Source organism: Microbacterium sp. CH12i, from assembly GCF_000685355.1.
Lineage (GTDB): Bacteria > Actinomycetota > Actinomycetes > Actinomycetales > Microbacteriaceae > Microbacterium.
Genome location: NZ_JHET01000012.1, coordinates 1 through 98,366, shown reverse-complemented (window position 1 = coordinate 98,366; position 98,366 = coordinate 1). Strand labels below are relative to the sequence as shown.

At 63.7% G+C, this 98,366-nt stretch carries 88 protein-coding genes, 1 tRNA gene and 13 pseudogenes; 40 read left to right on the top strand and 62 right to left on the bottom strand.

Annotation, left to right across the window (positions count from 1 at the left end):
• The 4 genes and pseudogenes from DC31_RS15070 to DC31_RS18240 all read right to left on the bottom strand — a co-directional run.
• On the bottom strand, positions 1-1,392 hold a 1,392-nt coding region (locus DC31_RS15070), incomplete at its 3' end, for a proline--tRNA ligase (protein ID WP_036281550.1).
• 28 nt (positions 1,393-1,420) lie between these two features.
• Positions 1,421-2,190: pseudogene (locus DC31_RS15065) on the bottom strand (isocitrate lyase/PEP mutase family protein).
• 42 nt (positions 2,191-2,232) lie between these two features.
• Positions 2,233-4,878 carry a multicopper oxidase domain-containing protein gene (locus DC31_RS15060; RefSeq protein ID WP_051607078.1) on the bottom strand — a complete coding sequence of 882 codons (2,646 nt, stop codon included), beginning with the start codon at positions 4,876-4,878 and terminating at the stop codon, positions 2,233-2,235.
• Positions 4,879-4,880: 2 nt separating this feature from the next.
• The gene (locus DC31_RS18240) at positions 4,881-6,719 is read right to left on the bottom strand and encodes a helix-turn-helix transcriptional regulator (RefSeq protein ID WP_152545452.1); all 1,839 of its coding nucleotides are present in this window, start codon (positions 6,717-6,719) and stop codon (positions 4,881-4,883) included.
• A gap of 57 nt (positions 6,720-6,776) precedes the next feature.
• Between DC31_RS18240 and DC31_RS15050 the strand changes: the two genes are divergently transcribed.
• Positions 6,777-7,091, top strand: a complete 315-nt coding sequence (locus DC31_RS15050; protein ID WP_036281548.1) for a DUF2249 domain-containing protein — start codon at positions 6,777-6,779, stop codon at positions 7,089-7,091.
• An 11-nt stretch (positions 7,092-7,102) separates the two neighbouring features.
• Here the strand turns inward: DC31_RS15050 and DC31_RS15045 are convergent, their stop codons facing one another.
• The gene (locus DC31_RS15045; RefSeq protein ID WP_036281546.1) at positions 7,103-7,558 is read right to left on the bottom strand and encodes a cupredoxin domain-containing protein; all 456 of its coding nucleotides are present in this window, start codon (positions 7,556-7,558) and stop codon (positions 7,103-7,105) included.
• A gap of 97 nt (positions 7,559-7,655) precedes the next feature.
• Here DC31_RS15045 and DC31_RS15040 point away from each other — a divergent pair, with 97 nt between their 5' ends.
• Complete coding sequence (locus DC31_RS15040) at positions 7,656-9,077, top strand: RNB domain-containing ribonuclease (RefSeq protein ID WP_036281543.1); 1,422 nt, start codon at positions 7,656-7,658, stop codon at positions 9,075-9,077.
• 22 nt (positions 9,078-9,099) lie between these two features.
• On the opposite strand, the gene DC31_RS15035 is transcribed toward DC31_RS15040, so the two are convergent.
• Genes DC31_RS15035 through folE form a run of 4 tightly spaced genes read right to left on the bottom strand, consistent with a single transcriptional unit; the run spans position 9,100 to position 12,579 of the window.
• Positions 9,100-9,861 (bottom strand): pyrimidine reductase family protein, encoded by a 762-nt coding sequence (locus tag DC31_RS15035; RefSeq protein WP_036281542.1) that lies wholly within the window; start codon positions 9,859-9,861, stop codon positions 9,100-9,102.
• Positions 9,858-10,736 carry a dihydropteroate synthase gene (folP, locus tag DC31_RS15030; RefSeq protein WP_036281539.1) on the bottom strand — a complete coding sequence of 293 codons (879 nt, stop codon included), beginning with the start codon at positions 10,734-10,736 and terminating at the stop codon, positions 9,858-9,860. Before folP ends, DC31_RS15035 begins: the two co-directional genes overlap by 4 nt.
• A gap of 17 nt (positions 10,737-10,753) precedes the next feature.
• A complete protein-coding gene (locus tag DC31_RS15025) occupies positions 10,754-11,983 on the bottom strand; it encodes an NAD(P)/FAD-dependent oxidoreductase (protein ID WP_036281537.1) in 1,230 nt (409 codons plus the stop codon).
• Between the two features lie 32 nt (positions 11,984-12,015).
• Positions 12,016-12,579, bottom strand: a complete 564-nt coding sequence (folE, locus tag DC31_RS15020; protein WP_051607085.1) for a GTP cyclohydrolase I FolE — start codon at positions 12,577-12,579, stop codon at positions 12,016-12,018.
• A gap of 148 nt (positions 12,580-12,727) precedes the next feature.
• On the opposite strand from folE, the gene DC31_RS15015 reads away from it, so the two are divergent.
• On the top strand, positions 12,728-13,426 hold the full coding sequence (locus tag DC31_RS15015; protein ID WP_152545451.1) for a helix-turn-helix transcriptional regulator: 699 nt from the start codon (positions 12,728-12,730) through the stop codon (positions 13,424-13,426).
• Positions 13,423-13,881, top strand: a complete 459-nt coding sequence (locus DC31_RS15010) for an NUDIX hydrolase (RefSeq protein ID WP_036281531.1) — start codon at positions 13,423-13,425, stop codon at positions 13,879-13,881. Before DC31_RS15015 ends, DC31_RS15010 begins: the two co-directional genes overlap by 4 nt.
• On the opposite strand, the gene DC31_RS19735 is transcribed toward DC31_RS15010, so the two are convergent.
• Both DC31_RS19735 and ispG read right to left on the bottom strand, forming a co-directional pair.
• On the bottom strand, positions 13,852-14,292 hold the full coding sequence (locus DC31_RS19735) for a hypothetical protein (RefSeq protein WP_235201556.1): 441 nt from the start codon (positions 14,290-14,292) through the stop codon (positions 13,852-13,854). The genes DC31_RS15010 and DC31_RS19735 overlap by 30 nt on opposite strands.
• Positions 14,293-14,743: 451 nt before the next feature.
• A complete protein-coding gene (gene ispG, locus DC31_RS15000) occupies positions 14,744-15,895 on the bottom strand; it encodes a flavodoxin-dependent (E)-4-hydroxy-3-methylbut-2-enyl-diphosphate synthase (RefSeq protein WP_200872947.1) in 1,152 nt (383 codons plus the stop codon).
• Positions 15,896-16,084: 189 nt separating this feature from the next.
• Between ispG and DC31_RS14995 the strand changes: the two genes are divergently transcribed.
• Positions 16,085-18,010: an anthranilate synthase family protein gene (locus DC31_RS14995; RefSeq protein ID WP_036281527.1), complete on the top strand. Its 1,926-nt coding sequence runs from the start codon at positions 16,085-16,087 to the stop codon at positions 18,008-18,010.
• A 6-nt stretch (positions 18,011-18,016) separates the two neighbouring features.
• Here DC31_RS14995 and DC31_RS14990 read toward each other — a convergent pair whose 3' ends face one another.
• Complete coding sequence (locus DC31_RS14990) at positions 18,017-19,327, bottom strand: M50 family metallopeptidase (RefSeq protein ID WP_036281524.1); 1,311 nt, start codon at positions 19,325-19,327, stop codon at positions 18,017-18,019.
• Positions 19,328-19,378: 51 nt separating this feature from the next.
• Between DC31_RS14990 and DC31_RS14985 the strand changes: the two genes are divergently transcribed.
• The 3 genes from DC31_RS14985 to DC31_RS14975 all read left to right on the top strand — a co-directional run bounded on the left by DC31_RS14985 (position 19,379) and on the right by DC31_RS14975 (position 22,448).
• Positions 19,379-19,960: a hypothetical protein gene (locus DC31_RS14985; protein ID WP_051607076.1), complete on the top strand. Its 582-nt coding sequence runs from the start codon at positions 19,379-19,381 to the stop codon at positions 19,958-19,960.
• Between the two features lie 107 nt (positions 19,961-20,067).
• Positions 20,068-20,736 (top strand): YcnI family copper-binding membrane protein, encoded by a 669-nt coding sequence (locus DC31_RS14980; RefSeq protein ID WP_036281521.1) that lies wholly within the window; start codon positions 20,068-20,070, stop codon positions 20,734-20,736.
• Positions 20,737-20,831: 95 nt separating this feature from the next.
• The gene (locus DC31_RS14975; RefSeq protein WP_036281519.1) at positions 20,832-22,448 is read left to right on the top strand and encodes a Mur ligase family protein; all 1,617 of its coding nucleotides are present in this window, start codon (positions 20,832-20,834) and stop codon (positions 22,446-22,448) included.
• A 174-nt stretch (positions 22,449-22,622) separates the two neighbouring features.
• Here the strand turns inward: DC31_RS14975 and DC31_RS14970 are convergent.
• Together DC31_RS14970 and DC31_RS14965 are read right to left on the bottom strand one after the other, a co-directional pair.
• Positions 22,623-23,608: pseudogene (locus tag DC31_RS14970) on the bottom strand (1-deoxy-D-xylulose-5-phosphate reductoisomerase); the annotation flags it as partial.
• Positions 23,609-23,695: 87 nt separating this feature from the next.
• On the bottom strand, positions 23,696-24,652 hold the full coding sequence (locus DC31_RS14965) for an FKBP-type peptidyl-prolyl cis-trans isomerase (protein ID WP_036281516.1): 957 nt from the start codon (positions 24,650-24,652) through the stop codon (positions 23,696-23,698).
• A gap of 145 nt (positions 24,653-24,797) precedes the next feature.
• Between DC31_RS14965 and DC31_RS14960 the strand changes: the two are divergent.
• Positions 24,798-25,600: pseudogene (locus tag DC31_RS14960) on the top strand (lysophospholipid acyltransferase family protein).
• Positions 25,601-25,614: 14 nt separating this feature from the next.
• On the opposite strand, the gene DC31_RS14955 reads toward DC31_RS14960, so the two are convergent.
• On the bottom strand, positions 25,615-26,088 hold the full coding sequence (locus DC31_RS14955) for an OsmC family protein (RefSeq protein ID WP_036281514.1): 474 nt from the start codon (positions 26,086-26,088) through the stop codon (positions 25,615-25,617).
• A gap of 36 nt (positions 26,089-26,124) precedes the next feature.
• Between DC31_RS14955 and DC31_RS14950 the strand changes: the two are divergent.
• Positions 26,125-27,118: pseudogene (locus tag DC31_RS14950) on the top strand (asparaginase).
• Positions 27,119-27,175: 57 nt separating this feature from the next.
• On the top strand, positions 27,176-28,288 hold the full coding sequence (ald, locus tag DC31_RS14945; RefSeq protein ID WP_036281512.1) for an alanine dehydrogenase: 1,113 nt from the start codon (positions 27,176-27,178) through the stop codon (positions 28,286-28,288).
• A 49-nt stretch (positions 28,289-28,337) separates the two neighbouring features.
• On the opposite strand, the gene DC31_RS14940 is transcribed toward ald, so the two are convergent.
• The 17 genes and pseudogenes from DC31_RS14940 to prmC form a co-directional block, all read right to left on the bottom strand.
• A complete protein-coding gene (locus DC31_RS14940) occupies positions 28,338-31,154 on the bottom strand; it encodes an FtsK/SpoIIIE domain-containing protein (RefSeq protein WP_036281509.1) in 2,817 nt (938 codons plus the stop codon).
• A 56-nt stretch (positions 31,155-31,210) separates the two neighbouring features.
• Entirely contained in the window at positions 31,211-31,489 is a 279-nt protein-coding gene (locus DC31_RS20655; RefSeq protein ID WP_442921914.1) for a PP2C family protein-serine/threonine phosphatase, read from the bottom strand.
• A 188-nt stretch (positions 31,490-31,677) separates the two neighbouring features.
• Positions 31,678-31,911, bottom strand: a pseudogene (locus DC31_RS20650) (serine/threonine-protein phosphatase); the annotation flags it as partial.
• Positions 31,912-32,269: 358 nt separating this feature from the next.
• Positions 32,270-32,845, bottom strand: coding sequence for a hypothetical protein (locus DC31_RS18235; RefSeq protein ID WP_152545450.1), 576 nt, complete (start codon positions 32,843-32,845; stop codon positions 32,270-32,272).
• Between the two features lie 300 nt (positions 32,846-33,145).
• Entirely contained in the window at positions 33,146-33,889 is a 744-nt protein-coding gene (locus DC31_RS14925) for a YaaA family protein (protein WP_036281507.1), read from the bottom strand.
• A gap of 77 nt (positions 33,890-33,966) precedes the next feature.
• The gene (locus DC31_RS14920) at positions 33,967-34,227 is read right to left on the bottom strand and encodes a F0F1 ATP synthase subunit epsilon (RefSeq protein WP_036281504.1); all 261 of its coding nucleotides are present in this window, start codon (positions 34,225-34,227) and stop codon (positions 33,967-33,969) included.
• 2 nt (positions 34,228-34,229) lie between these two features.
• Positions 34,230-35,679: pseudogene (atpD, locus tag DC31_RS14915) on the bottom strand (F0F1 ATP synthase subunit beta).
• A 23-nt stretch (positions 35,680-35,702) separates the two neighbouring features.
• Positions 35,703-36,604, bottom strand: a pseudogene (locus tag DC31_RS14910) (F0F1 ATP synthase subunit gamma).
• A gap of 17 nt (positions 36,605-36,621) precedes the next feature.
• Positions 36,622-38,262: a F0F1 ATP synthase subunit alpha gene (atpA, locus tag DC31_RS14905; protein WP_036281502.1), complete on the bottom strand. Its 1,641-nt coding sequence runs from the start codon at positions 38,260-38,262 to the stop codon at positions 36,622-36,624.
• Positions 38,263-38,316: 54 nt separating this feature from the next.
• Positions 38,317-39,105, bottom strand: a complete 789-nt coding sequence (locus DC31_RS14900) for a F0F1 ATP synthase subunit delta (protein ID WP_036281500.1) — start codon at positions 39,103-39,105, stop codon at positions 38,317-38,319.
• The gene (locus tag DC31_RS14895; protein ID WP_036281498.1) at positions 39,105-39,656 is read right to left on the bottom strand and encodes a F0F1 ATP synthase subunit B; all 552 of its coding nucleotides are present in this window, start codon (positions 39,654-39,656) and stop codon (positions 39,105-39,107) included. The genes DC31_RS14900 and DC31_RS14895 overlap by 1 nt, the downstream gene beginning before the upstream one ends.
• Before the next feature lie 29 nt (positions 39,657-39,685).
• Positions 39,686-39,922, bottom strand: a complete 237-nt coding sequence (gene atpE / locus DC31_RS14890) for an ATP synthase F0 subunit C (protein ID WP_036281496.1) — start codon at positions 39,920-39,922, stop codon at positions 39,686-39,688.
• A gap of 39 nt (positions 39,923-39,961) precedes the next feature.
• Complete coding sequence (gene atpB / locus DC31_RS14885; protein WP_036281570.1) at positions 39,962-40,762, bottom strand: F0F1 ATP synthase subunit A; 801 nt, start codon at positions 40,760-40,762, stop codon at positions 39,962-39,964.
• A gap of 139 nt (positions 40,763-40,901) precedes the next feature.
• Entirely contained in the window at positions 40,902-41,399 is a 498-nt protein-coding gene (locus DC31_RS14880) for a hypothetical protein (protein WP_036281493.1), read from the bottom strand.
• Positions 41,396-42,562: an MraY family glycosyltransferase gene (locus tag DC31_RS14875; protein ID WP_036281491.1), complete on the bottom strand. Its 1,167-nt coding sequence runs from the start codon at positions 42,560-42,562 to the stop codon at positions 41,396-41,398. The genes DC31_RS14880 and DC31_RS14875 overlap by 4 nt, the downstream gene beginning before the upstream one ends.
• Entirely contained in the window at positions 42,559-43,281 is a 723-nt protein-coding gene (locus DC31_RS14870; RefSeq protein WP_036281489.1) for an L-threonylcarbamoyladenylate synthase, read from the bottom strand. Before DC31_RS14870 ends, DC31_RS14875 begins: the two co-directional genes overlap by 4 nt.
• Before the next feature lie 63 nt (positions 43,282-43,344).
• On the bottom strand, positions 43,345-44,205 hold the full coding sequence (gene prmC / locus DC31_RS14865; RefSeq protein WP_036281486.1) for a peptide chain release factor N(5)-glutamine methyltransferase: 861 nt from the start codon (positions 44,203-44,205) through the stop codon (positions 43,345-43,347).
• A 118-nt stretch (positions 44,206-44,323) separates the two neighbouring features.
• On the opposite strand from prmC, the gene cysK reads away from it, so the two are divergent.
• Together cysK and epsC are read left to right on the top strand one after the other, a co-directional pair.
• Positions 44,324-45,262, top strand: a complete 939-nt coding sequence (gene cysK, locus DC31_RS14860) for a cysteine synthase A (protein ID WP_036281484.1) — start codon at positions 44,324-44,326, stop codon at positions 45,260-45,262.
• A 7-nt stretch (positions 45,263-45,269) separates the two neighbouring features.
• Positions 45,270-45,839, top strand: coding sequence for a serine O-acetyltransferase EpsC (gene epsC, locus DC31_RS14855; RefSeq protein ID WP_036281481.1), 570 nt, complete (start codon positions 45,270-45,272; stop codon positions 45,837-45,839).
• Positions 45,840-45,894: 55 nt separating this feature from the next.
• On the opposite strand, the gene DC31_RS14850 is transcribed toward epsC, so the two are convergent.
• The 6 genes from DC31_RS14850 to lysA form a co-directional block, all read right to left on the bottom strand.
• Positions 45,895-46,296, bottom strand: coding sequence for a phage holin family protein (locus tag DC31_RS14850; protein WP_036281479.1), 402 nt, complete (start codon positions 46,294-46,296; stop codon positions 45,895-45,897).
• Between the two features lie 42 nt (positions 46,297-46,338).
• Positions 46,339-47,418, bottom strand: coding sequence for a peptide chain release factor 1 (gene prfA / locus DC31_RS14845; protein ID WP_036281478.1), 1,080 nt, complete (start codon positions 47,416-47,418; stop codon positions 46,339-46,341).
• A gap of 24 nt (positions 47,419-47,442) precedes the next feature.
• Positions 47,443-49,611 carry a transcription termination factor Rho gene (gene rho, locus DC31_RS14840; protein ID WP_036281475.1) on the bottom strand — a complete coding sequence of 723 codons (2,169 nt, stop codon included), beginning with the start codon at positions 49,609-49,611 and terminating at the stop codon, positions 47,443-47,445.
• A 167-nt stretch (positions 49,612-49,778) separates the two neighbouring features.
• Entirely contained in the window at positions 49,779-50,711 is a 933-nt protein-coding gene (gene thrB, locus DC31_RS14835) for a homoserine kinase (RefSeq protein ID WP_036281473.1), read from the bottom strand.
• Positions 50,711-52,060, bottom strand: a complete 1,350-nt coding sequence (locus DC31_RS14830; protein ID WP_036281471.1) for a homoserine dehydrogenase — start codon at positions 52,058-52,060, stop codon at positions 50,711-50,713. Before DC31_RS14830 ends, thrB begins: the two co-directional genes overlap by 1 nt.
• Positions 52,057-53,466 carry a diaminopimelate decarboxylase gene (gene lysA / locus DC31_RS14825; RefSeq protein WP_036281468.1) on the bottom strand — a complete coding sequence of 470 codons (1,410 nt, stop codon included), beginning with the start codon at positions 53,464-53,466 and terminating at the stop codon, positions 52,057-52,059. The genes DC31_RS14830 and lysA overlap by 4 nt, the downstream gene beginning before the upstream one ends.
• Before the next feature lie 78 nt (positions 53,467-53,544).
• Here lysA and DC31_RS14820 point away from each other — a divergent pair, with 78 nt between their 5' ends.
• Positions 53,545-54,654, top strand: a complete 1,110-nt coding sequence (locus tag DC31_RS14820; RefSeq protein ID WP_235201555.1) for a YihY/virulence factor BrkB family protein — start codon at positions 53,545-53,547, stop codon at positions 54,652-54,654.
• Here the strand turns inward: DC31_RS14820 and DC31_RS14815 are convergent.
• Together DC31_RS14815 and argS are read right to left on the bottom strand one after the other, a co-directional pair.
• Complete coding sequence (locus DC31_RS14815; RefSeq protein WP_160173255.1) at positions 54,651-55,424, bottom strand: LmeA family phospholipid-binding protein; 774 nt, start codon at positions 55,422-55,424, stop codon at positions 54,651-54,653. The two genes, DC31_RS14820 and DC31_RS14815, sit on opposite strands and share 4 nt — an antisense overlap.
• A gap of 17 nt (positions 55,425-55,441) precedes the next feature.
• Positions 55,442-57,106 (bottom strand): arginine--tRNA ligase, encoded by a 1,665-nt coding sequence (gene argS, locus DC31_RS14810; RefSeq protein ID WP_036281466.1) that lies wholly within the window; start codon positions 57,104-57,106, stop codon positions 55,442-55,444.
• A gap of 81 nt (positions 57,107-57,187) precedes the next feature.
• On the opposite strand from argS, the gene DC31_RS14805 reads away from it, so the two are divergent.
• Together DC31_RS14805 and DC31_RS14800 are read left to right on the top strand one after the other, a co-directional pair.
• Positions 57,188-57,988, top strand: coding sequence for an SGNH/GDSL hydrolase family protein (locus DC31_RS14805; RefSeq protein ID WP_081813894.1), 801 nt, complete (start codon positions 57,188-57,190; stop codon positions 57,986-57,988).
• A 16-nt stretch (positions 57,989-58,004) separates the two neighbouring features.
• Positions 58,005-58,077 (top strand) — tRNA-Arg (locus DC31_RS14800).
• Positions 58,078-58,138: 61 nt separating this feature from the next.
• Here the strand turns inward: DC31_RS14800 and DC31_RS14795 are convergent.
• Positions 58,139-58,630, bottom strand: a complete 492-nt coding sequence (locus tag DC31_RS14795; protein ID WP_036281563.1) for a MarR family winged helix-turn-helix transcriptional regulator — start codon at positions 58,628-58,630, stop codon at positions 58,139-58,141.
• 98 nt (positions 58,631-58,728) lie between these two features.
• On the opposite strand from DC31_RS14795, the gene DC31_RS14790 reads away from it, so the two are divergent.
• The 6 genes and pseudogenes from DC31_RS14790 (at position 58,729) to DC31_RS14765 (ending at position 64,336) form a co-directional block, all read left to right on the top strand.
• Positions 58,729-59,181 (top strand): MaoC family dehydratase, encoded by a 453-nt coding sequence (locus DC31_RS14790; protein WP_051607070.1) that lies wholly within the window; start codon positions 58,729-58,731, stop codon positions 59,179-59,181.
• A 40-nt stretch (positions 59,182-59,221) separates the two neighbouring features.
• Positions 59,222-60,229, top strand: coding sequence for an ABC transporter substrate-binding protein (locus tag DC31_RS14785; protein ID WP_036281464.1), 1,008 nt, complete (start codon positions 59,222-59,224; stop codon positions 60,227-60,229).
• A 78-nt stretch (positions 60,230-60,307) separates the two neighbouring features.
• Entirely contained in the window at positions 60,308-61,837 is a 1,530-nt protein-coding gene (gene menE / locus DC31_RS14780; protein WP_036281462.1) for an o-succinylbenzoate--CoA ligase, read from the top strand.
• A gap of 22 nt (positions 61,838-61,859) precedes the next feature.
• A complete protein-coding gene (locus DC31_RS14775; protein WP_036281460.1) occupies positions 61,860-62,711 on the top strand; it encodes an ABC transporter permease in 852 nt (283 codons plus the stop codon).
• Entirely contained in the window at positions 62,708-63,484 is a 777-nt protein-coding gene (locus tag DC31_RS14770; RefSeq protein ID WP_036281457.1) for an ABC transporter permease, read from the top strand. The genes DC31_RS14775 and DC31_RS14770 overlap by 4 nt, the downstream gene beginning before the upstream one ends.
• A pseudogene (locus DC31_RS14765) lies at positions 63,474-64,336 on the top strand (ABC transporter ATP-binding protein). Before DC31_RS14770 ends, DC31_RS14765 begins: the two are co-directional and overlap by 11 nt.
• Positions 64,337-64,400: 64 nt before the next feature.
• On the opposite strand, the gene DC31_RS14760 reads toward DC31_RS14765, so the two are convergent.
• Both DC31_RS14760 and DC31_RS14755 read right to left on the bottom strand, forming a co-directional pair.
• Positions 64,401-65,285 carry an amidohydrolase family protein gene (locus DC31_RS14760; protein ID WP_036281455.1) on the bottom strand — a complete coding sequence of 295 codons (885 nt, stop codon included), beginning with the start codon at positions 65,283-65,285 and terminating at the stop codon, positions 64,401-64,403.
• A gap of 9 nt (positions 65,286-65,294) precedes the next feature.
• Positions 65,295-66,221, bottom strand: a complete 927-nt coding sequence (locus DC31_RS14755; protein WP_036281453.1) for an SDR family NAD(P)-dependent oxidoreductase — start codon at positions 66,219-66,221, stop codon at positions 65,295-65,297.
• Between the two features lie 193 nt (positions 66,222-66,414).
• On the opposite strand from DC31_RS14755, the gene thrC reads away from it, so the two are divergent.
• Both thrC and DC31_RS14745 read left to right on the top strand, forming a co-directional pair.
• Positions 66,415-67,848, top strand: coding sequence for a threonine synthase (gene thrC / locus DC31_RS14750; protein WP_036281450.1), 1,434 nt, complete (start codon positions 66,415-66,417; stop codon positions 67,846-67,848).
• A complete protein-coding gene (locus DC31_RS14745; RefSeq protein WP_036281448.1) occupies positions 67,849-68,472 on the top strand; it encodes a GyrI-like domain-containing protein in 624 nt (207 codons plus the stop codon). It begins immediately after the preceding gene.
• Here the strand turns inward: DC31_RS14745 and DC31_RS14740 are convergent.
• The 5 genes and pseudogenes from DC31_RS14740 to DC31_RS14720 form a co-directional block, all read right to left on the bottom strand.
• Complete coding sequence (locus tag DC31_RS14740) at positions 68,465-68,857, bottom strand: DUF1304 domain-containing protein (RefSeq protein ID WP_036281445.1); 393 nt, start codon at positions 68,855-68,857, stop codon at positions 68,465-68,467. The genes DC31_RS14745 and DC31_RS14740 overlap by 8 nt on opposite strands.
• Positions 68,858-68,892: 35 nt before the next feature.
• Entirely contained in the window at positions 68,893-69,756 is an 864-nt protein-coding gene (locus DC31_RS14735; RefSeq protein WP_051607067.1) for an oxygenase MpaB family protein, read from the bottom strand.
• A 91-nt stretch (positions 69,757-69,847) separates the two neighbouring features.
• A pseudogene (locus tag DC31_RS14730) lies at positions 69,848-70,683 on the bottom strand (CPBP family intramembrane glutamic endopeptidase).
• Between the two features lie 41 nt (positions 70,684-70,724).
• Positions 70,725-71,450: a tRNA (guanosine(46)-N7)-methyltransferase TrmB gene (gene trmB / locus DC31_RS14725; protein WP_036281442.1), complete on the bottom strand. Its 726-nt coding sequence runs from the start codon at positions 71,448-71,450 to the stop codon at positions 70,725-70,727.
• Positions 71,451-71,480: 30 nt separating this feature from the next.
• On the bottom strand, positions 71,481-72,323 hold the full coding sequence (locus DC31_RS14720) for a DUF3097 domain-containing protein (protein ID WP_036281440.1): 843 nt from the start codon (positions 72,321-72,323) through the stop codon (positions 71,481-71,483).
• Between the two features lie 334 nt (positions 72,324-72,657).
• On the opposite strand from DC31_RS14720, the gene DC31_RS17220 reads away from it, so the two are divergent.
• The 5 genes from DC31_RS17220 (at position 72,658) to DC31_RS14700 (ending at position 76,620) form a co-directional block, all read left to right on the top strand.
• A complete protein-coding gene (locus DC31_RS17220; protein ID WP_160173254.1) occupies positions 72,658-73,683 on the top strand; it encodes a TPM domain-containing protein in 1,026 nt (341 codons plus the stop codon).
• Between the two features lie 71 nt (positions 73,684-73,754).
• Positions 73,755-74,486 (top strand): hypothetical protein, encoded by a 732-nt coding sequence (locus DC31_RS17215; RefSeq protein ID WP_051607063.1) that lies wholly within the window; start codon positions 73,755-73,757, stop codon positions 74,484-74,486.
• A gap of 64 nt (positions 74,487-74,550) precedes the next feature.
• Positions 74,551-75,291 carry a PspA/IM30 family protein gene (locus DC31_RS14710; RefSeq protein WP_036281438.1) on the top strand — a complete coding sequence of 247 codons (741 nt, stop codon included), beginning with the start codon at positions 74,551-74,553 and terminating at the stop codon, positions 75,289-75,291.
• Positions 75,292-75,406: 115 nt separating this feature from the next.
• Positions 75,407-76,150: an arginase family protein gene (locus DC31_RS14705; RefSeq protein ID WP_327036883.1), complete on the top strand. Its 744-nt coding sequence runs from the start codon at positions 75,407-75,409 to the stop codon at positions 76,148-76,150.
• Positions 76,147-76,620, top strand: coding sequence for a hypothetical protein (locus DC31_RS14700; protein ID WP_036281433.1), 474 nt, complete (start codon positions 76,147-76,149; stop codon positions 76,618-76,620). Before DC31_RS14705 ends, DC31_RS14700 begins: the two co-directional genes overlap by 4 nt.
• On the opposite strand, the gene DC31_RS14695 is transcribed toward DC31_RS14700, so the two are convergent.
• A complete protein-coding gene (locus DC31_RS14695) occupies positions 76,568-77,038 on the bottom strand; it encodes an SIP domain-containing protein (RefSeq protein ID WP_036281430.1) in 471 nt (156 codons plus the stop codon). The genes DC31_RS14700 and DC31_RS14695 overlap by 53 nt on opposite strands.
• A 65-nt stretch (positions 77,039-77,103) precedes the next feature.
• Positions 77,104-77,574, bottom strand: a complete 471-nt coding sequence (locus DC31_RS14690; RefSeq protein ID WP_036281427.1) for a carboxymuconolactone decarboxylase family protein — start codon at positions 77,572-77,574, stop codon at positions 77,104-77,106.
• 44 nt (positions 77,575-77,618) lie between these two features.
• Here DC31_RS14690 and DC31_RS14685 point away from each other — a divergent pair, with 44 nt between their 5' ends.
• Positions 77,619-78,734 carry an acyltransferase family protein gene (locus DC31_RS14685; protein ID WP_036281425.1) on the top strand — a complete coding sequence of 372 codons (1,116 nt, stop codon included), beginning with the start codon at positions 77,619-77,621 and terminating at the stop codon, positions 78,732-78,734.
• On the opposite strand, the gene DC31_RS14680 is transcribed toward DC31_RS14685, so the two are convergent.
• Positions 78,723-80,249, bottom strand: a complete 1,527-nt coding sequence (locus tag DC31_RS14680; protein ID WP_081813892.1) for a glycosyltransferase — start codon at positions 80,247-80,249, stop codon at positions 78,723-78,725. The two genes, DC31_RS14685 and DC31_RS14680, sit on opposite strands and share 12 nt — an antisense overlap.
• Positions 80,250-80,413: 164 nt before the next feature.
• On the opposite strand from DC31_RS14680, the gene DC31_RS14675 reads away from it, so the two are divergent.
• The 6 genes and pseudogenes from DC31_RS14675 to DC31_RS14650 all read left to right on the top strand — a co-directional run bounded on the left by DC31_RS14675 (position 80,414) and on the right by DC31_RS14650 (position 86,379).
• Positions 80,414-81,337 (top strand): alpha/beta fold hydrolase, encoded by a 924-nt coding sequence (locus DC31_RS14675; RefSeq protein ID WP_036281420.1) that lies wholly within the window; start codon positions 80,414-80,416, stop codon positions 81,335-81,337.
• 108 nt (positions 81,338-81,445) lie between these two features.
• The gene (locus DC31_RS14670) at positions 81,446-82,960 is read left to right on the top strand and encodes an ABC transporter substrate-binding protein (protein ID WP_036281418.1); all 1,515 of its coding nucleotides are present in this window, start codon (positions 81,446-81,448) and stop codon (positions 82,958-82,960) included.
• A 6-nt stretch (positions 82,961-82,966) separates the two neighbouring features.
• A complete protein-coding gene (locus DC31_RS14665) occupies positions 82,967-83,917 on the top strand; it encodes an ABC transporter permease (RefSeq protein ID WP_036281415.1) in 951 nt (316 codons plus the stop codon).
• The gene (locus DC31_RS14660; RefSeq protein ID WP_442921913.1) at positions 83,914-84,783 is read left to right on the top strand and encodes an ABC transporter permease; all 870 of its coding nucleotides are present in this window, start codon (positions 83,914-83,916) and stop codon (positions 84,781-84,783) included. Before DC31_RS14665 ends, DC31_RS14660 begins: the two co-directional genes overlap by 4 nt.
• Positions 84,780-85,571: an ABC transporter ATP-binding protein gene (locus DC31_RS14655; RefSeq protein WP_036281413.1), complete on the top strand. Its 792-nt coding sequence runs from the start codon at positions 84,780-84,782 to the stop codon at positions 85,569-85,571. Before DC31_RS14660 ends, DC31_RS14655 begins: the two co-directional genes overlap by 4 nt.
• A pseudogene (locus DC31_RS14650) lies at positions 85,568-86,379 on the top strand (ABC transporter ATP-binding protein). The gene DC31_RS14655 and the pseudogene DC31_RS14650 overlap by 4 nt, the downstream one beginning before the upstream one ends.
• On the opposite strand, the pseudogene DC31_RS14645 reads toward DC31_RS14650, so the two are convergent.
• The 3 genes and pseudogenes from DC31_RS14645 to DC31_RS14635 all read right to left on the bottom strand — a co-directional run bounded on the left by DC31_RS14645 (position 86,339) and on the right by DC31_RS14635 (position 88,477).
• Positions 86,339-86,949: pseudogene (locus tag DC31_RS14645) on the bottom strand (GNAT family N-acetyltransferase). The pseudogenes DC31_RS14650 and DC31_RS14645 overlap by 41 nt on opposite strands.
• 4 nt (positions 86,950-86,953) lie before the next feature.
• The gene (locus DC31_RS14640) at positions 86,954-87,685 is read right to left on the bottom strand and encodes a uracil-DNA glycosylase (RefSeq protein ID WP_036281410.1); all 732 of its coding nucleotides are present in this window, start codon (positions 87,683-87,685) and stop codon (positions 86,954-86,956) included.
• Between the two features lie 5 nt (positions 87,686-87,690).
• Positions 87,691-88,477 (bottom strand): annotated as a pseudogene (locus tag DC31_RS14635) (SDR family oxidoreductase).
• Between the two features lie 137 nt (positions 88,478-88,614).
• Between DC31_RS14635 and DC31_RS14630 the strand changes: the two are divergent.
• Positions 88,615-89,937, top strand: coding sequence for a bifunctional o-acetylhomoserine/o-acetylserine sulfhydrylase (locus tag DC31_RS14630; protein ID WP_036281408.1), 1,323 nt, complete (start codon positions 88,615-88,617; stop codon positions 89,935-89,937).
• Positions 89,938-90,190: 253 nt separating this feature from the next.
• Here DC31_RS14630 and DC31_RS18525 read toward each other — a convergent pair whose 3' ends face one another.
• Entirely contained in the window at positions 90,191-91,117 is a 927-nt protein-coding gene (locus DC31_RS18525; RefSeq protein WP_160173253.1) for an endonuclease domain-containing protein, read from the bottom strand.
• Positions 91,118-91,425: 308 nt separating this feature from the next.
• Here DC31_RS18525 and metX point away from each other — a divergent pair.
• Positions 91,426-92,633, top strand: a pseudogene (gene metX, locus DC31_RS14620) (homoserine O-acetyltransferase MetX).
• A 1-nt stretch (position 92,634) separates the two neighbouring features.
• Here the strand turns inward: metX and DC31_RS14615 are convergent.
• Genes DC31_RS14615 through DC31_RS14595 form a run of 7 tightly spaced genes read right to left on the bottom strand, consistent with a single transcriptional unit; the run spans position 92,635 to position 96,918 of the window.
• Positions 92,635-93,258: an NUDIX hydrolase gene (locus DC31_RS14615; protein ID WP_160173252.1), complete on the bottom strand. Its 624-nt coding sequence runs from the start codon at positions 93,256-93,258 to the stop codon at positions 92,635-92,637.
• A gap of 45 nt (positions 93,259-93,303) precedes the next feature.
• On the bottom strand, positions 93,304-94,248 hold the full coding sequence (locus DC31_RS14610) for an MFS transporter (protein ID WP_235201551.1): 945 nt from the start codon (positions 94,246-94,248) through the stop codon (positions 93,304-93,306).
• Positions 94,248-94,514: a hypothetical protein gene (locus tag DC31_RS19725; protein WP_235201550.1), complete on the bottom strand. Its 267-nt coding sequence runs from the start codon at positions 94,512-94,514 to the stop codon at positions 94,248-94,250. Before DC31_RS19725 ends, DC31_RS14610 begins: the two co-directional genes overlap by 1 nt.
• Before the next feature lie 9 nt (positions 94,515-94,523).
• Complete coding sequence (locus DC31_RS14605) at positions 94,524-94,841, bottom strand: thiamine-binding protein (RefSeq protein ID WP_036281404.1); 318 nt, start codon at positions 94,839-94,841, stop codon at positions 94,524-94,526.
• 15 nt (positions 94,842-94,856) lie between these two features.
• The gene (locus DC31_RS14600) at positions 94,857-95,684 is read right to left on the bottom strand and encodes a hypothetical protein (RefSeq protein ID WP_152545448.1); all 828 of its coding nucleotides are present in this window, start codon (positions 95,682-95,684) and stop codon (positions 94,857-94,859) included.
• A gap of 20 nt (positions 95,685-95,704) precedes the next feature.
• Positions 95,705-96,085 (bottom strand): hypothetical protein, encoded by a 381-nt coding sequence (locus tag DC31_RS17205; protein WP_051607057.1) that lies wholly within the window; start codon positions 96,083-96,085, stop codon positions 95,705-95,707.
• Positions 96,082-96,918 carry an ADP-dependent NAD(P)H-hydrate dehydratase gene (locus DC31_RS14595; protein WP_036281402.1) on the bottom strand — a complete coding sequence of 279 codons (837 nt, stop codon included), beginning with the start codon at positions 96,916-96,918 and terminating at the stop codon, positions 96,082-96,084. Before DC31_RS14595 ends, DC31_RS17205 begins: the two co-directional genes overlap by 4 nt.
• A 50-nt stretch (positions 96,919-96,968) precedes the next feature.
• On the opposite strand from DC31_RS14595, the gene DC31_RS14590 reads away from it, so the two are divergent.
• Both DC31_RS14590 and DC31_RS17830 read left to right on the top strand, forming a co-directional pair.
• Entirely contained in the window at positions 96,969-98,036 is a 1,068-nt protein-coding gene (locus DC31_RS14590) for an NADH:flavin oxidoreductase/NADH oxidase (protein ID WP_036281400.1), read from the top strand.
• 117 nt (positions 98,037-98,153) lie between these two features.
• The coding region (locus DC31_RS17830; protein WP_152545447.1) for a helix-turn-helix domain-containing protein at positions 98,154-98,366 on the top strand (213 nt) is incomplete at its 3' end.

Sequence of the window (98,366 nt, the reverse complement as noted above, 5' to 3'; positions counted from 1 at the left end):
GATGCCGTAGGAGCCCATCGTGACCGTGACGAGCTTTCCGTTCTCGTTGAGGACCTTGAGCCCTAGAGCTTCGGCGTATTTGCGGCCGAGCTGGAAGACGTGACCGATCTCCATGCCGCGAGCAAGCGACACCGGCCCTGATCCATCGGGTGCCGGGTCGCCATCACGCACGTTTGCGATCTCGATGATGCCATCGGCGGTGAAATCCCGACCCGCGACGACACTGTACGCATGCTTCTGGTCGACGTTCGCACCTGTGATCCACGACGTGCCTTCGGAGACACGAGGGTCGACGAGGTAACGGATGCCCGTGGCCGACTCTTCACCCAGCACAGCACCGGTGGTTGACCAGGGTCCGATATAGCCTTTGACGAGCAGCGGGTTGTTCTCGAAGTCGTCGTCGTTCGCGGTCGAGACCTCGGCGGGCGCGAAGGCGACTTCGGCACGCTTCTCGTCGACCTCGCGGTCACCGGGGATGCCGACGACAACGAGCTCGCGTGTGCCATCGAGGTGCGTGAGCGCCAGCACGACGTTCTTCAGAGTGTCGGCGGCGGTGTATTCGCCATCGAGCACGGCGTTGGAGTGCGCGACGAGCGTGTCGATCGTCGGTGTGTTCGGCGAGTCGAAGATCGTGGCCTCTGGGGCATCGCCGAACGGCACCGTGTCGGGCACAGCGGTCGTAAACGCTTCGACGTTTGCGGCGTAGCCGGAGTCGTTGCGAACGAAGGTGTCTTCACCGACGGGGGTCGGGTGAAGGAACTCTTCACTGCGCGATCCGCCCATCGCACCAGCATCCGCCTGCACGATGACGTACTCGAGGCCGAGGCGCTGGAAAATACGCTCGTAAGCATCGCGCTGCGCCATATACGACGCCTCAAGACCTTCGTCAGAGACGTCGAAGGAGTAGGCATCTTTCATCGTGAACTCGCGCCCGCGGAGCAGCCCGGCACGGGGCCGAGCCTCATCACGGTACTTGTCCTGGATCTGGTAGAGCGACAGCGGCAGATCTTTGTAGGACGAGTACAGGTCTTTGACGAGCAGCGTGAAGGCTTCTTCGTGAGTCGGGGCAAGCAGGTAGTCGCCGCCCTTGCGGTCTTGCAGGCGGAACAGCAGATCGCCGTATTCGTCCCAGCGGCCTGTCGCCTCATATGCCTCACGCGGCATCAGAGCCGGGAAGTGCACTTCTTGAGCACCCGCATTCGCCATTTCGTCGCGGATGACCGTCTCAATCTTCGCTTTCACACGAAGGCCGAGCGGCAACCAGGCGAAGATGCCGGAAGCCTGGCGTCGGATGTAGCCGGCGCGCAAAAGCAACTTGTGACTGGTGACCTCCGCCTCGGCGGGGTCTTCACGGAGCGTGCGGAGGAAGAATTTCGAGAGACGAGTGACCACGACTCAAGTCTAGTGACCCCCAGCGACCTCAGTTGAGGGCGCGTGTGCTCTCGGGGATCACGCCGTCTGCGTAGAGGCTGGCTGCGACGTCCTGCACGGCGGTGAGCCCAACGCGCTGGATCATGGGGCCGTACGAGATGCGGGCGACGCCGAGCGCCTCGTATTCAGCGGCAGAGAGCGCACCCGGCAGACCGATCACGCTGATCTTGCGCTCGCCGATTCCTTCGACGAGCTGGCGGGTGACATCGGCGTTCAGGATGCCGGGGATGAAGACGCTCGTAGCGCCTGCGTCCAAGAAAGCGCGTCCACGCTCGATGGCGTCGGCGATGCTCTCTTCGACCGGTCGACCGCCGGCGCGAACAAACGCGTCAGTGCGTGCGTTGAGCACGAACGGTACACCTTCGGCTTCACCGGCCTTGATGATCGCCTCGACGACGGCGACGGATTCGGCGAGGGGCTTCAGGCGGTCTTCGACGTTCGCGCCGACGATCCCTGCGGAGATGGCGAGGCGCGTGGTCTCCCCCGCATCGTCGTAACCGTCATCGAGGTCGGCGCTGACCGGAAGGTCGGTGGATGCCGCGATCCGCCCGATCATGTCGATCATGAGCGCACGCGGAATCTGCCCGTCCGGGTAGCCGAAGGCCGCGGCGATCGAATGTCCTGCGGTGGCGAGCGCCTTCGTCTCGGGGAGGTCGGCGACAGCTTCGCAGAAATCACATCCCAGACATTGACGACGCGGAGAATCTCCGGTGCGTCGTAGAGGGCGATAAGCGTCTGGGCTTTGTCTGCAGCAGTCATATCTCCACGCTAGCGTTCGAGTGGCCCCGGTGGGCCGTCTGGTCAATCTGTGACATCGAAGATGCCATGGGCTCCGCGCTCCGCATCGATCATGACGTGCGAGACGAAGGGATAGTGGCCGGCCTCAGGGAAGGCGAGCTCCACAAAACCGCCCTGTGCTGGCAACAGCGCCAAGGCTTGAGATCCGGTGTCCACGGCGTGGTCGATGAGGTAGCGCCCCTCTGACCACACCGTGTCGAACTGACCTCCGACGATGTGGAAGCTCGAGGCCCGGTTGGGTCCGGCATCCAGAACCCATACGCGCACGCGCTCGCCTGTCGTCGCCGGAAGCGGCATGTGATCGTACTGATTCGCATATCCGTTGAAGACAACAAGGTCTGGTTTCTCGGCTGCCAGCGCATCGACGTCGACCTCGCCGCCGTCGCCGCCGAGGTAGTACTCGTTCTGAATAAGTAGGTAGCTGCGCTCGACTGGCGCCAGATCGTCTGGCTCGATCACGACGGCTCCGAACATCCCGTTGGCGATGTGCGCGGTCATCGGCATGGTCGAGCAGTGATACATCCAGATGCCAGACCGGGTCGCAGTGAACGTGTAGGTGAGGCTCTCGCCGGGTGCAATCGTGCGCATCGGCTCATCGGGCGCGAGCGCACCCGCGTGGAAGTCGATCGAATGGCCCATCGTGCCGCTGTTGACGAGCGTTACCTCGAACGTGTCTCCGACCCTGCCGTGCAGGGTGGGACCTGGAGCTGTGCCGTTGTAGGTCCACAGGGTCTGCTCGATGCCAGGAGCGACCTCAGTGACAGTGTCTTCGACCGTGAGAGTGAGCCGATGCGTCGTGGGGCCATCGGCGGGCGGCAGCGGCGGAAGGGATGCGTCGTACGGGCGGAAACCGTCGCCCGGCATTGCGTCCATATCCATCGCGCCGGCGCCGCCGGTGTCGCTCATATCAGCGTGATCGTGGGCACCAGCATCCGCGCTTGTGGAATCGCTCGTGCCCACCGCGACGATCGTGAGTGTCATGCCCATTTGACGGTGCCCGATGATCGAGCACCATCCGTCGACATCCTCAGTGATGACACCGACATCGATGCGCTCCGAAGCGCCAGGCGCAAGGCGAGTACCCCCGATGCCGTTCTCGAAAACCAGATCGTGCACCTGCGCGTCATCGGTGTTGGTCAGCTCGACGACCAGTCGTGTACCCACCGGCACCTCGATGAGGTTCGGAGTGAAGCGCATATCTGCAGCGTGAACCTGCACGACCTGAACCGGAGCATCCGCATCGCCGGTCGCTTGAGCTCCCCAGCCGAGCGCGAGCGGATCAACGGCCGCGCACACCACGACCGTGAGCACAACGGCGAGCAATCCGGTAACGGCTTGTCCTGCCCTGCGGCCCGCGGGCTGATCTCCCTCAGGCACAATCGGACCTCGACGCGCCTCACCGAGAGTTTGATGCTCGGCTTTGGCTCGACGTTGTGCGCGCATTGCGAGAAACATGATCACGATGAACGACGCCATCGCCACGAGATATAGAACGGATGCTGCGACCCGCATCAGACTCGACACTGGCAGTGCACACACCACGAGTGCGGCGTTCGCGGTTGCGACCCGGAGTGCTCCGAGGCGGTCGAAGGCCGCAGTGCCCACTCGAACCGGCGTCGGACCGCCGCCGAGAACCACCGGGATCAGGTAGCTGAGCGCACCAGGGAGCACCTGAGCGGCAAACCCTGCCACGAGGAATGGCACTGTCTGTTCGACAAGCGGCGAAAGCGTCGCGATGCCGCCACCGTCGATGCTGGCAACGATCGTCCCCACGAGCAGAACGGCGACGCATCCTGCCCACCAGAGCAGCGCCATCCCCACCGACATCGCGGCAAATGTACGCGGAGGTGCTTGGCGCGCCGCCCGCCACAGCGAGACACCGATGAAGACCATTCCACTGAAGTATGCGGCGAGTCCGAGCGCGATCACCACAAGCACACTGAATGCAGCACCGGCGGCGGCGATGAGCACACCTCCTGCGAGTAGTGGGAGTGCTCGTGCGGCGCCGACCGCGGCGCCCTCATCTGCGCGTGTGCGCAGAATCGTCGGCCAGAGTGTGACGACGGTTCCTGCCACGACGATGCCGATCCAGCCGAGTACGTTCAGTAGCGCATGAGCGAGGACAAGATTCGGCGCATCACTTCCGCGTGCGAGCCATCCCCCCAGGCCCGCACCGAGTACAAGCATCGCGGCCGCCGCGATATAGAACCGGATAGTGCGCCCGAAGCGCCCCGGCATGCTCCGTTTTGCTCTGCGGTAGAGGCTCACGCCGTGCCAGGCAACGGCGATGATCAGTGACGTCGCACCGGCAAGGGAAAGCGGCCAGATCGCCAGTGGAACCCCAACAAAGACGAGGGTCGCTCCGACGTTGGACAGCAGCAGGCGCAGGTTCTGCGCTCGGCGATCGGCGATGGTCGCTGCACTGCGCAACAGCGCGAACGAGAAGTACTGACTCCACACCAGAATCGCGTGCGTGACGGCACCAAGCAGTAACAGGTGGATCATGAGCCAGTTCGGCACGGGAAGCGAGCGATGCACGAGAACCGCAATGACTGTGAGCAGCAACCAGAATGCCGTCGGCAGGTCGCGTGCCGCCCAGAATCCCCGGGCGGGAGCCTTCGTTGTATCGTTCTGCGGCGCTGTCGACATTCTCATCTCAGTTCAACTCTCGTCGCGATGCTACTTCTCGTCGGGATGCCCGCTTTCGTCGAAGTGCCATTCTTGGTCGAGTTGCTACGAATCGCACTGGCCAGCGCGGTCAGCACGAACAGCAAGAGTGCGAGCACACCGAGTGCACCGCCCAGCTGCCAGGCGAATGCGATGCCCAGCCCATCCCCCAGCCAGATGCGCACCACTAGCGCGATGTGCAGGAGCACCGCCGGCGCCCAGAACGCGGCGCGGTATGGCAGAGCAATACCGAGAACCGCGGGCAGAATCGTTGTCGCGTGCGCCATGATCATCGAGAACGTGTAGCCGAGGAAGACCGCATGAATGACCGCATCGTATTGTCGCTGTGCGTCGAGTTGCCCGAGCAGCAGCACCGCTCCGGCAAGCGCCAGCCACACATACCCCCCAAGGATGCACGCGGCCATGTATCGCGTCACACCGGTCGAATTGATCGTGCGTCTGGCAACGTCATGCATCACGAGCCATCCGGTGAGCGAGAGCAGTGCGGCCCCGAGCAACACTGCTCCAGCGTCCGGAAGCACGATGCCTACCGTGAGTGCCGCGGTAACCACCCAGCCGTGCACGAGCAGTCGGATGCCTGCCCGCGGCCCCATCGTGATGCGAGCGAGTTCCACGCGTTCAGCGGCGATGGTGAGCACCACGAACCCGATGATCCATGGGATCACCTGCGCCATATTGTCTTGCACGAACCAGAGCACGGTTCCGGCGAGCGCTAGCGCGGCACCGAGTACCTGTGTCAGCAGCGCAGCGTCATATTGGCGGCGCCAGAGCGGGATGTATACGAGGACGAACACGGCAGCTCCGGCGACAAGAATTGCTTTCGCGGCGATGAGAGGAACTGCGGGGACGACGAGCGCGATGCCGCCGAGACCGAGCAACGCGGGTGCGGCATACCCGTACCAGAGTCGGAGGGCGGTTGCTCTCTCCAACGAGATCACCGTGCCAACGAAGCCCATCGTCAACAGCATCCCGTGCACTTCGGGCAGTCGGGACCCGTCAATCGGTGCCGGCAACCCGATCAGCAGAAGTGCCGCATTTAAGCCGGCGAGGAGCGCCACACCCGCGGGCAGCATCCAGATGAGGCGCCAGGACGGTGCGCGCCGTGTGAAACCGGTTTCATGCCGAGGCACGCAGATGCAATAGGCACGTGCGTCGTCAGAGAACGGCGTCAGACTGCTTTCCAGATCAGCGCCATGGGCTCTGGCGATGCCCTCGACCATCCCCTCGTGCACTGCACACACGACGGTGGGGTTGTGCACAGCCGCGGAGAGCAGCGGACAGGTGTGAAGGCGCACGACTTCGCCATCACCTTCTGGAGCGAAGCCCTGTTCCCGCATAACCTCAACGACGAGTGCGCGGGCGTCAGCGTTCTGTGCGGTGGCGTTCTGGGCTGTTCCGCGCGCATCGGATGCCGGCCGATCGGCGATGAGCTGTTCGCCCCAGGAAATGCCTGCTCTGCGTGCCGGAGCGAACGGATCTGACGATGCCTGTTCCAGTGCAGATGCCAGCGTGGCGGCCAGTCCGGCGTAGGGGCTGAGCTGCTCGGGGGACACAGCACGCCAGCGCCATGCGGGCCGCCCGCGACCTGGTCCGTCTTCGCGTTCGCGCCGGATGTATCCGTCGGCGCGAAGCCGATCGAGGTGTCCGCGCACGGTGTTCTCGTGAAGACCGGTGGCGTCGACGAGTTCTGCCGTCGATGCTTCGGCGCGGCTCTCGAGCTCGCGGAGCAGTCGTTCGCGCGTTGACGAGTGTCGGCGTCCGGACGCCGTGCGACGAGGATCGCCCGTGCTGGTATTTTCCACGGGGTTAACTATAGTTAAATAGGCGGATCACCGCATGCACGTTTGACGGGAGCACACATGGGCCACATCGAGATTCAACGTTCACGCGACGAGGCCGTCGATCAGAACCCGACTGCGGGGTGCACATGTGGCGAGGCTGATGAAGAACTCCCCGAGCTCGATGTGCAGAGCATCCCGCATGCCGTCCGCCACGCCGCGATCTTCGGTGCGATCGAGTCGCTGCGTCCCGGCGCCGGCATGATCGTGTCCGCCACGCATGACCCCGTGCCGCTGCTCACGCAGTTGAGTGCTCGCCACGGCGATGCCTTCAACACGCGCTACCTGGATCGCGGTCCCGAGCGGTGGCGCATTCTGATCCGCAACGCTGGCTGAAAGCCAGTTGCTCAGTCGGACTTCGCTCCGGTCGCAACGACGGTGAGCGTCATGCCCATGGCGCGGTGGTTCGAGATCGAGCACCATCCGTCGATGTCGTCTGTGATGACGCCGACGTCGACTTTCTCTGAATCCCCTGGGGCGAGATGGCTACTGGCTTTGCTATTGGCGAGCTCGATGTCATGCATCTCTCGTTCATCGGTGTTAGTGAGCTCGATTAGCAGTCGGGTGCCGACCGGAACCTCGATGACATCCGGGGTGAAGCGCATGTTGGCGGCTTCGACCTGAACAACCTGAACCGGGGCGTCGGCATCGCCTGACGACGCTCCGGCGCACCCGGCAAGTGTCAGCATGATCATGAGAAGAGCTATGACGCCGAACGGCACCCAGCGGCCGCGATTCATCGGCTGGACAGCAGCGCCGAATCTCTTCGGGTCAGCGTTGCGCAGCAGCGCCAGAAAAGTCACCAGAGTCCCACTTTCTTTGGATACAGCTTCCACGTTATCCGCGATCCGTTCGGTGCGGATCGTGCCAGCGCGCGTACCCCGCGTTTAGGCTGAAAGCATGCCCCAGCGCCGATCGCATATTGCACCCTCCGCCGTCCAAAGTGAACTCGCCGCCGCTCTCGCGGAGTTGCGTGAGTCGGTGGACGCTCCGACGGAGTTCTCGCCGGAGGCACTAGCCGAGGCATCCACTGTCTCGCCATCGGCACCAGAACTCGACCTGCGCGACGTTCCTTTCGCGACCCTCGACCCGCTGGGCTCGAAGGATCTTGACCAAGCCTTCCACCTGGCTCGCGAGGGCTCTGGGTTCGTCGTGCGCTACGCAATCGCTGACGTGCCTTCGTTCGTCGAGCCGGGTGGAGCGGTGGATGCCGCGGCACGCGAACGCGGACAAACGCTGTATGCGGCGGATGGCCGAATTCCCCTGCATCCGCCCGTACTCAGCGAGGATCGTGCCTCGCTGCTGCCCGATGTCGACCGGCCCGCACTGGTGTGGACATTCGATCTCGCGGCAGACGGGACGGTATCGAAGTTCCGACTCGAGCGTGCACTGATCCGCTCACGGGCGCAACTTGACTATGTCACGACGCAGAAGGCGCTGGATCGTGGCGAGGATTCCCCCGCATCGCTGCTGCGAGAGATTGGTGAGCTTCGTATCGCACTGGAGCAGGCACGCGGAGGCGCCAGCCTGAATATGCCCGATGAAGAGGTCGTGCAGAACGACGACGGCACCTACGCGATCGAACGACGGCACGCTCTGCCGATCGAAGAGTGGAATGCCCAGCTCTCCCTCATGACGGGAATGGCCGCTGCCGACCTCATGGTCGGCGCGAAGGTCGGGGTTCTGCGCACGATGCCCGCACCAGACAAAAAGTCCTTCGACGCATTCCGTCGCCAGACCGAGGCCCTCGGCCGGCCGTGGACGACCGGTGAGTACGGCGAGTACCTGCGAACGCTGGACCGCAAGGACCCGCTGACCATTCCCGTGCTGGAAGCGGCGGCCATGCTGTTCCGCGGTGCCGGCTATGTGACGTTCGACGGCTCTGTTCCGGAGAACATCGAGCAGGCCGCGATCGCTGCGCCCTACGCGCACGCCACCGCTCCCCTGCGCCGCCTCGTCGACCGTTGGTCGCTCGCGATCTGCCTCGCCATCTCGCAGGGCGAAGAGCCACCAGCGTGGGCACGCGAATCGTTGGGCGAGTTGCCCGAGCTGATGCAGGCATCATCCCAGCGCGCATCGCGGCTCAACTCCGACACCGTCAACCGGGTTGAAGCGGCTCTTCTCACGCCGCTTGTCGGATCGAGGATCGACGCCACGGTGATAGAGCTGCGCGAAGGCGGCGAGCGCGCGACTGTGCAAGTCGCTGACCCTGCGGTCACGACATCCGCGCCTGTACCCGTCAGCACAAAGCCCGGCGAAACGGTGTCTCTAATGCTGGTGCGCGCAGACATCGCGAAGGGCGAGGTTGAGTTCTCGCTGTGAGCACGCGCAACCGAGGCGACCGCTAGCCGCCTGCCTGCTCTAAGCCAGCGCGCACATACCGCAGGAAAAGTTCTTCCTCAGCGTGGAGAACCGCCGCGAGGCGCATGTCGGTCGGCGCCGCATGTGCGGAGAGCGAGATTCGGCCGGCGTCCCCGGCATCCAAGGTCGAGGCGAGGGTGAGACAGAGCTCATCCACGGCGCCAGCGGCAATGAACGCTCCGAAGAGGCTCGGCCCTCCCTCAGAATGAACGTGCCGCAGCCCCCGCGCCACCAGGTCTTCGCGAAGTTTGAGTGGGTCAAGCGTGTCTGCTCCGGCGTCAACGACATCGGCGACCGGTCTCAGTGCGTCGCGCCGACTCTCCGGAGCCGTGCCCAGCGTGTAGACGATCGGCCTACTCGGTGCGTCGGTGAAAACTGCCGAGCTCGGGTCGAGGTCCAAAGTGCCCGAGACGAGTGCAAATGACGGATGCTCTGGTACTCCTCGCTCCATCCGCCAGCGCACAGCGTCATCTTGGAGCCGCATTGAACCGTATCCCTCGGCGCGCACGGTCCCCGCTCCGACGAGAATCACGTCTGCCTGTCGGCGCAAGAGCTCGAAGACCCTTCGGTCGGCGTCACCGCCGAGGCTGCCTGAGCGCCCGCTACGGGTTGCCGCGCCGTCGATACTCGAGACGAAGTTCATCCGCAGCCACGACGGGTCGGGAAACCGGTAGGTATCGAGGATGCTGTCGTCGTCGATATGGTCCGCAGGTCGCGGCCAGATGCGATTGATGTGCGCGTTCATACGTTCCGAGTCGGGTGCGTGTTGTGGTCGAGACGCGCAGGTTGCCGCATCCCGAGAATTGCTTCCACCATACGCACCGCGTCGACAGCGGCCTCGACATCGTGCATCCGGACGATCCGCGCACCGCGTTCGATGCACACGGCCATCGCCGCGATAGAGCCAGCAAGCCGGTGACCCTGTTCGCGATCAATCGACTCGCCGATGAAGTCCTTGTTCGACACCGCGGCAAGGATCGGCAGGCCGAGAACGCTGAGCTCATCGAGATGGCGGGTGAGCTCGAGGGAGTGCCGCGTGTTTTTGTCGAGGTCGTGCCCCGGGTCAATGATGATCCGACTGCGTGGTATCCCTGCGGCTTCCGCGCGTTCGACGCGCTCCTCCAGAAAGCTCCGTACGTCCTGAACGACATCAGCAAAGTACGCGGCCGGCTTCTCCACACGCGGCGGGCCGACACTGTGCGTGATCACCAGATGTGCATCGCTCCTCGAGATCACATCCGCCATGTCAGGGTCGCCCAGGCCACTCGTGTCGTTGATGACGGCGGCACCTGCCTTTATCGCTGCCTGGGCGACCAGCGCACGGTTCGTGTCGACGGATACGACTACGTCACTTGCCTGCGTGATGGCTTCGACGACAGGGACGATCCGATCGATCTCCTCTGCGACGGAGACGTGCGGCCCCTGTCCGAAGGGGACTCCGCCGATATCGACCCAGTCTGCGCCGCGCTCAGCCGCGGCGAGCGCCGCATCGACAGCTCGATCGAGAGCGAAGGTGGCGCCGCGATCGTAGAACGAGTCCGGTGTGCGATTAACGACGGCCATGACCGCGACTTGCCGGTCGAAGTCGAAGCGTCGTCGGCCGATTGTTCGTTCGTTCACAGGGTCTCTCCGTCAGCTCAGAGTTGTGCGTATGGGATTTCCGGGTCCATCAGCCGTTCCGGGTCGACCGACGCGTGCGACGCGATGAGTGGCTTGATCTGGTCGATGACATCCCACACGTTCACGTTCATCGCCGCCAGGATGCGGTTTTCAGCATCAAGCCAGAAGGCGACGAACTCTCGTTTCGCCAGGCTCCCCCGTATCACGACTCGATCATACGATCCCGGTGACGCATAGCCGATGTACTCGCAGCCGAGGTCGTACTGGTCGCTGTAGAAGTACGGCAGCTCGGTGTACTCAGTGTCATTGCCAAGGAGCGCGGAGACGGCAGCGGCCGGCTGATTCAATGCTGTGGCCCAGTGCTCGACGCGTACCCGCTGCCCGAGAATCGGATGCTGGTGATTCGCGATGTCGCCGACCGCGAAGACGTCTGGGTCGCTAGTGCGCAGCGCAGCATCGACGAGCACGCCGTTGTCGACAGCGATCCCGGCTGCCTTCGCAATCTCGACTTCAGGGCTCACCCCGATGCCGATCACGATCGCATCGGCGGGCACCCCTTCACCGTCCGCGAGGCGCACACCCGTAGCGCGACCGTGTTCAGTCGTGATCTCAGCGATCTGGACGTCGGTGCGGAGGTCCACACCGTTGGCCGTGTGCAAATCAGCGAAGACCTGCGCGATTTCATCACCCAGAACCCTGAGGAGAGGAAGCTTTCCGCCTTCGAGGATCGTCACCGTCGTATCGCTCGCGCGAGCGGCCGCGGCGACCTCTAGCCCGATCCATCCACCGCCGATGAGTACGAGCCTCTTTCCCTGCCCAAAGGTGGCACGGATCGCGTCGGACTCTTCGACGGTTCGCAGATAGTGGATGCCGTCGGCATCCGCACCGGGAAGTGGAAGGTGGCGGGCGATGGAACCGGTCGCGAGGACGAGCTTGTCGTATGGGAGTGTTGAGCCGTCGCCGAGTGTGACCGTATGCCCGGCGATATCGATCGCCGTCGCTGTCACGCCTTGACGGACCGTGATGTCGTGGTCTTGATACCAATCGGCAGAGTGCACGAGCGCATCATCGAACTCGGTGCGGCCGAATAGATAGTCCTTTGACAGTGAGGGACGTTCGTAAGGCAGATGGTTCTCTGCGGCGATCAACGTGACTGCACCTTCGTAGCCGTCTTGTCGCAAGGCTTCTGCTGTCTTCCCTGCGGCGAGGCCTCCCCCGATCACGATGACGTTCTGCACTGTGTTCATCAGCTCTTTCCAATCGTTCTTGTGTGCGGGGTCTATATGCGAGTGAGTTCTGCGAGTGCGAGGAACTCTTGTCGTGAACGTGGATCATCACGCAGGCGACCGAGAAGCGTCGAGGTCAACGTGCTCGATCCGGTCGCCTGAGCACCTCGCAGCGTCATGCACGAATGTTCCGCTGCAATAATCACGCCCACGCCCTCAGGATCGAGGTTGTCTTGCAGCCACTGCGCGACCTGCTTTGTCAGCCGCTCTTGGGTCTGGGGACGAGAAGCAAAGTGTTCCATGATGCGCGCCAGCTTCGACAGGCCGACGATTCGTTCGCCTGGGAGGTATCCGATGCTGGCTCGACCGCTGAACGGCAAGAGGTGGTGCTCGCAGATCGAACGGACGGGTATGTCACGCACGATGACCATCTCGTCGTACCCCTCCTCATTCGGAAAGGTGGTCAAGTCAAACTCTCGCGGAGTGAGTAGCTCAGCCCACGCGCGCGCCATCCGCTCGGGCGTCGCTCTGAGGTGCTCAGATTCGAGAGAGACCCCTAACGCCCGCAGAAAATCGCCTGCCGCTAACTCTGCTCGCGCCAGATCTGGTGCAGGCATTGCGCTCTTGACATGCACTGGCACAACTTCGGGCCAAAGAATCGACTCCGACATGTCTGCACCTTTCTAAACCGTAATGAACTTATTTTTAGAATGGCACCACGACGATGTTTCGTAAGGTAGCCTTGTTTTAGAAAGGGCGATGCGAATGGACACAACCAACCCTCACGGGAATCTGGGCGATCTCGCGCTGCTGTCGGACGACGTCCGCCGGCGTCTTTATGAGTTCATCGCGCGCCAGAGCAACAGTGTGACGCGGGAGGAAGTCTCGACCGCCATCGGCATCAGCCGCAGCCTTGCCGCCTATCATCTGGACCGGCTTGCCGATGCGGGGCTGTTGGAAGTCAGTTTTGCTCGGATGAACGGCAGGACGGGGCCGGGATCGGGACGCCCCTCGAAGCGTTACGCGCGCAGCCAGGACGAGCGCGCAGTGAGCTTCCCTCCCCGCAACTACAGCCTGCTGGCCAAGCTCCTCGCTACGGCGGCTGACGCGGCTCCATCTGGCGAGTTTCGCGTCGCTCTCGCCGAGGCCGCAGAGCACGAGGGGAACGAGCTGGCAGCGAACGCGGGAAACTTCCCTTCTGCGCTCGCCGCTGCGGGATTCGAGCCCGTCAGTACTGACGACGATGACATCATCCTGCAGAACTGTCCGTTTCACAGTGTGGCGCAAGAGCACACCGACCTTGCGTGCAACCTCAACCACGCGTTCGTTCGCGGAACGCTCGAAGGGTCCCATGCCGACCCTGATCGAGCAGAACTGTCGCCTGCAACCGGCCGATGCTGCGTGGTAATTCACCCCGCACAACCACCCGCGCACCCCGCACAACCACCCGCGAGCACAGCATGAGCAGACCCCGGTTCGCGTTGATCCCCGCGGCATACGTCTATCTCCGGCGCGGTGATGAGGTGCTGCTGCAGCTGCGACAGGGCACCGGATACCTCGACGGCACGTGGGCAGCCGGAGCAGCCGGGCACATCGAGTTCGTTGAGCACGCGACGATGGCCGCTATCCGTGAGGCCAGGGAAGAACTGGGCATCACACTCGAGGAGCACGACCTCACGCCGCTCAGCGTCATGCAGCGCACCGACGGCACTTCGACTGAGATCGAGCAGCGCGTCGACTGGTTCTTCGCCGCGTCCACGTGGGTCGGCGATCCTCGGATCATGGAGCCGAGCAAGTGCGCACGGATCGACTGGTTCTCACTCCAGGATCTTCCGGAGGCGATGCCTCCTCATGAGCGATTGATCCTCGAATCACTCGCCGATGGCTCGTTACCGGCGTTCACCAACTTCGGGTTCTGATCCGACGACCTGCGTCGTCATCACCAGCAACTGCGGATCGCTCAGATCGAGCGACACCCGAATGCTCGAGAACGCAGACAAAGCCTCGACGTGCGTCCCGCCGCAAAGAATCTCCACGTCGCCATCGGGAAGCTCACAGTGCCAAGAGCGCCGGTCAGTTATCGTCGGTCCCTCCACAGCGATCCAGCTGCGCGCACCACAGGCCACCCACACGGCAAGCTGCGTGTTGATGCGCTCTTCGCGCTCCGAGAGCGTCGCCGCGAACGTCTCGGTGTCAAAGCCCGCCTTGCGCAGACTTTTCCCGAGCCTGTAATCGTCGACGCTGCCATCTTCATGGATGCGACTGGACTGGTTCGCGCGACCCTCGAAATCCGGGCTGCCCAGTGCGTCGCACCCGGATCTTTCCGCCACAGATCAGCGACTGCGAGATCGAGCGCCAAAGATGCCAAATGACACGCAGTGTGCCCGCGGCTCAGACCACTGCGCCGTGAGGCATCGACGTCGAGAGTCACTGCGGCCCCTGGCACCAGCCAGTGCGGAGCATCTGCGACCGCAAGGCGATGCCCCACCAGCCACGTCCAGCCCTCCGCACCCCGCTTGACGGGGATGTCCGCACCCACAGCGAGCACACCGTCGTCACTCACCGCAGCCATCACCGCCTCGGCAACCGCTATGGACTCGTCGCCCGCACGCAGGGCCCCGGCATCCCCGGGCTGATCCGGCCAGGTGTGATCCACGGGATGAAACGGCGTCGCATCCACGACGATGACCGCGCCATCTTCACGAGATTCCGCGGACACAACTGTCCCCGCGCCACGCGTAGCACCGTGCGGAAAGGTAACGATCGTGGCGGGCATCAGACTTACGCGGTGATGACCTGGGCGGTGCCGAGGGGAGCGTCCGCACCCATCTCGGCGGCAATGCGGTTCGCCTCTTCGATCAGGGTCGCAACGATGTCGGCCTCAGGAACGGTCTTGATGACCTCGCCCTTGACGAAGATCTGTCCCTTACCGTTTCCGGAAGCCACGCCAAGATCAGCCTCGCGCGCCTCACCAGGGCCGTTTACAACGCAGCCCATGACTGCGACGCGCAGCGGCACGGTCATGTCTTTAAGACCCTCGGTCACGTTGTCAGCAAGCGTGTACACGTCTACCTGGGCGCGACCGCACGAAGGGCAGGAAACAATTTCGAGCTTGCGCTCGCGCAGGTTCAGCGACTGCAAAATCTGATGGCCGACCTTGACCTCTTCGGCGGGCGGCGCAGAGAGCGAGACGCGGATCGTGTCGCCGATGCCCTCCGAGAGCAGGATCCCGAATGCCGTCGCCGACTTGATCGTGCCCTGGAATGCGGGCCCGGCCTCGGTCACGCCGAGGTGCAGGGGCCAGTCGCCGCGCTCTGCGAGCTGACGGTAAGCCTTCACCATGACAATCGGGTCGTTGTGCTTGACCGAGATCTTGAAGTCGTGGAAGTCGTGTTCTTCAAACAGCGAAGCCTCCCACACGGCGCTCTCGACGAGCGCCTCTGCGGTGGCTTTGCCGTGCTTCTCGAGGATCCGCCTGTCGAGCGAACCGGCGTTAACGCCGATGCGCAGCGAGACACCGGCAGCCTTCGCTGCCTCGGCGATCTTGCCGACGTTGCCGTCGAACTCGCGGATGTTGCCCGGGTTCACGCGCACCGCACCACAGCCGGCGTCGATCGCCGTGTAGATGTAGCGCGGCTGGAAGTGGATGTCGGCAATCACCGGAATCTGGCTCTTCATCGCGATAATCTTCAGCGCATCGGCGTCATCCTGATGCGGCACCGCCACGCGCACGATCTCACAGCCGGAGGCGGTGAGCTCGGCGATCTGCTGAAGTGTGCCGTTGATGTCAGTCGTCTTCGTCGTCGTCATCGACTGGACGCTGACGGGAGCGTTTCCGCCGACCAACACTTTCCCGACCTTGATCTGTCGAGTCTTACGACGAGGGGCGAGGACTTCAGGGACCTTCGGCATCCCAAGATTCACGGCTGGCACATCTCCAGCCTACGCCGCCGTCACGCGGCGGGGCTGGATCCTCGCCGTGTGATAGTTTCAGGCCATGCTCGCGAACTTCACCTGGTGGCCCGCCTCTTAGGCGGTGTGTTCGCGTTCCCACGAATTCTGACCGCCTCCCGGGCGGTCTTTTTTTTTGAGCCGAGCCGGAGCCCTGCACAGGAGATCTCGATGACCGATACCGCAGCCCTGCTCGCCGAACTGGTGCACGACACCGATGCGTCCTTCGTGCTGATTGCGCGCGACGGCGCCGAGAGCGTCGAGCTTCTCACGGGAGACATTGAAGATGTCGAGCTGCTCGCCGACATTCCGCTGACCGTGAACGGGACTCCCCGCGAGGTGTTCGCGATGGTCCCGTACCGCCAGGTGCGTGAGCGGGGTTTCGAAGCGCAGGATGACGGTGCACCGCTGCGCTGCCTGCTCGTCGATCGCCATGAGTACCTGCCGCTCGAAGGCATGCTGAGTGCACTGCCGCAGGATGCCGTGCCGTTGAAAGACGCCGGCTTCGATATCAGCGATGAGGACTACGCAGAAGTAGTCACCCGCGTCATCGCCGACGAGATCGGCCGTGGCGAAGGCGCCAACTTCGTCATCCGTCGTGACTACACCGCCACTATCGACACCGGTTCCGCCGAGCACACGACAGCCGAGCGCACCGCTGCAGAGCGCACCACCGCACTCACTTGGTTCCGCGCGCTTCTCGAACACGAGCGCGGTGCCTATTGGACGTTCGCCGTCATCACGCCCGGACACATTGCCGTAGGTGCGAGCCCAGAGGCCCACGTGGTCGCCCGCGACGGCATCGTCACAATGAATCCGATCTCCGGCACGTTCCGCCATCCTGCAGGAGGAGCGACCAAAGAGACTCTGGTCGAGTTCCTCTCCTCCACCAAAGAGACTGAGGAGCTCTTCATGGTCGTCGATGAAGAACTCAAGATGATGAGCGCGGTCTGCTCGGATGGCGGTCGTATCACCGGGCCGCACCTCAAGCAGATGTCACGCCTCACACACACCGAGTACATGCTGCGTGGGCGCAGCCGGCTTGATCCGCGCGACATCCTCCGCGAGACGATGTTCGCCCCCACCGTCACCGGCTCTCCGATGCAGAACGCCTGTGCTGTCATCCGTCGCCATGAGGCGAAGCCCCGCGGCTACTACTCCGGTGTTGCGGCACTCTTCACCCCGAACGATCACGGTGGGCACGACGTCGACGCCCCTATCCTCATTCGCACCGTCTACCTCGAAAACGGGCAGCTGCGCGTCCCGGTCGGCGCGACGCTGGTGCGCCACTCCGACCCGTACGGAGAAGTCAGCGAAACCCACGGCAAGGCGGCTGGCGTTCTCGGTGCCATCGGCGCGATTGCTCGTGACGACGTCGCCACGACAAAGACCGATCCAGATGAGCCAGGAACAGAGACGTCACTCGCCGATGACGCGGAGGTCAGCGCGCTCCTCGCCTCGCGCAACTCGCGGCTCGCGGAATTCTGGCTGAACCCGCAGGAGGACGGCACGGCAGGTCCGTTCGCCGGCCGCAGCGCACTCGTCGTCGACGCCGAAGACCGCTTCACGACGATGCTCGCCCATCAGCTGCATCACCTCGGGCTGGACGCGAAGATCGTGCCGTGGAACGAAGTCACCGACGCGGACATCGATGCCACCGAGCTTCTCATCGCCGGCCCCGGCCCCGGCGATCCTCGCGACGCCGCGACGCCGCGAATTGCCCGCATGCGCGAGATCGTCGCCAGGCGACTCGCTGAGGGCGCACCGCTGCTCGCTGTATGCCTCAGTCACCAGATTCTGGCTGACCAGCTCGGCATCGAGCTCGCCCCTCTGTCCACGCCGCACCAGGGACTGCAGAAGGTCGTTCCTGTGTTCGGCGAGGATGCCTCGATCGGGTTCTACAACACGTTCACTGCCCGGGTATCCCCTGGCACCACCACAGTGGGCGCCGCCGAGGTCTCCGCAGACGTTGCGACAGGCGACGTCTACGCAATGCGCGGCAAGGGCTTCTCTAGCGTGCAGGGGCATCTCGAGTCGATCCTGTCCCGCGATGGCATCCGTACGTTGGAGCGCCTGATCCGCGACGCGGTCGCATAACACCACCTACTGGAACAGGTTCACCGGGTTCACGACGTCGGCGATCATCAGCAGCGCGCCCATTCCGATAAGCAGCACTGCGACGATCACGGTCAACGGCACGAGGCGGGTCGCGTCTACCGGAGCTGGCGGCGGGCGGCGGAACAGCTTCGCCCAGGCGCGCCGGATGCCGTCCCAGAGCGCCACGACGACGTGACCTCCGTCGAGCGGCAGCAGTGGGATCAGGTTGAACACGAACAGCGCGATATTCAATGAGCCCAGCAGGTTCAACAGCACGACGAATCGGTTCAGAATCGGTGCATCGGTGGCAGCCACCTCACCGGCGATGCGCCCCACCCCGACGACGCTGAGCGGACCGTTCGGGTCGCGCTCCGACCCGGTGAACAGCGACACTCCGACATCCCAGAGTCGCGCAGGGAGCGTCACGATCAGGCTCGCCACACGTCCGACGTTCTCGCCCGCCATCTCGGCGCCCGTGCCGATCGGCTGCGGGACGAAACCCATCTGGGCGCCCATCCCGACGTAACCGACCTCGGCGACGATCGGCTTGCCGTCGGCGTCGAGTTTGGGCTGACCAGAGGCGTCGGTGAGCGCCCGTTCGGCTGAAATCGGAGTAATCGTCAGGTCGGTGTTCTCACCCTTGCGTGAAACGACCATGTCAAGGGTGTTACCGGGCGCCGCCTGCACTATGGCGGTCGCCTCGGCGAACGTCGACACGGGCGTGCCGTCAATCGATACCAGCACGTCGCCAGGCAGAATGCCGGCCTCAGCCGCCGGAGATGCGGGATCATTCGGCGCACACTCGGTTTGTGATGTTCCGGCCGGAAGAACGCACTCGGTGACACTCGCGATGGTCGTCGTGCCCTGCTGAAGGCCGATCCCCGAGGCGAGCACGGTAAGGATAAGCACCGCGAGAATCAGATTCATCAGCGGACCGCCAAGCATCACGATGACGCGCTTGAACACCGGGAGCTTGTAGAACACGCGCTCCTCGGCACCGTCTGTGATCGTCTCATCGTTAGCGGAACGGGCATCCTGCACCAGCGTGCGGAAGATTCCTCGTGCGGGCTTTCCCTCGGATGCCGGATACATCCCAGACATCGAGATGAATCCGCCGAGCGGCAGAACCTTGAACCCGTACTCGGTCTCGCCGATCCGTTTCGACCACAGCCGGGGACCGAAGCCGATCATGTACTGCCCCACGCGCACGCCGAAGAGCTTCGCGGGGACGAGATGTCCGATCTCGTGCAGCCCGATCGAGAGGCCGAGGCCCACCAGCATGAACAGAATGCCGGCGATGTAAAGCAGGATTTCCACATGCCAACGGTACTGTGCGTCGACTAGGAATCCGCCGCATAGGCTGAGGGGGTGACTTCCCGACAGCTGCGACTCCTGCGTGGGGCCACCGCATCGTCGGTCGCGACGATCATCGCCGCCGTTTCACACACCATCGGCGGCGGGACTCCGCCCCACCCTCTGCTCGTCATCGCGCTCAGCGTGTTCCTTGCGCCCATCTCGACGCTGCTGGTCGGACGCACCCCAGGTCTTGCGAAGTTGAGCACGGCTGTACTGGTGTCGCAGGTTGTCTTCCATGTGCTGTTCGTTGCGCTCGGAGCGACCCTGACTCCCGGTGTCGCCGTCAGCGGTCACCAGCACGTCTTGACCCTGCCAACAGTGGCCGCAACGTTGCCTGCGGCTTCTGGTGATGCCGCCATGGCCGGCGCGCACTTCTTTGCCGGCATCCTCACCGTCGCCATGCTCTGGCGCGGCGAACAGCTGCTGCGCGCGATTGCACGCTGGGTGCGGGCCGTGTTGCGGGTGCGGATGCCGCAGCTACCCGCCGACTGGCCAATTCCGGCATCGCTCGGCGAAACCACGCACATCTTTGTCTCGACGATCCGCGTGGGCGACATTTCGCTGCGCGGGCCTCCCCTGCTCTCCCACGGCTGAACAGTCGTACGTGATCATCGCCGTTTCACGGCATCCCTCGCGGTTCAGCGCGCCATCGGCGTGCCCGCACGCAGAGTCGACTCTGCATCTGACCACAGGAGACACCCATGTCAAACTCTCGATTCCCCCGTCGCGGCGTCGCCGCCGCCGTTCTTGCCGCAGGTTTTGTTCTCGCAGCTCCGCTCGCTGCGAGCGCTCACGTCGGCGTCAGCCCCGATGCCATCGAGCCAGGAGGCTCGGCTGTACTGACCTTCTCGTTCTCGCACGGCTGCGAGGAGTCCCCCACGACGGCGCTGCGCATCACGATGCCTGACGGTCTGGCATCCGTCTCACCGACGGTCGACAGCCTCTGGGACATCGCCGTTGAGCGCGCCGACAACGGCCTCGTCTCTGCGGTCACTTACACCGCCACTTCCCCCATCCCTGGCGGTCTCCGCGGCGCGGCGAGCATGGCAGTGACGCTCGGTGAGGATGCGCCAGATGCCCTCGCTTTCCCCGTTGAGCAGCAGTGCGAGACCGGCATGAACGAGTGGGTCGAGATCGCTGAGGATGGCGCTGATCCGCACGATCTCGATTCACCCGCACCGGTCGTGACTGTGGCGGCCGCTGGCTCAGACACCGCGGATGCCGGACACGGCGAGCACTCCGACATGCCGCAAAGCACGCCAGCGGAGGAATCGGCGAGTCCAGTCGGAACGATCCTCGGCGGTGCAGGGCTGGTTGCGGGCCTCGCTGGTCTCGTCGTTGCGGTACTCGCATATCGGCGTTCGGCCTAGCCGCTCGCGAACCGGCGGATGAAGCCGGTCTGGGGCGCGCCCGACACATCTGCGAGCGCGTCCCAGACACCCGCTCATGAGATCATGGAAGGGCCATGTCGACCACACAGCCCAGCCTTCCTCCCGTGCTCCGTCCGGATGCTCCGCCACAGCGAGCCCTGACGGATCTTGCCGCCCGATTCGGCACCGCCACCCGCGGTGACACGGCCGGTGTCACTCTGACCGGTATCACCCTCGCCACCGCCGACCTCCGCGCCGGCGAGGCGTTCGTCGCCATTCAGGGCGTCAATCAGCACGGTGCGGTGTTCGCCGACACTGCCGCTGAGAAGGGGGCGGTCGCGGTTATCACCGACGAGGCCGGCGCCGACCTCGCCGGCAACACCGGGCTTCCGATCGTGATCGTCGATGACCCCCGCGGCATCCTGGGGTCACTGAGCGCCTGGGTCTACGGCACTGGCGCCGATGACGATCTGCCGCTGCTCTTCGCGACCACCGGCACGAACGGTAAGACGAGCGTCTCTCACCTGCTCGAAGGCATTCTCGATCAGATCGGTGTTGTGACCGGGCTGTCCTCGACGGCAGAGAGACACATCGCCGGAGACGTCATCGTCTCCCGGCTCACCACGCCCGAGGCCTCCGAGATGCATGCGCTTCTTGCGCTCATGCGCGAACGTAAGGTCGAAGCCGTCGCCGTCGAGGTCAGCGCCCAGGCACTGTCGCGCAAGCGCGTCGACGGCATCGTGTTCGATGTCGCAGGGTTCACGAACCTCTCCCACGATCATCTCGACGACTACGCCGACATGGACGAGTACTTCGCCGCGAAGCTGCCACTCTTCCGCCCTGACCGGGCGCGTCGTGCCGTGATCTGTCTGGACTCCGCCGCTGGCGTCGATGTCGTGGCCGCCTCCGAGATTCCGGTGGTCACCGTTGGCACCCCGGCGATCGCGGTAGACCCCGAAGCCGCAGCCAAGGCCGACTGGGTCGTCACGATTGATGATGAGCGCCAGCGCGGCACCCGCTTCACGCTGACGGGCCCCGAGGACAAGACGCTCACGACGGTTGTCCCCGTGATCGGCCCGCACATGGCAGCGAACGCCGCGCTCGCGCTCGTGATGCTGCTTGAAGGCGGCTACACCTGGGAGCGCATCGCTCTGGCGCTCGAGCGCGACGGCCAGATCAACGCCTACCTGCCGGGCCGCACCGAGCTCGTCTCCGGAGAGCAGGGGCCAGCGGTCTTCGTCGACTTCGGCCACTCCCCGGATGCATTCGAAAAGACCCTCGCAGCGATCCGCCGGGTTACACCTGGCCGCACCCTGATGCTCTTCGGCGCAGATGGCGACCGTGACGCGACGAAACGGCACGACATGGGTCGCACCGCGGTCGAGGGCAGCGACATCCTGGTCGTCACCGACCACCACCCGCGCTTCGAGGACCCAGCCTCGATCCGTGCGACCCTCATCGAGGGCGCGCGGCTCGTGCAGCCGGATGCCGAGATCCACGAGGTTTCCCCGCCGGAGGCAGCGATCATCGCCGCTGTCGGCCTCGTCGGAGAAGGCGACGCCATCCTCTGGGCGGGTCCAGGGCACCAGGATTATCGCGACATCCGCGGAGTGCGCACCCCGTACTCGGCGCGTGAGTTGGCACGTCGAGCGTTGCGCGATGCCGGATGGCCCGTTCCCGAGCCGCACTGGCCGGTTCCGTACCCGGACTGAGCCCGGTCGCCCGCCCGTTCGCTCCGTACAGCCCGCAGGGCCCTGGACCGCTCCCTGAGCCTGTCGAAGGGTCGGTGTCTTAGACCTTTGCGATGAACTGATTTGCCGTTGCGCGCGCCAGTTCTCTGCCTCGGCGAGCGTTTCGACCGTCAGCTGATCAGGGGGCTCATGAGCGTCGACGACGCGTGCGATCGTGTCGACGATGCCGAGGAATGGCAGACGTCCTTCGTGGAAGGCGTCAACCGCCTGCTCATTCGCGGCGTGAAGACGGCGGGGAACGTGCGGCCGGCCCGGCCGACTCTTTTCGCCAGCGCAACGGCGGGGAATGCCTCGTCATCGAGCGGCTCGAAGTCCCAGCTGCTCACCTTAGTCCAGTCCAACGGTCGGCCGACCCCGCCGATGCGGTGCGGCCAGTCCAGAGCCAGGGAGATCGGAAGACGCATGTCGGGCGGCGAGGCCTGGGCGATCGTCGAGCCGTCGATGAACTCCACCATCGAGTGCACAATCGACTGCGGATGAACGACCACCTGGATATCGTCGTACTCGACATCGAACAGGAGGTGCGCCTCGATCACCTCGAGCCCCTTATTCACCAGCGTCGCGGAGTTCGTCGTGACGACACGACCCATGTTCCAGGTCGGGTGCGCGAGCGCCTCTGCTGGCGTCACGGCATCCATCTGATCGCGTCTCCGACCACGGAATGGGCCACCGGATGCCGTCACCACAAGGCGCCGGATCTCATCGTGCGTCCCCGAGCGCAAGGCCTGCGCGAGCGCAGAGTGCTCAGAATCGACCGGCACGATTTGGCCCTCTGCGGCAGCCGCAGTGACCAACTCGCCACCGACGATCAGCGACTCCTTGTTGGCCAACGCCAGTGTGCGGCCAGCTTTCAGCGCCGCGAGCGTTGAGCCGAGACCGATCGAACCGGTGATCGCGTTGAGCACGACATCCGCCTCAACATCGCGAACCAGCTGCTCTGCCTGCTCAGCGCCCAGTGCAGTGTCGTCCACCTGGAACTGTTCTGCCTGCTGCCCGAGCAACTCTGAGTTGCTACCGGCAGCGAGACCGACGAGCTCGAACCGTCGCGGATTGGAGCGGATCACGTCCAACGCCTGAGTGCCGATGGAGCCAGTGGAGCCGAGAACGATGATGCGACGCATGATCTCAGCCTAAGCCTCGGCCGTATTTCTCGATCGCGTTTCTCGGCTGCTCTTCTCGACCACGGCACCGCTCGCGCGGCCGTTCGCTTACTGCGCGGCGGCCGCTGCGGGGTGCATTGTGGCGAGAATGTCGATCACGAACACCAGCGTCTGACCTGCGAGCTCGTGGTCGCTGGTACCTGTTTCACCGTAGGCGAGAGCCGGCGGGATGACGACGAGAACCTGCGAGCCGACCTTCTGACCTGCGAGCGCCTGAATGAAGCCCTCGACGTAAGTGTTTCCGTCGATCGAGATCGGTGCGCCGTTTTCCCATGATGAGTCAAATGTCTCACCGTCAGTCCAGTTCACGCCGTGGTACTGAAGGAGACTGGTATCACCGGCCTCAACAGGGATGCCATCGCCCTCCTTGAGTACGGAGATCTGGAGCTCAGTCGGCGCCGCGGTGTCGGGGATCTTGACGGTGGGTTTGCCGTCCTTGTCGAGCGTGACCGTCGGCATGCCTTCAACCGGCGCCTGCTCCTTGCCCCATGCCGCGGTGGGGACAACATCGAGCACGTCAAGAATGTAGAACTGTGCAGCAGCCTGGTCCGTGGTCGGGAAGACGATCGAAAGTCGAGAGCCGACCGTCGCGCAACCGATGAGCTGGCCAAGGGGCGCGTCTGCCGTCAGTGCGGCGGGGAGGAGCTCACCCTCTGTGTAGCCAGCGTCACCCAGACGCTCACCGGTATCGCCGTCAAAGGCGCTCAGGGCGTAGCTGACGTAGTCGCCGTCGGCGATCTTGTCGCCGTCTCCTTCGCTGACCACGCTGCGCTGAGCTTCGTCAACCTGCTGGCCGAGTTCGAAGCTCGCCGCAGATACGGTGCCGAACTCGCCGTCGACGGTGACATCTTTCGACGCAGCGCCGCTGTCGACAGCTGCCGAGCAGAGGTCTGTGCCTGCCTTGTCACCCGCATCGCTTTTTGTGCCGTCGATGCCTGAGCATCCGGCCAGCAGCAGGGTCGCAGCGGTAACGGTGGACAGAACGATGAGTGGGCGCTTGCGCAAAGTGAAACCTCAAAATCGTGGGGGGACGTCCTATCTTCTCGCATTCGCCTTTGCCCTCGCTGGGAGAGGCTCCCGTTGCGGACCTCGACCGGCCGGTGAGAGTTCTATGCCATGGAGAGCATGGATCGCGGAGTAGCCTGATCTGATGACCTCTGAGCAGTCCGACACTTCTGAGCCGGCCCCCGAAGAGGTCGTAGCGGAGGCTGCAGAGGACTCCGCTACTCCGCGTCACGCCGGCGCAACATATGCCATGGGACGTGCCGTGATAGGCATGCTGGCGCGCGTGATCTACCGCCCGCGGGTAGAGGGACGCGATCGTGTCCCTCTCGATGGGCCCGTGATCTTCGCGAGCAACCACCTGTCGTTCATCGACTCGATCGCGATTCCGGTCGCCGCGCCCCGCCCCGTCCAGTTCCTGGCGAAATCGACCTATTTCGAGGCACCGGATTCAAAGGCGCCGTTTCGCGGACGTTCTTCCAGTCGATCGGGGCAATCCCCGTGCGCCGAGGAGCAGGACAGGCAGCACTCGATGCCCTCGACCAGCAGCGCCAGCTACTCGACGACGGCCTCGCCGTTGCGCTCTACCCGGAAGGCACGCGCTCCACGGACGGACGCCTTTACAAGGGCCGCACCGGTGTCGCCTTCCTCGCCTTGCAGACCGGGGCGCCAGTGGTTCCGGTCGGGCTCATCGGCACCGATAAGGCCATGCCGAAGGGTGCCAAGCTCCCGTCCATGAAAGAGCGCATCACGGTACGGTTCGGCGATCCGATCGATTTGTCGGTGCACGGTCCGGCATCCAGCGGCAAAGCGCGTCGACTCGCGACTGATCAGATCATGGCGGCAATCCACTCGCTGTCGGAGCAAGAACTCGCTGGCGTGTACAACGAGCCTCCCGCGCAGGGTCCGATCGAGAAGATCAAGCAGGCATTGCCGCACGAGCGCCGCTGAGCAGACGAAGCTGCCTACGCCGCAGTGACAGTCGCCTGATGACGAACCGGGAAATTCATCGAGTTCGCGATAAAGCACATTTGGTGGGCGTCGTCGTGTGCGCGTTCTGCCGCCGCGATCATCGATGCGTCGGCGACGACCACCTCTGGGCGCAGCAGCACTTCGGTGAACGCGCCGCCGCTCTTGCCGTCCTCGGTCATGACGCCGGTCGCGGTGTCGCGATACGAGACGACCACGACGCCGGCAACCACGCAGGCGTGCAGGTATGACAGCAGGTGACATTCGGACAACGAGGCGATGAGCATGTCCTCTGGATTCCAGCGCTCCGGGTCGCCGCGGAACGGCTTGTCCGCGGATGCGAGCAGCGTCGGCTTTCCTTCGACCTCGATCGTGACGTCTCTGGAGTAATCGCGGTATCCGCTGGTACCGGAGCCGAGATTTCCTGTCCACGTTGTGGTCAATGCGTAGTGATGTTCTCCGAGCCTCATGCGGTCAGTCTGGCACGCAGAGTTTAGGGTGGAGGGGTGTTGGAGACTTTCACTGTTGCGGATGCCGTAGAACTCGCCGTCGTCGACCGAAGTGGGTTCGTCGAATCCCGCCATGCGGGCGCGGCGATCGTCCTGTCACCCGACGGTGAGGTCACCAGCGCCTGGGAAACCCGGACGCGCTGATCCTCCCCCGCTCCAGCTTGAAGCCGCTTCAGGCGGTGGCCTGCATTACAGCTGGCGCAGAACTTGCCGGCGAGCATCTCGCGCTCGCAACGGCCAGTCATGTCGGCACTAACCGTCACGCCGACGTCGTCCGCGAGGTTTTGACCGCAGGTGGGCTCACTGAAGATCAGCTCGCGTGCCCGGCCGCATGGCCGACTGACACCGCCACCCGTGATGAGCTGGTCCGCGAACACGGCGAGCCGGCACGCATCCGGATGAACTGCTCTGGAAAACATGCTGCGATGCTCCGCGCCTGCGTGGCGACCGGCTGGGCAACCGACGGATACCTCGATCCGTTGCATCCGCTGCAACTGCACATTCGCGAAGTGGTCGAGCGTCTTACGGGCGAGAAGATCGCGCACACGTCTATTGACGGATGCGGGGCGCCGGTGCACGCCATCACGTTGGCGGGTCTTGCCCGTGGCATCCACCGGATCGGCACGGCGTCCGAGCGGTCGCCGTTCGCCCTGCACCGCGTCGCTGGCACGCTGGTTCGTGCGGTCAAGGAGAACCCCTGGACCATCGAGGGACCGGGGCGACCCGACACGATCGCGATCGAGACTCTCGGCGTGTTCGCCAAGGGGGGCGCCGAAGGCATCATGGTCATGGTTGCGCCGAACGGCACCACAGTGGCGCTGAAGATGCTCGATGGCTCGGGACGTGCGGCGACAATCGTCGCCGCAACTCTCCTCGCCCGCGCGGTGCCCTCAACGAGGCTAACGTGGCAACGCTGGCCAGCAAACTTCCCCTCGCCGTACTCGGCGGAGGGAATGACGTCGGGATGATCCGTCCCGGCGCCGGCATCTGATGCCCTGACCCAGGGCTGAAACCCCCCTCAATGTCGAGGGGAAGGAGAGGAGCCACGATGAGGATCAGCGTCCCCACCGAGGTCAAAAACAACGAGTACCGTGTCGCGCTCACGCCCGCTGGCGTGCACGATCTGGTGAAGTCTGGGCACGAGGTCTTCGTGCAATCCGGGGCGGGTGTGGGCTCATCCATGCCCGATACCGAGTATGCGGAGGCAGGCGCCACGCTGCTGGATGACGCTGCTGAGGTGTGGGCGTGCGCAGAACTGCTGCTCAAGGTGAAGGAGCCGATCGCCAGTGAATATCGGTATTTTCGCGATGATCTGACGCTGTTCACCTATCTTCACCTCGCCGCCGATCGCCCGTTGACCGAACGGCTCCTCGCTGACGGCGTGACCGCCATCGCGTATGAGACTGTGCAGCTGGCTGGAGGCGGGCTCCCGCTCCTTGCTCCCATGAGCGAGGTCGCCGGGCGGCTGGCGCCTCTCGTCGGAGCGAACACACTGCTGCGCTCGAACGGCGGCCTCGGCCTGCTGATGTCAGGTGTACCCGGCACCCGGCCCGCTACCGTCACCGTCATCGGTGGAGGTGTCGCCGGCGCAAACGCCGCGGTGATCGCCAGCGGCATGGGCGCGGACGTCACCATCTTCGACACCAACATCCCCCGACTGCGGATGCTCGATGATCACTTCTCCGGGCGTGTGAAGACCGCGGCATCCAACCCGATGGATCTGCGGCGAGCGGTCACCGCCTCTGACCTGGTGATCGGCTCGGTGCTGATCCCCGGAGCGCGCGCACCGAAACTCGTCACCAACGACATGGTCGCTGAGATGCGCCCCGGCAGCGTCCTCGTCGACATCGCCGTCGACCAGGGCGGCTGCTTCGAAGACACTCATGCGACAACACATGATGATCCGACGTTCGCCGTGCACGACACGGTGTTCTACTGCGTCGCCAACATGCCCGGTGCGGTTCCGAATACCTCGACCTCCGCGCTCACCAACGCGACGCTCCCCTATGTGCGCCAGATCGCACGCCGCGGGTGGAAAGACGCGCTTCGCGCCGACACGGCGTTGGCCGCAGGCCTCAATATCGCGGGCGGTGCGGTGCTCAACGACGGCGTCGCTGTGGCTCACGGCATGGATGTTCGGCCACTCGAGTCAGTGCTGTGAGGCCGGTGTGAGAGACCGGTGTGTGAGACCGGTGCTCTGAATTCTCAAATCACCGGTTCGAAGGATCAAGTTCGGGAATGATTACGCGTCTGGGCTGGCGTCCGTCCTGGATGCTCCACGCACGCCCGACGTGAGGTTCGGCATACGGCGGCAGCGTCCGGCTGCCGGTGAAGGCACGCAACTCCGCCGCGCATTCCGCAAGGATCAGCATCTCTCCCTCGAGTCGGATCTGCTGCCACAGGCCCCAGTGACGCTGCCAGGTCTCTGGATCGCCGACCAGGATTGTCTGCCGTCCGCCGCCCAGCTCGGAAGGAGCATCTTGCGAGCGATCGGAGACCGGCTTCACCTCGCAGTTCGGATGCGCGGCGCGCAGCGCCTCAACAACCCGTCGGGCGCCCGGCGCGACCACGCCCACCACGCGAGCAGCCGCAGCCCAGCTCGTCGCGCGCGCACCCTCACCCCCGCTTGTTGCCCGCGCCGTTGGGATTCGGGCATCCTGCTCGCCACTCACGTCAGGTTCGGCCCAGACGATCTGCACCTCACGATTGTCCATTCTCGCGCGCCCGGCAGGCCGATCGCGGCGGTAGCCGTCGTTCTCACCGCCTGCTGCGAGATGTTCGAGTTTGGTGCCCATGCGCAACAGCATCCGAGTCGGCAGCGCCTCGATCACCCTCGAGATCTGACCCGAGACGCGGCTGGTCGTCACGACGATCGTGCACCCACGCACCGCTGCTGTGCGCACAAGCTTCTCAAACCGTTCGAGGAACACTTGGGCATGTTCGATGGGAAATGCGGCAGTGAGCTGATCGAGGTCATCACACAGTACGAGGTCAGGCGCAGGAAGATCTCCCTCAGAGAGATCAGCAACCGTGTCCCACGCTCGCTCCGGATCAGAATCGATGAATACCGCACGTTGGTTCTGCGCTGACAGAGCCCGCAGCACTGTCGTGCGTCCCGATCCGCTGCCTCCGATCACAACGATCCCCCGATCTACTCCTGGCCTCAGCAGCACGGGTATCTGACGCTGCTTCTCCGGTTCGTCTGCAAGGCCAAGGAGCAGCGACTCCCCCGCCGGGTGCGCGTGAGCGAGCGCCGCGAGCGCCAGACGTCGCGGCAGCGGAGGCAGCCATGGGCTGGTGGGTACCGGCGCATCGGAGAACCGCGCGCCGATGCTGCGCAGGTCCCCCGCACCGGTGAGCGCCACACGCACGGCGGCGGGGGATGAATCTTGTGGGCGGCGCACGAACGCCAAGCCGCGCGAGCCTGCGCCACCAGGCAACTCAGCCGCCTCATCTGAGCCGATCACGAGGCGACTGTCCGCTGCCTCGGTAACACGCAGGCTCACCCGCAGCGGACAGTTGGCTGCCAGTGCATCGCGGATGACTCCCGCCGCCCGCTGCGTGCCGAGGATGAGATGCATGCCGAGAGCCCTGCCTCGTGCCGCCACATCTGTGAAGACCGCTCCGAGGTCGGGGTGCTCTTGCAAAAGCGCGGCGAACTCGTCGACCACAATCACAAGTCGCGCCAGCTGTCCTTTACTCTCCGCGACGTTCCTTACTCCGAGCTCTTGGAGCACCGTCTCTCTGCGTCGAAGCTCGGCCGTCAAGCTCTGCACGCCGCGACGGGCGCCCTCGTCATCCAAGTCCGTAATCACGGCTGCGACGTGCGGCAGGGAACGCAGCGGGTCGAATGCGGTGCCGCCCTTGAAATCGGCTAAGACGAAGGTCACCTCTTCTGGACTGTGCGTCCGTGCCATCGAGGTCACCCAGGTCACCAGCAGCTCGCTTTTCCCCGAGCCAGTCATCCCCGTCACGATCGCATGCGGCCCGTCTTCCACGAGATCGAGTACCACCTCCGCGCTCTCTGTGCGGCCGATCGCGGCTCGGAGCCGGGCTGAGCCGCTGTCGTCGCCCTGCGTGAGTTCCTCGAGCGCGACGCTGTCTGGTAGTTGTGCCACCTCACCTTCACGTTCCATGCTGCCAGCGGCGATTGCCACGGCCTGCGGCCGCGACAGACACTCCACCACGATGTCCTCGACACCGGCCGTAGTACGCACGCTGGTGTGCCCTGGATCAGCGCAGTCGACCACGGTCGTCACGCCCTCCGGCACTTCGCCGCCCGGACCACAGACACGTACCTCGGCAGCCGCATCCGTGCAGTCGCCATCGGCCAGATTCACGGCGAGCCGCCACGCGCCGCGCCGCGGCCGACCTGCGTGCGGAAAGCTATCCAGACCCAACGGAGCGAGTCCGTCTCCTACCAGTGCAAGCTGCGCTGGTGCGTGACGCAGACACAGCTGCACGATGAGTGCCCTGGCTGCAGCTGCTGCCACGGGTGCGGGACCGCGCAGACAGACGCCGCGTCCCATCGGCACGACGATCGGAACGTCGTGGACATCGCTCGCTCGCTCACGAAACGCACGAGAGCGCTCGCTGTCATCACCCGTCACTCGCAGCACGCTGCGACGGGCACCCGATCCGATGACGATCGGCGTTGCCTCATCGAGAGCCTGCAGGTCGCGCAGCGGCGGATCCTGCACGCAGGCCGCAGCATCCGGATGGACGCGTCGCAGTTCGCGGCGCTCGCGTTGGTGACGGCGACGCAGGTCCTGCTCTGCTCGACGCCAACCTGCTGTCTCCTCCTCCGCCGCTACACGACGCTCGCGACGACGGGTGCGAAGACCATCAAGCAGCGAAGCCCCGATCATCAGCGGGCCGAGCGCGGCGAAACACAACGAGAAGATCGACCCCGTCACAAGCCACAGCACGACGCCTGCCGCGATGGGGACGACCGCCGCCAGCACCGGGACCGGTTGCCTTCGAGGTGCAGCCGGCGTTGCCGGCAGGGTGAGTGGCTCAAGATCCATGCCCCTATTGCACGCCGTCCACGACCCGCCAGGCCGTTATCCACAGCCAGAAGAGGCTATTCGGCGGTCTGCTCCACTGTGGAGGACGACTCATCGATGATCTGAATCTTCGATGTATCTGCATTGTCGATCGCGGAGTCGCCGCCGGTGCGCTCGACCTTCACAATGATCACGGTCACGTTGTCGCGACCGCCGTTCTCCAGCGCCGCAGCGAGCATGGCGTCGACCGCGATTGCGGGGTCAGCATGCTCACGCAAGAAATGCTGGATGCCGTAGTCGGTGAGTTCCTTGGTGAGGCCGTCCGAACACACCACGAATCGGTCGCCGTCAAGCACCTCGATCCCGAGATAGTCGGGCGCGGTGAGCTCGCTTGCTCCGACGGCGCGGGTGATGACGTTGCTGTACGGGTGGCCCTCGGCCTCTTCCGGGCTGAGTCGCCCGAGCTGATCAGCTCTTGAACGACGGAGTGATCGGTGGTCACCTGCACCAGTCGATCGTCACGCAGCAAGTAGACACGTGAGTCGCCAATGTTGAGCGAAATCCAGCGCGGGCCGTCCTCAGCGAGAGAGAACAGTACGCCCGTGAGTGTCGTACCAGTGCCTTCGTCCGTGGTGTCCGGATGCGCAGCAATATCCCCAACGACGTGCTCAAGCGCTTCCTCGATGGCACCCGTGGTGATGACGCCGGTACTGACAACCTCTTGCAGCCGTGCGATCGTGCTTTGGCTGGCAATCTCGCCACCCGCATGCCCCCCCATACCGTCAGCGACGACGAACAAGGGATACTCGGCCAGGAAAGCATCCTGGTTGTTATCGCGGCGAAGACCCGTGTCGGTGACTCCAGCCCAGGTCAGCACCACGTCGTCACCAGCGGCGACGGCAACGCGATGGGTCTGCGTGGTCGTCTCAGACAAATGGGGCCTCCGGGTTGAAAGCGGCGCTTCGGGCGGCCGCAAGATTCTCACACATCGTAGTAGAACTGCGTCATACCTGCGCACCGTGAGAATCGGATGCTTCGACTCGGCGCTGCAACATGACTATGTCAACGCTACCGGAATCCTGGCCATGAACGACAAAGGGCCCTCGATCGAAATCGAGGACCCTTCATTCAGTTCATCACGCAGGTGGCTGCGTCGGGTTGACCGGCGGTGCGGGCGGAGCCGGCGGCGCCGTCGGCGGCTGCGTCGGAGCGGCCGGCGGCGGCGTCACCGGAGCTGGCGGCGTAGCAGGAGCTGCCGGCGGCTGGTAGCCAGGTGCTGCCGGTGCAGCAGGCTGCTGGTAACCAGGAGCGCCAGTCTGCGGGTAGCCAGGTGCAGCAGGCTGCTGGTAGCCCTGCGGCGGTGCGTAACCCTGCGGTGCAGCGCCATAGCCGGGCGCAACTGCAGCCGAAGGCTGAGTAGGAACGCCATCCCACGTGGTGCGGTCAGCGAAGAAGGCATTGCCAGCCCACGGTGCGGGCGGGATCTGAGTGTTCCAACGCGACTTGTCGAAAGCGTTGATTCCGAGCCAGACGATCGACAAGAAGATGTAGAGGACGACCCATGCACCCTCCTTCTGGAGCTTCTGTCCAACGCGGTAGGCCGCGAGGATCATCAGCACGTAGGCTGCGAGTCCGATGAGTTGTCCGATGACCGGTACCCAGCTGAGCAGAACGGTCGCACCAAAGGCATACAGAATCAGCCAAGGGCTCATGTCGGGCCGAGCTTAAGGAAGGATCATGGTGTTGTAGACCGGGATCCAGGCCGCGCCATTTGCCCTGTACGCCAGCCTTTTCGAAGATCTTCATCAGGAACAGCGAAGACAAGACATATCCGATAACCGCGAAGATCAGGCCGAAGACGATGATGCCCGCGAACAGACCGGCAGTGGCGGTGTCGTAGTAGTAGTTGTCCATTGACCCCTCCATGGAGTAGGCGATACATTCCGCATCGCGTCAATCACACTAGCGTGATTGGGATATTCGCGCACGACTGAAAGTGTCGTGTCTGTTCATCACTTCACTAAGAGTTCAATGACCCGAGCATCGGTCGTGGAACGAAAAGTGAAATCGCGCGCCCGCGCCCACTCCTGCAAACCTGCAAGTGAACGCAGCCGCGGTCGATCCTTCGCCAGTGCCCGAACCAGCTCGCCCTTGGCCTTCTTATTGAAGTGGTTGAGCGCTTTTCCAGCATCCGTGACGACGCGCACGTATGCCGAAGACACGGATGCTGGCACAGGGCCCAGCGCAACATAGGCCTCGCTGCGCAGATCAAGAACGAATGGCGGCGACTCTTGCGCGATCGCTGCGGAACTCGCTTCTGCCCAGTGCCGGCGCAACGGCGCGATACCCGGCAGAGAGGTTCCGGCAGCGAGTCGATACGCGGGGATCGCGTCGAGCGCGGAGATCAGACCGAAGGGTGCGGAGTGAATCCAGACGTGGCTCCCCAGCCATCGTCTGGACGCAGAATCGAGGGTCGTCGCATCCAGAGCATCGAACAGCACTCCAGTGTAACGATCGACCGCTGGCATCGTCGGCGCTGAGCGCAGCACGCGATTGTCCTCAATGTCGGTGAGTTGCCGCTCGCTGAGTTTGAGCACCCGACGCGCCTCGACAGGGTCAGCCGCCAGGGCGACGAGCGCATCAACGATGCTCGCGCGCTGTGGCGTCAACGACGAAAAAGCGAGCTTCTCGAGCGACAGCGGCTTGCCAGAACCACCGGCACGCTTGGTCTCAGAAGGTGGAAGGAGAATCTTCATAGGCTCCACAAACGAGAACGCGCCCGCCCTCTGGTCACGATGGAAACAGAAGACGGACGCGTCCGCAATGAGTTAGTTCAGGCGATGAGCGCCGCGTTGCCGGCGACAATCGTCAGCTGGCTGCCCTCCATCGAGAGGAAGCCGTCCTGCGCGTTGGCGAGCACCTTGGTGCCATCGAGCTTGGTGATGCGCACCTGACCCTCAGCGAGGATCGCCAGGATCGGCTCATGGCCGGTCATGATGCCGATCTCGCCTTCGACGGTCTTCGCGACCACGAGGCTCGCTTCACCCGTCCATATCTCCGAGTCTGCGGAGACGAGGCTGACCTGCAATGCCATGACTAGCCGTTCTCCTTCTGGATCTGCGCCCACTTCTCTTCGACGTCGGAGAGACCGCCGACGTTGAAGAAGGCCTGCTCGGCCACGTGGTCGAACTCACCCTTGGCGATGGCGTCGAACGACTCGATGGTCTCCTTGAGCGGAACCGTCGAACCCTCAACACCGGTGAACTTCTTCGCCATGTAGGTGTTCTGCGAAAGGAACTGCTGGATGCGGCGTGCACGCGACACGACGATCTTGTCCTCTTCAGAGAGCTCGTCGACACCGAGGATCGCGATGATCTCCTGCAGTTCCTTGTTCTTCTGAAGGATCTGCTTGACCGTGGTGGCAACGCGGTAGTGGTCCTCGCCTAGGTAGCGGGGGTCCATGATGCGCGAGGTCGAGGTCAGCGGGTCAATCGCAGGGTACAGACCCTTTGAAGCGATTTCACGCGAAAGCTCGGTCGTCGCGTCAAGGTGCGCGAAGGTCGTTGCCGGAGCCGGGTCGGTGTAGTCATCGGCCGGAACGTAGATCGCCTGCAGCGAGGTGATCGAGTGACCACGGGTCGAGGTGATGCGCTCCTGAAGAACACCCATCTCGTCGGCGAGGTTCGGCTGGTAACCCACGGCGGAGGGCATGCGGCCTAGCAGCGTCGAGACCTCGGAACCGGCCTGCGTGAAGCGGAAGATGTTGTCGATGAAGAGCAACACGTCCTGCTTCTGCACGTCACGGAAGTACTCCGCCATCGTCAGAGCCGAGAGGGCGACGCGAAGACGCGTTCCCGGCGGCTCATCCATCTGCCCGAAGACAAGAGCGGTCTTGTCGAAGACGCCAGCCTCTTCCATCTCAGCGATCAGGTCGTTGCCCTCACGGGTACGCTCACCGACACCGGCGAACACCGACACACCACCGTGGTCCTGCGCAACACGCTGGATCATTTCCTGGATCAGGACGGTCTTGCCGACACCTGCACCACCGAAGAGACCAATCTTTCCACCCAGCACGTACGGGGTGAGAAGGTCGATCGACTTGATGCCGGTCTCGAACATCTGCGTCTTCGACTCGAGCTGGTCGAAGGGCGGTGCCTGGCGGTGAATCGGCCAGCGCTCCGTGATTTCGATCTTCTCGCCGGGCGCGGCGTGAGAACCTCGCCGATCACGTTGAAGACCTTGCCTTGGTGACGTCACCCACGGGAACCGAGATCGGCTCGCCGGTGTCGCGCACTTCCTGGCCACGAACGATGCCGTCAGTGGGCTTCAGCGCGATCGCGCGGATGAGGTCGTCGCCGAGGTGCTGTGCGACCTCGAGCGTGATCTCAGTTGATTCTCCGTCGAGCACGATCGTGGTCTTCAGGGCGTTGTAGATGTCAGGAATCGAGTCGTGCGGGAACTCGATGTCGACGACCGGGCCCGTGACGCGTGCGACGCGCCCGACGACCGCGGTCCCAGCCTCAGCTGTGGCGGTGGGGGTCATATCTTCGTCTCTTTCTTGATGGTCTATTTGCTCGAGGAGAGGGCGTCGGCACCGCCGACGATCTCGGCGATCTGCTGCGTGATCTCCGCCTGACGCGCGTTGTTGCGGAGGCGGGTGTAGTCGGTGATGAGCTTGTCAGCGTTGTCGCTGGCCGACTTCATCGCCTTCTGGGTCGCAGCCTGCTTAGCGGCGGACGACTGCAGCAGTGCGTTGAAGATCCGGCTCTGCAGGTACACCGGCAGGATCGCGTCGAGAACGGTCTCAGCATCCGGTTCGAACTCGTAGAGCGGGTATACCGCGCCAGCCGAGGTGGCCGACTCGCTGTGCTCTACGATTTCGAGCGGAAGCAGGCGAACTGTTTCCGGCGACTGCGTCATCATGCTCACGAAGCGGTTGTAGAGAGGTGGAGTTCGTCTACTCCCCCATCCGCGGCGTCACGGTTGAACGCTTCAAGCAGCGTCGCCGCAATCTCCTCGGCCGTCTTGAACTTCGGAGTGTCGGTGTCGCCCGTCCACTGCGCGGCCGCCTTGATGCCACGGAACTGGAAGTATCCGACGGCCTTGCGTCCGACCAGGTAGTAAACCGGCTCACTGCCCTGAGAGCGGATCAGCTCACCGACTTCCATCGCTTCGCGGAGGATCTGCGAGTTGAAGGCACCGGCAAGACCGCGATCCGATGAGAAGACCACGACGGCGGACCGTCGGATCGTCTCAGGCTCGCGAGTGAGCGGGTGGTCGACATTTGAGTAGGTCGCGACAGCAGAAACAGCCTGTGTCACAGCCCGCGCGAAGGGCGACGACGCGCGCACGCGCGCCATCGCCTTCTGAATGCGCGAAGCCGCGATGAGCTCCATCGCCTTCGTGATCTTCTTGGTCGTCTGAGCAGAAGAGATCTTCTGCTTGTAGACCCTGAGTTGTGCTCCCATGGTTCAATACCCGCGCGTTAAGCGCGACGACCCTTGACGATCTTCTCCTGGTTGACGTCGTCGACATCCGAGGCTGCGTGCTCCTCGTTGCCGAGGGCGCCGATGGACTGGCCCTTGCCACCCTGGAACTCAAGGATGAAGGCGTCAACCTGCTTGTTCAGCTCGGCAGCGGTGTCGTCGTCGAGGACGTTGGTCGAACGCAAGGTGTCGAGCACCTTGGTGTTGCGACGCAGGTGATCGAGCAGTTCACGCTCGAACCGGAGGACATCCGAGACCTCGATGGTGTCGAGCTTGCCGTTGGTACCGGCCCAGATCGAGACGACCTGATCCTCGACCGGGTACGGCGAGTACTGCGGCTGCTTGAGCAGTTCGGTCAGGCGTGCACCGCGGTCAAGCTGACGACGCGAAGCCGCGTCGAGGTCGCTCGCGAACATCGCGAAGGCCTCGAGCGAGCGGTACTGCGCCAGCTCGAGCTTCAGTGTTCCGGAGACCTTCTTGATGCTCTTGACCTGAGCGTCACCACCGACTCGCGAGACCGAGATACCCACGTCGACCGCAGGACGCTGGTTGGCGTTGAAGAGGTCGGACTGCAAGAAGATCTGGCCGTCGGTGATCGAGATCACGTTGGTCGGGATGTACGCCGAGACATCGTTCGCCTTGGTCTCGATGATGGGCAGACCCGTCATCGAACCCGCACCGAGCTCGTCGGACAGCTTCGCGCAACGCTCCAGCAGACGGGAGTGCAGGTAGAAGACGTCACCCGGGTATGCCTCACGTCCCGGCGGACGGCGCAGCAGAAGCGAAACAGCACGGTAGGCCTCAGCCTGCTTCGACAGGTCATCGAAGATGATGAGGACGTGTTTGCCGCTGTACATCCAGTGCTGCCCGATGGCAGAGCCGGTGTAGGGAGCGATGTACTTGAATCCAGCGGGGTCAGAGGCGGGAGCCGCGACGATTGTCGTGTACTCCATCGCGCCAGCATCTTCGAGCGCGCCCTTGACAGCCGCGATCGTCGAGCCCTTCTGGCCGATGGCGACGTAGATGCAGCGAACCTGCTTGTTGGTGTCGCCAGACGCCCAGTTATCCTTCTGGTTGATGATCGTGTCGATCGCGATGGCCGTCTTGCCGGTCTGGCGGTCACCGATGATCAGCTGACGCTGACCACGACCGACGGGGATCATGGCGTCGATCGCCTTGATGCCGGTCTGCATCGGCTCGTGCACGCTCTTGCGCTGCATGACGCCAGGCGCCTGCAGCTCGAGTGCACGACGGCCCTCGGATGCAATCTCACCGAGACCATCGATGGGGTTACCGAGCGGGTCAACCACGCGGCCGAGGTAACCGTCGCCGACGGCGACCGAGAGAACTTCGCCGGTGCGGCGAACTTCCTGGCCAGCCTGGATGCCGGAGAACTCGCCGAGCACGACGGTACCGATCTGGTGCTCGTCGAGGTTCAGTGCGAGGCCCTGCGTGCCGTTGGCGAACGTCAGGAGCTCGTTCGCCATGACGCCGGGCAGGCCCTCAATGTGGGCGATGCCGTCGCCTGCGTCGATGACGGTGCCAACTTCGGTCGCTGCGGCGCCGGTGGGCTCGTACGCAGCGGCGAAGTCCTTCAGCGCGTCACGGATGACGTCGGGGCTGATCGATAGTTCTGCCATTGTCTTCCCTTTGTATTGGAGGAGAATCTGCGCGGTTCCCCGCGCGAAGTCGTATTAGCCCGCGAGCTTCTGTCGAAGATCGGCGAGCCGCGCGGAGATGCTGCCGTCGATAACGTCGTCGGCGATCTGCACACGCAGTCCGCCCACAACAGTGGGGTCGATCACCTCATTGATGGAGATCTGGCCGTCGTAGCGCTGAGCCAACGCATCGCCGAGGCGGGTGCGCTGAGTTGCCGACAGCGGCGCCGCGGCGCGAACCGTGGCAACGATACGATCGCCCTGAGCCGAGACGATCTTCATCGCCCGGTTCAGCAGTTGACGAACGCGACGTCCCCGCGGCTGACGGACCAACGATGAGAGGATCAACGTCGTCGGTGCGCTCGCCTTGCCGTCCAGGAGCTTCTCTACGAGAGCGCCCTTCGCCGAGTCTTCGCCCAACCGTCCGCCGAGCGCGAGCTCGAGTTGCGGATTGGCTGCGATGACGCTCAGGAAGGAGAACAGCTCCCCCTCGATATCGACATTCGGAGCAGCGATAGCCGTAGCCCGGATCGCGAGCTCTTCGATGCCGGCGATGAGGCCGTCCTCGTCAGACCATCGCTGGCCAACAACCGACGAAAGCAGCTGCCGTGTCGTCTCCGACAGTCCGCCGAAGACCGACGCCACAACCTGCTCACGCAGGCCGGTGGGAGCGGCAGGGTCAGCGAGCGCGCCGCTCAGCTTTCCGGACTCGCCCACGAAACGTGCCGCGGTGAACAACTCACCGGCAGTGTCGAGGGTGACGTCCTTCGCTTGAGCGAGGGCCGCCGTCGAGGCCGCGAGTGCCTGAGTGGTCGCGCTACCCATTACCTGGCCGCCTTGTCTGCCGACTCGAGATCTGCGAGGAAGCGGTCAACAACTGCGGTGGCACGAGCGTCGTCCGAGAGCGTCTCGCCGACAACGCCGCCAGCAAGGTCGATCGCGAGCGTGCCTACCTCGGAGCGGAGCGCGACGAGCGTCGTCTGACGCTCGGCCTCGATCTGCGCCTGGGCTGTGGCAGTGACGCGGGCGGCCTCAACGGTCGCGGTCTCCTTGGCTTCGGCAACGATCTTCTTGCTGTCCTCACGGGCAGCCTCACGGATCTCACCGGCCTCGGTGCGAGCCTCAGCAAGCTGACGGGTGTACTCCTCGAGAGCCGCCTCCGCCTGCTTCTGTGCTTCGTCGGCCTTGGCGATGTTGCCCTCGATCGCGGCGGACCGCTCGTCGAGCATCTTCGCAATGTTCGGAAGTGCGACCTTCCAGGCCACGACCAGGATGATGACGAAGCAGACCGCGGACCAGACGATGTCGTACATCGCCGGGATGAGCGGGTTGTGCTCCGCCTCCTGGGCCGCGAGCGTGACAAGAGCGTTCAGCATCCTGTCTCCTTAAGTGTGGTGATAGCGGATCAGAAGCCGAAGAGGAACGCCGCGCCGATACCGACGAACGCAAGCGCCTCGGTGAAGGCGATACCGATCCACATGGTGCCCTGGAGCTTGCCGGACAGCTCAGGCTGACGGGCAATGCCTTCGATCGTCTTGCCGACGACGATACCCACGCCGATGGCCGGGCCAATAGCTGCGAGGCCGTAGCCGACGTTGGCGATGGAGCCGGTGACCTGGGCGAGAACAGAAACGGAATCCACGGATTCTTCCTTTCATTGAGGGGAGCCGAAGCGCCCCGATTAGTGTTCGTCCGCGACTGCGAGCTGAATGTAGACCGCGGTGAGGATAGTGAAGACGTACGCCTGGAGGAAGGCCACCAGGATTTCAAAGGCAGTGAAGGCGAAGCCGAAAGCGAGGGTGCCCGCACCCAGCACGGTCCAGAAGCCGCCCATCGAGAAGATGAAGAACTGGGTTGCTGCGAAGAACAGCACCAGCATGAGGTGACCGACCATCATGTTCATCAGCAGTCGCAGCGTGAGCGTGACCGGTCGCACGATAAAGGTCGAGATGAACTCGAGCGGCGCGACGAGGATGTAAAGGGCCGGCGGCACTCCGGGCGGGAACAGCGAGTTGCGGATGAAGTGCCACACGCCCTTGCGGACGCCCGCATAAATGAACGCTCCGTAAGCGATTACTGCGAGCAACAACGGCACCGCAATAATGCTCGTTCCGGCGATGTTCAGGAAGGGGATGACACCCGTCATGTTCATGAACAACACCATGAAGAAAATGGTGGTCAGCAGCGGCAGAAAGCGATCGCCGTCTTTCTTGCCCATCATGTCGTGAGCGATATTGACGCGGACGAGGTCGAAGCCCATCTCAACGATCGACTGGCCACGGCCAGGAACGAGCTTGAGCTTGCGCGTGCCGAGCCAGAAGATCAGGACCACGACGATAGTGGCGAGGAACTGCACCAGGTGGATGCGGTGCACCGAGAGCGGGCCAATACTGAAGAGAATCTCCGGGAAGAATTCAGTGATCGACGGTGGGTGAAACTCATCCGTTGCGATTCGGACGAGAAGGCTCGCGGCGTGAGTCAACGTTGCTCCAGCTTCGGGGACATCGATCAAGATCGACGCGACGATTTGGGTGGGGAGTTCAAGCTGAATCGGAGCATCTCGCACGACGCGAAAGCTCGTCCAGCGAACCCGGATTTAGACTATCAAGATTTTCCCAGGGTCACGAATCGTCACGCTCTTCAGGGTTGATCTGCGGCAGAGCAACATCCGAGGCGTAGGGCATTCGAATTTTGGTGAAGGCCACCGCGTCGATTGCGAGGCTCACTGCGATCCCCGCCACCAACGACAGGAAGGTGACGGTAGGCACCACCCAGGCTTGTTCGCGGAGGATCACCATGGCGACGAAGAACAGCACGAACTTCAGCAACCACCCACCCATCACAATGCCGAAGAACAGTGGCACGAACATCTCGGTGCCAAACCAGCGGTTGGCGATCAGCATGCTCAGCGGCGTGAGTGCCAGGAAAATCACGGCCAGGCCTACACCTACCAGGCCGCTCCACAGCCCGTTCGTGCCGGCGACAAGGAAGCCGATTCCGGCGCTGAGGACAACGAGTGCGACCGCTGCCAACGCGGTCCACGTGAGCGTCTTTCGGAGCATAGGTGTGCTCGTGGGTGTCTTGCGTGCGGGGGTCGCATGCTCGGGTGTGTCGCTCATCGGTTCTCCAGTGCGGGGGCAGATTCGGTGGGCGCGCTCGGAGCGCGGCGGGTGGGAAGCAGGGTGACGACGAGGCACGCGGCGATGCCGATCACGCCGAACGCGACACCCGGCAGGTATTGGCCCGGCCAGTCTTCGCGCGAGCCGACGTACATGAGCAATACTGCGAGCGAGATCACGGCCGTCCACGAGTAGAAGATCAGCACGGCGTCGCGGTCACGGTGCCCGAGGTCCAGCATCCGGTGGTGCAGGTGCTTGCGGTCGGGCGAGAACGGCGACTTACCTGCCCGCATGCGTCGGAACACGGCAAGTCCGAAATCGAGCAGCGGCAAGATCACGACGACGAGCGGCAGCAGGATCGGGATGAACGCGCCGAGCAGTTGGGAGCGGCCGAACTCTTCCGGGTTCATCGCGGTTGATGACATTTGACCGGTGAGCGCGATGGCAGACGTCGCCATCAGCAATCCCAGAACGAGCGCGCCGGAGTCCCCCATGAACAACTTGGCTGGACTCCAGTTCAACGGCAAGAATCCGATGCATGCACCGATCATGACAGCGGCGAGGAACGAGGCCAGGTTGAAGTAGCTGCTGGCGCCGGTGTCGCGGGTGAGGATGTACGAGTAAGCGAAGAACACGCCGTTAGCAATCAGACAGACACCAGCGACCAGACCGTCGAGCCCGTCAATGAAGTTGACGGCGTTCATGACGACCACGATCGCGAACATCGTCACGGCGATGCTCAACCAGCTGGAGAAGATGATCATGTCGCCCAGGGGCAGCGCGAGGATTTGGAGCCCTCCGCCGACGGTGATGATGCCGGCCGCGAGGAATTGGGCGCCGAGCTTGATCATCCAATCGAGGTCCCAGAGATCGTCGATCACGCCGATGACGGCGATGAGCAGCACCGCTGCGAGAATCGCCCACATCGTCTGCGGTGGCACCCACATGATGCTGAAGAACGGGTTCGCCGCGGAAACGGCGATCGCAGCGGCGATGCCGAAGACAATCGCAATGCCGCCGAGCCGTGGGGTCGGCGTCGTGTGCACGTCGCGTTCGCGGATGCCGGGATAGAGCTTGAATCGGAGGCTGAGCTGCCAGACCGCCCAGGTCATCACGAGCGTGACGGTTGCGGTGAGGATGATCGTAAAGAGGTACTGCTTCACGCGGAGCCGTCCGTTGCAGGGTCCACGAAGTCGGCTGGCGTTCTCTCCGGCTCAAGGAGATCACCGAGCACGCTTTCCAGCTGACGGCGGGTTACGGCGCCGTCACGCAGCAACCGGATGCGGGGTTCGCCAGCATCCGAGCCGCGACGAACGAAGGAGGTCGCGTCGATGATCGTGGACGCAATGCCCGTCTTGCTCATGCCGCCATCGAGGTACACGGAAACACTGTCGCCCAGCATCCGCTCGGCATCCTTGACAGATATAGCAGCATCCTTGCCGGTGAGGTTGGCGCTCGACACTGCCAGCGGACCTGTCTCTTCGAGAAGCTCCAGCGCCACGCGCTGGTTCGGCATGCGCACGGCAACAGTGCCAAGAGTGTCGCCGAGATCCCAGGAGAGCGAAGCCTGTGCTGGGAGCACGATGGTCAGTCCGCCCGGCCAGAACTCATCGACCAGACGCTGCACAGGATCCGGAATCTCTTCCACGAGTGCGGCCAGTGCGGATTGGCCCGCAACGAGGACGGGAGGCGGCTGATTGCGACCGCGGCCCTTAGCGTCCAGGAGTCGCTGCACCGCCGATGGGGTGAATGCATCAGCAGCCAGACCGTAAACGGTGTCGGTTGGCATGACGATGAGTCCGCCTCGGGCGATCGCCTGACGCGCATGGCGCATACCGGCGAGCAGCTGCGCCTCATCAGAGCAATCGAAGACTGAGGACATGGCCTTGACAGTCTACGTGTCCACCCTCATAGCCCACGACTCGCCTCTTCAACCGTATTTCTTTCAGGGACGCAGCGCCGTCGTCGATCGATCACGCTGGGTGAGGTCGCGATGCGTTGTTGGTGCCCGCCAACCGTCCTGGGAAAGCAGAGTGCGAATGGCTTCCCCCTGCAGCTCGCCGTGTTCGATGACGAGCAGACCGCCGGGGCGAAGCAACCGTAACGCCCTGCTGCTCAGCACGCGCACGATATCGAGGCCATCCGGCCCGCCGTAAAGCGCCATGTCCGGGTCGAAGAGTCGTACTTCCGGGTCCCTGGGGATGGCGTCATCCGGAACGTACGGCGGGTTCGAAATCACCACAGCCGCGGTGCCGTCTATCTCCTCAAGAGCGTCGGCCAGGTCTGCGTGCACCAGCGTGAGGTTCGCAGCGTCGACAGTGTTGCGCGCCGCCCAGGCGTAGGCGTCTGTCGAAAGTTCGACGGCGTAAATGCGCGAATGCGGTACCTCAGTGGCCATGGCCAGCGCGATCGCCCCGCTGCCCGTGCAGAGGTCAACACCGATCGGTTCGGGATCTGGATCATTCAACAGCGCGTCGATCGCGAACTGTGCGACCGTCTCGGTCTCAGGCCGCGGTACGAAGACACCAGGGCCAACGGCAAGCTCGAGGTGGCGGAACGGTGCGACACCGGTCAGATGCTGAAGGGGTTCGCGGGCCTCGCGCCGGGTGATGAGGGCGTCAAGTGCCGCAGCATCCTGCTCACCCATCGTGTCGCCGCGCACGATCGCCGCCTGCACCTCGCCACGGCGCGCACCCTGAACGTGTCCGGCGAGGAGTTCGGCGTCAACGAGCGGGTCTGGCACTCCGGCGGCGGCGAGACGCTCGGCGGCGGAGCGGACAACAGCTGCGAGGGTCAGTTCAGGCACTCCCCCAGCGTACGTCGTGGGCTCACACCACCCGCCCCATTCCCCGTCACAATGACCCGACAATGCATCGACTCGAATAGGCTTGCCGTTGCACCGTTCCGCGAACGAAAGGCCAACTATGTCTGGCATCCATTCCGACATCACCACCGCTTTCGGCAACACGCCGCTGGTTCGACTGAACCGCGTCACCGAAGGGGTCGGGGCCACCGTTCTGGCGAAGCTTGAGTACTACAACCCGGCGTCGAGCGTGAAAGACCGTATCGGCATCGCGATGGTAAATGCCGCTGAGGCATCCGGCGAGCTCAAGCCAGGCGGCACGATCGTTGAGTCCACCAGCGGCAACACGGGCATCGCACTCGCGATGGTGGGCGCTGCGCGCGGCTACAAGGTCATCCTGACCATGCCGGCGTCGATGTCGAAAGAGCGTCGCGTGCTGCTCAAGGCCTTCGGTGCAGAGATCGTCCTCACCGACCCGACCACCGGCATGAGCGGTGCGATCGAGGAGACGAAGAAGATCGTCGCCGCGACCCCCGGCGCCGTGTGGATCCGTCAGTTCGAGAACCCCGCCAACCCGCAGATTCACCGTGAGACCACCGCGCAGGAGATTCTGCGCGACACCGACGGCAACGTCGACATTCTTGTCGCGGGCATCGGCACCGGCGGCACTGTCACCGGCACCGGCCAGGCGCTGAAGGCCGCGAAGCCCGGCGTGCAGGTCATCGCCGTCGAGCCGAAGGACTCCCCCGTCCTCACCGAAGGCCACCCCGGGCCGCACAAGATTCAGGGAATCGGTCCGAACTTCGTCCCGGCCGTTCTCGACCGCGACGTGCTCGATGAGGTCATCGCCGTCGAGTTCGATGAGTCGCTACGCCTCGCCCGCGAACTCGCCGCCAAAGAGGGCCTGCTGGTGGGAATGTCGTCCGGCGCGGCGCTTTCGGCGGCGCTGCAGGTCGCTGCTCGTCCAGAGAACGCCGGAAAGACAATTGTTGTGATCATGCCGGACACCGGTGAGCGCTACATCTCCACCGCGCTGTTCGAGGACCTGCGCGAAGGCTGATCCGTACATGGGAATGATCGCGCAAATTCGCGAGGACATCGTCGCCGCGCGTCTTCGCGACCCCGCCGCACACAGCGGCCTCGAGGTCGCAGTGCTTTACCCCGGGTTGCACGCCGTCTGGGGGCACCGCGTCTGGCACGCCCTCTGGGTGCGTGACCTGCGCTTCCTGGCCCGCGCCGGATCGCAGATCACGCGCCTGTTGACCGGCATCGAGATTCACCCCGGTGCGACAATCGGGCGCCGCTTCTTCATCGATCACGGCATGGGCGTCGTGATCGGCGAGACCGCAGAGCTCGGCGACGACGTCATGCTTTATCACGGTGTCACCCTTGGTGGGCGTACGCGCGACTCCGGCAAACGGCATCCCACGCTGGGCGACGGCGTCGCGGTCGGCGCGGGTGCCAAGATCCTGGGTCCCGTGACTGTGGGTGCTGGATCCGTCATCGGTGCGAACGCGGTGGTAACCAAGGATGCCCCGGCAGACAGCATCCTCGTCGGTGTTCCCGCAAAGGCACGCACGCGAACAGGCAAGGAAGACGTTCGCGGCATCCTCACCGCGCCAGAGTATTCGATCTGACGTCGTATTCGATCTGACGTCGTATTCGATCTGACGTCGTATTCGATCTGAGCGCTCAAGCCTTCCGACGCTCTTTGACCTCACGCTTGAGGAAGATCATCGGGAGCAGAATCGTGCCGAGTGCCGTGACGATCCAGACGATCACCGCGCCGAGAATCCAGCCGGCCAGATCGGTGATGCGCAGGCCACCGATCGGGAGCAACACGACGACGATCAGCGCGACAAGCGTCGAGAAGATGCCAATGCCGCCCATCAGGACGGGCGCATAGCGATCTGCGAGCTTCGCTATCCACGGGCTGAGGATGCTCTGCAGAATCGCGAAGATCGCGATGCAGATCACGAATCCCCACCACTTGTCCCACTGGATCTGGAAGCCCTCGAGCACGAGATCGGCCACGATCAGCCCGATTGCCGCGGAGGCGAGGTACACGACGGTCCGAAACAGGAGGGTGATCACGCCCTGAGCATAGCGCGTGCGCTCCTCCGCGACAGGCGCGCCTCAGGAATCTGAGCCGACGGCGGCGAGGCGAGCCTCTTCGTCGGCGGAGATGCAGCTCTCGACAACGGGCTCGAGTGCGCCGTCCATCACCTGGTCGAGGTTGTACGCCTTGTACCCGGTGCGGTGATCGGCGATGCGATTCTCCGGGAAGTTGTAGGTGCGGATGCGCTCGGAGCGGTCCATGCCGCGAATCTGGGATTTGCGAGCGTCAGATGCGATGGCATCTCGCTCCTCCTGCTGCTTTGCGAGCAGGCGGGCACGCAGCACGCGCATTCCGGCCTCACGGTTCTGCAGCTGTGACTTCTCGTTCTGCATCGATACGACAATGCCGGTCGGCAGGTGCGTGATGCGTACGGCGGAGTCAGTGGTGTTCACCGACTGTCCGCCGGGGCCGGACGAGCGGAACACGTCGATCTTGAGGTCGTTCTGGCTGATCGCGACCTCTTCGGGCTCGTCAACCTCTGGAAACACCAGCACACCCGTGGTCGAGGTGTGGATACGCCCCTGCGACTCGGTCGCGGGCACGCGCTGCACGCGGTGCACGCCACCCTCGTACTTCAGGTGCGCCCAGACGCCCTGTGCAGGGTCGGTGGATGACCCCTTGATCGCGATCTGAACGTCCTTGTATCCGCCGAGGTCAGACTCGTTGCGCTCCAGGAGCTCGGTCTTCCAGCCTTTGGATGCCGCGTACTGGATGTACATGCGCAGCAGATCAGCGGCGAACAGCGCACTTTCCGCGCCACCCTCGCCACCCTTGATCTCAAGGATCACGTCACGAGCATCATCCGGGTCACGCGGAATGAGCAGCCGTCGCAGCTTCTCCTGCGCCTGGGCGAGCCCTTCCTCAAGTGCGGGGACTTCCTCGGCGAAGGCTTCGTCTTCTTTGGCGAACTCGCGCGCTGCCGCGAGGTCAGCGGTTGTCGCCACCCACGCATCGTGCGCGGAGACGATCCGATTGAGCTCGGCGTAGCGACGGTTGACGCGCTTGGCGCGCGCAGCATCGGCGTGCACCGCCGGGTCGGAGAGTTCCTCCTGCACCCGGCGATGCTCTTCGATGAGTGCCTGAACGGACTCGAACACGCCTATGCTCCGATCAATGCCAGATCAGCGGATGCTGTTCTCATGGCTGTGGCTGGAGCCACCAGCCACAGGTGCGGGCATCGACTTCTGCATCTGGACGAGGAACTCAACGTTCGAGTTCGTCTCCTTCAGCTTGCCGAGCACAACCTCGAGAGCCTGCTGCGTGTCAAGACCCGCAAGGGCGCGACGCAGCTTCCAGGTGATCTTCACTTCGTCCTGCGAGAGCAGCATCTCTTCGCGACGCGTGCTGGACGCGTTGACGTCCACGGCCGGGAAGATGCGCTTGTCGGCCAGCTGACGCGAAAGGCGCAGTTCGCTGTTGCCAGTGCCCTTGAACTCTTCGAAGATGACCTCGTCCATCCTGGAGCCGGTCTCGACGAGCGCGGTAGCGAGGATCGTGAGCGATCCGCCGTTCTCGATGTTGCGCGCGGCGCCGAAGAAGCGCTTCGGCGGGTACAGCGCCGATGCGTCGACGCCGCCACTGAGTACACGACCGGATGCCGGGGCCGCGATGTTGTACGCGCGACCGAGTCGGGTGATCGAGTCGAGCAGCACGACGACGTCGCGACCGAGCTCGACCAGACGCTTCGCACGCTCGATGGCGAGCTCTGCGACGGTGATGTGGTCTTCGGCGGGGCGGTCGAAGGTCGAGGCGATGACCTCACCCTTCACTGTGCGCTCCATGTCGGTGACTTCTTCGGGACGCTCATCAACGAGGACGACCATGAGGTGCACCTCAGGGTTGTTCTGCGCGATCGCGTTGGCGATCTGCTGCAGGACGATCGTCTTGCCGGCCTTGGGCGGTGCGACGATGAGTCCACGCTGGCCCTTGCCGATTGGGGCGACCAGGTCGATGATGCGCTGGGTCAGCTTCTCAGGTGCGGTCTCGAGGCGCAGACGCTCCTGCGGGTACAGCGGGGTGAGGTTACCGAACTCGACACGGTTCGCGGCATCGTCAACGGACAGGCCGTTGATCGAGTCGACCTTGACGAGTGCGTTGTACTTCTGGCGCCCCTGCTGCTCGCCCTCGCGCGGCTGCTTGATCGCGCCAACGATCGCATCGCCCTTGCGGAGGTTGTACTTCTTCACCTGGCCAAGCGAGACGTAGACGTCGCTCGTGCCCGCAAGGTAGCCGGTGGTGCGAACGAACGCGTAGTTGTCGAGGACATCGAGGATGCCCGCAATCGGGATGAGGACGTCGTCCTCGCCGATCTCGGTCTCGAATTCGTCGGTTGCCACGCCGGTGCGACGCTTGTTGCGCTGACGGCCACGGCCGTTGGCATTGTCGTCATCAGCCGGGCTGTTCTGCTGCTGCTGGGTGTCCTGGCCGCCGGTCTGGGTGCGTCCGCGGTTGCGGCTGCGGTTGCGGTTTCGGTTGCGGTTGGAGCCCTCGTCGCCGTCGTTGCTGTCTGAGCCACCGTTATCGGACTGTGTGTTGCCGTTGTTCGACTGCGTGTTGGCGCTATCGGAGTTCGCGTTGCCGTTGTCAGAGTTCGCGTTGCTGCTGTCGGACTGCGCGTTGCCATTGTCTGACTGTGCATTGCGGTTGTTCGACCGCGGGTTGCGATTGTTCGACCGCGCGTTGCCGTTCGACCCGGCGTTGTCGTTGGAATCGGACTTCGGGGCTTCGGCGGGCTGGTCGGTCTGAGCCGAGTCCGCAGGCTTGTCGTTCGACGTCGTGTCATCGGCTGCTGCAGAGTCGGCAGCGGGCGCAACCTTCTTCGCACGCCCGCGTCCGCGACCAGTGGTCTTAGGTGCAGATTCCCCGGCCGGAGCGGCATCGGCGGGTGCGTTATCGGAAGGTGCACTCTCGGAGGGTGCGCTCTCGGAAGGTGCGCTGGTTGCGGCCGAAGAGTCAGTGGACGCCGCTGCCGGAGCAACATCTGCATCTACCTTCTTCGCGCGGCTGCGGCGAGGTGCCTTCGCCTTCGGTGCGGCTTCTGGAGCCGGCGCGTCGGCGGATGCCGCGGCCGGTGCTGCGGACGCAGCCGGGGCGGCATCGGCTGCCGGAGCTGCCTGCGCTTCGCTGGCGGCCTGCTCTGCCTTTGCAGCGGCGGTTGCGGTGGTCGCACGGCGCGGAGCGCGCTTGCGCGGCGGCGCCTTTACCTCTGCTGCTGCGGCGGTGTTCGTCGGGGCGTCAGCGGATACTGTCGACGCCTGCTGGTCATTCTGGGTCTCGGAGAAATTCTCCACGAGTACTCCCTCATATGTCGTGGGAAATGAGCATGTCTCGCGCACAACGGGTGCTGCGCGCGATCGCACGGGCAAGCACTCGGTGCCCGCCAGCCAAAACCAAGATTGCGGTTCTGGGGGTTACGTGCGGATCTCGCAGATTTGCGATGGGGGCCAGATTCACGAAATTACGTGGAGCCCTCCGCTCGAGTCCTTACTGTACCACCACGCACGTCGACGGCGAGCATGAGGCCCTCCCACGGTGTGTGTGTCGTGGCAGCTGCGAGTTCCACAGCATCCAGACGAGTTCCCGGCCCGTCAGCGAGCACGAGAACGCTGGGGCCTGCTCCTGAGACGACCGCGGCGAAGCCGGCCTGGCGCAACGTCTGAACGAGCTTGTGTGTCTCAGGCATGGCCTCGGCCCGATAGTCCTGGTGCAGGCGATCGGCAGTCGCGTCGAGCAACAGTTCGGGGCTCTGAGTAAGAGCGGCGATAAGCAGCGCAGACCGGGAGACGTTGAAAATCGCATCCTCACGCGACACCTGCGGTGGCTGCAGCGAGCGCGCGAGCGTCGTTGACATCGTGCTCTCCGGTACGAGCACAAGGGGGGCGACGCCGCGGTGCACGAGAAGCTTTTTGTGCTGGGGTCCGCGCTCCCCCGTCCACGCGATCGTGAGGCCGCCGAAGAGCGCCGGCGCCACGTTGTCCGGGTGTCCTTCAAGTTCTGTCGCCAGTCGCAGCAAGTCGGTGTCGGTGAAGTCGACGTCGCCCTCGAGCAGCCCCTTGGCGGCGAGCACTCCCGCTGTCACGGCGGCTCCCGATGAACCCAGACCGCGGCCGTGAGGCACACCGTTGTTCGCGATGATCCGCAGGCCAGGCATCTGGCGACCGACGTCCTTGTAAACATGCTCGATCGAGCGGACAACGAGGTTCGACTCGTCACGTGGAATCTCGGCAGCACCAGATCCCGTGACCTCGATCTCGAGGCGGTCCTCTTCCAACGCGATAACGGTCAGCTCGTCGTAGACGCTGAGTGCGAGTCCGAGGGTGTCGAATCCCGGTCCGAGGTTGGCGCTGGTGGCCGGAACCCGAACAAGGACCGTGCGTTGATCCTCGGCCATCACTCGCCTTCCACACGCAGCACGGAGACCACACGGTCAACGACAGCGGAGGATGCGAGGCGCTCGACGGTATCGCTCAGCGCCTGCTCCGGCGCCCTGTGCGTTCCGATGATGAGGCGTGCGGTGGCGGATCCGTCGGTCTCTGAGCCCGCCGAAGGGCCTTCGACTGTCTGTACGACTGTGGCGACAGAGACGCCGCCGTCGCTGAGAATTCCCGCGATCGACGCGAGGACGCCTGGCTGGTCAGCGACCTCGAGCGTGACCTGGTAGCGCGTGATGACGTGCCCGATCGGCACCGTCGGGAGGTTTGCTCTGGTGGACTCCCCCACACCTACACCACCGGCGATGTGTCGACGTGCGGCAGAAACGACGTCGCCCAGTACCGCGGAAGCGGTCTGCACGCCACCGGCACCCGCGCCGTAGAACATCAGCGATCCGGCAGCTTCAGCCTCGACGAACACCGCGTTGTTCGCGCCGTGCACCGACGCGAGCGGATGCGTCCGCGCAACGAGCGCCGGGTACACCCGCACCGAGATCGACTCGGCGCCGTCAACGGTGAGGCGCTCACACACGGCAAGCAGCTTGATGACGAAGCCAGCGGCGCGGGCCTCGTCGATCATCGCCGGAGTGATCTGCGTGATGCCCTCACGGTAGACGGCGTCCAGCGGGACGGTGGTGTGGAAGGCGAGGGATGCGAGGATCGCCGCTTTCTGCGCGGCGTCATAGCCCTCGACATCGGCGGTCGGATCGGACTCTGCGTAGCCGAGCCGCTGCGCATCGGCGAGCACTTCGGCGAAGTCAGCGCCTTCGGTGTCCATCCGGTCAAGGATGTAGTTCGTGGTGCCGTTGACGATGCCCATGATTCGCACCACTCGGTCGCCGGCGAGGGAATCACGCAGCGGTCGGATGATCGGGATCGCACCCGCTGCGGCGGCCTCGTAGTACACCGAGGCGCCCACCTGGTCGGCGGCTTCGAAGAGCTCGGGACCGTGCGTGGCAAGCAGCGCCTTGTTTGCGGTGACGACGTCGGCGCCGGAATTCAATGCCAAAAGCAGTTGCTCACGGGCGGGCTCGATGCCGCCCATCAGCTCGATGACGATGTCACTGCCGACGATCAAGCTCTCAGCATCCGTGGTGAACAGTTCTGCAGGAAGCTCAACATCACGCTTTGCGTTGACGTCGCGTACCGCGATGCCAGCAAGTTCGAGAGACGCGCCCGCACGGTCGGCCAGCTCATCGCCGTGACGCAGCAGCAGATCAGCGACCTGCGACCCGACAGCTCCGGCGCCGAGCAGCGCCACACGCAGTCGGCGGTACTGAGTCGAGTTGCTCGCCTGGAGATCGGTCATTGTGCTCCTTCATTCGTGCTGATTCCGGCGTCACGCGCCAGCAGATCTTGGATATTCTCGCCGCGTACGATCACGCGCGAACGGCCTTCCGCGACCGCAATGATTGCGGGCCGTGGAACATGGTTGTAGTTGCTCGACAGCGAGGCACAATATGCGCCGGTGGCCGGGACCGCCAGGAGGTCACCCGGCGTGACATCCCCGGGCAGGTACTCGTGGTCGACCACGATGTCGCCAGACTCACAGTGCTTGCCGACGACACGCACCAATGCAGGGCGCCCTTCGCCTGCCCGCGAGGCAAGACGGGCAGAGTACTGCGCGCCGTAGAGCGCGGGACGAGCGTTATCGCTCATACCGCCATCGACACTCACATACAGACGGCTCGCCCCAGAGCCCAGGCGCACATCCTTGGTTGTGCCGACTTCATACAGGGTGACTCCTGCCGTGCCGACAATCGCACGGCCCGGTTCGAAGGCGAGCATCGGGATCGGGATGCCGCGCGCCGCGCAGCCCTCTGCCACTGCGGCGACGATTTCTTCAGCGAGCTGCTCGATGGGCGTCGGATCATCGACGCTCGTGTACGCGATGCCGAATCCGCCGCCGAGGTTCAACAGCGGAATATCGCCGCCAGCACGCAGCTTCTCGTGCAGCTCTAAGAGACGTGATGCGGACTCGCGGAACCCGGCAACGCCGAAGATCTGTGAGCCGATGTGGCAGTGCAGGCCGAGAAAATCCAGTCCTGGCAACTCGCGGATGCGGGCGACGGCGGTTTCCGCATCCGCGAAGGGCATTCCGAATTTCTGGTCTTCGTGGGCGGTCGCGAGGAAGTCGTGGGTTTCGGCGTGCACGCCACTGTTGACCCGAACGAGAACTCGCTGCATGCTTCTGGTGCGCGCGGTCACTGCGGCGATCCGCTCGATCTCGATGGCACTGTCGACGACAATCGTGCCTACCCCGACTTCGACGGCCCGCTCGATCTCGGAGACCGACTTGTTGTTGCCGTGGAAGCCGATACGGGCCGGATCAACGCCTGCGGCGAGCGCGACCTCGAGCTCTCCGCGCGTGCAGACGTCGACGTTCAGCCCCTCTTCGGTCACCCATCGGGCGATCGCTGTGGAGAGGAAGGCCTTGCCGGCGTAGTAGATCCGCGCAGTAGTGCCGTGTGCTTCTGCCGCAGAGGTGAACGAACGGTAGAAGGCACGCGCACGCGCACGCACCTCGTTCTCGTCGAGGACGAGGAGCGGAGTGCCATAGGTGCGGGCCAGCTCGGTCGTTGAGATGCCGCCGAGGAAGAGCGCCCCATCCGTGTCGCGCTTTGCGGATGCGGGCCAGACGCCTGATGCCAACGCGTTGGCATCTTTCGGCTCGACGAGCCATTCCGGGGCGAGCGAGTCTGCAGTGGGAAGCACAGATCACCAATCGTCGGGAGGGGATCCTCGGGGAAGACAACGCCGCGCGAGGTTGCCCCGATTCTATGGCACCGCGAAGTGCCACCCCACATCGGCAAGCCCCTCGCGGATGAAGATCTCGATTCATTACGGTTGAGGCATGGACAGCACGAATACGGCTCCTTCCGAGCGACGAAGAAGCCCGGTGGCATCGCGGGACTGATGGCGTCCGTGATCGCTTGGGCGTTACGACGGAAGATTGTGCGCGCCGCCCTGCTCTACTCCGAAAGACGCGGTCCGATGCTCGCCGACAGCATCACCTACCGGGCACTGTTCAGTGTGTTCGCGGGACTGTTGCTCGGCTTCTCGATCGCCTCGATCTGGCTCGCTGGGAACGACTCCGCGTGGGACGCGATTATCAAAGCGGTCAACTCGGCTGTTCCTGGTCTGCTCGGTCCCGACGGCGTCGTCAAGGACCCCTCGTCGATCGAGGCCCCGGCGGGGCTGTCTATCGCCGGAATCGTCTCGCTGGTCGCCCTGGTAGGCGCTGCTCTCGGCGCGATCGGTTCGTTGCGCACCGCGGTACGCACCATCGCCGGCGTCGTGCTCGACGACATGTTCTGGCTCTGGGTGATGCTGCGCAACCTGGCGCTCGCGGTCGGTATCGCAGTCTCTTTCATCGCCGCAGCCGCGGTGACCTTCCTCGCACGCATCGGAATCGGATTCATCACGGATCTGTTCGGTCTGCCGTCGGATTCCGTTGGCGCGGTATGGGGCATCCGGATCGCGTCGCTCCTGGTTGTGTTCGCGTTGAACACCGTGTTGATCTTCGGAATCTTCCGACTCCTCTCCGGACAGCGTGCCTCGGCGGGTGCGGTCTGGTCTGGCGCGTTGCTGGGTGGCGTGGGGCTGCTCGTGTTGCAGGAGCTCTCGAGCCTCTTCGTGGGTGGCGCGACATCGAATCCGCTCCTGGCGTCGTTCGCCTCGCTGCTGGCGCTTCTGATCTGGCTGAACCTCAGTACACAGGTCATCCTCGTCGCGTGCGCCTACATCATCACCGGTGCAGAAGAGGAACAAGACCGAGTACTGGCAACGCAGGGTGCGCGCTCGTTCGCCCAGCGCCGCGTGCAGCGCGCGCGGCAAGATGTGATGGTCGCGACGTCAGCGCTCCGCGCAGCCGAAAGAGCAGAAGCCGCTGAGCGCTCTTAGGGGCAGACTCCGTTGTCTTGCAGCGACTGGTCAGTAACGATCGCACCGTCGACGTCAATGTCAATGATGGCTGCGGATCCCTCGATCGACAGCCCGGTCATGGTGAGGCCTGCCGGTAGCTGATCGGCGATGCAGACCCGCTGCGGTTGGGTGAGCTGCGCCGCAGCGTCGCCGAAGCGATCCGCGATTTGGGCGGCGTTCAGTGTGAGCCCCGCCACCTGAAGTTCGATCGGGGTGAGTACGAGTTCTCCGGCATCCGCACTCGGTGTCACCGTTAGCGACACCGGAATCGGCAGAGCGAGAATGGCAAGACTGCCGGATGCCGTGACATCCGGCGCCGCGAAGGTGATCTCATCGATCGGCAAATCGGATGCCGCAACGAGTGCAGTGAACTGGTTCTGATCGATGCGCACAGTGCCCCGCGCATCCGTGAGGTCCCCACCCTGCAACGGCACCCCGAACGCTGTGACGTCGGCCGCGCCGGTAATGCCGCCGATGGTCACCGACTCAGTCGAAAGATGCAGTTCGTCAAGCTTTCCGCCGATCAGCTGGGGCAGCAGAATGCCGCTCGCTTCAACATCGAGCTGCTGATCTGCCGGAAGCTCCAGCTGCTCGACGACAATCCCGCGGACAATGCCAGGCAGGATGCTGCGTGCCAGGAACTCTGCCGCTACCGCGAGCGCAGCGATCACCACCACGACGATGAGCAGAACCCACGGCCAGCGCGCCCGCCGTGGCTTCTGCTGCGTCATCGCAGTGCGTTCGGTCACGACCGCGTTCTCGGTCATTACATGCGTTCCGGGGCAGAGACACCGAGCAGGTCGAGTCCGTTGCGCAGCACCTGGCCGGCAGCATCGTTGAGCCAGAGGCGCGTGCGGTGCACGGTTTCGATCGGGCCATCACTCAGCGGAATGACACGGCAACTGTCGTACCAGCGGTGATAGAGGCCAGCGAGCTCTTCCAGATAACGCGCGACGCGGTGCGGCTCGCGCACCTGGGCGGCGAACGCCACAATGCGCGGGAACTCCTGCAGAACTCCGAGCAGCGCAGACTCCGACTCGTGCGTGAGCGTCTCGGGAGCGAACTCAGAGCGGTCAACGCCGGAATCGGCGGCGTTGCGTCCGACATTGTGGGTTCGCGCATGGGCGTACTGCACGTAGAACACCGGATTGTCGTTCGTGCGCTTCTGGAGCAGTTCAGGGTCGAGGTCGAGCGGCGAGTCGGCAGGCGAACGCTCCAGCGCGTACCGGAGAGCGTCAGTGCCGATCCATTCGCGCAGATCGTCCATCTCGATGATGTTGCCTGCACGCTTCGAAAGACGCGCGCCGCGGACAGAAACGAGCTGTCCGATAAGCACTTGGATGTTCTTGTCCGGGTCCTCCCCGGCTGCTCCCGCGATCGCCTTCAGTCTGTGCACGTAGCCGTGGTGGTCGGCACCGAGCAGGTAGATCTTGTTTTCGAAGCCGCGATCACCCTTGTTCAGATAGTAGGCGGCGTCAGCGGCAAAGTAGGTGTACTCCCCATTGGAGCGGCGGATGACGCGGTCCTTATCATCGCCGAAATCGGTGGTGCGCACCCAGACTGCGCCATCCAGATCGAAGACATGACCCTGCTCACGCAGGCGATCGACCGCCTGGTCGGTGAGGCTTAAACCGGAAGTGTCCTTCGCGTGCAAGGTGCGCTCGGAAAACCAGACGTCGAACGGCACGTTGAACGCATCGAGTGAGTTCTTGATTTCAGCGAGCTGATATTCGTAGGCAAGGTCTTCAGCGACCTTCAGCTGCTCAGGATCAGGCAAGTCGAGCAGGTCGGTGCGAGCTTCGAGCACGCGCGCAGCGAGGGCCGCAATGTACGCCCCGGGATACCCGCCCTCTGGTGTCGGGTCGCCTTTCGCAGCCGCGACGACAGAACTCGCAAAGCGCTGCATCTGTGCACCGGCATCGTTGATGTAGTACTCACGAATGGCTTCAGCTCCACTCGCAATCAACAGCCGAACGATCGAGTCACCCAGAGCCGCCCAGCGAGTGTGACCGATATGCAGTGGTCCGGTCGGGTTCGCCGACACGAATTCGACGTTCACGCTGACACCCTGCTGCGAGTCGTTCGTGCCGTATGCGGCGCCGGCGTCAACGATCGTCTTGGCCAGGATTCCTGCGGCGGCGGCATCCAAACGGATGTTGATGAAGCCGGGTCCCGCGACCTCTGCGCTGGCGACACCGTCGACATCTGCCAGACCCTCAGCGATCCTCTGTGCCAGTTCGCGCGGGTTCGTGCCGAGCTGCTTCGTGAGGCGCATCGCGAGGTTCGATGCCCAATCGCCATGGTCACGGTTGCGCGGACGCTCCAGAACAATGTCAGAAATGTCAATGTTCAGCGTGTCATCGGGTCGCAGGGATGCCGCGATCGGCGTGACGACGGCGAGAATGGCTGCGGCGAGAGTATCGGGGTTCATATCCCGTCAAGTCTAAGGCGCGAGCCGCTCTGACCCGTGCGTCGAATAGGCGATGTGCAAACGATCGTTTACCCTCATGCCATGGCTCGGGGGACAACGAAGCGCGGTGTGCGCACAACCGCACTGTTCGTCGTGCTCGTGGTCGCCGTGTCTGCTGTCGTGCTGGGCGTCTGGCGTCCGTGGGTTCCGGCGGCCATGGATGCCCCGATCCTGGCCTCTGATGAGATCGTCACGGTGGCTCCGGCGCCGCTCGTGTTGCCCGAGCATCCTCGCGTACTCGTGTTCGGAGATTCGTGGACGTACGGTGCCGCGGCGAGCGAACCGACCCTCGGCTATGCCTACCTACTGGCTGATCTGCTGGACGGTGAGACGATCGTCGACGGCGTCCGTGGCAGCGGGTATCTGAAGCCTGGAATCGACGGGCCCGCGTTCGGAGAACGCATCGCCGCGTTGGATCCGACACTCGAGCCTGATCTCGTCATCATTCAGGGGTCAATCAATGATCGCGCTCAGGGCGCTGAGGGCTACCGCGAAGCCGTAACTGCCGCCTGGGCTGCATTGGCCGGGACTTACCCGGCAGCAAAAATAGTTGTGCTGGGTCCGGCACCTCACCAACTTCCGGTTGACCCTGGCACGGTGCGGATCGATCACGACCTCGCCGCGGTCGCCGGCGCCCGCGGCTGGTGGTACATCTCCCCCGTACAGGATGAGTGGATCACCGAGCAGAACTACCTTGGCGTGATCGACGTCGACCTAGGCAACAAGCATCCGTCGAACGAGGGGCACCGCTATCTGGCGGAGAAGGTGGCGGCCGCGCTGGCCGATATCGAGTCGGCGCCACTCACTCAGGCCGACGGTGCAGAGCCCGACCCCGAGCAATGATATTGTCGATCGGTACGCCTCCGTAGCTCAGTGGATAGAGCGCCGGTTTCCGGTACCGTAGGTCGCTGGTTCGATTCCAGTCGGGGGCACATCTGCGAAAGGCCGCCATTCTTGGCGGCCTTTCGCATTGCTCCGGGTAGCAGCGCCTCGTTATTCGTCGAGGGGAGCGCTTGCCAGCTTGCGCAATACCGTCGTCAAGACATCCATCTCATCGGGAGTGAGCGACGAGAACCACTCCGCGTCTGAATCGTTGATTACCTCGCGTGCGCGGCCGGCTAGGAGGCGTCCCTCTGCCGTCGCGACCACGACGTTGGCTCGACGATCGCGTGGATCAGGCTCACGGCTCACTAGAGCACGCTTCTCGAGCTGATCGACCAACGAGACAATCTGACTCGGATCTAGGCTGAGGAACTCCGCGAGCTCCCGCTGCGAAGGCCTGGCATCAGAGGCTGCGATCTCCAGCACCGAGTAGGCGCGCGTTCTCAGACCGAGCTCTTCGAGCACCTGATGGATTCGGCTGAGCGAAAGCGCGTTCGCCCGCGCCAGCAGGAAGGCGAGGTCAGCCCCGACCGGCGTCGTCCACAGGCGCTCAGAGCCAGCTGCCTGCGCGGTGGAAGAAGGCGTCGCCGTCGTATTCGTCATGCGCACGATCATACAAGGTTACGAGATCGTCTCAATAGTTGACACTTTCAATAATATGAGGTTCTATGACTTCTAGGAACCACAACCAAGGAGTGTCAATGACGACGAGGATCCCCTACGCCGAGCTGACCGACTACGTCGGGAAAGACTTGGGCTACACCGACTGGTTCGAGATCACGCAGGAACGTGTCAATCAGTTCGCAGACGCGGCAGACGATCATCAGTGGATCCACACTGATCCCGTGCGCGCCGCTGAGGGTCCGTTCGGAGCACCGATCGCTCATGGGTTTTTGACGCTCTCGCTGCTGATCCCGCTGCAGACGGCGCTGTTCGATATCGATGGCGTCAGCACCAAAGTCAACTACGGACTCGACAAGGTGCGCTTCGTCACCCCGGTCAAGGTTGGCTCGAAGATCCGACTGACCGCCACCATCGCCGAGCTCATTGAGGTTGCCGGCGGCGTGCAGGCAGTCATCGACATCACGATCGAGCTCGAGGGCGGCACCAAGCCCGCTCTCGTGGCACGGAGCTTGCAGCGCTTCTACGCATAGCCCGACGACATCATCATCCAGTTTCAAAGGAGTCACTGAAATGAAGAAGAACCTACGATTCACCGCGCTCGCGGCCGCAACCGCTGCAGCCGCGCTCATTCTGAGTGGATGCTCTGGCGGCAGCCTTGAAGGCGACGCCAAAACGACCGATGCGCCCGCATCGGGCGATCTGACGCACGTTATCGTCGGCGTTTTACCGATCGCTCCGGCCTCGGCGATGCAGCTCGGCATTGATGAAGGCATCTTCGAGAAGCACGGGCTCGACGTCGAGCTTCAGCTCGGCGACGGCGGCGCGGCATTGCTGCCCGCAGTCTCAAGCGGAACGATGCAATTTGCGGTCGGCAACCCTCTCTCGGTGTTGACAGCCGCCAGCCAGGGACTCGACATGCGAATCATCGCCGGCTACTCACGCAACTACGAGAACCCGAGCGATCCGGAGGACAAGGCACCCTCGGGAATCGTTGTCGCCGCTGACTCCGGCATCAAAACCTGGAAGGACCTGGAGGGAAAGACCGTTGCGATCAACGCTCTAAACACTCAGGGCGACCTCGGCACCAAGGCAATGGTCGAGGCAGATGGCGGTGACCCTTCAAAGGTCAACTTCATCGAGATCGCGTTCCCCGATCAGCTGGCGCAGCTCGAGCAGGGCAACATCGATGCATCCTGGACTCCTGAGCCGTTCCTCAGCAAGTCGCGTGCAACCGAAGGCGTCGAATTCCTCGGTGACCCGCTACGGGCGATCGATAATCTCTACACCATGGTGACGTTCACCTCAGGTGCGTACGCAGACGCGAACCCGGAAGTTGTCGACGCGTTCCGTGCGGCGCTCATTGAAACCGCTGATGCTGCGATGGCTGACAAATCCAAGTTCCGCGCCGCCGTCGTCGAACACACCGGTATGGATGCTGCTGTCGTCGACGGTATCAACCTCGAGTATATCTCGGGAAAGCTTGACCCGAAGGTCATTGAAGAGCTGAGCGCACTCGCACTGAAGTTCAAGTTCTTGCAGCAGGAGCCCGACCTTTCCAAGGTGCTCATGACCAAGTAACACCCGCTGTGGGGCCCCGCACACGCGGGGCCCCACAGCCTCATCCGCCTCACAGGTTTGGTTTCAGAGAGGAAACCCGTGCAAAACCAAGGAATCGGCAGCTGGATCGATCGGAAGAAAGCACGCTGCAGTGACGATGTCGCCATCATCTACCGCGACGAGCGCCTTCACTACGGCGAGCTGGCTGGACGCATCGCCCGGTTGGCGCACGCCCTGCGCGACCGAGGCCTGGAGGCAGGCGACCGCATCGCATACCTCGGAAACAATCACCCCTCGTTTATCGAGGCGTTATTTGCCGCGGCGACTCTTGGCGCGATCTTCGTACCATTGAACTCTCGACTGGCATCGCCAGAGATTGAGTTCGCACTCGAAGACTCCGGCGCGAAGATTCTCATCTTCCATCATGATTTTCTCGATCTCGCGCGCGCAAGCAGCTGGTCATCCCCCGCGCAGACTCGCATCGTCGTGCGCGGCGAAGAAGCGAACGGCGTCGAAGACTTCGACCGCATCATCGCCGAAGCGTCGACAGAGCCCATTGACGTGCCCGTCGAGGTCGACGATGCGGCCATCATTCTCTATACCTCGGGCACAACCGGTCACCCAAAGGGTGCGGTCATCAGCCACGGGAACATCATCTGGAACTCGTTCAACGTTCTCATCGACTATGGCGTCTCCCCCGGCGAGCGTGTTCTTCTGATCTCGCCGCTGTACCACGTCGCAGCATTGACCAACGGGGCTCTTGCCGTGCTGCTGCAGGGCGGCACCGTCGTTCTGCACGAGAAGTTCGACGCCGAGCAGGTGCTGAAAACAATCGAGTCCGAGCGCATCACAATGCTGTCGGGTGTACCCACGACCTACCAGATGATTCACGAACACCCGAATTGGGAGACGACTGACATCAGCTCGCTGCAGCGGCTGACCTGCGGGGGGTCCGCGGTACCCGAGCGGACGATGGAAGCGTACGGCGCACGAGGACTTGGATTCGCGGTCGGATACGGCATGACCGAGACTTCTCCGAGCGCGACAGCTCTGCCCGTCCACCGTACGAAGGAAAAAGTCGGCTCGTCCGGCATCCGGCTTTTCTTCACGGACGTCAAGATCGTGGATAAGCAAGGAAACGATGTCGCACCCGGAGTCGTCGGCGAAATCTTGGTCAAGGGCCCGAACGTCATCAAGGAGTACTGGCGCAGGCCCGACGCCACCCGCGACGCCTTCACGGACGGGTGGTTTCGTTCAGGCGACCTCGGCCACCTCGACGACGAGGGCTACATCTATATCTCTGACCGCCTCAAAGACATGATCATTTCGGGTGGGGAGAACATCTACTCGGCAGAGGTCGAGGCGATCATAATGGAGCTCACTGACATCGCCGCGGTCGCGCTCATCGGCGTTCCCGACCAGAAGTGGGGAGAAGTGCCGCACGCGTATGTGCAACTCAAACCCGACAGTGCGTTGACCACCGACGACATCGTCGCGCATGTCGCCACTCGACTCGCCCGCTACAAGATTCCGAAGCGCATCGTCTTCGTCGACGACTTTCCGCGCACCGCGAGCGGCAAGATTCGCAAGAACGAACTGCGCACCCGCGCTCTCGCACAATCAGACTGAACGATCGAAAGGAGGAAGCCCCATGTCCACTCCCGCAACTCACGTCGAGTCGCCGACGCAACTCGTCGCCGTCGTTCAGGCGCAGTCGCGCCGGCGCAAGGCTCGGCCGTACCGCGCACTGCTCGGTGTCGCCGGCATCGTGACACTGTTCGCAGTCTGGGAAATCGCAGCCCGTCTCGGCATTGTCGACCCGCGATTCCTGCCGCCGCCCACCGAGGTGCTGCCCACGCTGTTGACCATCCTGACCTTCGGAGACTTCTGGGCTGCCGTCGGCACCACGATGATCTCGTGGGGCTTAGGCCTGCTCATCGCCCTCGTCGCCGGCACCGCCCTTGGCATCATCGTCGGGCTCTCCCCATTCATGCGACGGGCCACTCACTCGACGACCGAGTTCCTGCGACCGATTCCCTCGGTTGCCCTGATCCCGCTCGCTGTTCTGTTGTTCGGCGCCAGAATCGAAGCCAGCCTGCTGCTCATCATCTACGCGGCGTTCTGGCAGATCTTCATTCAGGTCCTCTACGGGGTCGCCGATGTCGACCAGGTGGCAATGGCCACCGGCCGCAGCTACGGGTTCTCTACGTGGCAGCGGGTGCGCAGCATCGTGTTTCCGACAACGCTTCCGTACCTGATGACCGGCCTACGGCTCGCTGCGGCGGTGGCCCTCATCCTCGCGGTCACTGCACAATTGCTGATCGGTACCCCTGGTCTCGGCCTCGAGATCAGCAAAGCGCAGAGTGGCGGGCAGTACACCACCATGTACGCGCTCATCCTCGCGACGGGCTTGCTGGGCGTGCTCATTAATATGGGCGCCCGTGCGCTCGAGCGAAAGCTGCTGTCATGGCATGAATCGGTGCGAGGAGAGCTGCCCTCATGAAAAAATCCCTGATTGCTCTGGGGTTTACCCTCGGGTTACCCGTTCTGCTGATCGCACTCTGGTGGATCAGCACGAGCGTCTCACCGAACTTCTTCGTACCGACGCCGCCCGAACTCGTTGTGACCTTTATTGACACCTGGATCGGACCGCGCATCTGGCTCGATGTTCTTCCGAGCATCGGCCGCTTTCTCGCCGGTGTGACCATCGCGGTGGTGCTCGGGATACTGCTCGGTGTGCTGGTCGGCCTCAACCGCGGGTTGCGAGCATTCACCGAACCGGTATTCGAGTTCTTCCGTGCGTTGCCCCCGCCGATCCTCATCCCCGTGCTCATGCTGCTCTTCGGGCCCACTGACTGGATGAAGGTCTTCATCATCGCGCTGGCCGCTATCTGGCCAGTACTGCTGAACACGGTAGAGGGGGTGCGCGGAGCAGACTCCGTGCAGTCCGACACCAGCCGCTCGTACGGTATTTCCGGCTTCAACCGCGTCCGGTACCAGATTCTGCCGGCGGCATCGCCGCAGATTTTCGCCGGCATCCGGCAGAGCCTGCCTATCGGGTTGATGCTGATGATCATCTCCGAGATGTTTGCGTCCAGCTCAGGTCTCGGCTTCACCGTTATTCAATTCCAGCGCCGCTTTGCCATCCCAGAGATGTGGTCCGGCATCTTGGTACTGGGTCTGCTCGGCTACTTCGTGGCCGTGATCTTCCGAATCGTCGAGCGACGAGTGCTCCGCTGGTATCACCGACTGAAGGATCTTGAGAATGCAGCATGACACCGCAACCCCGCTGAATACCGTTTCCTACGGCCGTACTCTGAAGCCCGAAGACACCTTGCTCTCGGTTCGTGGGCTCAAGAAGGTTTACCACACCGATGGTGGCGACATAGAAGCCGTTCGGGACCTCACTTTCGACCTCGGAAAGAACGAACTGACCTGCCTGGTTGGCCCCTCTGGCTCAGGAAAGACCACCCTGCTGAAGTGCATTGCCGGGCTGCTCGAGCGACGAGCGGTCAGGTCATTCTCGACGGCAAAGAGGTCACCGCGCCGCCGAAGAAGATGGCCGTCGTGTTCCAGGAGTACGGGCGTTCACTGTTCCCTTGGCTTCGCGTTGCAGAGAACGTCGAACTGCCACTGAAGAACGCCGGAATGCCGAAGGCGGAGCGTCAGAAGCTCGTCGCTGAGGCGCTGGAGAACGTCGGGCTCTCACACGTGCCGAAGTCGTTCCCCTGGCAGCTGTCGGGTGGCATGCAGCAGCGCGTAGCGATCGCGCGAGCTATCGCTTACCAGCCCGAGGTGCTGCTCATGGACGAGCCGTTCGCCGCGGTTGATGCGCAGACTCGCGCAGACCTCGAAGACCTCGTCCGCAAGGTGCGAAAGACGCTCGGCATCTCGGTGCTCTTCGTCACGCACGACATCGACGAGTCTGTTTATCTCGCTGAGCGCGTGATCATGCTCTCCAGCTCGCCCACCGTGGTGCAGGAAGACCTGCTGGTTGATCTGCCGGATACGCGTGACCAGCTGGAGACACGCTCGCTGCCGCGCTTCACCCAGCTGCGACACCACGTCTACGAGCAGATTCAGCTCGCGAAGAAGGGCTTCCGGCCCGACGACGCCGCCGCCAAGTAGCGAGTACGACAAAGGGAGCGGGCCAGGCGATTTCTCGCCTGGCCCGCTCCCTTTGTAATCGCGACTATGCGAGCTTAAGCAGACGTACCGCGTTGTCTTTGAGGATTCCAGGAAGAGCCTCGGGCTTGAGCTCAGTCTGCTCGATGTCACGCAACCAGCGATCCGGGCTGATCATCGGGAAGTCGCTTCCGAAGAGCACACGATCCTTCAGCACCGTGCCCGCGTAACGCACGAGCTCGCTCGGGAAGTACTTCGGGCTCCAGCCCGAGAGGTCGATCCAGGTGTTGTGCTTGTGCGTTGCGACCGAGAGCGCCTCGTCCTGCCATGGCACCGATGGGTGCGCCATGATGATCTGCAGGTCCCCAAAATCAGCTGCCACACCATCGAGCAGCATGGGGTTGGAGAGCCCGAGGCGCATACCGCGGCCACCGGGCATGCCCGCTCCGATACCGGTCTGTCCGGTGTGGAACAGCGCGACCATCCCGGCTTCCTGCAGCAGCTCGTAGATCGGGTAGTACTTCGTGTCACTCGGGTCAAAGTTCTGCACCGTCGGGTGGAACTTGAACCCGCGCACACCGTGGTCTTCAATGAGGCGGCGCGCGTAGTCGACTGCCTTCGCACCCTGGTGTGGGTCGACCGACCCGAAGGGAATCAGCACGTCATTGTGGCGCGCTGCCCCTTCAGCGATATCAACGCTGGAGACCGGCTCATGGCCGAACGCCGTTGATGCGTCGACGGTGAACACGACCGCGGCCATCTTGCGCTCGCGGTAGTAGTCGGCGACCGCGTCAAGCTCGGGGCTCAGCCCGCCGTTGCTGAAGTACTTCGCCGCGGCAACCGCGAGGTCGTCCGGCAGCGAATTGTGGCCGTGCGCATCCATTTCGATGTGCACGTGCATGTCGATCGCGACCAGCTGGTCAAGGTCGAGGTGAGGTTCGTAGCGGGTCATTTCTGGTCCTTAGGCCTGCGGCGGCTGCAGCTCGTCGGGCAGTGCGGGGAACTTCTCACCCACCGCCTGAACGTTTGCGCCCACCACTGTGTCGAACTCGGCTGCGAGTGCCTCCGCATTCCAACCTCCGTCGTGGAATGCGCTCACGACCGGCTCGGGATGCGACCAGACCTGCAGACGGTCGCCACCGACGCCGATCGCCTGACCGGTGACGTTTGCCGCGGCATCCGACGCCAGGTAGGCGATGAGCGGGGCAACGTCTGCGGCAGTACCGAACCCGAGGTCCTTGCGGAAGAAGTCGGGCATGGCCTCACCCTTCGCGTCCGCCTCGACGGCTGCGTGGAAGTACGGCACGGTCGCAGTCATTGCTGTTGCTGCGACGGGGACGACGGCGTTCGCGGTGATCCCCGCTTTCTTGAGCTCAAGCGCCCAAGTGCGCACCATGCCGACAATGCCGGCCTTGGCTGCCGCGTAGTTGGTCTGTCCGAAGTTGCCGCGCTGGCCCGTGGGAGAGCCGATAGCGATGATGCGCCCGCCCTGTGCCTGCTCGCGCATGTAGATGATCGCTTCACGAGCGCAGGTGAAGGTGCCGCGTAGGTGGACGTTGAGGACGAGATCAAAGTCTTCGTCGCTCATCTTCCAGCTGACGGTGTCGCGGAGCACGCCTGCGTTCGTGACAAGAATGTCGAGGCGGCCGAAAGTGTCAACAGCGGCTGCAACGAGATGCTTGGCTGTTTCGCTCGAGCCGACCGGTGCGACGACAGCGGTCGCCTTGCCGCCGGCGGCCTCGATGCTCGCGACGGCCTCTGCGGCGGTTGCGTCGTCGACGTCGTTGATGACGACGGATGCTCCCTGACGAGCGAGTTCTTGCGCATAAGCGAGGCCAAGCCCCCGGCCTGAACCTGTAACGATGGCTACTTTGCCTGCGAGTGACATAAATACTCCTCTGTAGTCGAGCGACGCTGCGCTTCCTTCCATCTGATCGGAAATCCTTGAAAATGTCAATAGTTGCGTATTCCATCGATAGGCATCGTTGTGTCGTTCGCGGGCGTCACGCACCACCACCACGCCGTACGATGGAACCGACGACCTGGCACCCACTCCCCCAGCACAATCGAGGTACGAGATCTTGCAGTACATCTCCACACGCGGCGGCACGCTCGGACAGTATTGCGATGTCCTTCTTGAGGGGCTCGCGCCCAACGGCGGCCTCGCGGTTCCCGCGTCGCTCCCCCAGCTCAGCAACGAAGACCTGGAGCGTCTGCGCTCGCTGAGCTACGCCGAGCTGGCGACCGAGGTTATCGGCCTCTTCGCCACCGACATTCCGCGTGATGACCTTGCCCGGCTGACCGAGGCGGCATACGGTGGCGGCAAGTTCGCAGCGGATGAGATCGTTCCGCTCAACGACATCGGCGAGGAAATGACGCTCGTCGGCCTCTCTGAGGGCCCCACCCTGGCCTTCAAGGACATGGCGATGCAGTTTCTCGGCGAAGCGCTGGAGTACGTCCTAGAGAAGAGCGACCGGGTACTGAACGTGCTCGGAGCGACGTCGGGCGACACCGGCTCCGCCGCCGAGCATGCCCTCCGCGGACGCGACCGTGTCTCGGTCTTCATGCTTTCCCCGCAGGGCCGGATGAGCGCGTTTCAGCGCGCACAGATGTACTCACTGCAGGACGAGAACGTGCACAACATCGCCGTCGAGGGCAACTTCGACGATTGCCAAAACCTCGTCAAGCGTCTCTCCAGCGACCTCGAATTCAAGCGTGCGCACAGCCTCGGCGCCGTCAACTCGATCAACTTCGGTCGCATCTCTGCCCAGATCGCCTACTACGTGTGGGCCTGGTTGCGCGTGACCGATGCACTGCCTGCGAGCGAGCGTGCCGGCTTCGAGGTGTCGTTCGCTGTTCCTTCTGGAAACTTCGGCAACATCCTCTCCGGCCACTACGCGCGGAGCATGGGCATCCCGATCCGCAAGCTCGTGCTCGCCTCGAACGAGAACAATGTTCTCGACGAGTTCTTCCGCACCGGTCACTACCGCCCGCGCAACGCCGAGAACACGCTCGCAACCTCGAGCCCTTCGATGGACGTCTCTCGCGCGTCAAACCTGGAGCGCTTCGTGTTCGATCTGCTGGGCCGCGACCCTAAGCGCACGGCAGCGTCGTGGCATGAGCTCGAAGAGCGCGACGAAATCAACCTCTCCGCCGAGTTGGAGCGCTTCCTTCCCGAATTCGGTCTCGTGAGCGGCACGAGCACGCACGATGATCGTCTCGCGACGATCCGTGATTTCTCTGCAAAAAGCGGCGTGACGCTCGACCCGCACACGGCCGACGGCGCGAAGGTCGCCCGCGACCACGTCGAGCCTGGCGTGCCGATGCTCGTCCTCGAGACCGCGAAGCCCGCGAAGTTCGCTGACCTCATCACCGAGGCGCTCGGTGTCGCCATCGAGCCGGATGCCGATACCCAGGCCCTTCTCGATGCCCCGCAGCGCGTGACGAAGATGCCAGCCGACGAGCAGCAGCTGCGCGATTACATCTCCGAGCGCGCCCTGCACACATCAGCCTAGATGCCCGACAAGGTCGACTTCAAGAAGACAACCGATGCGTATCGTGCCAGAAAGGGCCGCTTCGACGTCGTTGACGTACCGGCGCTGAGTTACCTCATGATCGACGGGCACGGCGACCCGAACACCGCGTCGGAGTTCACGACCGCCGTCGAGGCGCTTTACCCGCTCGCGTACACCCTCAAGTTCGCCAGCAAGCGCGACCTCGACCGCGACTACACCGTTATGCCGCTCGAAGGTCTGTGGTGGGCCGACAATCACGCGTCCTTCACGTCCGCGCGCGACAAGTCGAAGTGGGACTGGACGATGATGATCATGCAGCCCGACTGGATCGACCAGGCGATGTTCGCAGATGCTGTCGCCAAAGCCTCCGCCAAAAACCCTGCCACCCGCGTCCGCGACGTGCGACTGGAAGCACTCTGCGAAGGCCGATGTGTGCAGACGATGCACATCGGCTCTTTCGATGACGAAGCGCCCGTGCTCGCAGAAATGCACGATGTGTTCATCCCGCAGAACGGGCTGCAGTTGACCGGAAAGCACCACGAGATCTATTTCAGCGACCCACGCAAAACGGCTGCCGAGAAGCGTCGCACGCTCCTTCGGCAGCCGGTGACACCGCTCAGCTGATCGCGACTGCCACGGCGGTGACGATGATCGCCAGCAGCGGCGGCCCACCCTGCAGGGCCGCAGCCCTCGCCATCTTCGGGTTCGACAGCACGAGCACGAGCGCTGCCGCGAGCATCATTGCCGTGCCAGCGAATACCAACGTGATCCCCACGGTCGACAATCCTGCGAGCAGCAGAGCGATGCCCACGAGCGTGGTCAACGCCAGAAACAGGTTGTAGAACCCCTGGTTGAATGCGAGGGGCTTCGTGGTCACGGCATCCGCTTCGCTGGCGACACCGAAGATCTTGCGTGTCTCGGGCTCTGTCCACCTGAGCGATTCGAGAGCGAAGATGAAGACGTGGAAGGCTGCGGCAGCCGCCGCCAGGAACAGACCGAAGATGAGCATAGACTGATTCTCGCCTACTCGAGCGTTGACGCAGACTATCCCTTGGTGCGTAGTTTGCGGTACGGGTGGTTCTGGACCCGCGAAACAGCCTCGTCGACAAGCTGCTTGTACGTGCGCGATTTCCGCGCACCGGCCATGAGGTGCTTGGTGGTGCGCGCAGCCTTGCGCAGATTCATCGGGCGTCCCTCAATGCCGTAGAGCAGGCGTGCCCAGTCCGGCAACAGGTGCAGCACGCCGTCTTGCACGATCACCCCGGTCCACACCTTGAACGGATTACCGCGGAGCGCCGGATTTCGCAGATTGCGTGTCACCTCGGCGGCTTCGACGCCGAGAGCAAGCCAGTGCGTCTGCGCATCGATGTATTCCTGCAGCTCAGCAGCGTTTGACGGGAGCAGCGACTCATCCTCGATACCGATCAGACGTGCGGCGATGTGCTGTTCCACGATGAAACGGTCGCCTTCCTCCGCGGTGATATCGACGCCGAATTCATTCGAAGCGCGCAGCAGCGCGTATACAAAAGTGTTGTGGGTCCAGGCGAGCCATTCCGGTTTGTCGGCACGCAGTACCTCACCCGTCACGGGGTCTGTCCACGCCGCGTTTACGTGGAGGCGACGAACCATCTCGGAAGCGATATCGGCATGAGCACGGTCGCCGAAGATCACGGTTTCGAAGTACCGTCCGGTGCGCTCGTCGCGACCTCCCGCGTCGCTCTTAGACTCGGTCGTGTTGTAAAACACTCTCATCATGTAGGGGTTCAGCGCCTGCAAAAGCAACGCAGCCATCCCACCCAGTTTTGAGACTGGGTCAGCAAAAATACGCCAGGAAATACTGTCAGGTGCGAAGTATCCGTCATGATCATGACTAGGTTTCGCGGTGGTGTGGGCATCCTGCACGGTCATTAACGAATCCTGTCTCTGTGCTTCAAGTCGCTGACTGCTCTATTCCAAACATTAGAGCAGATCACACCCACGCTTCCTCGGCGCCCACTGTCTACAGTAAAAAGATCGGCAACAGTTCAGGATTATGCGCGTGCACCAGCACCGCGAACACGATGGCGTCGAACAGCAGATGCACTGTGACGACGTACGCAAGCGAATGTGTCCGCAAGAAAATGAAGCCCTGCAAGAGTGCGAACGGGATGGTCAACGCTGGTCCCCACGCCCGATAGCCGAGCTCCCACAGGAACGACACGAACACGATCATCTGCAGCACGTTAGCGAGCGCATCCGGGAAGTGTCGCCGTAGCAACGCGAAGACGGTGCAGATGAAGAACAGCTCGTCCCAGATTCCCACCGCCCCAACGCCGACGAATAGGCGCGCGATGAGTTCGGGCGAGTTGACGACCGGCCAGTTCTGGTAGACACCGCTGCTGATGAAGTAGAAGGGCAAGATCAGCCAGCCGAGCACGAGAACGGCGATCAGCCAGCCCCATTGCAGCCTCCCCCAACGTTTGCCGGTGCGCCACGGGAAGCTGATCGCACGGTCACGGAACACAAATCGCGAGATGACGTACGGCACGGCAACCGCGCCTCCGAGGGCGAGAGTGAAGCGCACCATCGCCATATTGTCGAGCTCTGCAGCTAACGGAATCACGCTGACGATGAGCATTCCGAGGGCGATGAGCGAGAGATCGCGAGTGAGCGACGGACCGGATGCCGTGATATCTCGGCGCCCTCGAAATGAGCCCCTATCCGCACAACCGGACGCTGCACCGACGACCGCCGCTCAACGAGCCACGCGAGCCCGATGCCTGCCCCCAGCAGCACCCAGCCCAGCCATGTCCACTGGGCGACGAAAAACGCGGGAGCTGCGAGGCACACGAGCATGGCCGGCGCGAGGCCCGGCGTCCACGTGGCGGTGGAGTGTGTCACGCCCGACGCTTTCGCCGGTAAACGAGGTCGCGAATATCCCGGCCTTTATCAATGCCTTTACGCTCGAACGAGGTCATGACGCGCCCGTCGAAGCGCTCTGCCCAATCGCCCTCGAAGGCACGCTCAAACAGCGGATCAGCATCGAGAACATCGCGCATCTGGAGCGCGTAGTCCTTCCAGTCGGTCGCCAGTCGCAGCAGTCCACCGTCTTCGAGTGCGCGCGCCGCGGCATCACCGAAGCCCTTCCGGATGAGTCGACGCTTGTTGTGGCGCGATTTGTGCCAAGGATCGGGGAAGAAGATCCACACCTCGGATACCCCGCCCTCCGGCACGTACGACGACAGCACCTCCGGGGCGTTGGCTTCGATAAGTCGCAGATTGCTTACGCCGCCCTTATCTGCGTCAAGCATCGTGCGCGCAAGACCAGCCCGGAACACCTCAATGGCGAGGAAGTCATCATCAGGACGCGCCGTCGCCGCAGAGATGATGGCGTGGCCCTGACCCGAGCCGATCTCGACGATCAGGTGCGGGTCACGGCCGTACTCTGCTCGGGGATCCATCCGCGCTTCGGGGTGGACACTGGTCGAGGCGAGGTCGCGCGGCACATCAAGCAGGTAGCGCGGAGCGAGCTCTTCGAACGCTCGCTCCTGAGCCTCTGACATCCGCCCGCTCCGACGCACGAAAGAGACCGGTTCTTCGCGGAAGATACGGGGTTCGGACATACGTCAAGCGTAACGGCGTGCGCCGACTTCTCACGAGTTAGCGGGCGCCGTCACGAAGTCGATGAGCTCTTCAACGCGGCCCAGCAGGTCAGGCTCGAGGTCTCGGTAGGTATGCACTTTGCTGAGGATGAACTGCCACGCACGTCCGGTATCGCCCTGCGTCTCATAGGGCCAGCCGAACGCGCGGCAGATACCCGTTTTCCAGTCGGTGCCACGTGGGATCTCCGGCCAACGGGCGATGCCGAGAGTCTTCGGTGTGACGCATTGCCACACGTCGATAAAGGGATGACCAACGATGCGCACATGCCGGCCATGCGGACCGCGCGCGACCGCCTCGGCGATTCGGGATTCCTTCGATCCAGGAACCAGATGATCGACCAGCACACCGTAGCGTCGAGTAGCGCTCGGCGGCTCGTTCGCCAGCAACTCATCGAGCAGGTCAACGCCCTGCAGGAACTCGACGACGACCCCCTCCACGCGAAGATCAGCGCCCCACACCTTTTCAACGAGTTCGGCATCATGCTTGCCCTCGACAAGGATGCGGCTGGGCAGCGCGACACGTGCACGTTGCTCATCGGGCGCGAAGGATCCGGATGCCGTGCGTTTTACGGTCTGCTTGGTGAGCGCGGGAGGAATCAGCCGTACCGGCTGTCCTTCGATCAAGAAGCCGCCGCCCAGCGGGAACAGTCGTTTTCGACCCTTGTAATCCTCGAGCTCCACATGCCCGCTCTGCACGCCCGTGATCGCCCCGCAATAGCCGTCGTCGGCGACCTCTACGACCAGGTCGCGCTCCGCGGCGATGTTCGGAACCTTCTTGGCACCGCGATCGCGCCAACCCTCCGCGAGTACATCCGAGCCATACCTGTCGTCCATGCCTTCCAGCGTATGTGTATGCGCTGATGGCGAACGGCGATCCGGCGATGGATGCTGTCGCGTGTCGCTGCCTTTGCATAGACTCGTGATCCAGGGGCACGGCCACCAGTCGGAGGGAACGCTATGAAGACGAAGTGGTTGGCTGCGGCCACGATCGCGCTCACCGCTCTAGTGGGAGGGTTCTCGGCCTCTGCGGCATTTGCTACTGACCCGCTGCCTCTCGATCCGAGCTACATCACCGATCAGGCCGGAGTGCTGAGCTCTAGCGAACGACAGGCCGCTGAGGCTCGACTGCAGCAGCTCACTGAGAACTCAACAGCCGATCTTTTTTGTGGTGCTCGTAGACGATTTCACTTCACCGTCAGATCGAGTGGCATGGGCAGACAACGTCGCAGAGATGAATAACCTCGGACCAGAGCAGTACCTGTTGGCGATCGCGGTCGACGGACGCAGTTATTACATCTCTTCCGCCCAGGGTGGGCCGCTGAGCGACAGCAAACTCAACGACATCGAAGACAAGATCCAGCCCTTGCTCGCGCAGCAAGACTGGGACGGCGCGATTGTGCTCGCAGCCGACGAGATTCAAGGCGACGGAGGAGCAGGAACACTCCGGTTAGTGCTTGTCATCGTCGGCATCGTGGCGTTGGTTCTTGTGATTTGGCTCGTCGTCACAATCGTTAAGCGGGCGCGCCGAAATGCCGCGATTCGCAAGCGCGGCGCGATGCCCGAGACGCCAGATCCGAACGATCCCTTCTCCACACTCACCGACGAGCAAGTGCAGACCCAGGCAGGTTCGGCACTCGTGCAAGCCGACGACGCCATCACCTCAAGCAAGGAAGAACTCGGCTTCGCGGTGGCACAGTACGGCGAAGCCGCGACCGCAGTATTCAGCGGCGCCATTGAGACGGCCAAGGCGAAGATATCTGAAGCGTTCGACATCAAACAGAAGCTCGACGACGAAATCGAAGACACCATTCAAGATCGCCGAGCCTGGCATATTCGCATCATCCAGCTCTGCGATGAGATCGACGACGCGCTCGATGACAACACCGAAGCCTTCGACGCGCTGCGCAAACTCGAGCAGAATGCACCGCAAGAACTGGAACGGGTTCGCAAAGAACGCGCGGAGCTGCAGCCGTCTGTAGATCGTGCCGCGTCCGCGCTCACTGCGTTGACTGCGGCGTACGCCCCCGATGCGCTGAGCACTGTCGCAGACAATCCCGCACAGCGCGCGAACGCACGGCGCTGGCAGACAGGTCTATCGACGCAGCGGCACAGGCAATTTCTGCCGGCACCACCGGCACCGCGGCTTTTGCCATTCGCACAGCGGAGCAGTCTGTTGCTCAAGCCGCACAGCTGACGCAGGCCATCGACAGCCTCGGCGCTGAGCTCGCCCAGAATGAGCGACAGGCCCGTGCCCTGATTACCGAGTTGAACAGCGACCTCGCTGCCGCCCAGCAGTTGCCAGACGCTGATGGCTCGCTCGCAGCCGCCGTTGCAGCGACCATCGCCCAGGTGCAACAGGCAGAGGCAAATCTCACCGGTTCCGCACGTAGTCCGCAACGCGTGCTGGACGCGTTGACTGCTGCGAACACCCAAATCGATGCGGCGATCGCGCAAGGCCGCGAAGTTATTGAGCGCACCCGGCGCGCTCAACTAATGCTCGAGCAGACTCTGACGCAGGCTGCGTCAGAGGTGAGGGGCGTTCGCGACTTCATCGAGACGCGACGCGGGACGGTACAGAGCACCGCCCGAACCAGGCTGTCTCAAGCAGAAGGGATCTTGGCGCAGGCGCAGAACCTTCAGGGCAGCGATCCGCAGGCCGCACTCGCCCAGGCACAGCAGTCGCTCGCCCTCGCCCGCCAGGCCCGCGCTGCCGCCCAATCCGATCTCGACAGCTACAACCGCAGCCAATACCAAGACAACAGCTGGAGTGGCGGAATCTTCGGGAACTCGTCCTCGAACAGCTCATCCGGGCTGGGCGGAGATATTCTCGGCGGTATCATCGGCGGGCTTCTCTCTGGCGGCGGAGGCGGATCGTCGAGTCGCAGCAGCTGGCGATCCAGCGGCAGCAGCGGCGGTGGTTTCCGCAGCTCCGGCTTCGGCGGTGGCAGTCGCTCTGGCGGCGGCCGCAGCGGACGCTCCGGAGGGGGGCGCTTCTAGCATCGCTTCTTTCTTCACTCGACGTAAACGACCTCAGACTCCGTTCCAATCGAAAGGAAACAGCATGACCAAGCAGTCCATCTTCGGCCGTATTTCCACTCTGATGAAGGCCAACATCAACTCGCTCATCGACTCTGCAGAAGACCCGCAGAAGATGATCGACCAGCTCGTCCGCGACTACACGAACAACGTCGCAGACGCCGAGGCTGCGATCGCCGAGACGATCGGAAACCTGCGTCTGCTCGAGCGTGACCACGAGGAAGACGTCCAGTCGGCAACGAATTGGGGCAACAAGGCTCTCGCGGCAAGCCGCAAGGCAGACGAGCTGCGCACGGCTGGCGAGACCGCAGATGCAGACAAGTTCGACAGTCTCGCGAAGATCGCCCTGCAGCGCCAGATCAGCGCCGAGCGCGAAGCGACCGGCGCAGAGCCGACCATCGCGTCGCAGACAGAGATCGTCGACAAGCTCAAGAGCGGCTTGAACGGCATGAAGGACAAGCTGGGCGAGCTCAAGAACAAGCGCAGCGAATTGCTCGCCCGCGCCAAGGTTGCCGAGGCGCAGACCAAGGTGCAGGATGCTGTCGGCTCGATCAACGTGCTCGACCCGACCAGCGAACTTGGCCGGTTTGAAGACAAGGTCCGCCGCCAGGAAGCTCTTGCCCAGGGCAAGGTTGAACTTGCCGCCTCGAGCCTGGATGCGCAGTTCGAGAGCCTGGAAGACCTCGGTGAGCTCACCGAGGTCGAGGCGCGTCTCGCAGAGCTCAAGTCCGGCTCTTCGCAGCCGCAGTCGCAGATCGAGTCTTAAGGCTTCAGATGCCCCGGGCCGACGGGTCCGGGGCATCCCCATTTACTTTCTGGAGGTCCCCGTGGCCCGATTTCTAGTAGCTCCGCAGTGGCAGGGCTCTCCTTCCGCTCGAGCGATGCTGCTCGTCGACGGCGCATCCTCAATCGCCGGTGATCTTCCGCGAAAAGCGACCACAGTTCTTGACGTACCGGTCGAGGCTGGTGATGCGCTCGGCACCGATGTCCACCGTCTGAGCGCGTTGAAGCAGGTTCGCGAGCTCATCGCATCGGAGATGAGGGCCGAGACGATCGTCATCGGCGGCGACTGCAGCGTGACGGTTGCAGCCTTGGACGCAATCGACCACGACGACATCGCAGTCGTCTGGTGCGATGCACATCCTGACCTTCATACCCCTGAGACGTCTCCATCCGGTGCCTTCTCCGGCATGGCGCTCAGCGCCATCCTGGGTGAAGGTGAACCGCAGCTCGCACTTTCGCCCGGCATCGATCGTGGGCGCGTTGTTCTGGTGGGTGCCCGCGTGATCGACGACGACGAGGCGGAGCCTCTCAGCAGGCTCACTCAACTCAACGTCGAAGACCTCGATGACGTGGATGCTCTGGCGAACGCAGTGGCTGCCACCGGGGCGAGCCGTGTCTGGGTGCACATCGATGTCGACGTGCTCGACCCCGCCGAAATCGCCGGGGTGTCGACCGCGGCACCGTTTGGCATCACAGCATCCGCTCTCAGCGCGGCACTACGAGCTCTCCGCTCGCGCGTGCCGCTCGCTGGCGCGACGATCGCGGGATTTGCCCCGCGTACCCCCGTCGATGCCGTAGATGATCTCGGCGCCATCCTGCGCCTCGTCGCGGCAATCGCGTGAACGACGATTGGCGTCCGGCCGCAGAAGCCGCACTCGCGCGTGGTCGACGACTTGATCGGCGAATCCCCTCCTTCCTCCTTCGCTCCCCCATCAGCCGCCTCGGCTACGCCTGGGGAACCGCGGTGGGATGGGTCTGGGGAACGCTCTGGAGCACTGGCCCTGTCGAACGGCGGGCAGGACTCTGGGTCTTTCGTGGAATGCCGCAGTGGACGTTCAAGCGTGGTGGCGTCTGCGTCGGCGGATGCTTCCTCACCGGCGAAGCCCGCCCTACCGAGGCGGTGCTGCGCCATGAAGCTGTGCACAAGGCGCAGTGGCTGCGCTATGGCTTCTTGATGCCGGCGCTATACCTGTTCGCCGGGAGCAACGCCCTTCGCAACCGCTTCGAGATCGAAGCGGGGCTCGAGGACGGCAACTACGTCAGCGCTCGAGCGGGAGCAGGCCGAAGCGCTCAGGGGCGTGGATCGCAGTAACGGGAACGTCGAGTGCGCTCCTCAGGTGCTCAACGATGTCGGCGGTGCCGAGGTAGCCACCCAGCAACGTGACATTCGTCGCGGTCTCGCCATCGCAGAGCATTTCGTCAGCCCACGCGCACGTAGCTCTCGCGAGCGCCGCACCAGGGGCGCATGAGCGACCGCTGCCAGGCGCACCGGATCGTGCGGCACGGGCAAGCCACGTGACGGTCATACGGGCCGGAGCGTCGACGATGCTGATGTCGCTCTCCGCGGGCACCTCGATAAACACACGGCCCGATGCGCACAGCGGCAGTGTCGCGAGGAAAGCCTCAAGTTCTGCCAGCGAATTCTCGTCGGCCGTCACCAGATGATGAGCGCTCTGACGCGCGGCACGACGCTGTGCGCGTGAGGTGCGGAATTCGGCGGCAGTCGTCATGATTGCTCAATCGTACCACCCAATGAAGGGTTGCCTTACCTTGCTAGATCTTCGCTTTGTGAACGTTATGCCTTCGGCGCGCGCGGCCTCACCGGATAGCGGCCCGCGATGACAATGCGATTGAAGGCGTTGATCGATACGCAAGCCCAGCTCAGCGCTGCGTACTCTTTCTCGGTGAAGACGCTGCCGACACGGTCGTAGACTTCGTCAGAGATGCCCTCGTCGGCGATGAACGTGAATGCTTCTGCGAGTTCCAGCGCGGCCCGCTCACGCTCTGAGAACACGCCGCTTTCACGCCAGGAGGGAATCTGGGTGAGAGTATCCGCGTCGATGCCGGCAGCAGCGGAACGGTCGACGTGGACGCGAGTGCAGTAGGCGCATCCATTCAGCTGCGAGCAGTGGATCATCACGAGCTCCTTGAGGCGATCGTCAATGCCGTTCGCTGCGCAGATATCGCCCACGGTCTTGGAGAACGCCTCCAGAGCCTGGTAGGCGGTCGGCTCGGTCTTGGACAGGTGCACGCGCGTCTCGCTCATGCTCTCCAGCTTAGGCTCAGGGCACCTCGCTAACGTTGTTGCAGATGTCGAGTTCTCAGCGCATAGCAAGTATCGACGGGGTTCGCGGAGTGGCCTCGCTGGTCGTCGTCTTCTACCACAGCAGCCTCATTGCGATGCCGCACCTCAATGGAACCCTGAGTGCGTGGCTGACGCAGAGTCCACTCAAGCTCGTGTTCGCCGGCACCGAAGCGGTCTTGGTTTTTTTCGTCCTTTCCGGCTTCGTCGTCGCTCTTCCCGCGCTGCGCGACGGCTTCTCGTGGTTGCGGTACTACCCCACTCGCGTGCTGCGGCTCTACCTTCCGGTCTGGGCCTCACTCGTGCTGGCCTCTTTGCTCATCGCACTCGTTCCCCGTGACCCGACGACTATGCCGGAGGGGTCGTGGATGCAGAATGCACAGGCCGCCACGGTGACACCGGCGAGCTTCTTCAGTGAGGCCTCGCTGACCATGGTGAGCTACGACATCAACAACGTGCTGTGGTCGCTGCGATGGGAGCTCATTTTCTCGCTGACACTCCCCCTGTTCATCGGTCTCGCCGTCATCCTTCGACGCCACGCGCTGGTCGCCGCCATCGCGGCATGCGCACTCACTGTGCTCGGCCGGATCATCGATGTCGACGCTCTCGTCTACCTGCCTGTCTTCCTGCTCGGCACTTTGATGGCCGTGCGACTCGACGACTTACTGGCGTGGATGCGCCGTCCCCGCCACCCGGCGTTCTGGCCGGCCGTGACTACCCTCGCACTCGCGTTGCTCATCTCCAGCTGGCTCGCGCGACCGATCGCCGCCGCTGGCAGCCTTGCCGGTCGACCGTTCTGGGGGCTTGCTGGGGTCGGGGCGGTGCTCATCATCGTCGTCGCAATGGGATGGCCGCGGCTACGAGCGTTGCTCGAGCGCGCTGTTCCGCAATGGCTGGGGCGCGTTTCTTACAGTCTCTACCTCGTGCACGTGCCGCTGCTGGGCACGCTGGTCTACTTCTTCGGCAGCGACCGATGGCTGCTGGCGGTGACAGTCGGAATCCCCGCGAGCCTCGTCGTCGCTGCGTTGTTCCACCGGTTCCTCGAGGTCCCCGCTCACCGGTTGGCGCGGTTCATCGGCGGCGCGCTGCAGCGTCGATTGCAGAATTCGAATTCACTCGTCTGAGCGATCGTAGAGGCCACCAAGACGCGTGACCCTGCGCTTGACTCGGCCAGCCTTGCGTCTTGATCGCTGAACGAGCGAGGCCGGTGCAGACGACGCGTGCTTGCGCTCGAAGGCGCGCTCCATTTCGCGCGCCCAACGGCTGGTCACACTGCGATCATCGAACCTCTTGGCTGTCGCCTGCGCGCGTCGGCGCATCGCCTCGAGCGACCGAACCGGCATCTTCTCCAACTCGATTATGCGATCCGCCAGCGCATCAATATCACCGGCCGGCACCAGAAACCCGTTCCTGCCGTCCTCGATCAGGTCTGATGGCCCATACGGAATGTCATACGCGATCGGAATGCATCCAGCCGCCATTCCTTCGACGAGCGAAAGCGGCAGTCCCTCCGACGTCGACGTCAGCAACATGAAATCTGCCTTCGTGAACATCGATCGGGCGCTCGCGTCATGCCCACGCAACCGCACACGCTCACCGATGTCGAGCGAGCGAATCGTCTTCTCCAGCAACGGTCGACGCTCGCCCTCCCCAAAGACGTCCAGCATCACATCGACCGCTGCGGCTGCCCGTGCCACCGCTTTCACAGCGTGCGACACGCGTTTGCGTTGGATCAGCGATGCCAACATGATGCCCGCTCCGCGGACTCTCTCCGACGTGTTGCTGCTCTCGGCTCCGGGGGTCGCAGCGTCGAAGCCGTTCGGAATGACTGCCAGGTTGGCGTGCGGGCCGACGTCACTTAAGAGCGCGTCGCGCTGACCTTCCGTCAGCAGAACAACAGAGTCGAAATCATCCAAGTTCTCAATCACGGTCCTGCGCGAACGGCTGAGAGCCGTACCATCTGCCGAGCGATGGGAGCCGTGCATGACATGCATCGTGACGACCTTTCGTCGCCGGTATGTGAGAGCGAACCGCGCCACGGTTTTCGAATCAACGATGAGGAAGCTCTCCTGCTCTCCGATGAGCTCGTCGAGCCAGTAACGGTAGATCCCCCAGGCACTGCCCCAGCTGCGCACCGGCGAACCCGTACGGTCGTAGAGAACGAGACTGCGTTTGTGATTCTCAGGATCGCGGCGATCGCTCACCAACAGGCTTCCGTCAGCACGGAAACGATCTACGCCCAGAACAGTTTCTCCGTCATCCGCACGTTGTTCCCGGATGAGAACAGCCCCGCCTCGGCGCTGCTCAACTACCTCGGCGCTCATCGCGATCGGTGCGTGCACGTGAGTTGGCGACGTGGTGGGGGGCTCGGCGTCGTGCTCGCGCAGCCAGTCCCAGATGTTGAAGACTCGGATACCGTCGATGAGGAGTCCGGTATCGCGAAGCTTCTGCTCGACTTCGGTGTAGTCCAGTCGGTCGTCGAGGGTGAGGACATCGACCGGATGGCCCGCCAGGCGAACGAAGGCGCGCGAACGATGCAGGAGAGCGCCCGTCATCCCGCCGAACGAATCTGGGATGCTCCACGTCAAAGCGAAATGCTTGCCCGGTCGGAAGTGCGGGGAGAGAATGGACGATCGCATAGCGGACGACCTTAACAACCTGTGCTGTGAGAGGGGTTCAGCAGATCAGAAAACAGATAGACAACTTCTACGTGTGATTCTTCATTGTTCTGACAAGTATTACTATATAGTTACTGGTCATATTGATCTCCAGTTTCGCGAGCGCGCGTAGTTCGGAGCAGAATATGGGCGTGACGACAGACAACAGCGAGTTCCGCTATCTTCCCGGCCAAGCACAGTCGCTCGGCGTTCCGGTTCCCACAGTAGAGCGTGTGACGCTCACGCTGGCCGACGGCCGCGAACTCAGCGCTCTGAAATACGGACGCGGCACACCTACCGTCGTCCTCCTCCACGGTGCCGGGCTCAACGCCCATACCTGGGACACCACCGCACTGCTGTTGCAGCAGCCGGCACTCGCGATCGACCTGGCTGGCCACGGCGATTCCACTTGGCGCAAAGACGTCGACTACTCGGGCCGCACCCTCGCGGCCGATATCGTTGCCGCCCTAGAACAGTGGACAACCGAGCCGCAGATCCTCGTCGGCCAGTCATTGGGTGGTCTGACGGCCGCAGCCGTGGCATCCGCCCGACCTGACCTGGTACGTGAGCTCATCATTGTCGACATCACCCCCGGCATCAACGCCAGTGCAGGGCCGTCCGCCCTTCGTGCGTTCTACGCGGGACCTACCGACTTCGCATCACGCGACGAACTGGTCGACCGCGCCATTGCCGCCGGATTCGGCGGATCGCGTGCAGATACCGAACGTGGGGTCTTCTTCAATTCGAGGGTGCGCCCCGACGGTCGCGTGGAATGGAAGCACCATTTCGCCCGACTCGCAGCTCAGATCCTGACGACGCCCGACGGGGTCACGGCCGCAGCACCAGCGATCGTTAATAGCACTGGCTGGGACGACCTGTCCGCGGTGAAGGCGCCGATCACGCTCGTACGTGCAACCTCCGGTTTCGTTAGCGAAGCAGACGCCGAAGAACTGCAGAACCGCGTGCCCACCGCCCACGTAATTGACATGAACGCCACCCACAACGTGCAAGAGACGGCACCGGGCGAGCTTGCCGAGTTGATCCGCGCCAGCGTGCACTCCCCGGCGTGAGGAATGTGACCTCCTATTCCTTTGTCCTGAACCCTTTCACCGCTCATCCCTAAGCTCGAACCGAATCGGCACACAGCACCTGCCGCCCCGAGAGGATCCGCACATCCCATGAATCGCCGTAACAGACGCCTCGCCATCATCTCCGCGCTCGCCGCAACCGCCGTCGTCCTGAGCGCGTGCACCGGCTCGCCCGAGCCTGTGAAGACGTCGAGTGGAGAGCCCGACCTGAACGCCACGCTCACCGTTGGCCTTGTTCTCGAGCCGAGCAACCTCGACATCCGCCACACCAGCGGGGCAGCGATCGAGCAGATCCTCATTGACAACATCTACGAGGGGCTCGTGACCCGTTCGCAAGACAACGCGATCGAACCGCGACTTGCCTCGAAGTACGAGATGTCCGATGACGGCCTCACCTACACATTCACGCTCAACGAGGGCATCACGTTCCACGATGGCACTCCCCTGACCTCGGCAGATGTCGTGGCATCCTACGAATCGGTGCGCACCGATGAGACGCTGCAGGGCTTCGCCGATTTCGCCAACGTCGCCGCGATCACCGCACCTGACGCTTCCTCGATCGTCATCACGCTGACGCAGCCGAACCAGAACTTCTTGTTCGCGCTCACGGGACCCGCTGGCCTCGTCTTCAAGTCCGGGGACGCTACCGATCTGAAGACGGCAGAGAACGGTACCGGCCCATTCACCCTGCAGAGCTGGAGCAAGGGCAGCGCGATCACCTTCGCCCGCTACCCCGACTACTGGAGCGATCCGGCCGGCGTCGCAGAGGTCGTCTTCGAATACATCCCCGACTTCACCGCCGGAGTCAACGCGGCTCTCGACGGCAGCCTGGATGTACTCACCGCCGTCGACCCGAACCTCGCACCGCAGCTCGAAGACTCCGGTGACTTCGTGCTCACGACTGGTCGCACCACTGACAAGGCAACGCTCGCGTTCAACAACGCGAAGCCCCCACTCGATGACGTGCGCGTGCGTGAGGCGCTCAGACTCGCCATCGACCACGACGCGCTCGTTGAGGCGACAGGCTCAGGCACAACACTGTACGGACCAATTCCGGAGCTTGACCCCGGATATGAAGATCTCTCTGATGTCGCACCGTATGACCCGGAGCGCGCCAAGGAATTGCTCGCAGAGGCTGGTCAGAAGAATCTGGACCTGACCCTCACGATCCCCGCCTTCTACGGCACGACAGTACCGCAGGTGCTGGTCTCGGACTTCGCGAAGGTTGGCGTCACGCTCGAGGTCGACTCGGTGGAGTTCCCGACCTGGCTCGAGGACGTCTACACGAACAAGGACTACGAACTCAGCTATGTCCTGCACGTCGAACCGCGCGACTTCGGCAACTTCGCCAACCCGGACTACTACTTCAACTACGACAACCCGGAGGTGCAGAAGCTGTACGCCGAGGCCCTCGCCGAGATCGATCCGGATGCTTCGGCCAAGCTCCTCGCGAAGGCTGCGCGCATCGTCTCCGAAGACCACGCCGCAGACTGGCTGTACAACGGCGCCACCATCACAGCGGTGCGCCCCATCGTCTCCGGATTCCCGGAGGACTCGATCAACTCGCGCATTAACCTGGCGGGTGTCACCGTCGCTGCCGAGTAGTTCCGGGTGATCCGCTACACGCTCACACGAGGGGTCCTGCTGATCGCAGGGCTCTTCGTGTCGAGCGTGCTCATCTTCCTTACTCTCCGGGTCTTCCCCGGAGACGTCGCACAGCTCATCGCGGGCACACAGGCCTCACCTGCACAGGTCGATTCGCTGCGCGAGTCACTCGGACTCAACCGGCCGCTGATCGCACAATACGGCGAGTGGATCGGGGGCGTGCTCACCGGCGACCTCGGCACCTCTCAGCTCAGCGGCGCCTCGGTGGGCACAGAACTCGCAGAGAAGGCGCAAGTCACGGTGCCTCTCGGGCTGATGGCACTCACGATCGCTCTTCTGATCGCTATCCCCTTCGGCATTCTCTCCGCGCTGTTGCGTGGCCGCGCCGGAGGAACCGCGCTCAGCGTCACCGCACAGGCATTCGCTGCTGTCCCGGTGATCTGGGCCGGAATGATGCTCATCGTGGTGTTCGCGGTCTGGCTGGGGTGGTTGCCTGCCCAGGGCTTCCCGCGTGGTGGCTGGAATGAGCCGTGGCAGGCACTTCGCGCGCTGCTGCTTCCCGCACTGACCATCGGCATCGTCGAGGGTGCGATGCTGCTGCGATTCGTGCGCAGCGCCACTCTGCACGCCCGCGGACAGGACTTCGTCCGCACTGCGGCTGCCAAAGGCCTCACCCGCAACCGTGCGCTCATCCAGCACGGCATCCCCGCAGTGGGGCTGTCGATCGTGACGGTGCTGGGTCTGCAGATCGCGGGAATCATCGTCGGCTCTGTCGTGATCGAACAGCTTTTCACCCTTCCCGGTATCGGACGGATGCTGGTCGCCGACGTCGGTACGCGTGACCTGATCAAGGTGCAGAGCGAGCTGCTCGTACTCACCGGGTTCGTGCTCGTGATCGGCTTTCTCGTCGACCTCATCCACCACTTCGTCGACCCGCGTCAAAGGGAGGCAGCATGATGCCCCGCTGGCTGCGCTCGCTCGTCCAGAGCGCTACCGGGCGCTTCGGCCTCATCGCCGTCGCGGTGATCGCCCTAGTCGCACTCGTCTCGGTGTTCTGGACGCCGTTCAATCCGTTGGCGGCCGACATCCCCAACCGGTGGGCTGTGCCGAGTTGGCCGCATCTGCTCGGCACCGACGGCACCGGCCGCGACATCCTGAGCCTCATCATGGCTGGAACCCGCACGACTGTGTTTGTGAGCGTCGGAGCCGGTATCGTCGCGACAATCATCGGCATCGCGCTCGCCGCGCTCGGCGCACTGACGATGCGGTGGATGCGAGAGGTCGTCGCCGTGCTCGTCGACATTCTGATCGCCTTCCCGGTGCTGATCATCGCCATGATGATCTCCTCGGTGTGGGGCGGTTCACTGTGGGTGGTGATCTGGGCAGTCGGCATCGGCTTCGGCGTGAACATCGCCCGAGTCACTCGTCCAGAGCTGCGCCGGGTGCAGCAGAGCGACTTCGTACTCGCAGGGCGAGCGTCCGGACTCACCAACTCGCAAAACCTGCTGCGGCATCTTCTTCCGAACGTTGCCCCGGTGTTCATCGTGCAACTGTCCTGGTCAATGGCTGTTGCCGTGCTCGCCGAGGCAGGGTTGTCCTACCTCGGCTTCGGCGCGTCTGTCGTTGAGCCGTCCTGGGGCATCCTGCTCGCCGATCTGCAGCGCTACATCAGCGTCCACCCGCTGTCCGTCGTGTGGCCCGGCCTCGCCATCACCACCACCGTGCTCGCCCTGAACCTGCTCGGCGACGCCCTCCGCGAAGCCACCGACCCGACGCTGCAGCATCGTCGGGCAGAGACGCATACCCCGGTGGTGGTCGCATGAGCCTCGTCGTGCAGGACCTTGTCGTCACCATCGACGAGCGACGGGTCATCGACAGCATCTCCTTCGAGGTGCCCGATGGCGCGCGCGTCGGCTTGATCGGCGAATCCGGTTCGGGCAAGTCCCTCACGGCGCTCGCGATTCTCGGGCTGCTCCCCGACGGTGCAACGGCGAGCGGTAGCATCCGTTGGAATGACACCGAATTGATCGGGATGCCAGACCGGGAGCTTGCCCACTTCCGCGGTGACGACATCGGCATCGTGTTCCAGGAACCCCGCACGGCGCTGAACCCGATCCGCACGGTGGGCAGACAAATCGCCGAATCCGTTCGGATCCACACCGGCGCGAGCCGGAGCGAAGCCCGCAAGAGGGCGATCGCCGAGGCTACGCGTGTGCATCTATCTGACGCTGAGTCGATCGTGCGGAAATATCCCCACCAGCTCTCTGGCGGCCAGCGGCAGCGGGTGGCGATCGCAATGGCACTCGCGTGCCGTCCGCAGCTGCTCATCGCCGACGAACCCACGACGGCGCTCGATGTGACGATTCAGGCCGAGATCCTGAAACTGCTGCTATCCCTCGTCGAAGAGCACGGTATGTCGTTGATGTTCATCACCCACGACCTCGCCGTGCTCGCCCAGGTTGCCACACACGGTGTTGTGCTCGACAACGGGCGGGTGATCGAGCAGGCGCCGGTGTCGAGGCTGCTCACCGCCCCGACGTCGCCCATCACGCAGGCGTTGCTGCGCGACGCCACGGCGACGCTGTGGCGGCCGGAAGGTGGCAACGCATGAGTCTGATCGAAGCCCGCGGCCTCAGCCGCGAGTTCCCGGTACCCACCCACACGATATTCGAGCGTGCGAGCACGCAGACCGCCCTCTACCCGACCGATCTCGACATCGAAGCTGGCGAAGCATCGGCATCATCGGCGAATCCGGCTCTGGAAAATCGACGCTCGTGCGCCTTCTCCTCGGCCTTGATCGTCCGACGTCCGGTGCGATTTCTATCGACGGCAAGCAGGTAATCGCCTCACAGTCCGCGCGTCAGTTGCATTGGCTGCGCCGCCAGACCGGACTCGTCTTCCAAGACCCTTACGCGTCGCTCGATCCACGCATGAGCGCCAGCCAGATCATCGCAGAGCCACTGTGGGCCCTCGGCATCGAGGGCGATCACCATGAGCGCGTGCGCGAGGTTTTGACGCAGGTCGGTCTCGAGCCGGAGATGGCGGACCGCTACCCACACGAGTTCTCTGGCGGCCAGCGTCAGCGCGTCGCCATTGCCCGCGCGATTGCGCATCGCCCGCGCATCCTTATCGGAGACGAGCCGCTCTCTGCGCTCGATGTCACCGTACGCGCCCAAATTCTCGAGCTGTTCCAGCAACTGCTCCAGTCTGAGGATCTCACCCTGATCGTTGTCTCTCACGACATCGGTGTCGTCCAGCACCTCTGCGACACCGTCGCTGTCATGAAAGACGGCCGCATCGTCGAGCGCGGCACGACTCAGGACGTGCTGCTTCACCCGCAGCAGGACTACACCAAACGGCTTCTCGCGGCGATCCCCGTCATCCCCGGCGCAGAACGCGGCGGCGCGACCTCGGTTTGAGCGAGCGCTGCAAGTAGACCGTTCCCAGCGATCGGCCGAATTTGAACCCGACCCTGCCCATCCGGCCGACCTCAACGAAACCGAGCTTGGTGTGCAGCCGGATCGATGGTTCCGCGCCGCTGTCACTGATAACAGCCACGATCTCGCGCAGATTAATTTGCTCGCATGCGGCGATCAGCGCCTCGAGCAACGCTGTTCCCAAACCTTTGCCACCAGCACTCGGACCGAGGTAGATCGAATCCTCCACGGTGTAGCGGTATGCCGTCTTCGAAGCCCACGGTTGCACCAGGCATAGCCGATCACTTGATTCGACGGGGTCGCTGCGACGAGGAACGGCAGCTTGAGCTTGGTCAGCATCGCGAACTTCTCGCGCCAGTAGCGGTGCGTGCTGGGCTTTTCATCAAAGGTGACCACGGAGTTCGCGACGTAGTGATTGTAAATCGACCGGATGTCGGGCAGATCACCGACCTTGGCTGGTCTGATGACGAACGAAAACGTGTCAGGTTCTGGCACCGGTGCCTGCAGATGCCGCGGCATCCGTCGACGTTGGTCACCGGGCTCGAACTGCATGAGGTCAGAATAGTGCCAGGTCGGGAACTGGACTCGCATCGTCGCCGCCGACATGCCAGTCGATCGGCTGCGCTCCTTGTTCAACGAGAAGTGCATTCGCTCGTGAAAACGGCCGAGATCCGAAGAAACCGCGTCGTGCGGACAGCGGTGAGGGATGCGCCGAGGTGATCACGGGGGTGTCACCGAGCATCGGCTGCAGGCTCGCGGCATCCTTTCCCCACAGAATCGCGACGAGCGGCTGCTCACGCGCCGCGAGCGTGCGAATCGCGAGATCGGTCACGGTCTCCCATCCCCAACCGCGGTGGGATGCGGCAGCCCCTGGACGCACGGTAAGGACGCGGTTCAGCAGCAGAACTCCCTGGTCGCTCCAAGCGGTCAGGTCGCCGTGCGGGGCAGGCGGGATGCCGAGATCGTCTTCGCGTTCGCGATAGATGTTCGACAGACTGCGAGGAAGAGGGCTGACCTCGCGGTCGACGGCGAAGGACAGCCCGATCGGGTGGCCCGGGGTCGGATAGGGGTCCTGCCCGGTGATGAGCACACGCACGTCGGCGAGCGGTCGCTGAAACGCACGCAGTACGTGATCGCCGGACGGGAGGTACCCATGCCCCTGCGCCTGCTCCTCACGCAGCCGCTCGCCGAGACCGCTGATGACCTCGGCAACCGGCGCGAGCGCCTCGGCCCATCCTCGGTCAATCAGACCTTCATCCGCTAGCTGTGCCAGTGGACGCTGTGGCATCGGCCTCAGCCCTCGCCACCGCGCACGCGCAGCGGACCGCGCGCGAGGAGATGCTGCGCCGATTGTGCGACCGGGCGCATCGTGATCAGGTCAAGGTTTACCCGGCCGGGGGGTATCCAGTGCATAGCCGATGACATCCGCGACGTCGTCAGCGGTCAACGGCTCATCGACTCCTGCGTAGACGGATTCAGCAGCACGCTGGTCGCCACCAAGACGGTTGAGGGTGAACTCTTCGGTGTGCACCATGCCTGGCGCCACCTCGACCACGCGGATCGGCTCGCCGTTCAGTTCCTGACGGAGGGCATGCACGAGCATCGACTCTGCGGCCTTGGCCGCGTTGTAGCCGCCGCCGCCAGGGTATGCGCCCTGGGCCGCAGTCGAAGTGACGAACACCATGTCTGCGTGCCCATCGGCCTCTGCCGCTCCCCGCAGCAGCGGCAGGAGACCGGCAACGAGACGCTGTGTGGCGAGCACGTTTACGTCGTACATCCACTGCCAGTCATCGGTCCTGGCGTCTTCGATGCGGTCTGTCCCGCGCGCGCCGCCAGCAATCTGTACGAGCGCGTGGACGGGTCCTGCGGCCTCAATCTCCTTGATGAGAGCGGCGACGGCATCCGCATCGGTCAGATCACATGCGACCGCAGAGGCGCCGGTTTCGTTCACCAGCATCTCCAGCCGGTCCGCGCGTCTGGCAACGCCTACGACGTCCCAACCGCGAGCTCGCAACCCTCGCGCGGTGGCCTCGCCGATCCCGGAACTGGCACCTGTTACTACTGCACGTCTTGTCACCATGCCTCCACCGTACGACGTTTCGCCGCGCACGCATGTTACGTAACATTTCTCATCAGTTGTTGACAAGGACGCCCTTGCGTACTCTCGCATCAACGGCATCCGCCATCACGACCTCAATTCGTTCCAGGGAGAACAACATGTCCGCATCTGAGACCTGGCGTTTCGAGACCAAGCAGATCCACTCCGGCGCTGCACCCGACCCCGTCACCAAGGCACGGGCTACGCCGATCTACCAGACCACGTCGTACGTCTTCGACAGCGCCGACCACGCAGCAAATCTCTTCGCTCTTGCCGAGTTCGGCAACATCTACACCCGCATCCAGAACCCGACGCAGGATGTTCTAGAGCAGCGACTGGCAGCCCTTGAAGGTGGCACAGGCGCACTCGCGCTCGCCAGCGGCCAGGCAGCTTCTACCTCTGCCGTCCTCAACGTCGCCCAGGCAGGCGATCACATCGTCTCTTCGAGCTCGATCTACGGCGGCACGTACAACCTCTTCAAGTACACCCTCGCCAAGCTTGGCATCGAGGTCACCTTCGTCGAGAACCAGGATGACCCGGAAGAATGGCGCAGCGCCCTGCGTCCGAACACGAAGCTCTTCTTCGCAGAGACCATCGGCAACCCGAAGATCAACGTGCTCGACATTCGCACGATCGCCGACATCGCCCATGAAGGTGGCGTCCCTCTGATCGTCGACAACACGATCGCGACTCCGTACCTGATCCGCCCGTTCGAGCACGGCGCCGATATCGTCGTTCACTCGGTGACCAAGTTCCTCGGTGGCCACGGCACCACCATCGGCGGTGCAATCGTTGACGGCGGCAAGTTCGAGTGGTCCAAGAACGTCGAGAAGTTCCCGGGTCTCACCGAACCTGATCCGTCTTACCACGGCGCCAGCTACACGGCCGCGGTCGGCGATCCTCTTGCGTATATCATCAAGGCGCGCGTGCAGCTGCTGCGCGACCTCGGCTCCGCCATCGCGCCGCAGAGCGCCTGGAACCTCATCCAGGGCATCGAGACGCTCTCGCTGCGCATCGAGCGGCACGTGCAGAACGCGCAGGAGATCGCCGAGTGGCTCGAGAATCACAGCGATGTCGCTTCGGTGAACTACTCCGGGCTCCCCTCCTCGCCGTGGTACGCCAAGGCGAACGAGTACGCCCCCAAGGGTGTCGGAGCCGTGCTGTCGTTCGAGCTCAAGGGCGGCGTCCAGGCCGGTCGCGAGTTCGTCAACAGCCTGGAGCTGTTCAGCCACCTCGCCAACATCGGTGACGTGCGCTCACTTGTCATTCACCCCGCGTCGACGACGCACTCGCAGCTGTCGCCAGAACAGCAGCTCACGGCTGGCGTCACGCCGGGCCTCGTGCGTCTGTCGGTCGGCCTCGAGAACATCGACGATCTGAAGGCAGACCTCGAGCAGGCTCTCGCCGCAGCTCGCCGCGTCTCGGAAGCAGCGCGCGCGTAACTTCGCTCGCGGAAACGCGGATGCCCCAGACTCACGTGGTCTGGGGCATCCGCGTTTCGTCGTGCGGTGCGCGCCGCTGCGCGGACCGGCGATGGAAGGAGGCTCAGGTCGGTTTGGCGCGATTCTCGCCGACGTTTTCGTCCTTCCACCAGCGCGCCCGAGGCAAGGATGCCAGGGGTGAGGATGCCAGGGGTGAGGATGCCAGGGGTGAGGATGCAAGGGGTGAGGATGCCAGGGGTGAGGATCCTGCAGATCAACGCGCCCGAGTCGCCAGCGCGCGCCGGATGCGAAGCAGGAGTGTCGCCCCGCCGTCCGCAAGATCTGCTTCGGTGAGCCGGATGACGATCCATCCGTGGTCTTCGAGGTCACGTTGACGTTGGATGTCGATGCGCCACTGTTTCTTGTCGACGCGGTGGCCGTCGCCCTCGTACTCGATGGCGATCTTCGATTCCGGATATGCCAGATCAACACGTGCCACGAAGTGTCCGTGATCTCGGACCTCATGTTGCACTACCGGTTCTGGAAGTCCTGCGGCGCGCAGCAGAAGCCGTGTCTCCGTCTCCTTCGGCGATTCCACGCGCTCGCGCGCAAGCGGCAGCGCGCGCCGAATCACACCGCAGCCGGGAAATCGACCCCACAGTTCGAGTCTTTTGGTGATGGCGGTGAGCGTGCTCAGCGGGCTCAGCCGAACAAGATCTGGGTAATCGTCCGCGGTAGTGATGAGCGCATCGATCGCGACCACAGCATCATCGAGAGTCAGCTCGCCCGCACAGGTGAAGAGCGCGGCAACGGGGTCGACGACCGGTACTCCATCGAAGATCAAGGCGTCCGCCCGCTTGGCAGCGAGTCGACGCCCCTTCACGCCAGGGATGCAGGGCGGGGCAGTGTCTGGCGGCACGATGACGTCCAGCGGCTCGTCGCACTTCCATAGTTCCGGATGCGGGATACCCCAGATGCGCATGGCTGTGCGTCCGCCGTATTGGTGGTCGGGCTTCATACGAGGGCGATAGCAGTCCACGAACTCACGGAAGGTCGTGGGCTGCTGAGTGGCACGAACCCCATGAAACGGACGATGCAGGTCTGGAGCGTCGCGTCGAGAGCGCCCCACACCGGAGTCTGTTGCCGCGCGAACGGTGAACCGCTCACCGAGCCGTCGAGGTAGTCGAGTTCGCTGTCTCATGAGTACATCCTCGAGATCTCATCACCGCCGCACGTGCCGATTCCCACGCCCAGTGCACAAGCGCTTGACCATCGGTTGTTGTGCAGAAGAACTCGCATGGCGGCACACGCCGTGAAAGGAGAAGGATGCTTGTTATTGCGCTGCGATAGCGACACGATTCTCCTTCCACCGCGACGGCTCCAGGGCGCCGGGGTGCCCTGGAGCGAGGGCTCCAGTGCACCAGCGCGCCAGGGAGCGAATCACTGGGGCGGGTGAGGCGAACACGTAACGTGCGCCTGCGCACGGCACCGACAGGCGAGAATGGAGGCATGGACTGGCAGAGCACCTCCGAGGACACCGTCCCGTCGGCGCGCGTCACAGAGGCAGACGCACGTCTGATGCGCGCGCGCCCGCCGGTGACGGGTGCGTGGCGCGACGGCGACCCGATGGGCAATCGCCAGTTCGCAGCGTTCGGCGCCTTCCGTACCGAGAACGGCGCTGAGCTTCCCGGCATCCGCATGGCGTATGAGTCGTGGGGCGAGCTCAACGGCGCCCGCGACAACGCCATCCTCGTATTGCACGCGCTTACCGGCGATAGCCATCTGCGAGGTGCAGCCGGTGCAGGTCACCCCACCGCCGGTTGGTGGGAAGACATCGTCGGCCCTGGCGCAGCCTCGATACCGATCGTTGGTTCGTGATCGCGCCGAACATGTTGGGCGGATGCCAGGGCTCCACTGGTCCCGCCAGCGTCGCGCCCGACGGCTACGAATGGGCCTCACGCTTCCCGTACCTCACCGTGCGCGACCAGGTCGCAGCCCACGTGCTGCTCGCAAACGAGCTGAGCATCGACCGTTGGGCTGGGGTCGTCGGTGGATCCATGGGCGGCATGCACGCCCTGGAATGGGCAATCACCCACCCCGAACGCGTCGAACGCCTCGCCGTACTGTCTTCTCCCCCGGTGAACACCGCCGACCAGATCGCGCTGAACTCGGTACAGCTGGAGGCGATCCGCATCGACCCGCGCTTCCAGGGCGGTGAGTTCTATGACCTCTCCGATGGCGAAGGGCCCCACCGCGGTCTTGCGCTTGCCCGAAGAATGGCGTTGCTGAACTACCGCAGCCCTATCGAGCTGAACCAGCGCTTCCAACGCTCCTGGCAGTCCGGTGTCTCACCGCTCGGGTCCGGCGGCCGCTTTGCCGTCGAGAGCTACCTCGACTTCCACGGCAACAAGTTCACCCGCCGTTTTGACGCGAACAGCTACATCACACTCGTTGAGGCAATGAACTCGCACGACGTCGGCCGTGGCCGCGGCGGGGTCGAAGAGGCTCTGAAGTCCGTCACCGCGACCACGCTTGTACTTGGTATCGACTCCGACCGGCTATTCCCCGTCGACGGGCAGCAGCGCATCGCGCGCAGCATCCCGAACACGCTCGACGGCAATGAGGCGGTCGTGCTGACGAGCGACTTCGGTCACGACGGCTTCCTTATCGAAACCGAAGCCGTCGGCGCGCACCTGCGGCGTCTGCTCGACGCCTGAGTCAATCGCGAAAGTACCGCCAGGGCCGCTCGCCGGTCTCCAATCGGTGACGCCCACCGCCACCCTCAGGATGTTCCGCGTCACCGCGCCAGGCGAACGTCTGCGCCTCGAGTCCCCTCAAAACATGCGTCGCGTAGATCTGCGGGTCGGATGACGCGGCCATCGCGCCGGCGATATCGCCGGCCGCCACGAGAGTGTGGAGCGTCACCCACGTGGGCGGAACTAGCTCGATCTCGCCTCTCGCGTGCTGGGCGAGGGCCTCAGTCGGACTCACCCATCGCCAGTCGACGACTTCATCCGGTGAGGGCGTAACCGTCCCGTGCATCTCGGTGCTCAGAAAGAACCAGGTGCGCACGCGCTTGGGCGCCTCGATCGGCGGCACCCACTGCGACAGCACAACCAGCCCCGTCACGTTCAGCCCGACTTCTTCGAAGGTCTCGCGCACTGCGGCTCGGCCAGCGTCCTCGACTTCGGCGGCATCCGCACGCCGATCGATGTCCTCGATAATGCCGCCGGGAAAGACCCAGGCTCCCGCGAACGAACCGCGATCGGGCCGGCGGATCAGCAGCACCTCAGAGCCGTGGGGCGTCTCGCGCAGCAGCACAGCGGTTCCCGCCACGAGCATGATCTGATCCATACCGTCCCACGTTAGCCGGTGAGCGCTGGCTAATCAGCGGGCGAGAACGATTCGTTCGGCGCGGAAGGCGATGGCGGTGATACCCAACCCGGCGATTGCGAGAGCGGCTCCCACCCATGCGGGTGCGGTGTATCCCCAGCCCACGGCGATCACGACGCCACCGAGGAAAGCGCCGAGACTGTTCCCGATATTCAATGCTGAGTGATTCATCGCCGCGGCGATGGATTGGTTATCACCAGCGACATCCATCAGTCTGGTCTGGATCGCCGGACTCAACGCTGCAGAGACCAGCCCGACGAACATCGCGAGGACGGCCAGCGCGATGATCTCGAACGAGAACAGGGCCAGGAGAGCAAGCACAGCGGCAAGCCCGCCCATCCCCAGCAGCATCGTCCGACGAAGATCGCGATCCGCCATGTGCCCGCCGAGCAGATTTCCAATCGTCATTCCTATGCCAACCAACACGAGCACGATCGGCACCGCCCACTCTGGAGAACCCGCCGTCTCGGTCACCAGCGGTGCGATGTAGCTGTAGACCGCGAAGAACCCACCAAATCCGATGGCGCCGATGCCCAACGTGAGCCAGACCTGCCCGATGCGGAACACCCCCAGTTCCGAACGCAGGGTGCGACCTGGCTCACCAGGATGCTTCGGCACGAACCGCGCGATGAAGATCGTTGCCACGGCGAAGACAACGGTGACGATGAGAAAGGCAGTCCGCCATCCCCACAGCTGCCCGAGGAAAGTGCCGAACGGCACACCGACCACGTTCGCAATGGTGAGCCCGGTGAGGATGAACGCCACTCCCTTTGCACGGTTGCCGGGACCGAGCACGTCGGCGGCAACCAGCGCACCGATCCCGAAGTATGCGCCGTGCGGCAGTCCGGCAAGCAGGCGCGAAGCTCCGACGAGCTCGAACGTCGGCAGCACCACCGTGAGTGCATTGAAAACCGTCAGCGCGAGCGCAAGTCCGATCATTACCCGGTGGCGTGGGAATCGCGCGACAAGACCCGCGATCGTCGCGCGCCGACGACAACACCGAGCGCGTAAAGCGAGATGAGGATGCCGGCCTGGCCGATAGCCGCTTCCGGGTTGGATTGCCAGAGCGTCGGTAACAGGTCTGCGGCAACGTTGGGCAACAGGCCCATGACGACGAACTCGGTCATACCGATGCCGAAGCTGCCGATGGCGAGGGAGAGGAGCGCCCACATCGCCGCACCCCTCGAGGATTTCGAGGGATTCACCCGTTAATGCTACCGGTCGGCGGAGTCTTCGATCGCCGTCTCGAGCCGGTCGATCTTGGCGTCCAACTCGCCTTCATAACCCGGTCGGATATCTGCTTTGAGCACCAGCGAGACGCGCGAGCCGAACGGCATGACGGCCTCGGTGGCGCGCTTGACGACGTCCATGACGGTATCCCAGTCCGGGCCCTCGACTTCCGTGAACATGCTGGTCGTACGGTGCGCTAATCCGGATTCACGCACGACGCGCACGGCGGCCGCGACCGCATCGTGCACAGAGGCATCAGTATTGCCGGTGCCACTGGGGGCGACGGAGAATGCAATGAGCATGGTGTTCCCTTCCGTTCAGGTTCTTATTCGGGTGCGCCCGCGTCCGTTCGGTACCCGCACCAGGGCGCGGACGGCGGCGACAAGCAGCGCGATGAGAAGCAAGTTGCGGGCAGTCAGCAACACAACAGGCAGAAGGTCGGTGCGCAACAGCGCGTCGTAGGTCAGCGGATAGATGGCACACGTCAGTCCGCCGAGCACCAGCACGATCGCTGATGGAATCCCGGACCTCGTGCGATCGAAGATGATCCACAGGATCACCGGCGCGATCAGCCAGGTCTGGAACTGCGGGGAACCCACCTTGTTGGTCACGATGAGCGTGACCACCAGCGCGAGCGCGAGTGGCGGCAACAGCCTGGGGAAGGATGCCCCGCGTGCCGCCTTCAGCGCGCCGATCACAACGAGGGCGAGTACGGCGAGCACCATGATCGGCGTCAGCAGCCCCGCCAACACCTCAGCGCCGGGCATGCCGATCTGGAATGTGAGGAGCTCAAAACTGTAGTCAACTGATGCTGCGCCGAAATGCGCCATCCACATGAACGGCGTCGCAGCGACGGCCTCAACCTGCAGCCCCCGACCAGCCTGCTCGGTGAGGAAACCGAACAGGTGCTGGTCGGCCCCGAGCAGGAACAGCATCAGGACGATGACCGCGCTCAGCGCGAAAGCGGTGATCAGCATCCGCATTCGGCTGCGGGCGGCGATGACGGCAGCAAGAACAAGGGCGCCGGGCCAGATTTTGATCCAGGCGGCAATGGTGAGCAGTGCTGTCGCCACGACCGGGCGCCGGGCCAACCAGCATCCGCCGATCACCGCGAGCGGCACCGTGATCGCATCGATGCGGTACATCGCGATCGGCCCCAGCAAAATCAGGGCGGCCGCCCAGAACCACCCGGCTGACGCCGTGAAGCGGAGCCGCTGCGCCCGACAAGGACGCCGAAGGCGACAGCATCCAACGCCGTGACCAGCACCGCCCAGGCGATCAGGTAGGCGCCCGACGTGCCAGCGAGCGCAAGCAGCGGCCACGACAGAACTTTCGCGAGCAACATCGGCAATAGCGCCAGCTGCGGGTACACCCAGGTCTCGTTGATGCCGACGATCGAACCGCCACTCAGCGCAGCCGCAGACCACGGCTCATAGACGAGAACGACGTCGCCCATCGGCTGGCTGGGGTAGATCCATCCCTGCCATGCAATCAGCACATGCACGGCGAGGAAAGCGGCCCACAGTCCAACAGCCCCGAGCTTCACGAAAGCAGATCCCCGATGGCAGCGGGCAGTGCCTCAGCGACGTCAAGCGCGACGATCGGATGTCCGTGGCTGCCGCCCGTCATTCCGGATGCCCCCGCGGCGGCGTAGCCATGCAGCCAGGCACCGGCCGCCGCGACCTCCGCTACTGAAGCATTGGGATTCGCGGCGAGCAGCGCGCCGAGTACACCCGCGAGCACATCCCCCGCGCCAGCGGTGGCGAGCCAACCTGGCGCGGACGCGACCGATAGGACGGTGCCGTCGGATGCTGCAACCAGGGTCGTTGCCCCCTTCAGCAGTAGGGTGCACCCGAGGGCGCTGGCCGTCTCGACGACGTCCGCGACACGATCACCAGTGCCGTCAGGGTCGAGGTCCAGTTGCTCTCTGAGTCGGGCAAACTCCCCCGCATGCGGGGTAGCGAGGATCGTGGCCGTGGCATCTCGTGCGAGATCGAGTGCCCCCGCATCGACGACGACGCGTGCGCTCCCCGTAAGGATGCTGCGCAGCTCAGCCTCTTCTCCTCGGGTGCGATCTGCGGCATCCGTGCCGGACCCAATGACCCAGGCGTCCACGCGCGTGCGCCCGATATCCGGACCGATCACCGTCTCTGGTCGCCGAGCAAGCACGGCATCTGCCGCACGTCCTGCGCCGATGAAGCGCACGAAACCGGCACCGGTGCGCCAGGCCGCCTCGACACCGAGTACCCCAGCCCCCGGGTAGGCGTCTGTTCCGGTGCGAAGCGCAACCACGCCGCGCGAGTACTTGTCATCGGAGGCACCCGGAACTCGAAGCAGGTGCGCGGTGTCAGCCCGGGACCACTCACGCACATCGACCATGCGTCCACGCTATCGCGCCCACCCTGCCCTGGCGGTACTACGGTCGAATAGTGAGTCTTCTCTTTTCCCCTCTCAGCATCCGTTCCGTCACATTCCCGAACCGCCTCTGGGTGTCACCCATGTGCATGTACAGCGCAGTAGACGGCGTCGTACAGGAGTGGCACCACACTCATCTTGCACAGTTCGCCTCTGGCGGGGCAGGCCTTGTCATGTCTGAGGCTACTGCCGTCGTCGCGGAAGGCCGCATCTCCCCCCGCGACGCAGGAATCTGGAACGACGAGCAGCGCGACGCCTGGGCGCCGATCGTGCAGGCAATCCACGATCGTGGTTCGCTCGCTGGCATCCAGCTCGCCCATGCTGGCCGCAAGGCGTCGACCTGGTGGCCATGGGCCGACGCCCGCGGATCGGTCACTCTTACTGACGGTGGCTGGCAGACTGTCGCGCCCTCGGCAATCGCCTTCCAAGGGTTCGACGAGCCGGTGTCGATGGATGCTGCGGCCATCGCGCACCTCGTCGAAGGGTTCCGCTCAGCCGCGCGACGCGCGCTCGATGCCGGATTCGACGTGCTCGAGCTGCACGGCGCTCACGGATATCTGCTGCACCAGTTCCTTTCCCCACTGTCGAACCGTCGCACCGACGAGTACGGCGGTTCGCTCGAGAACCGGGCAAAGCTGCTGTTGCAGGTCATTGACGCCGTGCGCGGGGCCGCCGGGAACGAAGTGCCGCTGTTCGTGCGCATCTCCGCGACGGATCACGCCGAGGGCGGGTTCACGTCGGATGAGGCCGCAATCGTCAGCGCCTGGGCCATCGATCACGGTGCCGACTTCATCGACGTCTCCAGCGGCGGGCTGGTCGCACATCAGAAGATCGACGTGCACCCCGGCTATCAGGTTCCGCTCGCAGAAACCGTTCGTCAGAGTGGCCGAATCCCGGTGAGCGCGGTCGGGCTCATCACCGCAGCCGAACAGGCAGAGCAAGTTCTGCAGGATGGCGCGGCCGATGCGATCTTCGCCGGACGCGAATGGCTGCGCGACCCGCACTTCGCGCTACGGGCCGCGCACGAGCTCAGCTCAGAGGTCACCTGGCCCGCGCAGTACGACCGCGCACGCTGGCGCTAAGCCGGGCGACCTGTCGCCTAGCTGTAGTTCCTCGGGAGGTTGTGAACGCGTGACATAGGGAAGACCTCCGGCAAGGATGTGGGTTACCACACTCGCATCTCTAAACCGGAGGTCTCCATGACACACGCTAATGCTCCGTTGACTCCTGAGGGGCGCCGGCGCCTTGCCCTGTTGATAACTCAGGATGGATGGTCGCTTCGCCGCGCTGCGGAACGGTTTCAGTGCTCGCCGGCGACAGCGAAACGGTGGGTGGATCGGTGTCGGGCTGGGCTGCCGCTGACGGACCGCAGCTCGAGGCCGCGGAGGTCACCGAGCCAGCTGCCACGCAAG

Coding starts and splice junctions, on each gene's coding strand:
- DC31_RS15060 (WP_051607078.1), bottom strand. CDS start 4,878: ATGTCGACAGCGCCGCAGAACGATACAACGAAGGCTCCCGCCCGGGGA.
- DC31_RS15050 (WP_036281548.1), top strand. CDS start 6,777: ATGGGCCACATCGAGATTCAACGTTCACGCGACGAGGCCGTCGATCAG.
- DC31_RS15040 (WP_036281543.1), top strand. CDS start 7,656: ATGCCCCAGCGCCGATCGCATATTGCACCCTCCGCCGTCCAAAGTGAA.
- DC31_RS15035 (WP_036281542.1), bottom strand. CDS start 9,861: ATGAACGCGCACATCAATCGCATCTGGCCGCGACCTGCGGACCATATC.
- DC31_RS15025 (WP_036281537.1), bottom strand. CDS start 11,983: ATGAACACAGTGCAGAACGTCATCGTGATCGGGGGAGGCCTCGCCGCA.
- folE (WP_051607085.1), bottom strand. CDS start 12,579: ATGCCTGCACCAGATCTGGCGCGAGCAGAGTTAGCGGCAGGCGATTTT.
- DC31_RS15015 (WP_152545451.1), top strand. CDS start 12,728: ATGGACACAACCAACCCTCACGGGAATCTGGGCGATCTCGCGCTGCTG.
- DC31_RS15010 (WP_036281531.1), top strand. CDS start 13,423: ATGAGCAGACCCCGGTTCGCGTTGATCCCCGCGGCATACGTCTATCTC.
- DC31_RS14995 (WP_036281527.1), top strand. CDS start 16,085: ATGACCGATACCGCAGCCCTGCTCGCCGAACTGGTGCACGACACCGAT.
- DC31_RS14980 (WP_036281521.1), top strand. CDS start 20,068: ATGTCAAACTCTCGATTCCCCCGTCGCGGCGTCGCCGCCGCCGTTCTT.
- DC31_RS14975 (WP_036281519.1), top strand. CDS start 20,832: ATGTCGACCACACAGCCCAGCCTTCCTCCCGTGCTCCGTCCGGATGCT.
- DC31_RS14955 (WP_036281514.1), bottom strand. CDS start 26,088: ATGAGGCTCGGAGAACATCACTACGCATTGACCACAACGTGGACAGGA.
- ald (WP_036281512.1), top strand. CDS start 27,176: ATGAGGATCAGCGTCCCCACCGAGGTCAAAAACAACGAGTACCGTGTC.
- DC31_RS14940 (WP_036281509.1), bottom strand. CDS start 31,154: ATGGATCTTGAGCCACTCACCCTGCCGGCAACGCCGGCTGCACCTCGA.
- DC31_RS18235 (WP_152545450.1), bottom strand. CDS start 32,845: ATGAGCCCTTGGCTGATTCTGTATGCCTTTGGTGCGACCGTTCTGCTC.
- DC31_RS14925 (WP_036281507.1), bottom strand. CDS start 33,889: ATGAAGATTCTCCTTCCACCTTCTGAGACCAAGCGTGCCGGTGGTTCT.
- DC31_RS14920 (WP_036281504.1), bottom strand. CDS start 34,227: ATGGCATTGCAGGTCAGCCTCGTCTCCGCAGACTCGGAGATATGGACG.
- atpA (WP_036281502.1), bottom strand. CDS start 38,262: ATGGCAGAACTATCGATCAGCCCCGACGTCATCCGTGACGCGCTGAAG.
- DC31_RS14900 (WP_036281500.1), bottom strand. CDS start 39,105: ATGGGTAGCGCGACCACTCAGGCACTCGCGGCCTCGACGGCGGCCCTC.
- DC31_RS14895 (WP_036281498.1), bottom strand. CDS start 39,656: ATGCTGAACGCTCTTGTCACGCTCGCGGCCCAGGAGGCGGAGCACAAC.
- DC31_RS14880 (WP_036281493.1), bottom strand. CDS start 41,399: ATGAGCGACACACCCGAGCATGCGACCCCCGCACGCAAGACACCCACG.
- DC31_RS14870 (WP_036281489.1), bottom strand. CDS start 43,281: ATGTCCTCAGTCTTCGATTGCTCTGATGAGGCGCAGCTGCTCGCCGGT.
- cysK (WP_036281484.1), top strand. CDS start 44,324: ATGTCTGGCATCCATTCCGACATCACCACCGCTTTCGGCAACACGCCG.
- epsC (WP_036281481.1), top strand. CDS start 45,270: ATGGGAATGATCGCGCAAATTCGCGAGGACATCGTCGCCGCGCGTCTT.
- thrB (WP_036281473.1), bottom strand. CDS start 50,711: ATGGCCGAGGATCAACGCACGGTCCTTGTTCGGGTTCCGGCCACCAGC.
- DC31_RS14830 (WP_036281471.1), bottom strand. CDS start 52,060: ATGACCGATCTCCAGGCGAGCAACTCGACTCAGTACCGCCGACTGCGT.
- argS (WP_036281466.1), bottom strand. CDS start 57,106: ATGAACCCCGATACTCTCGCCGCAGCCATTCTCGCCGTCGTCACGCCG.
- DC31_RS14805 (WP_081813894.1), top strand. CDS start 57,188: ATGGCTCGGGGGACAACGAAGCGCGGTGTGCGCACAACCGCACTGTTC.
- DC31_RS14795 (WP_036281563.1), bottom strand. CDS start 58,630: ATGACGAATACGACGGCGACGCCTTCTTCCACCGCGCAGGCAGCTGGC.
- DC31_RS14790 (WP_051607070.1), top strand. CDS start 58,729: ATGACGACGAGGATCCCCTACGCCGAGCTGACCGACTACGTCGGGAAA.
- DC31_RS14785 (WP_036281464.1), top strand. CDS start 59,222: ATGAAGAAGAACCTACGATTCACCGCGCTCGCGGCCGCAACCGCTGCA.
- DC31_RS14775 (WP_036281460.1), top strand. CDS start 61,860: ATGTCCACTCCCGCAACTCACGTCGAGTCGCCGACGCAACTCGTCGCC.
- DC31_RS14770 (WP_036281457.1), top strand. CDS start 62,708: ATGAAAAAATCCCTGATTGCTCTGGGGTTTACCCTCGGGTTACCCGTT.
- DC31_RS14760 (WP_036281455.1), bottom strand. CDS start 65,285: ATGACCCGCTACGAACCTCACCTCGACCTTGACCAGCTGGTCGCGATC.
- DC31_RS14755 (WP_036281453.1), bottom strand. CDS start 66,221: ATGTCACTCGCAGGCAAAGTAGCCATCGTTACAGGTTCAGGCCGGGGG.
- DC31_RS14745 (WP_036281448.1), top strand. CDS start 67,849: ATGCCCGACAAGGTCGACTTCAAGAAGACAACCGATGCGTATCGTGCC.
- DC31_RS14740 (WP_036281445.1), bottom strand. CDS start 68,857: ATGCTCATCTTCGGTCTGTTCCTGGCGGCGGCTGCCGCAGCCTTCCAC.
- DC31_RS14735 (WP_051607067.1), bottom strand. CDS start 69,756: ATGACCGTGCAGGATGCCCACACCACCGCGAAACCTAGTCATGATCAT.
- trmB (WP_036281442.1), bottom strand. CDS start 71,450: ATGTCCGAACCCCGTATCTTCCGCGAAGAACCGGTCTCTTTCGTGCGT.
- DC31_RS14720 (WP_036281440.1), bottom strand. CDS start 72,323: ATGGACGACAGGTATGGCTCGGATGTACTCGCGGAGGGTTGGCGCGAT.
- DC31_RS14710 (WP_036281438.1), top strand. CDS start 74,551: ATGACCAAGCAGTCCATCTTCGGCCGTATTTCCACTCTGATGAAGGCC.
- DC31_RS14705 (WP_327036883.1), top strand. CDS start 75,407: ATGCTGCTCGTCGACGGCGCATCCTCAATCGCCGGTGATCTTCCGCGA.
- DC31_RS14695 (WP_036281430.1), bottom strand. CDS start 77,038: ATGACGACTGCCGCCGAATTCCGCACCTCACGCGCACAGCGTCGTGCC.
- DC31_RS14690 (WP_036281427.1), bottom strand. CDS start 77,574: ATGAGCGAGACGCGCGTGCACCTGTCCAAGACCGAGCCGACCGCCTAC.
- DC31_RS14685 (WP_036281425.1), top strand. CDS start 77,619: ATGTCGAGTTCTCAGCGCATAGCAAGTATCGACGGGGTTCGCGGAGTG.
- DC31_RS14680 (WP_081813892.1), bottom strand. CDS start 80,249: ATGCGATCGTCCATTCTCTCCCCGCACTTCCGACCGGGCAAGCATTTC.
- DC31_RS14675 (WP_036281420.1), top strand. CDS start 80,414: ATGGGCGTGACGACAGACAACAGCGAGTTCCGCTATCTTCCCGGCCAA.
- DC31_RS14670 (WP_036281418.1), top strand. CDS start 81,446: ATGAATCGCCGTAACAGACGCCTCGCCATCATCTCCGCGCTCGCCGCA.
- DC31_RS14660 (WP_442921913.1), top strand. CDS start 83,914: ATGATGCCCCGCTGGCTGCGCTCGCTCGTCCAGAGCGCTACCGGGCGC.
- DC31_RS14655 (WP_036281413.1), top strand. CDS start 84,780: ATGAGCCTCGTCGTGCAGGACCTTGTCGTCACCATCGACGAGCGACGG.
- DC31_RS14640 (WP_036281410.1), bottom strand. CDS start 87,685: ATGCCACAGCGTCCACTGGCACAGCTAGCGGATGAAGGTCTGATTGAC.
- DC31_RS14630 (WP_036281408.1), top strand. CDS start 88,615: ATGTCCGCATCTGAGACCTGGCGTTTCGAGACCAAGCAGATCCACTCC.
- DC31_RS18525 (WP_160173253.1), bottom strand. CDS start 91,117: ATGAGACAGCGAACTCGACTACCTCGACGGCTCGGTGAGCGGTTCACC.
- DC31_RS14615 (WP_160173252.1), bottom strand. CDS start 93,258: ATGCTCGTGGCGGGAACCGCTGTGCTGCTGCGCGAGACGCCCCACGGC.
- DC31_RS14610 (WP_235201551.1), bottom strand. CDS start 94,248: ATGATCGGACTTGCGCTCGCGCTGACGGTTTTCAATGCACTCACGGTG.
- DC31_RS14605 (WP_036281404.1), bottom strand. CDS start 94,841: ATGCTCATTGCATTCTCCGTCGCCCCCAGTGGCACCGGCAATACTGAT.
- DC31_RS14600 (WP_152545448.1), bottom strand. CDS start 95,684: ATGTACCGCATCGATGCGATCACGGTGCCGCTCGCGGTGATCGGCGGA.
- DC31_RS14595 (WP_036281402.1), bottom strand. CDS start 96,918: ATGGTCGATGTGCGTGAGTGGTCCCGGGCTGACACCGCGCACCTGCTT.